The sequence below is a fragment of the Sporosarcina newyorkensis genome, from assembly GCF_900167515.1.
GTDB classification, from domain to species: domain Bacteria; phylum Bacillota; class Bacilli; order Bacillales_A; family Planococcaceae; genus Sporosarcina; species Sporosarcina newyorkensis.
On record NZ_FUYJ01000007.1, the window covers coordinates 56,845 to 170,902 of the forward strand.

130 protein-coding genes, 5 tRNA genes and 1 riboswitch (2 of these 136 running past the window's edge) are annotated in these 114,058 nt (G+C 41.6%); of the genes, 19 read left to right on the top strand and 116 right to left on the bottom strand.

Annotated features, from left to right (window positions below; all coding sequences use genetic code 11):
- The 7 genes from B5D59_RS13245 to B5D59_RS13275 all read right to left on the bottom strand — a co-directional run.
- On the bottom strand, positions 1-513 hold the 5' portion of the coding sequence (locus B5D59_RS13245; protein WP_078818285.1) for a siderophore ABC transporter substrate-binding protein. It extends 447 nt beyond the left edge of the window; the window shows 513 of its 960 coding nt (coding positions 1-513); its start codon is at positions 511-513; its stop codon lies off the left edge, out of view.
- A gap of 21 nt (positions 514-534) precedes the next feature.
- A complete protein-coding gene (locus B5D59_RS13250; RefSeq protein WP_009498920.1) occupies positions 535-1,296 on the bottom strand; it encodes an iron ABC transporter ATP-binding protein in 762 nt (253 codons plus the stop codon).
- Positions 1,293-2,243, bottom strand: coding sequence for an iron chelate uptake ABC transporter family permease subunit (locus B5D59_RS13255; RefSeq protein ID WP_009498921.1), 951 nt, complete (start codon positions 2,241-2,243; stop codon positions 1,293-1,295). Before B5D59_RS13255 ends, B5D59_RS13250 begins: the two co-directional genes overlap by 4 nt.
- Positions 2,236-3,186, bottom strand: coding sequence for an ABC transporter permease (locus tag B5D59_RS13260; RefSeq protein WP_078818286.1), 951 nt, complete (start codon positions 3,184-3,186; stop codon positions 2,236-2,238). Before B5D59_RS13260 ends, B5D59_RS13255 begins: the two co-directional genes overlap by 8 nt.
- Positions 3,187-3,422: 236 nt before the next feature.
- Entirely contained in the window at positions 3,423-4,292 is an 870-nt protein-coding gene (locus B5D59_RS13265; protein WP_078818287.1) for a DUF6612 family protein, read from the bottom strand.
- Positions 4,293-4,758: 466 nt separating this feature from the next.
- Positions 4,759-6,027, bottom strand: a complete 1,269-nt coding sequence (gene hflX, locus B5D59_RS13270) for a GTPase HflX (RefSeq protein WP_078818288.1) — start codon at positions 6,025-6,027, stop codon at positions 4,759-4,761.
- Positions 6,028-6,079: 52 nt separating this feature from the next.
- Positions 6,080-6,757 carry a VOC family protein gene (locus B5D59_RS13275; protein WP_078818289.1) on the bottom strand — a complete coding sequence of 226 codons (678 nt, stop codon included), beginning with the start codon at positions 6,755-6,757 and terminating at the stop codon, positions 6,080-6,082.
- Positions 6,758-6,935: 178 nt separating this feature from the next.
- Here B5D59_RS13275 and B5D59_RS13280 point away from each other — a divergent pair, with 178 nt between their 5' ends.
- The 3 genes from B5D59_RS13280 to B5D59_RS13290 all read left to right on the top strand — a co-directional run bounded on the left by B5D59_RS13280 (position 6,936) and on the right by B5D59_RS13290 (position 9,452).
- Complete coding sequence (locus tag B5D59_RS13280; protein WP_139366023.1) at positions 6,936-7,406, top strand: nucleoside deaminase; 471 nt, start codon at positions 6,936-6,938, stop codon at positions 7,404-7,406.
- A 95-nt stretch (positions 7,407-7,501) separates the two neighbouring features.
- Complete coding sequence (gene nfsA, locus B5D59_RS13285; protein ID WP_078818291.1) at positions 7,502-8,233, top strand: oxygen-insensitive NADPH nitroreductase; 732 nt, start codon at positions 7,502-7,504, stop codon at positions 8,231-8,233.
- Between the two features lie 25 nt (positions 8,234-8,258).
- Entirely contained in the window at positions 8,259-9,452 is a 1,194-nt protein-coding gene (locus tag B5D59_RS13290; RefSeq protein WP_009498931.1) for a class I SAM-dependent methyltransferase, read from the top strand.
- On the opposite strand, the gene pstA is transcribed toward B5D59_RS13290, so the two are convergent.
- From pstA to B5D59_RS13315, 5 genes are all read right to left on the bottom strand, one after another.
- Positions 9,402-10,259, bottom strand: a complete 858-nt coding sequence (gene pstA, locus B5D59_RS13295; RefSeq protein WP_078818369.1) for a phosphate ABC transporter permease PstA — start codon at positions 10,257-10,259, stop codon at positions 9,402-9,404. The two genes, B5D59_RS13290 and pstA, sit on opposite strands and share 51 nt — an antisense overlap.
- Positions 10,260-10,268: 9 nt before the next feature.
- Positions 10,269-11,207, bottom strand: coding sequence for a phosphate ABC transporter permease subunit PstC (gene pstC / locus B5D59_RS13300; RefSeq protein WP_050804720.1), 939 nt, complete (start codon positions 11,205-11,207; stop codon positions 10,269-10,271).
- A 62-nt stretch (positions 11,208-11,269) separates the two neighbouring features.
- Positions 11,270-12,253 (bottom strand): PstS family phosphate ABC transporter substrate-binding protein, encoded by a 984-nt coding sequence (locus B5D59_RS13305; protein ID WP_078818292.1) that lies wholly within the window; start codon positions 12,251-12,253, stop codon positions 11,270-11,272.
- Between the two features lie 165 nt (positions 12,254-12,418).
- Positions 12,419-13,600 carry a MalY/PatB family protein gene (locus B5D59_RS13310; RefSeq protein WP_078818293.1) on the bottom strand — a complete coding sequence of 394 codons (1,182 nt, stop codon included), beginning with the start codon at positions 13,598-13,600 and terminating at the stop codon, positions 12,419-12,421.
- Between the two features lie 173 nt (positions 13,601-13,773).
- On the bottom strand, positions 13,774-14,490 hold the full coding sequence (locus B5D59_RS13315; RefSeq protein WP_078818294.1) for a MerR family transcriptional regulator: 717 nt from the start codon (positions 14,488-14,490) through the stop codon (positions 13,774-13,776).
- Positions 14,491-14,660: 170 nt separating this feature from the next.
- Between B5D59_RS13315 and B5D59_RS13320 the strand changes: the two genes are divergently transcribed.
- Entirely contained in the window at positions 14,661-15,656 is a 996-nt protein-coding gene (locus B5D59_RS13320; RefSeq protein WP_078818295.1) for an NADPH:quinone oxidoreductase family protein, read from the top strand.
- 57 nt (positions 15,657-15,713) lie between these two features.
- Here the strand turns inward: B5D59_RS13320 and putP are convergent, their stop codons facing one another.
- Positions 15,714-17,195 carry a sodium/proline symporter PutP gene (gene putP / locus B5D59_RS13325; RefSeq protein WP_009498939.1) on the bottom strand — a complete coding sequence of 494 codons (1,482 nt, stop codon included), beginning with the start codon at positions 17,193-17,195 and terminating at the stop codon, positions 15,714-15,716.
- A gap of 254 nt (positions 17,196-17,449) precedes the next feature.
- On the opposite strand from putP, the gene B5D59_RS13330 reads away from it, so the two are divergent.
- On the top strand, positions 17,450-17,773 hold the full coding sequence (locus B5D59_RS13330) for a YbjQ family protein (protein ID WP_078818296.1): 324 nt from the start codon (positions 17,450-17,452) through the stop codon (positions 17,771-17,773).
- Positions 17,774-17,819: 46 nt separating this feature from the next.
- Complete coding sequence (locus tag B5D59_RS13335; RefSeq protein ID WP_245799532.1) at positions 17,820-18,782, top strand: alpha/beta fold hydrolase; 963 nt, start codon at positions 17,820-17,822, stop codon at positions 18,780-18,782.
- 38 nt (positions 18,783-18,820) lie between these two features.
- On the opposite strand, the gene B5D59_RS13340 is transcribed toward B5D59_RS13335, so the two are convergent.
- Together B5D59_RS13340 and B5D59_RS13345 are read right to left on the bottom strand one after the other, a co-directional pair.
- Positions 18,821-19,249 carry a DUF1801 domain-containing protein gene (locus tag B5D59_RS13340; protein WP_009498943.1) on the bottom strand — a complete coding sequence of 143 codons (429 nt, stop codon included), beginning with the start codon at positions 19,247-19,249 and terminating at the stop codon, positions 18,821-18,823.
- A 16-nt stretch (positions 19,250-19,265) separates the two neighbouring features.
- Positions 19,266-19,460, bottom strand: a complete 195-nt coding sequence (locus B5D59_RS13345) for a YwbE family protein (protein WP_009498944.1) — start codon at positions 19,458-19,460, stop codon at positions 19,266-19,268.
- A 191-nt stretch (positions 19,461-19,651) separates the two neighbouring features.
- Between B5D59_RS13345 and B5D59_RS13350 the strand changes: the two genes are divergently transcribed.
- The 3 genes from B5D59_RS13350 (at position 19,652) to B5D59_RS13360 (ending at position 23,992) form a co-directional block, all read left to right on the top strand.
- The gene (locus tag B5D59_RS13350; RefSeq protein WP_078818297.1) at positions 19,652-20,092 is read left to right on the top strand and encodes a YtoQ family protein; all 441 of its coding nucleotides are present in this window, start codon (positions 19,652-19,654) and stop codon (positions 20,090-20,092) included.
- 170 nt (positions 20,093-20,262) lie between these two features.
- Positions 20,263-21,078 (top strand): phosphate ABC transporter ATP-binding protein PstB, encoded by an 816-nt coding sequence (gene pstB / locus B5D59_RS13355; protein WP_425441357.1) that lies wholly within the window; start codon positions 20,263-20,265, stop codon positions 21,076-21,078.
- A 94-nt stretch (positions 21,079-21,172) separates the two neighbouring features.
- Positions 21,173-23,992: an ATP-binding protein gene (locus tag B5D59_RS13360; RefSeq protein ID WP_078818298.1), complete on the top strand. Its 2,820-nt coding sequence runs from the start codon at positions 21,173-21,175 to the stop codon at positions 23,990-23,992.
- Between the two features lie 201 nt (positions 23,993-24,193).
- Here the strand turns inward: B5D59_RS13360 and B5D59_RS13365 are convergent, their stop codons facing one another.
- The 14 genes from B5D59_RS13365 to B5D59_RS13430 form a co-directional block, all read right to left on the bottom strand.
- Positions 24,194-24,559, bottom strand: coding sequence for a response regulator transcription factor (locus B5D59_RS13365; protein ID WP_078818299.1), 366 nt, complete (start codon positions 24,557-24,559; stop codon positions 24,194-24,196).
- A gap of 15 nt (positions 24,560-24,574) precedes the next feature.
- The gene (locus B5D59_RS13370) at positions 24,575-26,194 is read right to left on the bottom strand and encodes a diguanylate cyclase (RefSeq protein WP_040759911.1); all 1,620 of its coding nucleotides are present in this window, start codon (positions 26,192-26,194) and stop codon (positions 24,575-24,577) included.
- A 129-nt stretch (positions 26,195-26,323) separates the two neighbouring features.
- A complete protein-coding gene (glmM, locus tag B5D59_RS13375) occupies positions 26,324-27,673 on the bottom strand; it encodes a phosphoglucosamine mutase (protein ID WP_078818300.1) in 1,350 nt (449 codons plus the stop codon).
- Between the two features lie 53 nt (positions 27,674-27,726).
- Positions 27,727-29,070, bottom strand: coding sequence for a CdaR family protein (locus B5D59_RS13380; RefSeq protein WP_009498951.1), 1,344 nt, complete (start codon positions 29,068-29,070; stop codon positions 27,727-27,729).
- Positions 29,063-29,899, bottom strand: a complete 837-nt coding sequence (gene cdaA / locus B5D59_RS13385) for a diadenylate cyclase CdaA (protein WP_009498952.1) — start codon at positions 29,897-29,899, stop codon at positions 29,063-29,065. The genes B5D59_RS13380 and cdaA overlap by 8 nt, the downstream gene beginning before the upstream one ends.
- A gap of 158 nt (positions 29,900-30,057) precedes the next feature.
- Positions 30,058-30,693, bottom strand: a complete 636-nt coding sequence (locus B5D59_RS13390; RefSeq protein ID WP_009498953.1) for an anti-sigma factor family protein — start codon at positions 30,691-30,693, stop codon at positions 30,058-30,060.
- 12 nt (positions 30,694-30,705) lie between these two features.
- A complete protein-coding gene (gene sigW / locus B5D59_RS13395) occupies positions 30,706-31,269 on the bottom strand; it encodes an RNA polymerase sigma factor SigW (protein ID WP_009498954.1) in 564 nt (187 codons plus the stop codon).
- Between the two features lie 181 nt (positions 31,270-31,450).
- On the bottom strand, positions 31,451-32,356 hold the full coding sequence (rocF, locus tag B5D59_RS13400) for an arginase (RefSeq protein ID WP_009498956.1): 906 nt from the start codon (positions 32,354-32,356) through the stop codon (positions 31,451-31,453).
- A gap of 17 nt (positions 32,357-32,373) precedes the next feature.
- On the bottom strand, positions 32,374-34,473 hold the full coding sequence (locus B5D59_RS13405; RefSeq protein WP_176132592.1) for a sensor domain-containing protein: 2,100 nt from the start codon (positions 34,471-34,473) through the stop codon (positions 32,374-32,376).
- 218 nt (positions 34,474-34,691) lie between these two features.
- Positions 34,692-34,766 (bottom strand) — tRNA-Gln (locus B5D59_RS13410).
- A gap of 46 nt (positions 34,767-34,812) precedes the next feature.
- Positions 34,813-34,897 (bottom strand) — tRNA-Tyr (locus tag B5D59_RS13415).
- Between the two features lie 80 nt (positions 34,898-34,977).
- Positions 34,978-35,052, bottom strand: a tRNA-Glu gene (locus B5D59_RS13420).
- A 16-nt stretch (positions 35,053-35,068) separates the two neighbouring features.
- Positions 35,069-35,144, bottom strand: a tRNA-Thr gene (locus tag B5D59_RS13425).
- 7 nt (positions 35,145-35,151) lie between these two features.
- A tRNA-Asn gene (locus B5D59_RS13430) sits at positions 35,152-35,226 on the bottom strand.
- A 176-nt stretch (positions 35,227-35,402) separates the two neighbouring features.
- Between B5D59_RS13430 and B5D59_RS13435 the strand changes: the two genes are divergently transcribed.
- Positions 35,403-36,068 (top strand): polysaccharide deacetylase family protein, encoded by a 666-nt coding sequence (locus tag B5D59_RS13435; protein WP_078818302.1) that lies wholly within the window; start codon positions 35,403-35,405, stop codon positions 36,066-36,068.
- 35 nt (positions 36,069-36,103) lie between these two features.
- Here B5D59_RS13435 and B5D59_RS13440 read toward each other — a convergent pair whose 3' ends face one another.
- Positions 36,104-36,787 carry a KinB-signaling pathway activation protein gene (locus B5D59_RS13440; protein ID WP_078818303.1) on the bottom strand — a complete coding sequence of 228 codons (684 nt, stop codon included), beginning with the start codon at positions 36,785-36,787 and terminating at the stop codon, positions 36,104-36,106.
- 330 nt (positions 36,788-37,117) lie between these two features.
- Here B5D59_RS13440 and gerD point away from each other — a divergent pair, with 330 nt between their 5' ends.
- A complete protein-coding gene (gerD, locus tag B5D59_RS13445; RefSeq protein WP_009498962.1) occupies positions 37,118-37,735 on the top strand; it encodes a spore germination lipoprotein GerD in 618 nt (205 codons plus the stop codon).
- A 22-nt stretch (positions 37,736-37,757) separates the two neighbouring features.
- On the opposite strand, the gene B5D59_RS13450 is transcribed toward gerD, so the two are convergent.
- The 6 genes from B5D59_RS13450 to B5D59_RS13475 all read right to left on the bottom strand — a co-directional run bounded on the left by B5D59_RS13450 (position 37,758) and on the right by B5D59_RS13475 (position 41,878).
- Positions 37,758-38,816, bottom strand: a complete 1,059-nt coding sequence (locus B5D59_RS13450; RefSeq protein WP_078818304.1) for an Mrp/NBP35 family ATP-binding protein — start codon at positions 38,814-38,816, stop codon at positions 37,758-37,760.
- 77 nt (positions 38,817-38,893) lie between these two features.
- Positions 38,894-39,607, bottom strand: a complete 714-nt coding sequence (gene cwlD / locus B5D59_RS13455) for an N-acetylmuramoyl-L-alanine amidase CwlD (protein ID WP_078818305.1) — start codon at positions 39,605-39,607, stop codon at positions 38,894-38,896.
- A gap of 259 nt (positions 39,608-39,866) precedes the next feature.
- Positions 39,867-40,169 carry a rhodanese-like domain-containing protein gene (locus B5D59_RS13460; protein ID WP_078818306.1) on the bottom strand — a complete coding sequence of 101 codons (303 nt, stop codon included), beginning with the start codon at positions 40,167-40,169 and terminating at the stop codon, positions 39,867-39,869.
- Positions 40,170-40,249: 80 nt separating this feature from the next.
- Positions 40,250-40,846, bottom strand: a complete 597-nt coding sequence (locus B5D59_RS13465; RefSeq protein ID WP_078818307.1) for a hypothetical protein — start codon at positions 40,844-40,846, stop codon at positions 40,250-40,252.
- 92 nt (positions 40,847-40,938) lie between these two features.
- Entirely contained in the window at positions 40,939-41,223 is a 285-nt protein-coding gene (locus tag B5D59_RS13470) for a DUF3889 domain-containing protein (RefSeq protein ID WP_078818372.1), read from the bottom strand.
- Between the two features lie 106 nt (positions 41,224-41,329).
- The gene (locus tag B5D59_RS13475) at positions 41,330-41,878 is read right to left on the bottom strand and encodes a hypothetical protein (protein ID WP_078818308.1); all 549 of its coding nucleotides are present in this window, start codon (positions 41,876-41,878) and stop codon (positions 41,330-41,332) included.
- A 250-nt stretch (positions 41,879-42,128) separates the two neighbouring features.
- Between B5D59_RS13475 and B5D59_RS13480 the strand changes: the two genes are divergently transcribed.
- A complete protein-coding gene (locus B5D59_RS13480; protein ID WP_078818309.1) occupies positions 42,129-44,183 on the top strand; it encodes a catalase in 2,055 nt (684 codons plus the stop codon).
- 148 nt (positions 44,184-44,331) lie between these two features.
- Here B5D59_RS13480 and B5D59_RS13485 read toward each other — a convergent pair whose 3' ends face one another.
- The 47 genes from B5D59_RS13485 to cobJ all read right to left on the bottom strand — a co-directional run bounded on the left by B5D59_RS13485 (position 44,332) and on the right by cobJ (position 89,133).
- Positions 44,332-44,769 carry a HicA family toxin-antitoxin system gene (locus B5D59_RS13485; protein WP_139366024.1) on the bottom strand — a complete coding sequence of 146 codons (438 nt, stop codon included), beginning with the start codon at positions 44,767-44,769 and terminating at the stop codon, positions 44,332-44,334.
- 448 nt (positions 44,770-45,217) lie between these two features.
- Positions 45,218-45,820 (bottom strand): ABC transporter ATP-binding protein, encoded by a 603-nt coding sequence (locus B5D59_RS13490; protein ID WP_009498973.1) that lies wholly within the window; start codon positions 45,818-45,820, stop codon positions 45,218-45,220.
- Positions 45,810-46,733, bottom strand: coding sequence for an ABC transporter ATP-binding protein (locus B5D59_RS13495; RefSeq protein ID WP_078818310.1), 924 nt, complete (start codon positions 46,731-46,733; stop codon positions 45,810-45,812). Before B5D59_RS13495 ends, B5D59_RS13490 begins: the two co-directional genes overlap by 11 nt.
- Before the next feature lie 57 nt (positions 46,734-46,790).
- Positions 46,791-47,663, bottom strand: a complete 873-nt coding sequence (locus B5D59_RS13500; RefSeq protein WP_078818311.1) for an ABC transporter permease — start codon at positions 47,661-47,663, stop codon at positions 46,791-46,793.
- Positions 47,660-48,619 (bottom strand): ABC transporter permease, encoded by a 960-nt coding sequence (locus tag B5D59_RS13505; RefSeq protein WP_281250677.1) that lies wholly within the window; start codon positions 48,617-48,619, stop codon positions 47,660-47,662. Before B5D59_RS13505 ends, B5D59_RS13500 begins: the two co-directional genes overlap by 4 nt.
- A gap of 43 nt (positions 48,620-48,662) precedes the next feature.
- Complete coding sequence (locus B5D59_RS13510; RefSeq protein WP_078818312.1) at positions 48,663-50,276, bottom strand: ABC transporter substrate-binding protein; 1,614 nt, start codon at positions 50,274-50,276, stop codon at positions 48,663-48,665.
- 117 nt (positions 50,277-50,393) lie between these two features.
- Positions 50,394-50,813 (bottom strand): nickel-responsive transcriptional regulator NikR, encoded by a 420-nt coding sequence (gene nikR, locus B5D59_RS13515; RefSeq protein ID WP_078818313.1) that lies wholly within the window; start codon positions 50,811-50,813, stop codon positions 50,394-50,396.
- A 465-nt stretch (positions 50,814-51,278) separates the two neighbouring features.
- Positions 51,279-52,103, bottom strand: coding sequence for an urease accessory protein UreD (locus B5D59_RS13520; protein ID WP_078818314.1), 825 nt, complete (start codon positions 52,101-52,103; stop codon positions 51,279-51,281).
- On the bottom strand, positions 52,096-52,716 hold the full coding sequence (gene ureG / locus B5D59_RS13525; RefSeq protein WP_078818315.1) for an urease accessory protein UreG: 621 nt from the start codon (positions 52,714-52,716) through the stop codon (positions 52,096-52,098). Before ureG ends, B5D59_RS13520 begins: the two co-directional genes overlap by 8 nt.
- Positions 52,717-52,754: 38 nt before the next feature.
- The gene (locus B5D59_RS13530) at positions 52,755-53,441 is read right to left on the bottom strand and encodes an urease accessory protein UreF (protein ID WP_078818316.1); all 687 of its coding nucleotides are present in this window, start codon (positions 53,439-53,441) and stop codon (positions 52,755-52,757) included.
- Positions 53,434-53,889 (bottom strand): urease accessory protein UreE, encoded by a 456-nt coding sequence (ureE, locus tag B5D59_RS13535; protein ID WP_078818317.1) that lies wholly within the window; start codon positions 53,887-53,889, stop codon positions 53,434-53,436. The genes B5D59_RS13530 and ureE overlap by 8 nt, the downstream gene beginning before the upstream one ends.
- A 10-nt stretch (positions 53,890-53,899) precedes the next feature.
- Positions 53,900-55,618: an urease subunit alpha gene (ureC, locus tag B5D59_RS13540; RefSeq protein ID WP_078818318.1), complete on the bottom strand. Its 1,719-nt coding sequence runs from the start codon at positions 55,616-55,618 to the stop codon at positions 53,900-53,902.
- Positions 55,615-55,938, bottom strand: a complete 324-nt coding sequence (locus B5D59_RS13545; RefSeq protein ID WP_078818319.1) for an urease subunit beta — start codon at positions 55,936-55,938, stop codon at positions 55,615-55,617. The genes ureC and B5D59_RS13545 overlap by 4 nt, the downstream gene beginning before the upstream one ends.
- A gap of 31 nt (positions 55,939-55,969) precedes the next feature.
- Complete coding sequence (locus B5D59_RS13550) at positions 55,970-56,272, bottom strand: urease subunit gamma (RefSeq protein WP_009498990.1); 303 nt, start codon at positions 56,270-56,272, stop codon at positions 55,970-55,972.
- A 986-nt stretch (positions 56,273-57,258) separates the two neighbouring features.
- Positions 57,259-58,170 (bottom strand): hypothetical protein, encoded by a 912-nt coding sequence (locus B5D59_RS13555; protein WP_078818320.1) that lies wholly within the window; start codon positions 58,168-58,170, stop codon positions 57,259-57,261.
- A gap of 75 nt (positions 58,171-58,245) precedes the next feature.
- Positions 58,246-59,646 (bottom strand): sensor histidine kinase, encoded by a 1,401-nt coding sequence (locus B5D59_RS13560; RefSeq protein ID WP_078818321.1) that lies wholly within the window; start codon positions 59,644-59,646, stop codon positions 58,246-58,248.
- Complete coding sequence (locus B5D59_RS13565; RefSeq protein WP_078818322.1) at positions 59,643-60,296, bottom strand: response regulator transcription factor; 654 nt, start codon at positions 60,294-60,296, stop codon at positions 59,643-59,645. Before B5D59_RS13565 ends, B5D59_RS13560 begins: the two co-directional genes overlap by 4 nt.
- Before the next feature lie 206 nt (positions 60,297-60,502).
- The gene (locus B5D59_RS13570) at positions 60,503-62,914 is read right to left on the bottom strand and encodes a heavy metal translocating P-type ATPase (RefSeq protein WP_078818323.1); all 2,412 of its coding nucleotides are present in this window, start codon (positions 62,912-62,914) and stop codon (positions 60,503-60,505) included.
- 132 nt (positions 62,915-63,046) lie between these two features.
- The gene (gene copZ / locus B5D59_RS13575; protein ID WP_078818324.1) at positions 63,047-63,247 is read right to left on the bottom strand and encodes a copper chaperone CopZ; all 201 of its coding nucleotides are present in this window, start codon (positions 63,245-63,247) and stop codon (positions 63,047-63,049) included.
- Positions 63,248-63,318: 71 nt separating this feature from the next.
- Positions 63,319-63,606 carry a metal-sensitive transcriptional regulator gene (locus B5D59_RS13580; RefSeq protein WP_041072599.1) on the bottom strand — a complete coding sequence of 96 codons (288 nt, stop codon included), beginning with the start codon at positions 63,604-63,606 and terminating at the stop codon, positions 63,319-63,321.
- Between the two features lie 99 nt (positions 63,607-63,705).
- On the bottom strand, positions 63,706-63,981 hold the full coding sequence (locus B5D59_RS13585; RefSeq protein ID WP_009498995.1) for a glutaredoxin family protein: 276 nt from the start codon (positions 63,979-63,981) through the stop codon (positions 63,706-63,708).
- A 41-nt stretch (positions 63,982-64,022) separates the two neighbouring features.
- Entirely contained in the window at positions 64,023-64,706 is a 684-nt protein-coding gene (locus B5D59_RS13590; protein WP_078818325.1) for a hypothetical protein, read from the bottom strand.
- 250 nt (positions 64,707-64,956) lie between these two features.
- A complete protein-coding gene (locus B5D59_RS13595; protein ID WP_078818326.1) occupies positions 64,957-65,910 on the bottom strand; it encodes a cation diffusion facilitator family transporter in 954 nt (317 codons plus the stop codon).
- Positions 65,911-65,931: 21 nt separating this feature from the next.
- Positions 65,932-66,267: an ArsR/SmtB family transcription factor gene (locus B5D59_RS13600; RefSeq protein ID WP_078818327.1), complete on the bottom strand. Its 336-nt coding sequence runs from the start codon at positions 66,265-66,267 to the stop codon at positions 65,932-65,934.
- Positions 66,268-66,664: 397 nt separating this feature from the next.
- Positions 66,665-67,687, bottom strand: coding sequence for an ABC transporter substrate-binding protein (locus tag B5D59_RS13605; protein WP_078818328.1), 1,023 nt, complete (start codon positions 67,685-67,687; stop codon positions 66,665-66,667).
- Positions 67,688-67,856: 169 nt separating this feature from the next.
- Entirely contained in the window at positions 67,857-68,861 is a 1,005-nt protein-coding gene (locus B5D59_RS13610; RefSeq protein WP_078818329.1) for an ABC transporter substrate-binding protein, read from the bottom strand.
- The gene (locus B5D59_RS13615) at positions 68,858-69,661 is read right to left on the bottom strand and encodes an ABC transporter ATP-binding protein (protein WP_078818330.1); all 804 of its coding nucleotides are present in this window, start codon (positions 69,659-69,661) and stop codon (positions 68,858-68,860) included. The genes B5D59_RS13610 and B5D59_RS13615 overlap by 4 nt, the downstream gene beginning before the upstream one ends.
- Before the next feature lie 2 nt (positions 69,662-69,663).
- Positions 69,664-70,806 (bottom strand): FecCD family ABC transporter permease, encoded by a 1,143-nt coding sequence (locus B5D59_RS13620; RefSeq protein WP_078818331.1) that lies wholly within the window; start codon positions 70,804-70,806, stop codon positions 69,664-69,666.
- Between the two features lie 47 nt (positions 70,807-70,853).
- The gene (locus B5D59_RS13625) at positions 70,854-72,050 is read right to left on the bottom strand and encodes a CbiX/SirB N-terminal domain-containing protein (RefSeq protein ID WP_078818332.1); all 1,197 of its coding nucleotides are present in this window, start codon (positions 72,048-72,050) and stop codon (positions 70,854-70,856) included.
- Positions 72,051-72,079: 29 nt separating this feature from the next.
- Complete coding sequence (locus B5D59_RS13630) at positions 72,080-73,072, bottom strand: ABC transporter substrate-binding protein (RefSeq protein WP_078818333.1); 993 nt, start codon at positions 73,070-73,072, stop codon at positions 72,080-72,082.
- On the bottom strand, positions 73,069-73,854 hold the full coding sequence (locus tag B5D59_RS13635; protein ID WP_078818334.1) for an ABC transporter ATP-binding protein: 786 nt from the start codon (positions 73,852-73,854) through the stop codon (positions 73,069-73,071). The genes B5D59_RS13630 and B5D59_RS13635 overlap by 4 nt, the downstream gene beginning before the upstream one ends.
- A 2-nt stretch (positions 73,855-73,856) precedes the next feature.
- On the bottom strand, positions 73,857-74,897 hold the full coding sequence (locus B5D59_RS13640) for a FecCD family ABC transporter permease (protein ID WP_078818335.1): 1,041 nt from the start codon (positions 74,895-74,897) through the stop codon (positions 73,857-73,859).
- Entirely contained in the window at positions 74,890-75,756 is an 867-nt protein-coding gene (locus B5D59_RS13645; protein WP_078818336.1) for a methyltransferase domain-containing protein, read from the bottom strand. The genes B5D59_RS13640 and B5D59_RS13645 overlap by 8 nt, the downstream gene beginning before the upstream one ends.
- Before the next feature lie 35 nt (positions 75,757-75,791).
- Positions 75,792-77,273: a cobyric acid synthase gene (locus tag B5D59_RS13650; protein WP_078818337.1), complete on the bottom strand. Its 1,482-nt coding sequence runs from the start codon at positions 77,271-77,273 to the stop codon at positions 75,792-75,794.
- On the bottom strand, positions 77,273-77,812 hold the full coding sequence (locus B5D59_RS13655; RefSeq protein ID WP_078818338.1) for a cob(I)yrinic acid a,c-diamide adenosyltransferase: 540 nt from the start codon (positions 77,810-77,812) through the stop codon (positions 77,273-77,275). Before B5D59_RS13655 ends, B5D59_RS13650 begins: the two co-directional genes overlap by 1 nt.
- Before the next feature lie 13 nt (positions 77,813-77,825).
- Positions 77,826-78,380, bottom strand: a complete 555-nt coding sequence (locus B5D59_RS13660) for a nitroreductase family protein (RefSeq protein ID WP_078818339.1) — start codon at positions 78,378-78,380, stop codon at positions 77,826-77,828.
- Positions 78,374-79,135 (bottom strand): uroporphyrinogen-III C-methyltransferase, encoded by a 762-nt coding sequence (gene cobA / locus B5D59_RS13665; RefSeq protein WP_078818340.1) that lies wholly within the window; start codon positions 79,133-79,135, stop codon positions 78,374-78,376. The genes B5D59_RS13660 and cobA overlap by 7 nt, the downstream gene beginning before the upstream one ends.
- Positions 79,132-79,761 (bottom strand): precorrin-2 dehydrogenase/sirohydrochlorin ferrochelatase family protein, encoded by a 630-nt coding sequence (locus B5D59_RS13670; protein WP_078818341.1) that lies wholly within the window; start codon positions 79,759-79,761, stop codon positions 79,132-79,134. Before B5D59_RS13670 ends, cobA begins: the two co-directional genes overlap by 4 nt.
- Positions 79,758-81,116, bottom strand: coding sequence for a cobyrinic acid a,c-diamide synthase CobB (locus B5D59_RS13675; RefSeq protein ID WP_078818342.1), 1,359 nt, complete (start codon positions 81,114-81,116; stop codon positions 79,758-79,760). Before B5D59_RS13675 ends, B5D59_RS13670 begins: the two co-directional genes overlap by 4 nt.
- Complete coding sequence (locus B5D59_RS13680) at positions 81,113-82,249, bottom strand: cobalt-precorrin 5A hydrolase (RefSeq protein WP_078818343.1); 1,137 nt, start codon at positions 82,247-82,249, stop codon at positions 81,113-81,115. The genes B5D59_RS13675 and B5D59_RS13680 overlap by 4 nt, the downstream gene beginning before the upstream one ends.
- Positions 82,242-83,024, bottom strand: coding sequence for a precorrin-4 C(11)-methyltransferase (cobM, locus tag B5D59_RS13685; RefSeq protein WP_040760191.1), 783 nt, complete (start codon positions 83,022-83,024; stop codon positions 82,242-82,244). The genes B5D59_RS13680 and cobM overlap by 8 nt, the downstream gene beginning before the upstream one ends.
- A complete protein-coding gene (gene cobI / locus B5D59_RS13690) occupies positions 83,021-83,725 on the bottom strand; it encodes a precorrin-2 C(20)-methyltransferase (RefSeq protein ID WP_078818344.1) in 705 nt (234 codons plus the stop codon). Before cobI ends, cobM begins: the two co-directional genes overlap by 4 nt.
- Positions 83,725-84,918, bottom strand: a complete 1,194-nt coding sequence (gene cbiE, locus B5D59_RS13695) for a precorrin-6y C5,15-methyltransferase (decarboxylating) subunit CbiE (protein WP_078818375.1) — start codon at positions 84,916-84,918, stop codon at positions 83,725-83,727. Before cbiE ends, cobI begins: the two co-directional genes overlap by 1 nt.
- Positions 84,893-85,987 carry a cobalt-precorrin-5B (C(1))-methyltransferase gene (locus tag B5D59_RS13700; protein ID WP_425441358.1) on the bottom strand — a complete coding sequence of 365 codons (1,095 nt, stop codon included), beginning with the start codon at positions 85,985-85,987 and terminating at the stop codon, positions 84,893-84,895. The genes cbiE and B5D59_RS13700 overlap by 26 nt, the downstream gene beginning before the upstream one ends.
- 16 nt (positions 85,988-86,003) lie before the next feature.
- Positions 86,004-86,669: a precorrin-8X methylmutase gene (locus B5D59_RS13705; protein WP_078818376.1), complete on the bottom strand. Its 666-nt coding sequence runs from the start codon at positions 86,667-86,669 to the stop codon at positions 86,004-86,006.
- Positions 86,659-87,441, bottom strand: coding sequence for a precorrin-6A reductase (gene cobK / locus B5D59_RS13710; protein WP_078818345.1), 783 nt, complete (start codon positions 87,439-87,441; stop codon positions 86,659-86,661). The genes B5D59_RS13705 and cobK overlap by 11 nt, the downstream gene beginning before the upstream one ends.
- 9 nt (positions 87,442-87,450) lie before the next feature.
- Complete coding sequence (gene cobJ / locus B5D59_RS13715; RefSeq protein WP_078818346.1) at positions 87,451-89,133, bottom strand: precorrin-3B C(17)-methyltransferase; 1,683 nt, start codon at positions 89,131-89,133, stop codon at positions 87,451-87,453.
- A 133-nt stretch (positions 89,134-89,266) separates the two neighbouring features.
- Positions 89,267-89,442, bottom strand: a riboswitch (cobalamin riboswitch).
- Positions 89,443-89,755: 313 nt separating this feature from the next.
- Between cobJ and B5D59_RS13720 the strand changes: the two genes are divergently transcribed.
- Entirely contained in the window at positions 89,756-90,301 is a 546-nt protein-coding gene (locus B5D59_RS13720) for a DoxX family membrane protein (protein WP_078818347.1), read from the top strand.
- Between the two features lie 295 nt (positions 90,302-90,596).
- Here B5D59_RS13720 and B5D59_RS13725 read toward each other — a convergent pair whose 3' ends face one another.
- From B5D59_RS13725 to B5D59_RS13735, 3 genes are read right to left on the bottom strand one after another with little or no spacing between them, the layout of a single operon-like run.
- Complete coding sequence (locus B5D59_RS13725) at positions 90,597-91,766, bottom strand: HNH endonuclease family protein (protein ID WP_078818348.1); 1,170 nt, start codon at positions 91,764-91,766, stop codon at positions 90,597-90,599.
- Complete coding sequence (locus B5D59_RS13730; protein WP_078818349.1) at positions 91,767-92,882, bottom strand: adenine-specific methyltransferase EcoRI family protein; 1,116 nt, start codon at positions 92,880-92,882, stop codon at positions 91,767-91,769.
- A 47-nt stretch (positions 92,883-92,929) separates the two neighbouring features.
- Complete coding sequence (locus B5D59_RS13735) at positions 92,930-93,646, bottom strand: hypothetical protein (protein ID WP_078818350.1); 717 nt, start codon at positions 93,644-93,646, stop codon at positions 92,930-92,932.
- A gap of 152 nt (positions 93,647-93,798) precedes the next feature.
- On the opposite strand from B5D59_RS13735, the gene B5D59_RS13740 reads away from it, so the two are divergent.
- From B5D59_RS13740 to B5D59_RS13765, 6 genes are all read left to right on the top strand, one after another.
- Entirely contained in the window at positions 93,799-94,086 is a 288-nt protein-coding gene (locus B5D59_RS13740) for a hypothetical protein (protein WP_078818351.1), read from the top strand.
- Between the two features lie 19 nt (positions 94,087-94,105).
- Positions 94,106-94,492, top strand: a complete 387-nt coding sequence (locus tag B5D59_RS13745; RefSeq protein WP_078818352.1) for a hypothetical protein — start codon at positions 94,106-94,108, stop codon at positions 94,490-94,492.
- Positions 94,476-95,810, top strand: coding sequence for an FtsK/SpoIIIE domain-containing protein (locus B5D59_RS13750; protein WP_217698593.1), 1,335 nt, complete (start codon positions 94,476-94,478; stop codon positions 95,808-95,810). Before B5D59_RS13745 ends, B5D59_RS13750 begins: the two co-directional genes overlap by 17 nt.
- 81 nt (positions 95,811-95,891) lie before the next feature.
- Positions 95,892-96,998, top strand: coding sequence for a replication initiation factor domain-containing protein (locus B5D59_RS13755; protein ID WP_078818353.1), 1,107 nt, complete (start codon positions 95,892-95,894; stop codon positions 96,996-96,998).
- A gap of 26 nt (positions 96,999-97,024) precedes the next feature.
- Positions 97,025-97,222, top strand: a complete 198-nt coding sequence (locus B5D59_RS13760; protein WP_078818354.1) for a MerR family transcriptional regulator — start codon at positions 97,025-97,027, stop codon at positions 97,220-97,222.
- Between the two features lie 94 nt (positions 97,223-97,316).
- Positions 97,317-98,357, top strand: coding sequence for a tyrosine-type recombinase/integrase (locus B5D59_RS13765; RefSeq protein ID WP_078818355.1), 1,041 nt, complete (start codon positions 97,317-97,319; stop codon positions 98,355-98,357).
- A 68-nt stretch (positions 98,358-98,425) separates the two neighbouring features.
- Here B5D59_RS13765 and rpsI read toward each other — a convergent pair whose 3' ends face one another.
- From rpsI to rpsS, 30 genes are all read right to left on the bottom strand, one after another.
- Positions 98,426-98,818, bottom strand: a complete 393-nt coding sequence (rpsI, locus tag B5D59_RS13770) for a 30S ribosomal protein S9 (RefSeq protein WP_009499023.1) — start codon at positions 98,816-98,818, stop codon at positions 98,426-98,428.
- A gap of 19 nt (positions 98,819-98,837) precedes the next feature.
- The gene (gene rplM / locus B5D59_RS13775) at positions 98,838-99,275 is read right to left on the bottom strand and encodes a 50S ribosomal protein L13 (protein ID WP_009499024.1); all 438 of its coding nucleotides are present in this window, start codon (positions 99,273-99,275) and stop codon (positions 98,838-98,840) included.
- 173 nt (positions 99,276-99,448) lie between these two features.
- The gene (truA, locus tag B5D59_RS13780; protein WP_078818356.1) at positions 99,449-100,186 is read right to left on the bottom strand and encodes a tRNA pseudouridine(38-40) synthase TruA; all 738 of its coding nucleotides are present in this window, start codon (positions 100,184-100,186) and stop codon (positions 99,449-99,451) included.
- A 5-nt stretch (positions 100,187-100,191) separates the two neighbouring features.
- A complete protein-coding gene (locus tag B5D59_RS13785; RefSeq protein WP_078818357.1) occupies positions 100,192-100,989 on the bottom strand; it encodes an energy-coupling factor transporter transmembrane component T family protein in 798 nt (265 codons plus the stop codon).
- Entirely contained in the window at positions 100,983-101,858 is an 876-nt protein-coding gene (locus tag B5D59_RS13790; RefSeq protein WP_078818358.1) for an energy-coupling factor ABC transporter ATP-binding protein, read from the bottom strand. Before B5D59_RS13790 ends, B5D59_RS13785 begins: the two co-directional genes overlap by 7 nt.
- Positions 101,834-102,691, bottom strand: a complete 858-nt coding sequence (locus B5D59_RS13795; protein ID WP_078818359.1) for an energy-coupling factor ABC transporter ATP-binding protein — start codon at positions 102,689-102,691, stop codon at positions 101,834-101,836. The genes B5D59_RS13790 and B5D59_RS13795 overlap by 25 nt, the downstream gene beginning before the upstream one ends.
- A 292-nt stretch (positions 102,692-102,983) precedes the next feature.
- Entirely contained in the window at positions 102,984-103,364 is a 381-nt protein-coding gene (rplQ, locus tag B5D59_RS13800) for a 50S ribosomal protein L17 (RefSeq protein WP_009499029.1), read from the bottom strand.
- Positions 103,365-103,395: 31 nt separating this feature from the next.
- The gene (locus tag B5D59_RS13805; protein WP_009499030.1) at positions 103,396-104,340 is read right to left on the bottom strand and encodes a DNA-directed RNA polymerase subunit alpha; all 945 of its coding nucleotides are present in this window, start codon (positions 104,338-104,340) and stop codon (positions 103,396-103,398) included.
- A gap of 124 nt (positions 104,341-104,464) precedes the next feature.
- Complete coding sequence (rpsK, locus tag B5D59_RS13810; protein WP_009499031.1) at positions 104,465-104,854, bottom strand: 30S ribosomal protein S11; 390 nt, start codon at positions 104,852-104,854, stop codon at positions 104,465-104,467.
- Between the two features lie 25 nt (positions 104,855-104,879).
- Entirely contained in the window at positions 104,880-105,245 is a 366-nt protein-coding gene (gene rpsM, locus B5D59_RS13815; protein ID WP_009499032.1) for a 30S ribosomal protein S13, read from the bottom strand.
- A 24-nt stretch (positions 105,246-105,269) separates the two neighbouring features.
- On the bottom strand, positions 105,270-105,383 hold the full coding sequence (rpmJ, locus tag B5D59_RS13820) for a 50S ribosomal protein L36 (RefSeq protein ID WP_076758849.1): 114 nt from the start codon (positions 105,381-105,383) through the stop codon (positions 105,270-105,272).
- Positions 105,384-105,422: 39 nt separating this feature from the next.
- Positions 105,423-105,641, bottom strand: a complete 219-nt coding sequence (gene infA, locus B5D59_RS13825; protein ID WP_040759924.1) for a translation initiation factor IF-1 — start codon at positions 105,639-105,641, stop codon at positions 105,423-105,425.
- Between the two features lie 345 nt (positions 105,642-105,986).
- Positions 105,987-106,640 (bottom strand): adenylate kinase, encoded by a 654-nt coding sequence (locus B5D59_RS13830; protein ID WP_009499036.1) that lies wholly within the window; start codon positions 106,638-106,640, stop codon positions 105,987-105,989.
- Between the two features lie 48 nt (positions 106,641-106,688).
- A complete protein-coding gene (secY, locus tag B5D59_RS13835; RefSeq protein ID WP_009499037.1) occupies positions 106,689-107,981 on the bottom strand; it encodes a preprotein translocase subunit SecY in 1,293 nt (430 codons plus the stop codon).
- A complete protein-coding gene (gene rplO / locus B5D59_RS13840) occupies positions 107,981-108,421 on the bottom strand; it encodes a 50S ribosomal protein L15 (RefSeq protein WP_009499038.1) in 441 nt (146 codons plus the stop codon). The genes secY and rplO overlap by 1 nt, the downstream gene beginning before the upstream one ends.
- 32 nt (positions 108,422-108,453) lie before the next feature.
- Entirely contained in the window at positions 108,454-108,636 is a 183-nt protein-coding gene (rpmD, locus tag B5D59_RS13845) for a 50S ribosomal protein L30 (RefSeq protein ID WP_009499039.1), read from the bottom strand.
- 13 nt (positions 108,637-108,649) lie between these two features.
- Positions 108,650-109,150, bottom strand: coding sequence for a 30S ribosomal protein S5 (rpsE, locus tag B5D59_RS13850; protein ID WP_009499040.1), 501 nt, complete (start codon positions 109,148-109,150; stop codon positions 108,650-108,652).
- A gap of 22 nt (positions 109,151-109,172) precedes the next feature.
- Complete coding sequence (rplR, locus tag B5D59_RS13855) at positions 109,173-109,535, bottom strand: 50S ribosomal protein L18 (protein ID WP_078818360.1); 363 nt, start codon at positions 109,533-109,535, stop codon at positions 109,173-109,175.
- Between the two features lie 33 nt (positions 109,536-109,568).
- On the bottom strand, positions 109,569-110,108 hold the full coding sequence (gene rplF / locus B5D59_RS13860) for a 50S ribosomal protein L6 (protein ID WP_009499042.1): 540 nt from the start codon (positions 110,106-110,108) through the stop codon (positions 109,569-109,571).
- 30 nt (positions 110,109-110,138) lie between these two features.
- Positions 110,139-110,537, bottom strand: a complete 399-nt coding sequence (gene rpsH, locus B5D59_RS13865) for a 30S ribosomal protein S8 (protein ID WP_009499043.1) — start codon at positions 110,535-110,537, stop codon at positions 110,139-110,141.
- Positions 110,538-110,566: 29 nt separating this feature from the next.
- Positions 110,567-110,752, bottom strand: a complete 186-nt coding sequence (rpsN, locus tag B5D59_RS13870; RefSeq protein WP_009499044.1) for a 30S ribosomal protein S14 — start codon at positions 110,750-110,752, stop codon at positions 110,567-110,569.
- Positions 110,753-110,772: 20 nt separating this feature from the next.
- A complete protein-coding gene (gene rplE / locus B5D59_RS13875) occupies positions 110,773-111,312 on the bottom strand; it encodes a 50S ribosomal protein L5 (protein WP_009499045.1) in 540 nt (179 codons plus the stop codon).
- A 26-nt stretch (positions 111,313-111,338) separates the two neighbouring features.
- The gene (gene rplX / locus B5D59_RS13880; RefSeq protein ID WP_009499046.1) at positions 111,339-111,650 is read right to left on the bottom strand and encodes a 50S ribosomal protein L24; all 312 of its coding nucleotides are present in this window, start codon (positions 111,648-111,650) and stop codon (positions 111,339-111,341) included.
- Between the two features lie 35 nt (positions 111,651-111,685).
- Entirely contained in the window at positions 111,686-112,054 is a 369-nt protein-coding gene (gene rplN / locus B5D59_RS13885; RefSeq protein WP_009499047.1) for a 50S ribosomal protein L14, read from the bottom strand.
- Positions 112,055-112,092: 38 nt separating this feature from the next.
- Positions 112,093-112,356 carry a 30S ribosomal protein S17 gene (gene rpsQ, locus B5D59_RS13890; RefSeq protein WP_040759927.1) on the bottom strand — a complete coding sequence of 88 codons (264 nt, stop codon included), beginning with the start codon at positions 112,354-112,356 and terminating at the stop codon, positions 112,093-112,095.
- 17 nt (positions 112,357-112,373) lie between these two features.
- Positions 112,374-112,574, bottom strand: a complete 201-nt coding sequence (gene rpmC / locus B5D59_RS13895) for a 50S ribosomal protein L29 (RefSeq protein WP_009499049.1) — start codon at positions 112,572-112,574, stop codon at positions 112,374-112,376.
- On the bottom strand, positions 112,564-112,998 hold the full coding sequence (gene rplP, locus B5D59_RS13900; protein WP_009499050.1) for a 50S ribosomal protein L16: 435 nt from the start codon (positions 112,996-112,998) through the stop codon (positions 112,564-112,566). The genes rpmC and rplP overlap by 11 nt, the downstream gene beginning before the upstream one ends.
- Before the next feature lie 2 nt (positions 112,999-113,000).
- The gene (gene rpsC / locus B5D59_RS13905; RefSeq protein WP_009499051.1) at positions 113,001-113,657 is read right to left on the bottom strand and encodes a 30S ribosomal protein S3; all 657 of its coding nucleotides are present in this window, start codon (positions 113,655-113,657) and stop codon (positions 113,001-113,003) included.
- 3 nt (positions 113,658-113,660) lie between these two features.
- Entirely contained in the window at positions 113,661-114,005 is a 345-nt protein-coding gene (gene rplV / locus B5D59_RS13910; protein WP_009499052.1) for a 50S ribosomal protein L22, read from the bottom strand.
- Positions 114,006-114,024: 19 nt separating this feature from the next.
- A protein-coding gene (gene rpsS / locus B5D59_RS13915; RefSeq protein ID WP_009499053.1) for a 30S ribosomal protein S19 crosses the window boundary here: on the bottom strand, positions 114,025-114,058 show its 3' portion. The gene runs 245 nt beyond the window's last position; only the last 34 of its 279 coding nucleotides appear in the window; the start codon falls outside the window, past its right edge; its stop codon occupies positions 114,025-114,027.

Here is a 114,058-nt window from a genome sequence, read left to right on the forward strand (position 1 = left end):
TTCTTTATCGAAGATCGTTGCAATAGTTTCCATGTTTTCTTTAAATGAATCCATATAACGTGATGTATCTACACCCGTGAATATTGTCGGTGCGATTTCTGTAAACTGATCATACAAGTCCGATTGACGTCCAGAAATGAAGATGACATCCGGCTTTAATGCATGAATTGCTTCGAAATCCGGCTCTTTTAAGCTTCCTAAGTTTTCATACTTCTCATCTTCATATTTAGAAAGATATCCAGGTACGTTTGTTTGTGGTAAGCCTGCTACTTCCACTCCCAGTTCGTCTAGTGTATCCAATGTTCCGAAGTCAAAAACTACTACTTTTTCAGGGTTCTTTTCAAGAGTTGTTTCACCAAGTTCGTGTTTGATTGTTACTTCTTTGCTCTCTTCAGCTGGCTTATCTTCAGGAGCTGCGTTGTCAGCCGGCTTATCTTCTTCTTTCGTGCTGCCACAAGCAGCTAGTGCAAGCATTAAAACTAATGCAAACAGGGATAATGTAAGTTTTTTCATTGGTTTAAGTTCCTCACTTTTTTAAGAGTTAAAATAGACGCAAATACGGCAATTTTTCATTTGTTGTATCGGAATATCCATATCATAGATTTCCCGTAATGACTCCGAATTGATAATATCGTTCGTCGGACCATCCTTGACGATCCTGCCTTCTTTTAATGCCACGATCCGATCGGAATAGACTGAAGCAAAGTTGATATCATGCAGTACAATTACGACAGTTTTTCCAAGATCATCAACCAGCTGACGTAAAATCTTCATGATTTGTACGGAATGTTTCATATCTAAGTTATTGAGTGGTTCATCCAATAAAATATAATCCGTATCTTGAGCGATTGTCATGGCAATGAAAGCACGCTGACGCTGGCCGCCTGACAATTCATCTAAATACGCTTCCTGCATATCCATCAAGCCCATATACTCCAATGCCTGATCTACCATCCGTTCATCCTCTTCGTGAAGACGGCCCTTACAGTGCGGGAAACGGCCGAATCCGACGAGTTCGCGGATGGTCAACTTGACATTCATGAAGTTCGATTGCTTCAAAATGGCTACACGTTTAGCAAAATCATTAGACTTCATATCTTTCACTTTACTTTTATCGAGCAGTACTTCACCGGTATCTGCATCCATTAATCGGCTTACCATCGACAGAAGAGTAGATTTACCAGCCCCGTTCGGTCCAATGAATGACGTGATTTTACCACGGTGTATATTCACATTGACCTTTTCGACGACTGCTTTTCTTCCATAAAACTTAGTTAGCTCACGAACCTGAATCATGAGGATCGACTCTCCTTTAATAGTAAATAGATAAAGTACACGCCACCGACAAAGTTAATGATCACGCTCAATGTAGTTGAGAAAGAGAAGACACGCTCCACGATCCATTGCCCACCGACCAGTGCTATCACACTCATAACAGATGCTCCTGCAATTAAGACAGAGTGTTTGAATGTGTTGAAGAATTGATACGATAGATTGGCCACAATGAGTCCAAAGAAAGTAATAGGACCGACCAACGCAGTCGATACGGCAATTAAGACAGCCGACAAAATCAGCATCAGCTTGACTACCGACTGATAGGATACACCTAAGTTAATGGCAGTATCACGACCTAATGACAGAACATCTAATTCATTGATATAGCGCCAACCAATAATTAGCGTAAGTATCAATATTCCAAATGCCCACCAAACTAGATCGCCGTTAATATTGTTGAAACTCGCAAACATTTTATCTTGCACTCGCATGAATTCATTCGGATCAATCATAACTTGCAGGAATGTCGAAATACTTCCAAAGAATGTACCGACGATGATGCCCACTAACAATAAGAAGTAAATAGGACGATTTCCCTTACCAAATAGAAAGTGATAAAGTGCTAAGGCAAACAAGACCATAGCCCCAACTGACAGCATAAAGTTGAACTGCTGATTAATCAGCACAAAATGGGTAGATCCAAAAAAGAATACAAGAACGGTCTGCAATAAGACATAAAGAGAGTCTAGCCCCATAATGCTTGGCGTCAAAATCCGGTTATGCGTAATCGTCTGGAAAATGACTGTAGAATACGCGACCGCAACGCCTGTCAGAATCATCGCAATGACTTTGATTGCCCTTCGAGGAAGTGCATAGTCATAGCTGCCGTTCAAACCTTGAAATAAATACAATCCACAAAACAATAGTGCAAATGCAGTCAAAATCAATAGTTTCGTTGAATTACGCATACGCTTTCCCCCTAAACAACAGGTAGAGGAAAATTCCGCTTCCGATGACACCGACCATTAAGCTGATCGAAATCTCGTATGGGAAAATGATAACTCTTCCTAAAATGTCGCAAACGAGAAGAAAGATTGCCCCAAGCAATGCAGTATGCGGTAAAGTTTTCTGCAGATGGTCACCTTTGAAAATCGATACGATATTCGGGATGATCAATCCGAGAAACGGTATCATACCGACCGTCAACACAACTGTTGTCGTAATAAGTGCAACTAAAATCAAGCCGATATTGACGATTCGTTTATACGCCAACCCTAAGTTTTTAGAAAAATCCTCACCCATTCCAGCCACCGTAAAACGATTCGCATATAAATATGTAATGATTAAGACAGGTATGCTAATATACAAAAGCTCATAGCGTCCCTTCATGATCATTGAAAAGTCACCTTGCAACCAAGCCGACATATTCTGGATTACGTTTGCCTTGAATGCAAAGAATGTAGTGATAGAAGAGAGGATGTTCCCAAACATCAAACCGACAAGCGGAATGAAAATGGCATCTTTAAATTTAATACGGTCCAATATTTGCATAAATAAAAATGTACCTAGTAGCGCGAAGGCAAAGGAAACTGCCATCTTTTCAAATAATGTTGCATTTGTAAACATCAGCATGGACACTAGTATTCCAAGTCGTGTCGCATCCAGTGTTCCTGCTGTCGTAGGTGAGACGAACTTATTACGGCTTAACTGCTGCATAATCAGCCCGGCAATACTCATCCCCGCTCCAGCCAGCAAAATAGCTACTAACCGTGGCACTCGACTAATTAAAAAAATTTCTGTTTCTTCTGAGCGTAAATCCAATAAATCCGCTGGTGAAATTCGAATGGCTCCCACGAACAGCGAAAGAAATGACAATAGAATTACGGCTGTAATTAAATAACGTTTCTTCATGAAGAACTCCGATATCGAATATTTGAGCTTTCTCACTTAAATGAAAATGATTATCATTCGCTCACTACTTACATTAAACAATTTTGAAGATGATGTCAATACCTAATTGAAAATCATTATCAACAGATTGTGTCATTGAGCCGGAGGAATTGAATTGTAGCCAGCACCATGCAATACACCGTGATCGATACATGAAAAAGCTGCCTTCTATAATAGAAGACAGCTTTTCGTTTTGCTTATTGTTGTTGTTCCATTGCTTCGTTAATATCTACCGCACCGTCAATGACTTCTTTCGGCACTTTGATTTCATCGATTTCATTAATTTTCGAAATATCACCTTTTATTTTTTGCGCTACTTTCACTTGTTGGCCCTGTTCTTCCATTGTCAACACCATGTCCATGTCAAGATTCTTCGTGTAGAAGGTTTTCTTATCAATTGTGAATTCAAGGTCGATACTCTCAATCTCCATCTGAGAAATCATATCCAACTGGGCTTCGTCCATTCCTGCCGGCATATTTTCTTTCATCAAATCTTTCATCAGCCCGCTGAATTTTTCGCCCGATCCCTTCAAATGAAGTACATATTCATCATCTGTTTGCTCAAATTTGAAATCGTCGGCAAACTGCTCATAGAGTGAGTAATCTACTTGTGTATTTGCTGAACCTGCTACTTGGCCTGCTACTTCTTCATACATCTCGTTCGGAAGCTTCATCCAATCTCCTGACTCAGGATCTTTCATGAAGAACCCATCCTGCGTCATATACAGATCCATTGCCATTTCTTCGCCAGCCATTTCCATATTCATCGTTTGACGCATTGCAAGTGGTTCAAGAATCATATCCATGTCAATTGTAGAATTTACGACTTGCTCTTCTTCACCCATTTGCATGTTTTGTGTAATTTCCATATCGGCATGCATACTTTGCAGTGTTTCACTTGCAGCATTTGCCTTCTCCATTACTTCTTCGACAGTGAGGTCACTTTTCTCTATAACTTTATCTTCCTTGCCGGTTTCTGAATCTTCTTTTGGTGTAGCCGTTTGCCCACAAGCGCTTAACACTAATGCCAACACACTGGCAGCTAAGATCATTATCCACTTTTTCATTTGTCCATCTCTCCTCTTATATAATGACTTCACTTAGTTGTACGGTAGGAAAATAAAAAAGGTTCAAAAAAATGCTGATTTTTAATGAAACGAACCGTTTATACCAAATCTAACCAAAACACTCATGGGCAATTAAAACGAGCGCATTAGGTATTTATACTCTTTTTCTTAGAAAAGGTTTAGAAAAAGCGAGAGCGGACAAACTAGAATCATCCCACCCCCTTTCTCTTCTTATAAAGATAAAAGGATTTAGGCTGCATGCATTGCGCATGCAGCCCTTTTTTGCTCTCTCGAGAAATCCTTGTGTCTTATCGTAAATAGTGCGGTGCGAGAGGTTAATGGAGCGGCTGAGCGGATTTTTGGTTCGGTCGTATTGTTGTTTGGTTCGGTTTCACTATCGCATGGCGCGGTCCAACGTATGCTTCGCTCGGTTCTGGGCACTTTTGGCGCGTTCTTTCAGTTTCCATCAATCCACTATGAACTTCGCTAATCGTTCACATTCACTTTCCGGCATTTCTACCGTAATCAACGTTCCTTCTTCTTCGTAATCAGTCTCTTTGATTGCTGCCGTCGCATTCAAATGTGAGACAATTTCTCCGCGATCATACGGAATCAACAATTTGCACGTTATATATTGTCTGAATAAATTTTGCTCAATTAACTTTAACAACTCCGGTATTCCTTCATTTTTCCCGGCAGACATCCATATACTTTGTTCCTGTGTACGCGGATATGTAATCCCTGCCAAGTCAGCTTTATTGTAAACATTTACAGTTGGAATGCTCTCCACACCAATGTCTTCCAACGTTTCATTCGTCACGTCCATCATATGGCCATGCTCTTCATCTGAAACATCCACGACATGCAAAAGTAAATCTGCATTTTTCGCTTCCTCTAATGTAGAACGGAATGCTTGGACAAGATGGTGAGGTAGCTTTGATACAAATCCAACGGTATCAGTGAGGATGAATTCCTTCTTGTCGGGCAGTTTGATTTTTCTCACCGCTGTCTCTAGCGTCGCGAATAACATGTCTTTTTCGCTGACTTCCTTTGACTGGTCTGCATCCGTGTATTGTAACAGACGATTCATCAACGTCGACTTGCCGGCATTCGTGTAGCCGACAATCGAAACCACGGGAATGCCGCTGCGTACTCGTTGTTTCCGTTGGGTTTCACGTTGATCTTTCACATGCTCTAATTCGCGACGCAGCTTGGCAATCTGATCTTCAATTTTCCGGCGATCGAGCTCTAATTTCGTTTCTCCCGCTCCTTTGTTTTGCAAACCGCCGCCTGTGCCGCCACCTTGTCTGCTCAATGAAGCACGCAAACCGACTAGGCGTGGCAAAGTATACTGTAGCTGGGCTAATTCTACTTGCATTTGCGCTTCCCGATTTCTCGCTCGCCGCGCAAAGATGTCCAAGATGAGCATCGTTCGATCAATGATTTTGCACTCCAGCTCTTTTTCTAGATTACGTAATTGCGATGGAGACAATTCATCATTGAAGATCAATAAATTTGCGCCAGTCTCTTCGTACACTTGACGAATCTCATCGATCTTTCCCTTACCTAAATAATGAGATGGGTTTCTTCGTTCTAAATTTTGAGTCACTTCACCGATTACCTTTACGTCAATTGCTTCTGCCAAGTTGCGCAGCTCTTCCATCGCATACTCGAAATGCAGATCTTTTTGTTCATGTACTCCGACGATTACTGCCTCTTCCACTAATACATCCATTCCTGTATCCTCCCCAACATCTTTTTACATAGTTTACCCTTCGTCCTGCTAACTAATCGTTATGTAACAAACGGACAGCTGCCAGGCGCTCAGGCGTACCTTGTTTTTCCTCAAAACGAAACAGAACATCGCCTACTCGGATATCATTCTTATCCCCGACTTTTTGTGATAATAAGACGGCCCATTCCCCTGTTTCTCTTAATGGGTCTTCAACATGAATGATACATTCTGTAATCTGTTGCTCTTTATGTGAAGAACGACGTGCTCCCTGCTTCTCCGGTTCTGCCCATTCAATGAAAAATGGATAGGGTAATTCACTCGTCGGAGTCTGTTCTATAAACAACATTTTCCAACGCAGTAACTGTCCTTCTTCAGTTCTTCTCGATGCAGGAAGGATATCAGTCGTCTGAAAACCTTTATTATCTAGCTCTTCTTTCCATATTTCCATCCGATCGACAGAAATGCAAACCGTCGCCCAGCCGTCTCCGTATTGCTTGTCATGTAGGAACTGCGCAACAAGCGGTTGATCGACAGCTGCTTTCTCCGCCTTTTCTCTATCTTCAATTGTCAGCCATTCGATGTACGCGTTATTTGTATAGAGCAAGGCATTGACCGTTCCCCATTTCTCATGACGCCCACCCATCACAGCGCCGTACCCTTTTCGGTTTTGCTCTTCAACTACATTCTTCAAGTTTTCATTGGTAAAATAAACTACATGATCCAATTTCATTGAATATCACTCCTGACGCCATTGTTTCCTTATCATAACAAACCTCCACATCTAAAAACGTTTTTTCACCCTACAGCCTGTTTGATTATTTTGTCTATGTCTGCAAAGTTTTGTATGATGAAGTCAGAAGACCCGACACTATTTCCCGGGAAATTTAACTATTCGACAGGAGGAAATAATGATGAATCATAAAAAGTGGTTAGAGCATACAGTGGAAATGGCTACAGATAATGTTGTGAATGGCGGAGGTCCTTTTGCAGCAATCGTAGTAAAAGACGGTGAAATTATCGGATCTGGTACGAATCACGTAGAGTCTACATGTGATCCATCCGCCCATGCAGAGTTACTGGCTATTAGGGAGGCGTGCACAAAATTACAAACTCTTGATCTATCTGACTGCGTATTATATGCAAGTGGGGAACCGTGCCCAATGTGTCTCTGCGCGTCATACTGGTCAGCTGTTGGTGAAATCATCTACGCCTGTAGTAAACAGGACGCATATATGGAAGTAGGATTCACGAACCCTGTCCAAGACTTCTTCCCCGATCAACAGCTACCACCAGAAAAGCGTTCTATTCCATTCATTCAGCAAAAAACAGATAATTCAACAAAGCCATTTATTGAATGGAAAAAGCGGCAATCCAAGTAAGTCTGAGAGTTTCCTGAAGTCTCCAAATAGTGTAGGATGAAGGAAGAAATGCAGGAGGAAAAAAATCTCCTGCAGAAAAAATGCGGAGGGATCCTATGGTAATCGAATTATTAACGTCTCATGCTTCAGTTCGTCGATATAAGGATGAACCGATCACAAAGGAAACTGTAACAGAATTAGTCCGGGCAGGTCAGCATGCGGCCAGTTCACACTTTGTACAGGCTTGCTCTGTCATCTATGTAACAGATACCGAAAAGCGCGGACAATTAGCGGAGTTATCTAAAAACCGACGTCAGTTTTATACAGCGGGTGCAGTCCTCGTTTTTTGCATGGACTATAATCGTTTGTCGCATGCCGCTCGCTTGCACGACAGGGAAATCGACTTTTCCGTTGCTGAAAATGTCTTGGTTGGCGCAATTGATGTAGGCTTATTCGCACAAAATGTCGCGATTGCGGCCGAATCAAAAGGCTATGGCATCTGCTATATCGGTGGCGTTCGGAATGCAATCGAAGAGATTTCGGAAGTACTTGAATTGCCAAAAGGTGTCGTCCCTTTATTCGGCATGTCGATCGGTGTGCCGAATGAAGCAAATGGAGTTAAGCCGCGTCTTCCTGTAGAAGCTGTGTTTCATGAAAACAGCTATAATGAGGAGAAATACGCTACTATTTTGCCGGCATACGATGAAATTATTAAAGAATATTACGCAACTCGCGACTCCAATCAAAAGGAATCGACGTGGACAGAACAAATGGCGGACTTCCTAGAAAAGCCCCGCCGTCTGGATATCAAAACGTTTTTGGAGAAACAAGGCTTCCTATTTAAATAACCGAGAAAGACAGGAGTGTAAATGAATGTCAGTAGATGAAGTACTGGAACTACTGCAGAGACGGATGACGGATGGAACGTTCATTCGAGCTACCATTAGTCGTCCGCGTTTGAAGTCGAATGAAATTAAACGAATTAAGCTGAAGCCTCTCGAACTAAAAGGTGAATTTTATATACAATTTGAATATCAGCATGAGCGCATCCTTAAGCATGAGAATGTTGCCCTAGGGGAGATCAAACAGCCTTTGCGGCATGCTCTGGAGCATTATAAACAATTCCATATTGAATTAACGGATGAGACGATACAGATCCAACTTTCGAAGAAGATGAAGGTGTCTATCAAACGAATCTTTCTCGATACAGAGAAGACCGTTGACTATGCGCATAACCGCAAAAAGCATTATGCGCTGACAGAAGGCACTCCTTACCCGTTCCTCGTCCGGCTCGGCGTCCAAACACCAGAAGGGAAAGTAAAGAATCAGAAGCATGACAAGTTTCGGCAGATCAATCGTTTCGTTGAGTTGATTGATGATACACTTTCCTATTTGCCCAAAGACCGAACGATCCGCATTTTGGACTTCGGCTCCGGAAAATCATATTTGACGTTTGCGCTCTATCATTATCTGCGAATCGAAAAAGGTTTGGATATCCGTGTCACAGGATTGGATTTGAAAAAGGAAGTAATAGAGGAATGTCAGGAGATTGCACGCGATTTACAGTACGATCAATTGGAATTCTTGGTTGGCGATATCAATGAATATGAAGGGGACACTGCAGTCGATATGGTCGTGACACTTCACGCATGTGATGTGGCGACGGATATGGCGCTCGCCAAGGCGGTCACATGGGGAGCATCCGTTATCCTGTCCGTTCCTTGCTGCCAGCATGAGTTGTTTTCCCAATTGGAAGCACCTGCACTGGATGTTATGCTGCAGCACGGCTTGGTGAAGGAACGGTTCGCCGCTTTAGCTACGGATTCGATCCGTGCAGAATTGCTTTCATTGGTCGGTTATGAAGCACAACTTGTAGAATTTATCGATATGGAGCATACTCCAAAAAACATTTTAATCCGAGCCTACCGTGATGGTCTGCGACCTGATCAAGCTCAGATTGATCGCTACGTTGCATTCCGTAACATGCTGCAAGCAAAACCATTTTTAGAAAAAGAATTAGAATCGTTGCTCAAATTTATTCCGAATGACAATAGCAGAGGCATTTAATAAAAATAAGGCCGTCAGCAGTACAAGAATAGTCGCAGCTGCCAAGTTAGCGTATTCGGCAAGCAATGATGAATCCATCGTCCAATAATAGATTTGCATCGGCAACACCGTGAACTTATCAAAGATACTCATCGGGATCGGCATTAGCAACGCTGGTATCCCGATGACTACTAGCGGTGCGGTTTCGCCTATCGCACGAGACAAAGCCAGAATGGATCCTGTCAAGATACTAGGCAACGCGACTGGTAACAAAACGGAACGAATGGTTTGCCATTTCGTAGCGCCTAATCCATAAGAAGCTTCCCCAAGGAAAGCGGGAATCGCCCGCAATGCTTCCTGACTGGACACAATGACAATTGGCAAGACTAGCAATGACATCGTCAATCCCCCAGCCAGCACAATATTACCAAAATCGAGCGCCCGAACAAATATTGTCATCCCTAAAATTCCATAGACAATAGAAGGAACCCCTGCTAAGTTCGCGATATTTGTTTGGATCAGCTCACGCATCTTCCCCTTTTTCGCGTACATCTCCAAATAAATGGCCGTTCCAACCCCTACTATTGTCGTAATTGGAATAACTACTGCCATGAGCCATAATGTCCCTAAAATCGCGCCTTTGATCCCTGCCTTTTCAGGCTGTGTAGAAAGGCGGCCAGTAAGGAAATCCGCGTTCAACCATCCAATTCCTTGTTCGATCACACGATACAACAGCACGAAGAGCACCAGCAGTCCGAATAAGGAAGCCGACAGAAAAACAAATTTCGCGAGTTGATTGCTGATCATTCGACCTCGAAAACTTCTCATACTCACCACTTAGTACTCCTCCTTAAACTTCTTGGAAATATAACGTGCCAACATATTCATTACAAGCGTGAACACGAATAACGTCATCGCAACAGCATACAAACTATAATAGATTGTCGTGCCTGCAGAAGCATCGCCACCCGTCACCTCAACAATATAGGCGGTCATGGTTTGCATAGACTCCGTAACATCCAGTGTAAAGTTTTTCGAACTACCGCTCGCAATCGTGACAATCATTGTTTCTCCAATTGCTCTTGAAATTCCCAATACAATGGAGGCGATAATGCCCGAGAGTGCTGCTGGAATGACGACTTTACGAGTTACTTCGAGCTTGGTGGCACCTAAGCCAAATGCACCGTCGCGTAAAGAGTTTGGCACAGAACGCATGGCATCTTCTGATAAAGATGCAACCATTGGGATAATCATAATTCCCATGACAATCCCCGGACTTAATAAGTTGGTTGCTTGGAGACTCGGAATCCAGTCACGCAAGATTGGCGTTACGAAAGTGAAGGCAAAAAAACCATAGACAATTGTCGGAATCCCCGCAAGTAGTTCTAGGGCAGGCTTCAAAAACTTTCTCCACCTCGCAGAAGCGTACTCACTCAAATAGATCGCAGTCATTAAACCAAATGGAATCGCCACTGCCATCGCAATTAATGTGGAAAGAATGGTCCCTGTCAGGAGTGGCAAAACGCCGAATTGGGGAGTTTGACTTAATGGTTTTAAGACCGTCCCTGTGAAAAACTCTAATATGGAAACCCGTTGAAAAAAGCTAATTGTCTCGGATAATAAAACGATGACAATACCAATCGTTGTGACGATCGATAAAAATGTCAGCAAAAACAGGCCAATCGGGATCAATCGTTCGCGTGCCTTCCGACGTTGATGCCGTTCTGCTATCTGTCGGAAGTGGATGTCTTTTGAGTTTTCTTGCCTAGTAAGCATTTCTTCACTCCCTATATGTAATACGGGAGTGAGATAGGATATCTCCTCCCGCATCGTCCATCTTATTTAGACTCTTGTAACGTTCGTAAGTATTCTAAGTTCTCGATTGCTTCATTCTCAGGGATTGGAGCAAATCCAGTTTCTGCTGCGAATTTATTCATATTTTCTATTAAATAGTGTGTGAAATCCAACACTTGAGGTTTTTCCTTTGCGTGATCCACATTCAAATATGTGAATACAGGACGAGTGAAGGGTGCGTATGCCCCATCTTCCGCGATGGTATTCATGGCCGGTTCCACTGCACCCTTTCCAAAGTCTACGCTGACTGCTTGCAGTTGATCTTCGTTGTTTACATAGTAACCGTAACCGAAGAATGCAATTCCGTTTTTATCTTCAGACACTAGATTGACTAATGTAGAGTACTCTTGCTGTAAATTGATATGGTCGCTCATATCTTGTTCTTCCAACACTTTTTCATAGAAGAATTCGTATGTTCCATGGTTTTCATTAGGTCCCATTGGCTTGATCTCTTCTGCTGGCCACTCTGGATTGATATCCGACCATTTCGTTACACCGCTATCCGCTACGAAAATACTGATTAATTGTTCTGGCGTCATTTCAGTTGCCCAGTCATTCTCCTTGTTGATGACAAACGTCAATCCATCTAGCGCTACTTTCAATTCTTTTACTTCCATGCCAAGTTTCTCTGCTTCTTCTTTCTCTTCATCTTTTATTGGGCGAGATGCATCGTTAAAGTCTGTACCGTTTTCTGTAAGGAACTTTTTGAAGCCTGCACCTGTTCCTGCACGACTGACTTCCACTGAGACGTCTTCTTGTTCATTGATCATGTATTCTTCGGCGATTTTTGCCATCAACGGATAAACCGTCCCTGATCCATCAATGACCACACTTCCTTCTAGCTTTTCTGGTTTATTTGCCTGCTCTTCATCTTGATTCGACTCGTTTGCGTCTGCGTTGCCGCACGCTGCCATAAATATAGCCGCAAATAACATTCCTACCCACCATACTGCCTTTTTCTTCTGCATGCTGATCGCCCTTTCCATTCGTTTAATCGTTTCTACAATTAAGACTATACTAGGCGAATGTAAAGCTAGTGTGGATCGTATGTAAAGGTTGTGTTAATTAGCGAAAAAAAAAGAAAAAGCAAGGAACGGGAGCGAAAAAACTCCATCCATTCCTTGCTTTTTCTCTTATTGTGGTAAATGTTCGATGATACTATCGACAGCTTGTTTGATATGTCGCGGCTCTGTCCCTAAGTTCAGGCGAATAAAGCCTCTGGATTTTCCACCGAACCATTCACCGTAATCGATCGCTAACTTACAAGTATCTTGTACAAATTCTTTAACGTCTTCTGGATCGATATAAGGGCGCAAGTCAATCCATAATAAATACGTTCCTTCCAGCGGACTGATAACCAATTTCGGCGCATACTCTGCAAATTGTTCCACTGCATAACGTTCATTCGATTTCACGACTGCACGTAAACCTTCCAGCCAATCCGCTCCGTGTCGGAATGCCGCTTCAGAAGCCGTCATACCAAGTAGATTCACTTCCGTCTGATTGACCGACTTTACAAATCGATCGAACTGTTCGCGCAACTCTTCATTCTCTATAATAATTTGTGAAGTCAAAAGCCCCGCCAAATTAAATGTCTTGGATGCTGCCGTTACCGTAACGATGCGTTCCGAGAACTTACCGTCCGCTACAATTGCAGATGGAAGATGCGTGTGATCATCAAATGTCATATCATGATGGATTTCATCAGAGACGATTAGGACGTTATGTTTATCACAAATCGACAACAATTTTTCTGCTTCCTCCGCAGTCCATACACGTCCAACCGGGTTATGCGGCGTACAATGAATGAACAACTTCACATCATTATCGATGATTTGCTTTTCAAAGTCTTCAAAGTCGATAGTGTACTTGCCACCAGTATTAATGAGCTCACTACTCACAAGTTTTCGTCCAGTGTCCTTCACCGCATTGCTGAACGGGTAATAAACTGGCGATAAAATAATGACTGCATCTTCAGGTTTCGTAAAGGCATTCACAAACCAGTAGAGTGCCGTCACCACACCTGTTGAAAAACGCATCCATTCTTTTTTCACTTCGTAACCATGACGTTCGCGCTCCCAGCCAATGAAGGCTTCGTAGTAAGAATCGGGTGCATATGTATAACCGAACACGCCATGGTCCACTTTTTCTTTAAGAGCTTCTACAACTTGCTCAGGTACTTTAAATTCCATATCCGCCACCCAAGCAGCCAGCAAATCGGCGTTACCAAATCGCTCCTCTAACTTATCCCACTTCAATGAATTTGTCCCTTTTCGTTCAATTGCATACCGGTCCAAAAACTCTTCCTTTTTCATATATAATCCTCCCAGTCGCTTTAATTTTCACACCTATCAGTCTACTCAGATTGTACCATACGTACCGTTTTGCTTCCTCTTTAGGCGCCGGATTTTTTTTCGGCATTTCCAAATCAAAGAAGATAATCAATAAGTGACGAAAACCATTTGGTCTTCGTCACTTATTTCATGTTTTATACCTGCCGATCCGAATATATACTCATCGCATCTCGCATGAACACCGCGAGCCCTTCGCCAAACTGATCGATGTTTTGTGTGAAACGTTCATCCGCCGCGTACATTTCCCCCAGTCCTTTAAAAGCAGCCAATGAATAACTGCCCATCTGGTTTAATAACATAAACCATTTCTCAATGGCTTCTTGTGCTTCATCAGAACCTGGCTCCAAGTGGCGCAGTTCGGCAAGATTGAAATATATTCGATTCATCTTTTCTTGCATTTCCTCATTAAAGTTATGCTTTGTCTGACCTACCGCCTTCTCTCCCCATCTCGCCTTCGCTTCCTCTTCATATGGGTTCGTACGGAAATCAAACCCCTTAAACTTCTCTTCATTCGTCATTTTAGTTTCCCCTCTCTCTGATTGAATCGTTCGATCGATCGTAGCTAGCATGATCTCTAGTTGCGACTTTTTATCGAGCAACATATCACGCTGCAATTCCAACGCCGCCACACGTTCAAATTCTGGGCTTAACAGTAACTCTTTAATTCGCTTCAATGAAAATCCTAGTTCACGAAAGAACAGAATTTGCTGCAAATCGGCTAGATTTTCATTAGAATACAAACGATATCCTGCTTCCGTTACGTGATCAGGTCTGAGCAATCCAATATCATCGTAATGATGCAGTGTCCGGATGCTGACACCTGTCAGTTCAGCTACTTCCTTCACTTTCATCTGTTCCGCCTCCTTTCTATTCCTACTATAAATCCTAACGTAACGTGAGAGTCAACCAGTTATTTAAAACTATAATATGTAGTGAATAAGTCTTCCACTTTGAATGATTCAGATAAGTAAGTTAGTATAATGCTAGAGAGATGACTTTACATAGTGGAAGGAGAAATTTCATGTCCCAATCATTTAACGCACTTGTAGTAGACAAGCAGGAAGGACAATTTTCAGTACAGGTCCAACAACTTTCATTGGACGATCTGCCTGAAGGTGACGTGCTGATTCGCGTCCATTACTCGGGCATCAATTATAAAGACAGCCTCGCTTCAATACCTAACGGAAACATCGTGCAAAACTATCCGATGGTGCCTGGTATTGATTTAGCAGGGGTTGTAGTGTCTTCAACGGATGAACGATTCAAAGAGGGCGATGAAGTCATTGCAACGAGTTACGAAATCGGTGTGTCGCAATTCGGAGGGTACAGCGAATATGCGAGAGTCCAAGCGGATTGGGTCGTTCCACTTCCAGAAGGACTTTCATTAAAAGAAGCAATGATTATCGGGACAGCAGGCTTTACGGCGGCCTTGTCTGTTCAGCGTCTCGAAGAAAATCATGTATCGTCTGATAAAGGAAAAGTTCTGGTTACAGGGGCGACTGGCGGAGTCGGCAGCTTTGCGATTTCATTTTTATCAAAGCTTGGCTATGACGTGGAAGCAAGCACCGGCAAACAAGAAGAGCATGCGTACTTAAAGTCAATCGGTGCTAAATCGATTGTTTCGCGCGAAGAAGTCTATGACGGAAAAATTCGTGCACTCGGCAAACAGAAATGGGCTGCAGCGATCGATCCGGTCGGCGGTGAGCCACTAGCTTCGTTATTGAGCCAAATTGAGTATGGCGGATCAGTAGCGGTGAGCGGTTTGACAGCAGGTACGAAAGTTCCAACGGCCGTGTTCCCATTCATCTTACGCGCGGTCAATCTGCTCGGCATCGATTCTGTCTATTGCCCAATGGATACACGTAAAAAAGTATGGGACCGTTTAGCAACAGATTTGAAGCTGCCGGACTTGGAACAGCTTGTGCAAAAGGAGATTTCATTGGACGAGTTGCCTGATGCACTGCCGGTTTTATTGCAAGGCGAAGCACGAGGTCGGATGATTGTGAAATTGTTGTAAGTTCAAAAAGAGCCATCCTCACACTTAAATGTGTACCGGATGGCTCAGTTTTGTATGTCACCGTTCTTTCTTCAATAAATAAATCGTTTCATTGTATTCACGCTCAATGTCAGCATTCTTTCGGTATGTTGCCAAACTGACGATATACGTCACGATCAGACAAACGATAAATCCTGGAACGATTTCATAAAGTGTATCAGAAAGGACTTTAAAACTGCCCCACACACCGACTGTAATTGCTCCAGTCACCATACCGCTCAACGCACCTTGAGCCGTAATTTTTCTCCAATAAAGAGATAAGAGGATCACCGGTCCAAATGCCCCTCCGAAACCTGCCCAAGCAAACGAAACTAGTTTTAAAACTGACTCTTTATTTGGCCATGCAAGAACTAACGCGACGAATGAAACGAATAGAACCGCTGCACGCCCTAAAAAGACATACTGCCGATCTGACGCATCCGACTTGAAGACTGCTTTGTACAAATCCTCTACCAACGCGGAAGATGTAACGATCAATTGGGATGAAATTGTACTCATGACCGCGGCCAATACCGCAGCCAGCATAATTCCTGCGATAAGAGGATGGAAAAAGATTTGACCTAGGACAATGAATACCGTTTCGCGATCCGCCAGCACAGCATCATTTTGCTGAAAATACGCTACTCCTACCAACGCGGTCGCGATGGCGCCAATCAAACTCAACAGCATCCAGCTAATTCCAATACGTCTAGCACTTTTCGTCTCTTTAACTGACTTTATCGCCATGAAACGCACAATAATATGCGGCTGACCAAAATAACCAAGCCCCCATGCGAGCGAGGATATAACTCCCAATACACTTACACCGGACACTAAACTAAACAGTGCCGGGTCTACTTGGCGTATACTTTCCACTGTTTCCGTAAAGCCCCCTGTGATGAAAACTCCTACTGAAGGCACTAGGATAAGCGCTAAAAACATAATCAGCCCTTGCACGAAATCAGTGTAGCTTACTGCCAAAAATCCGCCGAATAACGTATAGGCTATGACAACTGCGGATACGATCAACAACCCTGTATGATACTCTAAACCGAATGAACTGTGAAAGAACTTTCCCCCTGCCACCATTCCTGAAGAGACATAGAAGGTGAAAAATACTAAAATGATAATACCTGAAGCAACGCGCAGCAAGCGAGAGGTATCTTTCAATCGATTCTCCAAGAAACTTGGAATCGTAATTGAGTTATTTGAAACTTGTGTGTACACACGCAAACGCGGTGCCACCAAAAGCCAGTTTAAATAGGCTCCTATCGTCAATCCAATGGCAAGCCACGCCTCACCAAGACCGCTTAAGTAAATCGCACCCGGAAGACCCATCAACAGCCACCCCGACATATCGGAAGCACCAGCACTTAACGCCGTGACTGCGGGACCAAGTGAACGTCCGCCTAGCATATAATCCGTCAGATTGGATGTCCGTTTGAACGCGTACCAACCGATAAATAACATCGCTGCCATGTACAAAATAATCGAAATAAGCTGATACGTTTGTTCCGTCATACAATCTCCCTCCTTTTTCTAACCAACAAACCTATTTTACCTTATCCACAAGATACTTTGAACCGTAATTCCAATGTGCGTATATTGAAACAATTATTCCCGACAATATTCCCCGGGAAATGATTTCGTACGACAAATTCTTTGTCATACAATCTTGTTAATTGTAGTTTCACAGTTAATCTTCTCCGTTCAAACTATTTTGAAACCTTCTTCACTTTCATAACGTATAAATACAAACAAAAGGAGGAGATTGTATGTTACACACGACAACAAATACTTTACAAGGAAGAACAATACAAACATATCATGGGATTGTATCAGGGGAGACGATTATGGGAGCGAATATTGTACGTGATATTTTTGCATCTGTCACAGATATCGTGGGCGGACGCAGCTCTGCCTACGAAGGCAAACTGACAGAATCGCGTGAAACTGCTATTGAGGAGATGTCTGAAAAGGCTCGTCGTATGGGAGCGAATGCAGTGATTGGCGTGGATTTAGATTTTGAAATGGTGCGTGAAGGTATGATGATGTGTATTGCGACTGGAACTGCTGTTACGTATCGCGACGGGGAATAACCATCAAATAGTTTGCCGCTCTGGATAATTTATTGGAGGCGACACGTTGAGGAAAGTTGGTAAATTTATGATGTTCATTGCTTTAACTTTGATTGCTAGTTTTTTAGTACTCATTGGTATCAGTCATGTGAATCACCAAGCAAAACTCAAAAAAGAGAACGAGAAATTTATTCCAACTGGCGTGTTGATAGAAGTGAACGATCATAAAATACATGTGTATACGGAAGGTACCGGGAAAGAAACCTTGGTATTTTTATCGGGCAGCGGTACGAGTTCGCCGACGTTGGATTTCAAGTCACTGTATTCATTATTAAGCGATACACATCAAATTGCAGTTGTGGAAAGAGCCGGTTATGGATTCAGTGAAATAACGGATTCGCAACGTGATATAGATACGATTCTGTCTGAGACGAGAGAAGCTCTATTTCAGGCTGGAGCGGAGGGGCCTTTCATTTTATTGCCCCATTCTATGTCAGGAATTGAAGCATTGCATTGGGCACAGATCTATCCGGATGAAGTAAAAGCCATCATTGGTTTAGATATGGCCGTCCCCGTCGTGTACGAACAGATGAAAATCAATATGCCCCTAGTTCGATTAGGTAAGCTGGTTGCGGATATCGGTGCAACAAGATGGTTTCCTGCATTATCTCAAAGTGACGCGATGAGGTACGGGACATTGACGGAAGATGAGAAAGAACTATATGAGGTGACCTTCTACCGAAGGACCGCCACTCAAAATATGCTCAATGAAGTCATTGAAATTAAAAACAATGCGAAGCGTGTACAAGAAAGTTTGCCTGTTGAAATTCCGATGCTGTTGTTTGTATCGAATGGGCAAGGTACTGGCTTGGATAAGAGTAATTGGGTCGGTTTTCAAAAAGATTTTGTTGCCGATCAAAGCAATAGTAAATTGATAGAATTAAACTGCTCTCACTACGTTCATAACATTGAATCTATACAAATAGCTGAGGATTCCACACGTTTTATCGAGATGATGAACAACCGGTAGGAATATAAAAAAGAGAGGTTCAATTGCCTCTCTTTTTCTCATCTCTGTTCTTTCGGATAAAGCTCCTGTAAAAACGTAACAGATTGCCGAATCAGATCTTTCAGCACTTCCACATCGATATCCAGCACTTTATTAATATAGACGCAGGCCTTGCCGCTCGTATGCTTGCCGAAACTCTCTAGTAACTGTTCCCGTTCAGGATCACCTGTTGCAAAGTATAGGCTGATCTTGGCTTTACGCGGAGAAAACCCCACGAGTGGTGCTTCCCCTTCATGGCCCGTTTTATATACATAATGATAGGAGCCGAACCCGATAATGCTAGGTCCCCACATCTTCGCTTCATGACCCGTGGTTTCAGTAAATATATCAAGCAAGCGGTACGCATCCTCTCGCTTTTTCAGATTCTCCACTCTCTCAATAAATTCAATTACACTATCGTCCGTTTCCTTCGTCTTCAACTCATACATGAGAATTCAGCCCCGTTCATCCCAAAATTTCTGCCACTCGGCCGACTTGTCCATCCTCTAACCGCACTTTAATCCCATGCGGGTGAAAGCTTGAATTAGTCAATATATCCTTAACGACCCCCTCCGTTTTCACACCGCTTCGCTGATCCTTTTTCAAGATGACTGCTACCTGCAGCCCTGGCTTGATGTCCGCTCGATTTTGTCCATTCATAAATTAAACCGCTCCTCTTTTTATTCAGTGTACCATAACCAATTCCCCTTATACTCGTATTGGTCTCTTACATGAGCTAGAAAATTTAACAGTAATGAAGGACCTTCACACGCCTCACTTTCAAGTACTTCTAATGAAGGAAGGTAAAATGCATGATACAATAAAGTCTATCAAACTAGGAGGGGATAAGTATGCGATTAACAGTATACCTAGCTGGGGAGATTCACACGTCATGGCGAGATGAGGTCAAGCAGCAGGCAGAAAAACTGCAGCTGCCGGTCGATTTCGTCGGTCCGATGGAAGTTCATGACCGCTCGGATAACGTCGGGGAAGAAATTTTAGGGGAACAGCCCGATCCAATTTTTAAAGATGCCGCTGCTTCAAGCTTCAACAACTTACGTACCGAAATCTTAATGAAGAAATCAGACATCGTTATTGCTTTATTCGGTGAGCAGTACAAGCAGTGGAATACCGCAATGGATGCGAGTGCAGCCGTTGCATACGGCAAACCACTCATTTTAATTCGTCAGAAAAACCATCATCACCCATTAAAAGAACTATCACGCAAAGCTCATCTAACGGTTGAATCTGTCGAACAAGCCGTCCGCGCTTTGCAGTATATTTTTGAATAAAACAGGGAAGCAACCACGACTGGTTGCTTCCCTGTTCATTTATTTTTAATAAGTTTTTATAAGCACCTCCTCACTCATCGCATCTTTACAAACTCTTAACACACCCTTCACACTCACTCAACACATCTCCTGTACAGTAAAGTTAACGAACAAATGGAGGTTTTCGACAGATGGTACTAAAAGAGCGGATTGAAGAACCGAAACTTCGCGTGATGAATAATGCAAACTGGAATAAGCCGGTGTATCAAGCAGATAAATTAAATCTTTGGTATGGAACGTCACATGCACTTAAAAATTTGGATATGACGATTCATGAAAAAGAAGTGACGGCGATTATCGGTCCTTCCGGATGCGGTAAATCCTCTTTTCTCAAGACGCTAAATCGGATGGTGGAACTGCAAGCAGAAGTCCATATTTCCGGCACATTGACATTCATGGAGGAAACCATTTTCTCTCCTTCACTGCCCGTTGAGCTATTGCGCACGAAGGTCGGTATGATTTTCCAAAAGCCAAATCCTTTTCCTAAATCTATTTTCGAAAACGTTGCATTCGGTCTGAAAATTCAAGGGATCCGTCAAAAGGAGGTAATAGAACATGTTGTAGAAGATAGCTTGCGTAAAGCAGCATTATGGGATGAAGTGAAAGACCGACTGCAAAAGCCTGCAATGAGTCTATCGGGTGGGCAGCAGCAACGTCTGTGCATAGCCCGCGCGTTAGCTGTTTCCCCTGAGGTGTTGCTGATGGATGAACCAACTTCTGCCTTGGATCCGATCTCTACTCATAAAGTCGAGGAACTCATCACTCAACTCAAACAGGAAGTAACGATTGTCATTGTGACGCATAATATGCAACAAGCTTCCCGTATTTCTGACCAGACTGCGTTTTTCTTAAATGGAGAAATGATTGAAATGAACTCCACTCCAATTATTTTTGAGCGTCCAACCGATTCATTGACGGACGATTATATCAACGGTCGCTTCGGTTGATTAATTGCGTATTTCTTCTGCAAATTCCAACTGCCCTTAAACTACTTCAGATGGTAGAATAGATGTATAGAAGCAGTCAGGAAGGGGCAGCCGAATGTCGCGTAAAAGAGGGATTCGCCAGCAATATATTAATGTATTTCTCGTATCATTGTTAATCGCAGTGATCGGCATGGGCAGTATGTATAAATACGTCAAAAGTTCTTGGACAGATTTGGAAGAGGCACGTCAAGAATCCTTTGAAAAGGCTCAATTGGTAGAGCTTATTTCGAATTCTATCCAGGACTTATTTTTTCGTATCCGCGGGTATTATTCATTCCAAATAGAAGGTGAACTGAATGGTGCATTTCAGGCATTTCAGGATATCCATACCTATTCACGTCAATACAAATCACTTTCTCTTAATGCAGAAGAACAAAAGATGATTGGAGAAATCGATAACTTTCTAACAGAATATGAAAATGGGACGTTTCCAAAAGCCATCCAACTTGTTGCAGATAACGACTACGAGGGGTTGCGTGAACTTGCAAAAAACGGATCAAATTTATCCGTAAATCGCTTCATCGAATATGCTAATGAGTATAATCTAAATGCGCAAGAAGAACTTTCCCAGTCTTATGCTCAAACGAAAAAACAAACCAATGTTTTCTTTTTACTTATCACCTTACTCAGTTTCGCTTTTTTGCTTATTCCAATCTACATGGTTTGGAATGTAATAAATCGGGTAGTACGCCCAGTAGAAAAAATCACCTACGCAGCGGATCAATATGAAACCGAAGGCAAAATACTTTTCCAACCCATTACTAGAGAAGATGAAATAGGTGCTTTATCTCAAGCTATTCATAAGATGATGCAGCGCATCCAGACGAACGAACAGGAACTACTTGCTCAGAATGAAGAATTGATCTCTCAGCAGGATGAGCTGTTCAATCGACAGACAAAAATGGAATATGCCCTGTCTGAAGCACGCTTTTCGCGTGTTCGCTTGGAACGATATAACGGTCTCAGTCATTTACTATCGCTTTCATTGGATAAACAAGAAGTCTGTGATCAAACATCGGATTATCTCGACACAATCTATCAATCGGATCTCAGCTTCCTTTGGTTCCCAAAAAGTAATGTCTCTTCACTGAAAGGCATGTCTGAAAAATTCTTTGAAGAGGTCAAACAAGAGCGGATGGAATACATAAAGCTTCGACTTGAAAAAGAGCCTTACTTCGTGATCAAACGGGAGGCGGATTATGAGAAAGGCGTTGCAGGAAATACGACGTTCGTTTATGATTTCGTGGCGGGTATCTACAATTCTGAAAACGAATTAAACGTTATCTCCATACTTTCTCGTATTGGTAAACCCTTCACTGAAGACGATCAAACAGACCTTTATGGATTGCTTAGAAGAATCGCGATCTCAGTGGATCGGATTGAACAATACGAATTGATCAGCCATGAACGTCAGCTTAATCAGAACATCCTAGACAATATTAATGAAGGAATTCAGTTTGTTTCCAGCACTGATGAAGACGATCAGTACAATGCCGCCCTATTCGAACTGCTGGGCATGGAGCATAAGAAATGGCCCAGAGACAAATGGACAGAATATTTCTTACAGCGAATCAGTGAGCCCGAACAATACAAAAAGTTTTTGAATGAAGCGCTTGATCCGGAAAATCAGGAATTCAGAAATTATTCCTATATTGTTTCGCTGCCATCCGCAGAATCACGCGTCATGAACGTCTACAGTGTACCGATCGTCATTCAAGGAGATAAAGTCGGTACCATCTTCGTGCATCGGGATATGACACACGAGCATGAAGTGGATCAAATGAAGACCGAACTGGTCTCTACAGTTAGTCACGAACTACGCACCCCATTGTCTAGTATTCTCGGTTTTTCCGAGTTGTTGCTGAATAAGGAAATGGACGAAAAGCGAAAAAAACGTTATTTAGAAACTATTTATAATGAGGCTACACGCTTGACTGCACTGATCAATGATTTTCTGGATCTTCAACGCATGGAATCAGGCCGACTGGCTTACACGGTAGAAGAAATATCTTTAGTCGATCTTATGCGGCAAACAGTGGATAATTTAGAGACCCAATCCTCATTGCACAACATCAAGATCCAAGATATTACTTGCGCCTCTATGGTTGCTGCCGATCGAGATCGAATGATTCAGGTTTTCACGAATATACTTAGTAATGCCGTTAAATTTTCTCCAAACGGCGGTGATGTAAATGTGACATTATGGAATCAACAGGATTCAATCATCCTGTCGATTACAGACCAAGGTATCGGAATCCCTAAAGAAGACATCAGTCATCTTTTCGAGAAATTTTATCGATTCGATAATAGTTACAGCAGGAAAATAGGTGGTACAGGTCTTGGTCTGTCCATTTGCCAAGAAATCATAAAAGACCACAACGGGCGAATCTGGATAGAATCAGAAGAGAACGTAGGTACGACGGTATTTATTACTCTTCCCCTAAAACAGCAATTGCCAACGGGGCCTGTCAATTTAGACAAGCCACTTGTGAATGTAGTAGAAGACGACGTCAATATTGCATTGTTATTGGGAGAGGAATTGGCAAACAACGGATTTTCAGTGATCCATCATTCAACAGTGGACCAAGCGTTTAGTTGCATGCAAAGAATGCAGCCAGCCGCTGTCGTAGTTGATTTAAAATTAAGCGGCAATGAAAATGGCTGGGAGTTGATTAGAAAGATGAAAGAACAGAAGGAAACTGCTTCTATCCCAGTCATCATCTCTTCGTCTTTGGAAAAAGAGCCACAGCTGATGAAAGAATTTAAGATTGAACATTATCTAACAAAGCCATACTCACTTCAGGATCTATCTTCGACACTCATGGAAACTGTCCAGCGTGCAGACGGCAGGATTTTATACCCTGACAGCGAGTAAAAAATGAGCTGTTCGAGAAGTCATTTTGACTTTTCGGATGGCTTTTGTTTTGTATACGAAAGCTTTTTATTTATTCTAAGTATACGCATTGTTGCGGAAGGGGTAAGGTGGTCTGCTGCTCCCTTTTCCAACCGTGCAAAAAAAGGCTGTCACTTCAAAGACAAAATATCTTCCAGCGACAGCCTTTTTTATGATATTGATTCAGAAAATCGAGTTCAGTAATTCAACCAGCTCATTCGGACTAAAAGGCTTGGGGACAAAATACGCAGCCCCTCTTTCTATGGCTGCCTCCTGATCTTCCCGCTGCGCTTTTGCTGTCAGCATGATCACAGTAGTGTGGAGCTGGAGCGGTTGTATACGCTCCAGTACTTCCAAACCCGTCATATGAGGCATCATATAATCCAGAAGAACGGCATCATACTGATTTTCTTGGATTTTCCGCAATCCTTCCAGCCCATCCTCTGCCTCGTCGACTTGAAACCCCGCGAATTCTAATGTATCTGTCAGCAGCATACGTAAAATTTCTTCATCATCTACAACCAACACTTTCTTCTCTGCATATGACATGGCGCGGTCTCCCTTCTATTCTCTCTTATCAAACAAACGATTGGCCAATTTTTCAATACGACCTAGTACGTCTGCCGGCTGAAACGGCTTGATAATATAGTCGTCCGCCCCTAACCATAGCGCTGCTTTAATATCGTTTGCACTCTTTCTTGCTGTCATCATTGAAACCGTCACATTTGTTTTGGCGTGGTCGCTTTTTAAACGGCTCAACACTTCTAGCCCATCCATTTTCGGCATAACACCATCCAACAACACTATAAAGTAGTCATCTGGCGTATACCAGTCATCTTCGAGAAAAGCCGGACCATCTGAATAGGTCTTTACAGTAAACTCAATATCAGGTGATTGCAATTCCAGCAAAGTTTGCTGAAGAATTTGCCGAATAAATGAGTCATCGTCTACAATAATGACCATCAACTTCCGCTTGACCATACGCTTTCGCTGATCATACAGGATGGTTCGGTTCCTGCCTGTCCGCTTTGCTTCATATAACGCTTGATCTGCGGCTGAAATTAGCTCTTCTGTATCACCCTGATAGTCAGCACTGCCAGCTGAAAATGTCACATTGAATGATTGGTCGCCTGAATTGAAGGAGAGTGGATTAAATTTATTGCGAATGCGCTCCACTACATGAACCGCCTCATCTGCTTGGAGATTAACGAACAATAAGGCAAATTCCTCTCCGCCATAACGGAAAACATAGTCACCCTCGCGTTTTTCATCATGGAGAATTTCACCGAATTTCCGTAATACATCGTCACCTGCTGGATGCCCATATAAATCATTCACTTGTTTAAAATGATCTAAGTCTACCATCACTAAAGAGAATGTTGTATCTGACTGATCTGCTTTTTTCGCAAAGTTATTAATGACTTCATCGAAATAGCGACGATTACCAATACCCGTCAGACTATCTGTAATAATACTGCTGCTAATTGCATGTTGTCGTTGCTGCCGATTAAACAAATAAGGGAAAAAAATGTCCATATCAAACGGCTTTGGAATAAAGTCCATAGCCCCTCTTCGATAACTCTCAATCTCGTTTTCTTTAGTAGCCTGCTCGCTAGTGAGAGCTACCATCGTATTTTTCTGTCTAGCCGTATCTGCAATTTGATCAAGAACTTCAAAACCTGACATATCCGGTAATTTTGTATCTACAAGTATTATACTCGGCCGCATGGAATAAAACTGCTCGATTCCCCGCTTGCCATTCAATGAAATAATTACTTGGGCGCCCATTTTCTCAAGCAGTTCCTTTAAGTAAGAAACAAACTCTAAATCGTCATCAATAATTAAAATAAATGTTTCTTGATCTAATTGATTAATGTAGCAGTCCGGTAATTGGAATTCTTCTTTTTTGACAGCTTCAGAGCCATCAAAATGAGAACGAATACGATTTTTCAAGTTTTCCAATGATGACACAGGAATCTTCTGATCATTGGAAGAAGACAAGATTTCTAGCTGAGATGCACAAAAAAGAGACAACTGTTGTAATTCAATCGTTCCGGACGTTCCTTTAAGCTTATGGAGGAAGTAATACAATTCGCGCTCTGTTAAGCTACCTCTTGCTTCCCAATCCTTAAAGATGTTCTCCGTTCGTTGCGCCAACATATCCTGGTACTTTTTTTGGTTCATTTCCTTCCCCCCTCGTCCATCGGAAGCATTTCCCCATCGATTCATAATCAAGTTCCTTTTATCTATTTCCCTATATGAAAATGAAGCTGGAAACACGTATATGCCTGTTTCCAGCTTCATTGACGTTACTTATTCCAAACCCATTTCCTCTTTCACTACGAATGAAATCCGTTCCGCATATTCTGCGCATTGTTCTTCCGTCGTCGCTTCTACCATCACTCGTACGAGTGGCTCTGTACCTGATGGGCGTACAAGCACACGTCCTTGCCCAGCCATTTCCCGTTCGACTTCATTGATGACGCTGACGATACGGATGTTCTCCATAACCGCATGTTTATCGACCACTCGGATATTTACAAGTTTTTGGGGATATACTTTCATTTCACTGGCCAAATCGGATAGTTTTCTGCCTGTTTGCTGCATGATATTAACTAATTGTAATGCCGTGAGCAGACCATCGCCTGTCGTATTATAATCCATGAAGATGATGTGGCCCGATTGTTCTCCGCCTAAATTATAATGATTTTTGCGCATTTCTTCCACGACATATCGATCACCGACAGCCGTTTGTACACTTTTCATTCCGCACTCTTCCAACGCTTTATAAAACCCTAGATTACTCATCACAGTAGAAACGATCGTGTCCGCTTTCAAACGACCCTTGCTATGTAAGTATCGGCCTACAATAAACATGATTTGATCGCCATCTATAATATTTCCTTTTTCATCTACTGCGATGAGACGATCTCCATCTCCGTCAAATGCCAAACCGATATCTGCGTTCTTTTCAATAACCAAGCCTGCCAATGTCTCGGGATGCGTTGATCCAACACCGTCATTAATATTTAAGCCGTTCGGAGAAGCACCCATTGTTGTCAAATCGGCATCGAGATCAGCAAATACATGTGTCGCCAATACGGAAGTAGCTCCGTGTGCACAATCCAACGCAACGTGAATTCCTTCAAAGTCTTCATCCACAATTTGTTTTAAATACTGGATATATTTTTGTCCGCCTTCAAAGTACTCTGTTATCGTTCCTACCTGTCCACCAATTGGACGCGGTAACTTGTCTTCCTCTTCATTCAGCAGCTTTTCAAATTCTGCCTCTTGCGCGTCGGTCAATTTAAAACCGTCCTCGCCAAAAAACTTGATGCCGTTATCCTCTACAGGATTATGAGAAGCCGATATCATAACTCCGGCTTGTGCATTCATCACTCTTGTCAGATAGGCGACGCCAGGTGTACTGATAACGCCAAGTCTCATGACTTCCGCTCCTACTGACAATAATCCTGCGATCAAAGCATTTTCAAGCAAAGCCCCAGAAATTCGAGTGTCTTTTCCCACAAGAATTTCTGCCTTTCCTTCTACATCTCTTGTGAGTAAATATCCGCCAATTCTACCTAGTTTAAACGCAAGTTCTGGTGTCAGTTCGGCATTTGCAATACCTCGGACTCCATCTGTACCAAAATACTGTGTCATTTTAAATTCTTCCTTTCGATCATATCCTAATTGGATCACTGGTATTACGAATCTCAAGCTTTCGTTTTTGCTTCGACAAGTTGTACGTCAAATACGGCACTTCGAACTGCCAATTTCCATGAAATTTCTTTAGGTGCCTCTACAAGTAAAGGCCCGGAGACTTCACCTTCCGCATTTACATTGGCTGCATCAATATATACCGCTATATCTGTTTGTTTCAATCGTTCGACAACGGCTTTATCCCCTGTTACTTGTAACGACACATTGCCGTTGGACGGTTGCTTAATAGAAGCAGTATAAATGGGATCAAGATTTCTGACTGATATTGGGATGTCCGTAATTTGCTGTGTTACTTGCGCAGTGGTCGGGGTGGTCGGGGGTGTCTCGGCTTCAGGTTCTTCCGTATCCCCCATTGTTACTTCTTCCTCCACCGATTCTTCGCTCTCATCAGACTTTGTTGAATCGCCAGATACTTTAACTTGTACTTTTATTTTATTCGGTGTCACTTTACTGACGCCTTCTGGCTTTTTAACATCCACTTCGAACTTACCAGATTTACTCACTTTCGAAAGATCGACCTCTACTGGTATTTCATTAATGGCCTCCACTGCACTTTTTGCACCGTATACACGAACCAATTCATCTACTGGTGTCAAGCTTTCAATTGTCAGCTCATCTGCCGCTTTTCCCTTCCGAATTAACTTTACCGGTACCTCACGACTGTATTCCTGTACATCCACCTTGACTGTCACTTCTTCTGGATCTAATAAAACAGACATTTTATTCAAGTCTCGGTCCAAAATACGAACCCGTGCCTTTTGCTCAAAAGACTTATTCAAATTGTTGTCGCCAGTTACCGACACTTTCACAAAACTGATGGCTTCCACAATACTCTTTGCACCTGTCACGCTGATAGTAGCCGGTTGAACTTCTATATTTTTCACTTCATAACCTTCCGCAAGTAATCTTGTATTCATTTCGGGATCTACGCGGAATGATTGTGTCACTTTCTCTTCAATATTGACATGCACGGTTGCGGGATCCAAACGAACGTCCAGCTTGTCGGATAAGTTCTCTGCTTGGATCCGTACAGTATGTTCTCCCAACGTCAAATTTTGCAAGTCCAACTTCAATGTGAAATCTTTCAGCACTTTTGTTGTCTGCACAATATTGGCAGGCCCTTCAATTGTTAAATTGACCATTTCCGGAACGCCTGTCACGACTAGGTTTTCTGTATCATAATATACCTCTACCGGAACATCTTGAATGAGAGCGACAACATCATTTGCTGTATTGCGGCTCGTTTGATCTTCGGCTTTTACTGTAAAAAACAGCATAATAGCCAAAAACAGAGCAATCAGACGCAGAGACCAGGGGCTGTCCATGAATTTATCCATTTTTTCTCTTCCCCCACTTCCATAGAGAAGTATCCGCTTGACCGACTTCGCTTCCAAACCATGAAATCCTTAATAACTTTTCAAATTCATCCATGTCTAAATGACGGTTGATATCCCCGTCCACCGTTAAGCTGACGGCACCCGTTTCCTCAGACACAATAATCGTTACGGCATCTGTCACTTCGCTGATGCCAAGCGCAGCACGGTGTCGCGTACCAAGTTCCTTCGAAATGAACGGGCTTTCAGATAACGGCAAGTAACAGGCTGCAGCGGCAATGCGATTTTTAGTTACGATAACCGCACCGTCATGCAACGGAGTATTCGGAATGAAAATGTTGATCAGCAATTCGGATGAAATATGCGAATTCATCGGGATACCCGTTTCAATATATTCGCTTAAACCCGTTTCTTTTTCAATTGTAATTAAAGCACCGATCCGGCGTTTAGCCATATAACTGACTGATTTGCTGAAGGCACTCACTAAACGGTCGCGTTCCTCTTCTTCCTGCATGGCAGTGCGTGCAAACAGTCGGCCTCTCCCTAATTGCTCCAATGCCCGGCGCAGTTCTGGCTGGAATATAATAATTGCAGCTAAGAAACCCCAGCGGAGAACTTCTTCCATCATCCATTGAAGTGTCTTTAATCCCAGCCATTCGGTGAGGTAACGTCCGATCAAAATAACGAAAATACCCTTCAATAATTGGACGGCTTTCGTTCCTTTAATAATTGTAATTAATTTATATAGTACAAACCAAACAAGAAGCACATCCACAATATTTTTCAGAATTTCCATTGGTGCTAATGTTGTTACCTGCTCCAAAACCGGCATGTGCTTCCCCTACCTTTTACAAAAGTTCTTATTCATCTAGTATAGCATAATTTCCAGCTAACATGCCTATCTAAAGGGTGTCCTACTATTCGACAAACGACAAAAAAGTGATGCAAGAGCTTTGCTGCTCACATCACTTATCAAAACTATCAATAAAACTATTCGTTGTTCGATTTGTCATCTTTCGAAGAAGGAATAACCTCTTTCGCGACAGATTTTATTTTATACCAAAGCCAATCAAACACTTCATCGATCTCTTCACTCGACCCTGTAATGACAGCCGTTGAAGCCATGTATTTCGAACCGCGGATGACTGTAACATCGCCATCCACTTCGCCTTCAATTCGAAGATCACCATTTTTCACAACTAAATCACCCTTTACAACCTCGCCTGCGGGTACGATGACTGTTTCCCCTTCGACTATGATATTAGGCTGTTTTGTAAACGAAAATTGCTGTTCGTTTTCAAAGCTTGAGAAAAAAGATGCACTCATCAGAATAAGGAATAGTGCTGCTGCTGCCATCATCGGATGCTGCCGCAACCACTTTTTAGGTCCTTTTTGTTTGTTGGGTTGCGGTAATCTCGCCATAACATTATTGGAAAATCCAGACGGCGCCTGTACTGTTGCTACATTCTCAAAGAGCGTCTCCGTCTGCTCTAATTCTTCCATCAACGCCTTGCAGTCTTCACAAGACTCCAAGTGTTTTGTTAAAATTTTTTCTTCTTCACTGCTAATTTCTCCATCTAAAAACGCATGCATATAATGGACAACATGTTTAGGACATTTTTCCATGAATCCAACCTCCTACATACTCCCCATTTGTTGCCGAAGTGCTTCTCGTCCGCGATGTACTCGCGTCTTGACTGTGCCTAGAGGCATCTCCAAAATGTCGGCGATTTCCTGCAACTGTAGGTCTTCCATATATCGTAAAATGATTATCGTACGGTATTTATCGGGCAGCCTGCTTACTTCATACTGAATACGGTCTTTCATTTCCATCTTTTCCACTTCTTCTTCTGGTAAACGCTGATCTGCAGCAATTTGCGAATACATATCTAAGCCTTCTGTTCCTGGTACCTGGGCATCCAAGTAATAATCCGGTTTTTTCTTACGGATTCGGTCAATGCATAAATTTGTAGCAATGCGATAGAGCCAGGTCGAAAACTTCCGCTTTTGATCAAACGTCTCCAAATTGACATAGGCACGTACGAATGCTTCCTGCGCTATGTCCTCTGCTTCTGCAGCGTTATTCAGCATACGGTAGCATACTTGATACAACCGATGTTGAAAATGAATGACAATTTCCTCAAAAGCATCTTGATTGCCATTCAACACTTCTTTAACTCGTTTTGTAATCAATTCATCCATTAGGCTTCACTCTCCGCTCCATGCGGCTGTCCCTCTATATACGTTAGAAACTTCATTTGGTTTCATTTTTTCTCCACTTTTTTGTGTCCTCTTCTACTTTATCATTTTTACACCGTAAAATGATAAAAAGTTTACAGCTAAAAAAGTGACGGAAGCCTTTATCGGCTTTCGTCACGTCTGATTACAATAATTTTTCACCGAATAACGAACCCATCAGGGCGACTGCGACGTCTGCAGTCTTATTGTATTCATCAAGCACAGGATTGACTTCAACGAATTCTGCCGAAGTGATGACTTTTGCATCTTCAAGTAACTCCATCGCCAAGTGGCTTTCACGGTACGTGATACCTCCTGGGACCGGCGTCCCTACGCCTGGCGTATAAAGAGGATCTAAGCCATCCAAGTCCAGAGATAAGTGAACACCATCAACTTGACGGGTTGAAAAGTATTCAAGGGTTTGCTGAATGACGGCAGACATGCCGTAGCGATCAATTTCATGCATAGTGAATACTTTTACGCCTTGTTCTTTAATTAATTTCCGTTCTCCCGGGTCTAATGCACGCGCACCGATAATGACAACGTTTCTCGGATCAATTTTCACACCATCCCGATGCACATTAACCAAGCGCTCATGTCCAAGACCCATGCTGACCGCAAGCGGCATTCCGTGTATGTTACCTGAAGGCGAGGTTTCACGTGTATTCATATCTGCATGTGCATCATACCAAATGACACCAAGGTTTTTGTAGTGATCCGCTAATCCTGCGAGTGTGCCAATCGCAATGCTGTGATCCCCGCCAAGTACTAAAGGAAAATGATTGTCCGCTACGATATTCGAGACCGCTTCAGCCAACTTAACAGTTGCAGCCGTCACTTCTTCCAAGTTTTTCAGCCCAGCTTCAGAACTTGTTTTTTCATGTACAGCTGATATTACTATATTGCCTTGATCCATTACCTGATGGCCTAATGCACGTAACCGCTCCACAGCTCCCGCGTACCGCATGGCACTCGGTCCCATATCCACTCCACGTCTGCTCTGACCAAGATCTATAGGTACACCGATCATCGAAATATCCAGATTGCGCATAGCACTTCCCCCTTATATTACATTTTCTTGTTAATTTCAGAAGAATTATAGTTCGCTTTTTTTGCTTCCAATAAAGTGGTTGGACGACCAAAATAATAGCCCTGCCCTTCTCTACAACCTAAGTTGTAAAGCATCTTCGCTTGTTCATTTAATTCAATACCTTCAGCCACCACATTCAATCCTGCTGTATCCGCCAGTGTCACGATCGCTTTTACAATCGCCTGACTATTTTCATTTTCCAATATATCCCGCACAAATGCCATATCAATTTTCAATGTATCAGCAGGAAGTTCTTTAATATAGCTAAATGTACTATATCCTGTTCCGAAATCATCAATGGCCACCGTGATACCGATACTTCGAAGCTTTTGAATGGATTCTTTCATTCCTTCTGTATCCATAAACGAACTTTCCGTCAACTCCAATTCCAACATGTTAGCGGGAACTTGAAATTCCTCCAGAATACTCAATACCGAATCGGCAAAACCTTCTTCTTTCATCTGTACAGTCGAAACATTGACCGCGAACTTACAAAATTCACCGGATTCGATCTCTGCAGCTGCTTGCTTACAAACCTCTCGTAAAATCCATTCACCAAGGGATACAATAATTTTCGTTTCTTCCGCGAGGGGAATAAATTTCATTGGAGGAATCACACCTAAATCTGGATGGTTCCATCGGACAAGCACTTCTACGCCAGTTAATTCACCAGTTCCTAAAAATACTTTGGGCTGATACTCCAAATAAAAATGCTGTTGCTGTATACTTTTCCGCATTTCATTTTCCAATAAAATTCTTTCCAATGACATTTTAGAGGTACCATGCTCATACATCTCACTGTCACTGCCACCTCGCGTCTTCACTTTTCCAAGCGCCAATGTCGCTTTCGTCACCAGTTCAGACGGTTGATTGGCATGTTCAGGATACATTGAGATACCACAACTAATAGATAACGAATACGTTTGTTGCCCCACCTGAATAGGTTGCTCCAAATACAACCGTATTTCTTCAGCATAATTGTAGATTTCTGTCTCGTCCGACAACCCCGTTACAATAAAAGCAAATTCGTCTCCAGCAATCCGTGCCAGCAAACTTTCCGGACCGGTTTTCTTTTTTAATCTTTCACCGACCATCGACAACAAGTAATCCCCCGCCTCATGACCTAAAAGATCGTTGGCGTAACGCAGACGGTCAATATTGATATGTACGAGCGCAAATACTTGCTTCCTAGTCTTTGCCCTTTCAAAAGCTAGAGCCAATTGCTCGCGGAATGAATTACGGTTCATCAAAGAAGTTAGCTGATCATTATAGACAAGATGTTTGATCTTTTCTTCAGATTTCACACGCTCTGTCACGTCATGCATGACGACCAATAGCTGGTCTTCGTAATCAATGGAGCCTCGCACTTCATTTATCTTGGCTTCCATGACATGCAAGCCACCCTTCACATCCAGCATGGAATATTCTAAACCGATAGCCTTCCGTTGAAACCCTTTGAATTGCGCAATCTTCCTTTCTACTTTTTGACGATCCTTTTTATAGAGAATGGAATATAACGTATCAGAATACAAGCTATCCAAAGAGTAGCCCAACAAATTTTCGAAAGAAGGAGACAAGTATTGAAACTTCCCATCGCGATCAATGATTGCAATGAAGTCTGAAGCATTGGTTGTAATAATTTCATAGAGCTCTGCGTTTTTTCGTATCTCTTCCTCCATCAACTTTCTAGCTGTAATATCATAACGGATGGATACGTACTGATAGGGTTTGCCTTTGTCATTCAAAAAAGGGACAATCGTTGTATCAACCCAATAATAGGACCCGTCTTTGGCTTGGTTTCGGATATCTCCTCTCCACGTCTTTCCACTTCCGATTGTCGCCCACATTTCCTTGAAGAAGGAAGCATCATGGTAATCAGAATTGACAATCCGTTGATTGGCTCCAATTAGTTCTTTTAATGGATACTTTGAGAGTTTTTCAAATTTTTCATTGGCGTATTGAATCGTTCCCCGAGAATCGGTAATGGAAACAATGGCGGCCTGTTCCAAAGTGTAGGCAATGTCACCAAGAAGTTTTGGCAATCCTTTTGAACTATTAGGTTTGATGAATTTCTCCATACCATTAAGAAACTCTTGCATATCTATATCACAATCCCTATGTTTATATATTTTTATTTATTCTACAAGAGAAAATGCCTATATGTATTATTAAATAGTATACACGATTAATCATTCTCTTCTATACCTATCACTTAAATTTAAACACAAAAAAACCCTTCATTATTTTAATAATAATAAGGATTCATTATGCATTATATTCTTTAATAAAAGTAAAATGGCTGGGGTAGCTGGATTCGAACCAACGAATGACGGAGTCAAAGTCCGTTGCCTTACCGCTTGGCTATACCCCAACGTGAAGCTGGTTACGTTCTTATTGAGTGTAAAATAAAACAAACATGGTGGTGGGGGACGGATTCGAACCGCCGAACCCGGAGGGAGCGGATTTACAGTCCGCCGCGTTTAGCCACTTCGCTACCCCACCGTGTTAAAATTACAATTTCTCGCTCAACTCGCTTCTTCAACGAGATATGACGCGCATTACTTAACTTGTTATAAAAATAATGGTGACCCCTACGGGATTCGAACCCGTGTTACCGCCGTGAAAGGGCGGTGTCTTAACCGCTTGACCAAGGGGCCATGAAAATGGCGTTCATGGAGCTTCCAGCCGGGCTCGAACCGGCGACCTCTTCCTTACCATGGAAGCACTCTACCTGCTGAGCTATGGAAGCATAGAAATGGCTCCGCAGGTAGGATTCGAACCTACGACCGATCGGTTAACAGCCGATTGCTCTACCACTGAGCTACTGCGGAAAAATAAAATAGTTAGTTGCTATCTCTAACGACAAAAATCATTGTATCACACTTATTAAGTATGTGCAACAACTTTCTTTTAATACTTTAACCTTTTTTATTATATAGCGGCTCGGTCATATGCGTCAAGGCTTTTTCATATATTAATTTATACTTTTAAAAATAAGGAGATCTGTATGCTCAAAAAAATCATACTCCTTTTGACACTATGCTTTTTACTTATTTTATATTTGCCACAACTGATCAAACCATCCCCCGCTTTAACGACTGCTTTTCGTTTAACGGAAAACCCGACAGTCATCGTAAGAGGTTCCCAAGGTTCTGCTTTGACCATTAACATTTCATTTGGCGAGCAAGAAGTGAAGGATCTTTTGGAGCAGCTGACTCAACCATATCCGCTGCTGTTTGTTGACGTAGAATGGGCATCCCGCTTTCCAAACCTCGTCGAAGAGATGAAGAAGCGTTCTTTGCCTGTCGCATTGCTTGGGCAGGAAGGCAATAGGTATGAGGTCGATCGTGAATTATTTGAACAGCAATTGGATCAGTTTGAGACTTTTTTTGAAACAAGGCCATTATGGTTTCGCACTGTTGATGAGCAATTTCCACAGCCTCTGCTACATAAGTTAAACGAAGCAGAAATCAATGCGCTCGGTTCGACTGTTCATTGGAAAGAGGGTGCTTTGCCCAAAGCTGCAGCAGGTGATATCATTTCCATTCCTCACCATTTAGACGAACGAGCGCAGGTGGAGGATATAGAGCGTTTAATGGCGAGCCGACCGTTTCAATCTGTTGAAGATCTACTTTTTCAACCCAAAATTAAAACTAAAAAAATTCCAAAGTAAAAAACCGACAGCCGCATTCTGTCGGTTTTTTACATTTATTTAGCTTTTGATGATTTTTGCTTAGCTTTTTTTCGTTCATTACGACGCTTGTCCAATTTAGCCTTATCAATATCGGATTGCTTATTGTATTTAGGCAATACTAATAGTTGAAAAGCGTTCACTGTCAGCAAAGGAAACAGAAGGATGGTTACCCATTCGTCTTTATTTCCTGATGTGACCATTAGAGCTGGCAACCATTCAAGTGTTGTGATCACAATCATAAAGAATAGAGCGGAGATCAGTGCATGTTTTTTCGTCCACTGCGCTTTAAAGTATGCAGTTACCGCAGACACTATAACGAGTGTCAAAAGCAAGAAAATATACAAGAACGTTCTTCCTGTATCTTCCTTCGTTAACTGGAAGCGGAAAAAGACTAAATCAAACAACACAACTGCAATGATCAGGACTTGCACCCAGTTCCACAATGTCAGCGTGCGGAACAGATTGACGCCAAATTGGTGAACTGTTAAATAGGCGAAAAAACCCATCTGCGCAATAACACTCATTGTGAAGCCTAAAAAGATCATCCATAAAAAGGCACCAAGAAATTGCCAAATCTCACCTTCCTGTATATACCCAAAAAAGAAGTCCCAACGTACAATTAACCCGACAATGGCTGTGATACCTCCACCAATGGCCATAGCGCGCAAGAAAAATTTTACCCAATTTCGTATTGTCACAACACTGTTCCCCTTTTATCTTTATTCAACAGAAGACTCCCACCTCTATAGATGGCGAGATGAATGCAGTTTTATTTCCTCTTCAGCGGGTATTCAGACGCTCTCTGAAGAAAATAGTGCCTCCGGCAGAAGGTATCATGGATTTTAAAAGGAGTTAATCGAGCTAACTCGTATCAAAATCCGGACGCAATTATGCCATCGCTTAATTGTTTCATGTCTCACTTAGTGTATCAACGTTCGACAAAAAAATCTATTTCATTGAACGAATCATGCATATTCCCTCTAATATTGTGAACAATAAATGAAAATACAAGTGGAAGGTTGATCGGAATGAAAAAATTGGCAGGCATTTTCCTATTCCTTGTATTCCTAGCGGGTTGCAGCAACGGACAACAGTCAGGTCCGAGTTATGATGAAATGAAAAAAATGATGACGGATGCGATCCAAACGGAAGATGGAAAAAAAGCATTACGCAAATTGATGACAGATCCCGAATTTCGGGAGCTTTTAGTATTGGAACAACCAGAAGTGAAAGAAAGCATTGAGAATGTGCTGCTTTCAAAAGAGGGTGAACAGTTTTGGAAAACCGCATTTGAAGATCCGAAATTTACAGAGTCTATCGCCAAAAGTATGAAAAAGCAGCAAGCAGATATTATGAAGGATTTAATGGGAGATGCATCGTTTCAAAAGGAAATGGAAAAGTTTTTTGGACAGCCAGACATGATGAAGCAAATGGAGAAAGTCGTAAATTCCAGTAAAATGAAAAAAGAAATGGAAAAGGCAGTGGAAGACACGATCAACAGCCCTTTAATGCAAGCGAAATGGCAGCAACTGATCATGAAAGCAGGAAAAGGGACAACAGAAGAGGGCGGAAAAGATGAGAAAGGCGGGAAAGAAGAGAGTGGTGGCGGTGGAGCAGAAGAAAAAGCAGGTGAAGGAGGTCCATAAACCCCTCTCGCCTGCCAACTAATTATTTAGTATTTTTTTCAATCACGGTATCGGCAATTTGTAAATAAATCTGACCAATCGGATGGTCTTCCGCATACACAGAAGGAGCAAATTCCGTGTCGTTCCAATCAGGCTGACCCAGTGGTATTTGACCCAATAGCTCGGTGCGAAGCTCTTCTGACAGACGGACGCCGCCACCTTGTCCAAAGACATATTCCTTTTCCCCGGATGCTTTGGATTCGAACCACGCCATATTCTCGATAACGCCAAGCAATTCATGATCCGTCTGCAAAGCCATCGCACCTGCACGCGCAGCTACAAATGCAGCTGTAGGATGCGGTGTTGTGACAACGATTTCTTTAGATGCCGGAATCATTTGATGGATATCAAGCGCTACATCGCCTGTACCCGGCGGCAAATCAAGCAATAAGTAATCAAGCTCGCCCCACTCAACATCGCGGAAAAACTGATCCAGCACTTTACCAAGCATTGGGCCCCGCCATACAACTGGCGCATTATCTTCCACGAAAAAGCCCATTGAGATGACCTTAACACCAAATCGTTCTACCGGAATGATGCGCTCTTCTCTGACCTCAGGCATAGCCGTGATCCCCATCATGTCGGGAACGCTGAATCCATAAATATCCGCATCGATCAAACCAACTTTCTTACCGCGTCTTGCTAAAGCAACAGCCAAATTGACAGATACTGTCGACTTCCCGACCCCACCTTTACCGGACGCAATCGAAATGAATTCGATGTTGGATAGAGGAGATAAAATATCTTGGGTTTCTGCTTCTGTTACAGTTCCGCGGAATTGCTCGAGAACTTCTTTCGGCAGTTCTTCAAAACGAATTCCTACAGAGTCTGCACCTGCCTCTTTCAAAACGTCCACTACTTTTGATTGAAGCGTCAATTGCTCACCGGTATTTACTTTTGCAATTGCTACTTTGACACTGACATGCTGCTTTTCAGGCTTAATCGTAACGCCTACAATACCATTTGTTTCTGCCAGTGTTCTATGTAAAAACGGATCTTCCAATGCGCCAATCAATTCACGGACTTGCTGTTCATTAATCACATTCGACACTCCTTACTGATATTATCCAATCTCCCCCCAGTATACCATAATCACTACTCTATCAACCGTCTTTTGACTCACTGTTCTTCTGCATGTTCATATTTCACAATTCCATCCACGATGGCGGCCGCCACCTTTTTCTGATAAGCCTTATCCGCCAATAAACCCCGTTCTTCCGGATTGGATAAAAATCCTGTTTCCACTAAAACGGCAGGGACCGGTACTTTCTTCAGCAAATAGACACCTGTAATTTTCATCGCTTCGCGTTCTGTATTTTTCAGCTGATCACGCAGTTCGTCTTGGATAGAAGTCGCCAACTGTTTTCCTGCCGGGTTGCCATCAGGATGGTAGAATACTTGCGCACCTCGCCAACGCTCTTCTGGAATCGCATTAACGTGAACGCTTATGAACATATCCGGCTTCGATTCGATCGCCATACTTTCCCGCAACTTCAAATCTGCGAATTTACGACTTCGATTTGAAGTGAATTTTTCAGATGGGGCATGTTCAGCAATCGCATCTCCATCTTTTTCCCTCGTCATTTTCACAGTCGCACCTTTTTTTTCAAGTAATTTCTTAACTTCATGGGAGATACTTAAGGTTACATCCTTTTCAATGACATCTTCCGCCGAAGCCCCCCCATCCTCACCGCCATGCCCCGGATCGATTAAAATTTTCACACCACCTAGCTCAGCGGGTGTGAAAAATCCCCGATCTGAAGCTTTCACTCCATACCATACACCTCCTATCGAAAAAAATAACAGCAAGCCTGCCGCAAGCCATTTTTTCATCTCTACACCGCCTTTTTCTTTCACTATACGCTTGGACCTTTCCGGTTATGTCTGCGGGTGAAGGAATTGTTCATTCTGAGAAATGGGTTTGGATCGAGGATGTCAACTTCGATGCGAGGAGACTTCGGTGCTTTCCGAGGCGGGTTGGGCTCAGTGTAAAATGTATTTATAGCCAGGAAGCTCTTTCCCTACTGATCAATCGTGCAATTCAAATTAAAACACCGCCGAGAGATGTTCCTCTCGGCGGTGTTCTACTCATTTATTCAGTTTGCCCTTCCCAAGCCAGCATGCCGCCCGCCATGTTCGTCACATCAAAGCCTTCATCTGCCATAATTTCTTGTGCACGTCCACTTCTTCCGCCTGAACGACAGACTAGAATATAAGGTGTTGTTTGGTCCAAATCATGCATTTCAATAGGAAGATTGCCAAGTGCGATATGTGTGGCACCCGGAATCATACCTTGTGCTACTTCGTCGTCTTCGCGGACATCAATAATATGCAGTTCTTTGCCGCTTTCCAGTTGCTCTTGTACTTCTCTTGCAGTTAATTCTTTCAATGTCATGAGTTACATCCTCCAAATTATCTGATTTACCTTCATTATATCGCCTGTGTAATGATTGTCTATCGAAACGGACTGATGATTTACTGCATCAACTCATTCGGCGTATGGCCCCGATTTTCCCACAGTCTCGTAGTATTGGCAATATCGATAATCACTGGAATATAACGCTCAGCTTTTTCCATAGGTAACTTCAGCCGCCCAAGGAACTCTGACAGTTCTTTTGTGAAATCTCCACCGCTCATTTGCAGATCCAGCACAAGTTCTTCCACTTCTTCCTCAATATCGACCGAATCATCAAGATCCTCTAGCATCATCTTTTTCAGTTGCTCTTGCTGAGGGGTCCGCTGAAAATAAGATTGATCTGTAAACAAGAGAAATTCTTCTGGTTTCGGTACATAATAAGGTTTACCCGCGGCTGCTTGCTCCACTACTTCCTTTTCGTCAAATACATGAATGATTTCTGCCACAAATGCATCTGTATTGACATGAACAAAACGTTCTTCCAATTTCTCAATAACTGCTTGGTTATTCACAAAAGCAATCATAATGTTTAATGAAATCTCTTCTTCGTTATGTTCATTGTATATCTCCGTCGCTTTAGCAAACGGGATTACCCCATATAGGTTCGTACTGGCCGCAATATAGTCCAGCAACAATTCTTCATTATCGACTTTCATCAAAGCCACCCCTCATTCATTTGGTAGACATACTTGTCCGTCAATTGTAACAAAACTACGAACCGAATGCAGAGGCGTGAGTTTGATTGCATTCAGGAAAAATCCATCTCCTGAAGTTCAATATCGATCAGTTTGTTTGTTTTAATAGAATAAGTGACTTTGACAAACACCGCGAATTCTTTGTCACCTTCCCGCAGCCACAATCGAAACTTTTCAACAGTGGACTCTTTCCTGGACTCACTTCCGATATGCAAGTAATCCATAATATTTGCATGAGGATATTTCATTTGCGTCTCTTGAATCGCGATCCTAGACCATTTAGCATATGAAGGAATCGCTGATTGAGCAACGAGTTCAGTAGGCAGATAAGTGAACATTGAGACACTCGCCATTGAAATTCCAATTACCAAGCTTATTTTTCGAATGATGACGCACACCTCCTTTAGGATAGGATGCGTCATTTGATAAGAATCATTCTGCTCGTTATTTCAATTTCTCCACACTCCCGTTTGAACGAATTCCTTCATACATCACGTCACCTAAAGGCTTATCGCTATAATGGTAGTAGAAAAACACGTCATTGCCTACAGATCGATTGAATCCTATTTCTACACCGCCCGGAGAGTAAGCCTTTATTTTATCGAAGTATTCGTCTTGATCCAAAACGAAATTCAAATACAATTTTTCACTTGAATTAAATTGCAAATCCAATTCACCTATCTCATAAAACTCGTTTTCTTTATTGCCAACAAACTCTTCATCTGTGACAGTCCAGCCAAAAAAACCTTTAGATACAGCATAGATCTTAAATCCATCTTTAAAGGGTTTTATGGCCAACTCTTGTTTCTTGCTGATGGCATATCCTACTCCCACTTCGCCTTCTCGGCCTTCTAACGCAGCCCGGGCTGTCGAATTGACTATATACTCATCCCAAATGAAGGATTTGAATAACACAATGCCACAGACGACCAGTAATGCACTTACACTAAGTACATTTTTTCTTTCTTGTGGTTTGCGTTTAGTTTTCGGCATGGCAGTCACTCTCATTTCTCGTTATTCTATGTTCATTGTACAAGTTCTGTAAAAAAATGCATGCTTAATAGATACCTGATTACCAGTATAGGACCTCCCGTTCACCAAAGTTATGAGTTGGGTCATCTACGCTATACTCTGTCTTTTTGATTCGCAGATAAAGTCCAAGCCAATTTCATTCTAGACCTAGAAAACTCTACATAGGTATATATGTGAACACAAAAATTAAGACGTGAGGATGGGTGATTCAATGGATGGGAAGTCTCCAAAAGACCATAGGGAGAAAAATTTAAAAAATGAACAGCTAGATGAGTTCCGCGTACAAAACACAGGTAAACCACTGACGACCAATCAATCAAAAAAATTATCAAACGATCAGGAACAATTAAAGGCGGGTGACCGTGGTCCTTCACTACGTCAAGATTTTGAATTCTTTGAGAAGATGACTCATTTCGTCCATGAACCAATACCAGAAAGAAAAGTTCATGCTAGAGGTTACGGAGCCCATGGTGAATTTGAATGTTATCAGTCGATGAAACAATTCACAAAAGCTGGATTCTTACAGGAAGCAGGTAAAAAGACTTCTGTTTTCGTCCGATTTTCTACTGTGCAAGGGAGCAGAGGCTCTAAGGATACGGCAAGGGATTTACGCTGCAAAGGTGTGAAATTTTACACCGAAGAAGGAAATTATGATTTAACTACAATCGCTATGCCTGTATTGGTCAATCAGGACGCCATGAAGTTCCCTGATGTAATGCATGCATACCAACCTGAGCCACGTACCGGGATGCCGACAGCTGCTGGGGCGCATGATAATTTTTGGGATTACGTAGCAAATAACCAAGAAAGTTTTCACATGGTATTGTGGATCATGTCGGATCGAGGCATTCTAAGAAGTTATCGCATGATGGAATCATGGTCGATCAATACGTACTTATTTGTTAATGAACAAGGAGTAGCAACTTTTGTGAGATTTACTTGGAAGCCTGTGCTTGGTGTTCATTCCTTGCTTCAAGACGAGGCACAAAAAATTGGCGGGATTGATCCGGATTTTCATCGGCGAGATCTTAGAGAGGCGATTGACCGTGGTGCATACGCAGAATATGAATTAGGCGTCCAGCTGATTGCGATGGAAGATGAATTCAAATTTGATTTTGATGTCTTAGATCCATCAAAATTTTGGCCAGAAGAACTCGTCCCCGTTCAGCCAATTGGAAAGATGACATTAAACCGTAATGTGGATAATGAATTTGCGGAATTGGAGCAAGTGGCATTCAATCCCGCAAATGTCGTTCCGGGAATTGATTTCTCTAATGATCCCGTCCTGCAAGGAAGATTAATCGCTTATCAAAGTGCCCAATACCATCGTCTTGGCAGCGCAAACTTTCAGGACTTACCCATCAACCGGCCAATCTGTCCGTTCCATAATAATACAAGACAAGGCTTTATGAGGTATCGAATCGATGTAGATCAAGTAAACTATCATGAAAACTCATTAGCTGATAATACTCCATATACTACGCCGCCAGAAGAAGGAGGCTACGAATCCTACCCTAAAAAAATCGATGGGCACGCCATACGGGCACGAAGCAAATCGTTCGATGACTTCTTTACTCAGCCAAGAATCTTTTGGAACAGCCTAACCCCAGTTGAAAAGCAACACACGATTGAAGCATTAAGCTATCAACTTGGAAAAGTGAAAAGTGAATCGGTCCGACAGCAAAACGTCGATATGATAGTAAATGTTGACCAAGAACTGGCTATGATCGTTGCGGATAATATAGGTGTTGATCGTCCAAGCGGCACAAATGTCTCTACCTCAACTAGCTACCCTTCACTTAGTCAGGCCAATACACCAAGTTATGCTTATTCATTAAAAGTCGGAGTGTTGATCGGCAATGGTTTTAACAGTAATGAAGTAACCAACGTACTGAATACACTCGAAAAATATGGAGTGTTTGTCGACATCGTCAGTGAAAAACTTGGCACTGTCACAGGTACGGATGGTACGAAGCTCAAAGTAGATGATACATTCCTGACCACGAGCCCTTATTTGCTTGACTCGCTCTATGTCGTTGGCGGCAGCTCCAATAATCAGGCAAAATTTAATTCTGATGTTATGAATTTCATACAGGTCGCATACAAACATTATAAGCCGATCGGTATTGCTTCAACCGGACAGTCGCTTCTTCAAACCTCTGAAGAAAATAATTTAGCAGGTGTCGTTTTTGCGACTAACAACCAAAACTTCGGAGAGGAATTTGTTTCCGCTATCGCCCAGCAACGCTTTTGGAATAGAAAATAAAATCGTCAGGCAGGAAAGAGCAAAACAGAAAGCTTCTCTTTCTATTTTCCATTACTCAACTCGTTTTTTTGCGGAGATAGGAATAATTGCAAAAAGAAAAGACGCAGTCTGAGTTAGTATAATAACTCAGACTGCGCACTTCAATTCGTTATTCAAGATGCTCTGTCAATTTCTTTTGAACATCTTCTTCTATTTTTTTTACGCGTTCATCTTTTAGTTTGCGTCTCGGTTTTGGATGAAACCATTCGATCTCGCCGTTAATAAAAGTCCCTTTATACTCTTCACCTTGAATTTTTAACTTAAACATTTGAAGCGGTCGAGTTTGATTATTGCTTAGGGAACGTTCAATCTCAATAGCATCTACTTCATCCCTGATCCCATGTTCGGATAACAGTTCAAGAACTTCATCCTCTACAGCTTTTACTTCTTCTTCGCCGACATCTTGCTTGGGATGCGGATTAAGCCATTGGATCTCGCCATCATGATAGTCGCCTTTATAATTACGACCGTCTATGATGAGCTTAAACTGGATCCGCTCATACGGCCTGTCTTCAAAAACTTTTTCTACTTCAAAGTCGTCAACCACAGGAACACCTCCCAAAATAGTGTCAAGTTCATCAAAAAACTTTCCTCGCTAAATTCGTATTACTACAATTTCAATATTTTTCAATATTCCTTATTGACTAACGAATCCGTCTTTTTAATGAAAATTAAATCCAAGTATAAAACTGTGAAGGATAAATGTCAAACCAACCGATTATTTAGTAATACCGGTAAAAAAATCTCTACCATCTTTGTAAAGAAGCTAAGTGTTCAAAAAGCAACGGTCCGTTTATATAGTGATACCCTAATTTCTATATTTTAAGCAATTGAGACGACGTTAGAAATACTTAGACTTTCTATACCAAGCATAAAAAGAACCGATTCCCCCTCTTCGTTCAAGGAAAAATCAGCCTTATGCTACTGCAATTCTATTTAATCGAATTCTCGACTCTACAATAAAGTAAAAGAAAATCTCAAACCCTCTATTTGTATTAAAAACTTTTCAACTCAACCACTCGGTGGCACAATCGTTGCATCAGCTTTTCTTCATGACTAACGATGATGATACCCATCTTTCTCTTTTTGGCGATTTCGAGAACAGCATGCCAAATCTGAGCTTGCGTAATGGCATCAAGCATTGTTGTCATTTCATCTGCAATTAAAAAATGTGGATTGGACCCCAACGCCCTTGCCACACAAAAGCGTTGTAATTCTCCTCCAGATAACTCGTTAGGCCAACGAGTCAACCATTCCTGCTCAATTCCTAATAAATCTAGCAGTTCAGGGTCTGGCTTCTCCCCTTCACTCAAAACCTTTTCCATTTTCCAACGTGGATTGACTGCTTTTTCTGGATGCTGAAATATCAATTGTACAGGATGAAATCCCCTTGTAGGTACCGGCAAACCTTCAATGGTAATGCTTCCTTCCAGAGGCTTTTCATATCCCGCTAAAATCCGGCAAAAAGTTGTTTTACCACGTCCACTAGGTGCTGTAAGCCCAACAATTTCTCCTGGTTTTACAGTGAAATTGACACCTTGAAACAGCCAAGGTCCATCGCCATAACGAAAACCGATATTTTTTGCTTCAAGTTGCATGGATGCACCTTACCCTTCCATTCCGAAGTTCGCGCATTTCCGGTTGTGCTAGTTCACATTCAGGGGTTGCTATAGGACAACGCGGGGCAAATAAGCAACCGGATGGTAAATTATTTGGGCGGGGCTGCGAGCCTGGAATTGGTATAAATTCATTTTGTGGCAAGGCCCTCCATAACGCTTTGCTATAAGGATGCCGCAACGCTTCACCATCCCCATTAAAGTTCTCTACAGGGGCGATCTCCACGGTTGTACCTGCATAAAACACAGCAATTTTATCTGCAATCGTTAAAGCGGATTCAATATCATGTGTGATGAGCATAACCGCACATCCATTGTCTGCGAATTCCCTGAAGTTTTCTAATGCCTCTTTGATAACGACTGGATCGAGGCCTGGCGTGGGTTCATCCGCAATAATTACCTTTGCACCACTGACAATAGCTGTGGATAAAAGAGTTCTCCTTGCCATGCCTCCAGAAAGCTGAAATGGGTACATATTTTCAACGCCTGACTTCAAGCGAAGCCGTTCAAAAACCTTGCGTTGTGCCGCAACTGCATCTCCAACTTTTACAGAATTGCGAACTTGATTCCCTACTCGCATCAATGGATCTAAATAGTTCACTGATTGTGGAATAAGTGCAATTTCTGTTCCGCGTAACGAAGCTTGCCGTGCAGCCGTAAGAATTTCTCCGTCATAGCTAATCGTTCCACTAATATTTGCGTTGTTTGGCAAGATTCCAAGAATGGCATGCGCAAGCAAGCTCTTCCCAGAACCACTGGCTCCCACAACTGCTAGTATTTCACCTTCTTCAAGCGTGACATTCAAACTTGAAATGACGTTTACATTTTTTTGTTTCAAACCGTCTGTATACTGATTAAACGATATCGACAAATTTTCCACTTCAAGGATAGACATTCGCTACCTCCTTACCAACCAAATAGGACAACTTGCTATTCATCATCCTACTCATCTTTATTTCTCATTAGCCCTTGTCGGGTCTATCAGCATACGGAAATTCTCTCCAATCGTCTCGAAAGTCCTTACAATAATTAGTAAGCAAAGCCCTGGGAAAAAGGCAAGCCACCACATACCCGAAGACAAATACTTCATGGATTCTGATAGAATAATCCCAATAGCCGGCTCATGGGGCGATAACCCTAATCCTAAAAACGTGACGGATGCTTCGTGTAGGATCACATGGGGAAACATCAACATAAAACCAATTAAGAGTTGTGGAATCAAATGAGGAAAAATATGATGTACAGCAATCCACCAACTGGATTTTCCCATCTGTTGAGAAATCTGAACATATTCTGCTGAGCGGATTTGCATAACCTCTGCTCTAATGACTCGTGCAAGGCTTGGCCAATGAGTTAGCATAAGCCCTATAACAATGCCTTTAAATCCTCCGCCCAATGTAAAAGCAATCAAAATTAACGTTACAAGATGTGGAACACTTAGAAAGAGATCGATGAGCCATGTAATTAGACGATCGGCCATTTTCCCCATTGTTGCAGACACAATACCCAAGACAAGAGCAATTGACGTACTGCCAATTGCTCCAATCAACCCTACCCCCATACTTAAGGAAAGCCCCATAATCGTCCGGGTAAACATATCCCTACCCAGCCAATCTGTACCAAAAAGATGCTTAAGAGAGGGGGGCACATTTCGTTCATTAAGATTCGTAGCAATTCTTTCTTGATCAAGCATTACGCCACCTACTACAACACTTAGTAAGATAATTGTCGCAACTACGATTGTAAGAAGCGTCTTCTGTCTTCGATTCAGATAAAACCGTTTCACCTTTTCTTCCTTCGTTCCTATTTTGAGGCCTGGAATCATATTGTTCGACTCTCCCTCGTTCTCGGATCTACAACGTAGTAGATCATATCAGCAATTAGATTTCCTGCAAAAACAAAAATCGTACTAAATAGTACTAACCCTAATAAAAGAGGGACGTCACCCCTTAAGCCTGCCTCTACTGTCGCTTGTCCAAGACCTGGATATGAAAATACTTGCTCAGCAAGCACCGCTCCACCAAACAGTTCACTAAAAGCGGCAAATTGTAAAGTGATTGCAGGCAAGGCAACATTACGCAAGCCGTGTCTCCAAAATAAGAGAAAGCCACGCTCACCTCTCGCCCTCGCAAACAACACATAATCACTCGCCAGAACATCTATCAACTTCTGTCGCGTATGTAAGGCTACATTCGCAACTCCAAGAATGCTAAGTGTCATGGCTGGGAGGATAAGATGCTGTAATCGATCTGCTAATGTGACGTCTTCAGCAAGGACCCCTGTTGGAACACCTAATCCAATTGGGAACCACCCGAGCCACACCGCAAAAACAATCAGCATAAGAAGGCCCATCCAAAAAGTCGGAGTTGAGGCCAATGTATAACAATACCACTTTATAATCCGATCAATCCAAGTATCCTTTTTCATGGCTGACACAACGCCCATGACAAAACCGATAACTCCCGACAATATCCAGGCGGTCAGCATCAGGACAAGCGAGTTCCAAAAGCGCTCTCCGATGATTTCAGACACCGGGCGGCGGAAAATCATTGAAGTTCCCAAGTCACCTGAAAGTAAAGCAGAAAGCCAACTAAAAAACTGCACCATTACAGGTTGATCAAGCCCCCAATACTCAGCAATCTTCTCACGCTGTTCAGGACTTACCTTTAACATATCAGCACCAACATAAGCTTGAATCGGATCAATCGGGGAGTTCTTTATTAATAAAAAGGATATTAAGCAAATCGCAAATAATAAAGTAAGCATTCTTAAACCCTTCATCAACAGAAACTTACTTATCTTTACACCAATATTTTTGCGCACATTATTTACTCCATTTCCAGTCGGCAATGTTGTCTGTTGCCGGCCAACCATGTCCATGTACATGGATTCGTTGATCTCCGATATCAAGACCATCTTTCACCAAATACAAATGGTCGATGTTAACCAACCATGCCCAAGCGGCATCCCCTTTTCCACTTAAACCGGTCGTACCGTCCCATTGTGCTTTTTTCCAAAACTCGATTGCCTCAGCTTCACTTTTCGCATGAAGGGCCTTCTTGAAGTATTCATCTACTTTGTCATTTTTATAGTAGCCTGTATTATAATACTCGATCCCAGCATTATCGCTGCCATAGATGTTGTATAATTCATGCGGGTCGTGACTTCCCCAACCCATAAGTACAGCCTCGGAATACATTTTCTTACCAATAATATCCCAGCTTCCACCCTCTACTTTAATATTAATACCGAGTGGTTTCATCATATCTGCAACTGCAATGGCAAGAGACTGCCTGATTGTGTCATTTGCTAAATAGTAAAGACTAAATTCAGCTTTCAAAGAGCCATTATCAAGTACTCCATCTCCATCAGAATCTTTCCAACCCGCTTCTTCCAATACCTTACGCGCTCCGTCCAAATCACCATCTTCAATGACTGTATCTGGATTCCACCAAGGAAGCCCATCAACAGAAGTATAGGCAGGTGTTCCGTATCCTTCCAACACACCGTCAATTAACGCTTTCCGATCAACTGCCATATCAATTGCATGACGGATGGCTGGATCCGATGTTACGTCATTCCCGATTGGTAAACCATCTTCAGTGAAATCACCTGACTTCACGTAAGGAAATACGATTCCACGATTGTCCACAGTTTTAACTGTTTCAAGTTTCATGCCAGGTACTTCCTTATTACTAAACGCGGCTGGTATATAGGCAAGATCCACTGTTCCCGCTTGGGCAGCTGCATATGCAGCATCCTCATTTAAAAATACAAAAGTCAATTTGTTAAAATATGGTTTTTCCCCATAGTATTCTGGATTCTTTTTCACAATGATCTGTTGTCCCTTGTCCCACTGTACAAGTTGATAGGGGCCTGAACCAATCGGGTTCTCAGCATAGTCTTCACTGTATGCATATTGTGGGACGATTCCCGTTGCCACTAGATTGTTTATAAATGTGGATTGCACTTCTTTTAATGTGAATTTCACGGTCGTATCATTAACTGCTTCGACTTTATCCAATACGTTTAAATCAACAACCGACCCACTATTGGCTGCTGTTTCAAATGTGAATACCACATCCCTAGCCGTTAGTGGTTTCCCATTAGAAAAATTGACATCATCGCGCAAATGAACAGTCCAAACTTTACCCTCTTCATCTACTTCATAACTTGTTGCAAGATCATTTACAATGTTTAGTTTGTCATCTCTTTTCAACAATGTACTTTGAAATAGCGGTGAACCATAACGTCCCCAACCGGTTGTCGGATCAAATCCTGTTGCCGGCTCAGAATCAAATGCAAGCACAAGCTCGTCCTTCGGCTTCCCCTCATTCTTCTTATTTTTATCATCCGATTTAGATGAAGAGCAGCCTGCTAACATAAGCGAAATAGATACAGTGGCTATTACGATGAGACTCAAGAATTTCTTTGTCATTTAGTACACTCCTTCTACACGTATTATTTATCTACAATCCTTCATAAACTTGCACATCTGCATTAGGGTTTTATAATTTCAGATCCTATCGAAACCGTAAAATATGATTGTGAACAATTAAATCTGCTCCACAGGAGCCACTGTGAAATTCCCATATGATACACCTTTCAAACTCGTCAGTTTATGACTTAGTTCCTGAATTTCTTTTGCTTTTCCTTTTACAACAATTAGTTCAAGGCAACTATCATGATTCAAATGGAAGTGTGTTGTCGCAAGGATTACATCGTGCACACTATGTTGAATCCTTGTCATCTCTTCAAGTAGATTGCGTTGATGATGGTCATAAAATAATAGTATACTTCCTGCAATTATCTGTTCTCCATCTTCCCATGCTTGCTGAATAATTGCCTCTCGAACAAGATCCCGAACCGCTTCCGAGCGATTTTCATATCCTTTTTTTTTAACTAAATCATCAAACCTCCTAAGTAAGCCCCCTTCCATTGAGATTCCAAATCTCTTTAACGTTGAGTCCTGCATACTGCAACCACCTCTTTTTATTACTATTTTTAACGCAGTAACACATTTATATAGAATCGTAACACGATGATACATAACTGACCATTACTTGGAAGTTTATGTTCTTCTAAATAACCCAATTTAAACCTTTTGTAGAAATGGAATTAAATTTACTTTCTAGGGAATCATTAACGATGTATAGCACGCAAAACTCAACTTTTCATTTACAACAACCAAACAAATAGTTGTCCATCATTGTGCTACTTTTCTTTTGTTACGTAACACCTACATGCCTACTAATGTACTCGCTATACACTTTATGTATGTCTCGATAATTGATAATTAATTGCGAATAATTGGGCATGCAATAAATAGAAATCCAACTGACCCATCTCACAATCTATAAAGTATAGAGTGTTCTGTTGAATAGAGACATAAATCGCAGTAAATCGCCCGACAACTCTTTTCGAATTGTCGGGCAATTTTCTAATACTTCCGTAAAAAACTTGGTTTCGTCTGATACCATTCGTCGCTGATTACATGATGGCAGGCAGAGATGATCCGCTCAATAACTTGTGTATAATTTGCCATTATTCGGATAGTAAAGCCAGGAACAGCAAGCTTGGATAATCCAAATGCAAAATCTCCAGCCTCTTTCTGAATCGTTTCATGCAGGCGATCCAATAAATCATCGTTCGTCTTTTCTCCAACGACAATAAACGAACCTAAATGTGTGTACCCTTCCATAAAACCTAACCCATTCATATGCTGAGATGCCGGATGAAGTTTAATATGATCAAAGACAACTAGCTCGTCTTCCATATATATTTCTGTTTTCAGACGAAGCATGTCGTAACTGAACTTTTCCCCTTCTGGCGACCAGCCAGGAGTCAATATATCGGAATACAGCAATGTCGCTCCTTTTTCCATATGTACAATATTTTTTTGATAGTATTTGGCATCTTTATATGCTATCAATGCATCCGGCAAATACTCCAGATAACTACCTTTTTTCATATGAAAGACCGACTCTTGATATACTTTTCTGGTTGGCGTTTTGTATACTTTTGTTGCCGACTGGGTCGTCAATGTCAGTTGCGCCTGTTCATCGAGTGTTATTTCCATGCGGTACCGGTCTCCGTCTAGATAGCCTCCGCCTGGATTCAATAAGTAGTAGCATGGATAACTATAATTATTCAAATAGACAGGGCGCATCACTTTAAACGCACCCTGAAAGTAGACACTTTTCGCCACGGAACGTCCTTGACGTTTTTCCATGGCAAGGTCAAGAACACCTGTCCATTCAGACATCTTGCCCTAGTCCCTTTAATAACGCATGTTTTTTTATCCAATCTACCACTTCAGCCAGTCCTTCATCATCTTTTAAATTGGTGAAGAAGAATGGTTTGTTTCCGCGGAACACTTTTGTATCAGACTCCATTACTTCAAGACTCGCTCCAACATATGGCGCCAAATCTGTTTTATTAATTATAAACAAGTCAGATTTTATCATTCCCTGGCCGCCTTTGCGTGGGATTTTTTCCCCCTGCGCCACGTCGATTATATAGATGGAGAAATCCACAAGCTCTGGGCTGAATGTAGCTGCTAAGTTGTCGCCGCCGCTTTCTACAAAAATCAGTTCAACATCCGGATGCTTTTCCTTCAACTCATTAATCGCCGCAAAGTTCATTGACGCATCTTCTCGAATAGCCGTATGCGGACAACCACCTGTTTCTACACCGACGATGCGATCTTCCGGAAGGATGCCGTTTGCAACTAAAAACTTAGCATCTTCTTTCGTATAAATGTCATTCGTGATGACTGCCATACTCACTTCCCCGTTTAAAGCACGGGTGATTTTTTCAACTAACATCGTTTTACCGGCACCAACGGGTCCGCCAACACCTATTTTAATTGGTTCCATTCTAAGCACATCCTTATTCTCAATTAATTTCACGTTTTTCACGAGCTGAAAATACGTATCCCAACTCGCTCGTGCTGCATTTGTGAAAGTTCGAGCCCTGGTGATACGACTCCAAACTCTTCTTCATCTAACTTCATAATTTTATCTGTTGCCTGCTGAAGCTGTTGTTGAAATGCATAAATAATTTTCTGTCCTGCAGTTTGTCCGAGCGGGATTGCCCGCACAGCATTTTGTACGAGACTAACGACTGTCGAATACAAATAATATAAAATCGTCGTTTCCTTCTCTACTTGCAGATGATGCCCTACCATCGTAAAAACAATAGCGGGATGGCCAAAAGCTTGTTTATCACGTATTTTTCGCATGTAGGTTGACAACATCGGTATTTCATAAATTGATTGTGCAATATCCAACATACGGTCACCCATGCGCTGTGTACCATCGCGTGATTCCCGTGCCAAGTTCTGCACAGTCAAAATGCGATCCAATTCCCAAATATCTTCAAGTTCTTCCGCTTCAAGTGCATCATAAGCCAGCCTTACTGCCAAGCCGTCTGCATAAGCGAGCTGTTCATGCACATAAACGTTCAGCCATTCGGAAAATGATTTCGCATCTGTGACAATGTCTTTTTGAATATACGTTTCCAAGCCGAAAGAATGGCTAAAAGAGCCGGTTGGAAAATTGGAGTCGCACAGCTGAAACAAAGACAATGCGTGATTAGTCATGACTATGCCCGATATGACGGAATGCTTTTGCTACTTTTCGTTCTTCTCGCTTGAATGGAATGTCCATTTCTTGCAACAATTCCTCAACCAAATAATCATACTGAACAAGCATATCCTTATCCTCAAACTGAGCTGGCAAATGACGATTTCCAAGCTGATGAGCAATCGTTCCCATTTCAAGCATCGTACGTGGACTGATGACAATTAAATCATCGGAAAGTACGTCGATCAAAATTATATTTTTATCATCCATAAAGAGAATGTCGCCAGCTTCCAAATCACGCGGGTCTTTCAATCGGATGCCGATTTCACGTCCGTGATCTGTTTCTACACGTTGAATTCTTTTCATTAAATGCGCGCTCTCTAGATACACTTTCTCTTTATGTCGTTTTTCAAATTCGTTCGAGTCTAAATCTCTTACGTTCATTACGACTTCTTCTACAATCATTTTCTTCACCTCAAAATAAGAAATAGCGCTGCCCCATCGGCACAACGTCAATCGGATCGCATGTAATAGGTTTTCCATCGATTCTCACTTCGTACGTTTGCGGATCCACGTCAATATGAGGAGTAGCAGTATTCAATTTCATATCTTTTTTCGTAAGATCGCGCATATTGCGTACAGGAAGTACCACTTTTTCGAGTCCAAGCTTTTCTTTAATACCGTTATCGTATGCAACTTGGGAAACAAATGTAATAGAACTTTGCGACAATGCCTTTCCTAGCGTTGCATACATTGGTCGGTAAATCATTGGCTGTGGTGTCGGAATCGTCGCATTGGCATCTCCCATTAAGCTAAAGACCGCCATTCCATTTTTCAAAATCATTTCCGGTTTGACGCCAAAGAATTTCGGATCCCATAGTACAAGGTCGGCCATTTTTCCAACTTCAATTGAGCCAATATACTCGGAAATCCCGTGAGTAATTGCAGGGTTGATCGTATATTTGGCTATATAGCGTTTTACCCGATTATTATCCGAGTACTGACTATCCCCTTCCATAATTCCAAGCTGTTTTTTCATTTTATGAGCTACTTGCCATGTCCGAAGTGCAACTTCACCCACACGCCCCATCGCTTGCGAATCGGAGCTCGTCATGCTGAAGACACCCATATCTTGTAAGACATCTTCCGCCGCAATTGTCTCGTTGCGAATGCGTGAATCAGCAAATGCAATATCTTCCGGAACAGAAGGATTTAAGTTATGAGCAACCATCACCATGTCCAGATGCTCGTCAATCGTGTTGATTGTGTATGGCAAGGTTGGATTTGTGGACGCCGGCAATACATTCATCATACCGGCGGATTTGATCAAGTCTGGCGCATGTCCGCCGCCTGCACCTTCTGTATGGTACATATGGATGACACGGCCGTTGATCGCCTTCATCGTATCTTCAAAAAATCCAGCTTCATTTAACGTATCTGCGTGAAGCGCAATTTGCACATCATATTCATCAGCAATCCGTAATGAATGATCAAGTACGGATGGTGTCGCACCCCAATCTTCATGGACTTTCAAACCGATCGCACCAGCGAGTATTTGCTCCGCTAAAGGTCCGCCGGCTGCTGCATGCCCTTTCCCTGTTAAACCGATATTGATTGGTTGCCCCTCTAAAGCCTTGAGCATCGAGTGAAGATGCCAGGCGCCCGGTGTAGCAGTCGTTGCTCTAGATCCATCGCCCGGTCCTGCCCCACCGCCAATCAATGTCGTCGTTCCAGCAGTGAGCGCAACATCAACTTGTCCTGGATTTATAAAATGCACGTGCGTATCAATCGCGCCTGCAGTAATAATTTTACCTTCCCCGGAAATAATTTCCGTGGATGCTCCGATAATAATGTCAACTTTGTCCTGCACGAGCGGGTTACCAGCTTTTCCAATACCAGAAATTTTACCGTCACGAATCGCTAAATCCGCTTTATAAATTCCCGTATAATCAAGGACAACGACATTTGTGATGACCGTATCGGGTACTCGTTCGTCTTCTTCGCGCGTAATGAACGGATGCTGTCCCATTCCATCACGAATGACTTTCCCGCCGCCAAATACAACTTCTTCGCCGTATTTTGTATGATCTTTTTCGATTTGAATGAACAAATCTGTATCTGCCAGGCGGATGGAGTCTCCTGTTGTCGGTCCGTACATTTGTGCATATTGCTCTCTATCCATTTTAAAACTCATTTAACATTCCCGCCTTCCAATGGTCCGTCCACTTCATTATGAAATCCGTAAACTTCTCTTTTTCCAGCATAGTCAATTAATTGCACTTCTTTTTCATCGCCTGGTTCAAAGCGGACAGCAGCGCCGGCTGGAATATTTAATCGTTTGCCGTATGTCTCTTCCCGTCTAAACCTCAGCGCACCATTTACCTCATAAAAATGATAATGAGAACCAACTTGTATTGGCCTGTCCCCTTCATTCACAACGTGAACACGTGTACTTTCCGCCCCTTCATTACAATTAATTGGTTCATCTTTTAAAATATACTCACCTGGGATCATCGCTTCGTCTCCTCTCCATTTCATTAGCAAGTTATCGGATGGGGTTATGCACAGTAACTAGTTTTGTACCATCCGGAAACGTTGCTTCCACTTGAATGTCGTCAATCATCTCGGGAATACCATCCATCACGTCTTCACGAGTTAATATCGTCGCTCCGTAAGCCATAAGATCTGCGACAGTTTTGCCATCTCTAGCGCCTTCCATCACCTCGTATGTAATAAGCGCCATTGCTTCTGGATGATTCAATTTAAGACCTCGTTCTTTACGTCTTCTAGCGACATCGGCAGCCACAACAATCATTAACTTGTCGATTTCACGCGGTAGTAATTGCATCGTTCAACCTCCTGAAATATATGATAGTTTGTAATAGAACTCTTCTCCCTAAATACACTTTAGCAAAAAGCATGAAATATTCCGAATAGTCCGCAAGGCGTTAATAGGCCATACTACTTCTATCGATAAACTTGAACTGTTCCCTTTAAAAGCTCAATTCAGTCAATCTAAAGCAATTAAGTACAGAAAAATTCATTATAACGACAGTATCCCCTTAAGCAAGTTAGCGTAAACGTTGCCACGCTTTAACTTTTAGCTTTAAAAAGACTAATGAGCAGCCATAGAACAGCCGGCCTAGCCGTGAATACAAGTTCGAACTATAAATGTGTTGTAACAAAGTGTTTTATTTAATGGTTTGATCGCAAGTTGATTCGGTTGTGATTCATACATCCGGGAAGGATCGGTGAATCTCTTAGGTATTCGAAACAACTGGAATGGGGGGGATTGTGTCCATTTTCCTCGTCTTAAAAACATGGGAAAGCGGCTTGGAGTTACTGCTACTAATTTATTGTACAGCTTTGCGGCGAAGAATCAAGTGTTCCTGCTTATAAAGAGGGTTGTTTAATCGTTGGTGTGATGCCATATTGTACTCCCAGGATCAACAACAACTGTGTGGAAGAATGTATTTGAAATCAATTGGAAAATAACTCACAAAAATTCAGTCATTGATCTAGCAGATGGAAGTAAAATATAGAAAGATTGTTCCTAAAGAAGACCTATGACGTTTTGTAGGATGACAAATGGGCAAAAAAGTAGTCTACGATGCTGATGTCAACATCATTCTTACCATACACTTCTGCCACAACGACGTGTGAGGGACATCATTCCTTAAGAAAAGTACTGCCAAATGACAAACCCCTCCCCGATCATTTCGGGAAGGGGCTGTAAACAGTCGCAAGAGACTAGATCCTTGAACCATTTAGAATACATTGAGACACTTCTATAAAGGTTAACTACTCTTTTGTATTACGCATCTTTTCAAATGGTTAATCTCTATCTCCAACTCCATCCAAATCAATGCTCTTGAGGGTACTTGTATCATTTTCATCGATTGAAGGAGCGAACTTTTCGCCCTCTTTGACTTTTTTCTGCAAATTCTTTTGCAATTCTTCATTGTACTCCAATGTGTACTTATAGGATGCACTATAATTAATGCCTAACAACTCTTTATCGTATCGAGACAAAGTCATCAATGCAACTTCTCCATTTTCACCCATTATGTCAAATGAGATGGTCGGATCATTATCGGAGTAACCTTGACCATTGTATTCAACAGACTTGACTGCGCCATGCACGACGTTAAACTGTTCTGCCAATTCTCGAGCCACCATAATGAACTCCTGTGGATTTTTATCTAGGGCTGCATCAAAGGCTATAGAAGTATCACTATTTACTATTCTGCTTGAATCTATACTAAATAATTCTCCTGTTACCGAGTCTACAGAGAAATGATAACTGTGATCATCCCCAACCCATATATCTGCATTCCATGTTGAACGGGGAAGCCCTTCTACTGCCTGTTGGTATCCCATTTCAATTACTTGTCCTTCCAAATTCACATCAAATACTTCCCAAAGAGCCTGTGCACCGATTTCTGCTGTTTCTTCCCTACTCATATCTTTGCCCGTCGGTGTCTGATTGCGGTAATATTCAAGATCAATAGTCTCAATCGTGTAATTCGCTTGTTCGTAACCTTCAGGGAAGCTATTTTGTACAATTTGTGATGCATCCTCCACAAGATTTGCATAGTTAGTTGGAATCGTATTCGTTTTTTTAAATTCAGTCGCCGTCGCTGCCTGTAAGATTCCCATCGATAGTAACGTGCTTGTTCCAATGACCATTGTCGTCATAAGAACGGTTTTTTTAACACCTTTTCTTTCTATACTTTTTGTCTTCATTTGCGTCTTCTCCTTCTATAGTTTTGTGATCACACAAACATTATAAAATGACCATATTATAGAACTATCATAGAGTTATGATGGAGTTGTAAAAATAACTTTCACTTCTGTTCCTTTACCCATATGACTAGTAAACCTCATCTCTGCATTGTGTAGCACAACTATCTGTTGGCAAATAGAAAGTCCCAATCCGGTGCCGCCATCTTTTCGGTTTCGGGACTTCTCCACACGATAAAAAGGTTCTGTAATGTGCTGGATTATTTCAGGAGTCATCCCTTTACCATCATCTCGAATACAGACAATATTCATTTCCGCTCGCCTGAACGTATGTACAACGATGTGTCCTTTCGTCCCACATGCTTTGATTGCATTATCCACAAGATTAATAAACAAACTTTTTAGTAAGAGAGGGTCACCCCAAAGGACATCGATTTCACTACGCAAGTCAATCCGAATTTCCTTCTCTATAATTTTACTACGCAAGGTCCGTTGTATGGACTGAAAGAGATTGGTTACATTTTGTGCTTCCAAAGAGACTTGATCATTTCTTAGGTTCGCCAGGTCAAGTAACTGATTGGCCAGTTCTTGCATACGCCGGCTTTCCGATATAATATGACTGATTGCAGAAAGCCTATCATCTTCTGTCAAAGCAGCTTTTTGCAAATACTCAGCATAGCCGTATATAGATGTTAAGGGTGTATGTAGTTCATGAGCGAAATTATCTACAAACTGTTGTTTCTTTGCGGCAACTGATATCAACTCTCCCATCTGACGCTGGATTTCTTCCGCCATATAGTTAAAGTTTTGCGACATTTCGTAAAGCTCGTCATCCCCGAATTCCGGAAGCCTAGTCTCATACGCGCCAGCCGCGATATTTCGCGAAGTCTGGGATATTTGCGTTAAAGGCTTAAATATTCGATTAAGCAGGACGAGAAGGCCTAATGCAAGGAAGATGGAGATAATCAATCCTACCACAAACATTGTATTTTTCATTTTCTTCCACGTCGCGATTGCATCTGTCGTATCATAAAGATAGATCGTCGCATAAGAATCATATGGTACGGGAAGCTTTCCTGAAACGAGGACATATGTACGTTCATCTAATTCTTCAAACGTCATTAGTCTGCTGCCATCCTCTGGCAACTTGGAAAAGTTACTCTCTAATTTGAACTTCTGTTGATTAGGAAAAAGCGGCTGGTCATTCTTATAAAGCACCAAATTAACCCTTTTATCACCTGAAAAATAATTATATGGCTGAAGTAAGGAATCTACAGACTCGTCTATATGGATTCCCCGACTTTCAATAGCATGGAAATCTTTCACCAATGCAGATGTGATAATATAGTGTTCTGCCAAGCTTCTTTCCTCGGCATGTTTCAACGTACCTTTGAACATAGTAAAAGAAACTATAAGTATTCCAAGATGAAAGCTGAATAGAAAAAGCAGAAAGGTAGTTAAAAAAGTCCGGTATTTCATAGATTGATCTCCAAGCGATAACCTACCTTGTAAACTGTCTTTATCACATGTTCCCACCCTAACTTTTTTCGCAGTTTTTGAATGTGAACATCGATCGTTCGGGTATCTCCTTCATAATCATATCCCCACACAAGTTCCAGAAGTCTATCTCTCGACAATGCAATATTACGATTATTGATTAGTACTTCTAATAATTCGAATTCCTTTGGAGTACATTCTACTGGGCGCTCCATGTAAAATACCTGATAACTGTTGAAATCAACCTTTACATCTCCCACTTCAAAGCAACTTTTCATTTTCTGAGTCCGCCTCAATACAGCTTCAACACGTGCCAATAGCTCCAACATTTCAAAAGGCTTAGTCAAATAATCATCTGCTCCCATAGATAATCCTTTTACGCGATCTGATAAACTATTACGTGCCGTTAAGAAGATGGTTGGGACTTCTTTTACTTTTTCAAATACTTCAAACCCATCTAACTCTGGAAGCATAATATCTAAAATAATTAGGTCATACTTATGAGAGTCTATTTCAGAAATAGCCGCTCTCCCATCAAAGACAGAAACACATAGATGTCCTACAAGTTGCAAATTTTTTGTTATTAATTCATTAATCGACACTTCGTCCTCAACAATTAAAATAACTGCCACAATATTTTTATCACTCCTTTACCTACTAATACTACTACTGAATTGTTATGAAGTTGTAAAATCTCTGCGTGAAACAGTTTTCTATACAAAAACCTCTCCCCGAAAATTTCAGGAAGAGGCTGTAGAAATCCACTATTAACTTTTCGAGAAAAAAATTCACTTTAAATCTAAAGAAGTATCAAACCCTATAATCAATTTTCCTTCTATTAAAACTTCACTCGTTGAAGCCTTAACGCGTTCAAAACGACAGACACTGAACTAAATGCCATAGCTGCTCCGGCTACCCAAGGGGCTAACAATCCGAGTGCAGCAACCGGAATACCGATTGTGTTATAGAAAAAAGCAAAGAATAGATTCTGTTTAATGTTGCGCATTGTTTTCCGGCTCATAATGATAGCGTCTGCAACGCTATTTAAGTCGCCGCGCATGAGGGTGATATCAGCTGCTTCGATTGCAATATCTGTTCCAGTACCAATCGCCATTCCGATATCCGCAAGCGCAAGTGCAGGAGCATCATTGATACCGTCTCCGACCATTGCCACTTTCTTTCCTTGCATCTGTAATTTCTTAATCTCATCGCTTTTCTGCTCTGGAAGGACTTCTGCGATGATATGGCTCAACCCGACTTGTCGTCCGATTGCTTCTGCAGTATGTTGGTTGTCACCCGTTAGCATAATGACATCCAACCCAAGTTCAAGCATTCTTTCAATTGCCTGTTTAGATGTTTTTTTCACAGTATCCGCAACTGCCACGACACCCGCAAGTTTCCCATCAATCGCGATGAGCATCGCTGTCTTTCCTTCTTTCTCCATGTTCTCCATTGTGGATTCCACATCTTGAAGAGCCACATCCCGGCTGTGCATTAACTTTCGTGTCCCGGCAAGCACTTGCTTTCCGGAGACTTTCGCTTCAATTCCATACCCTGGGAGTGTATTGAACCCTTCTGGTTCGATCAATTCGATTCCTTTTTCTTTGATTCCCATTACGATCGCTTGCGCCAATGGGTGTTCGGATTGATTCTCAGCTGATGCAACCAATTGAAGGACTTCCTCTTCTGCAAAGTCTTTCAACACGATGACATCTGTCAACGCTGGCTCGCCTTTCGTCACTGTACCTGTTTTATCCAATACAACTGTGTCGATGAAACGTGTGTTTTCAAGATGTTCTCCGCCTTTGAAAAGCATACCCATTTCAGCTGCTCTACCCGATCCAGCCATAATGGAGGTTGGTGTGGCCAACCCTAACGCACATGGACATGCAATGACCAATATGGAAATGGTCGGAATTAGTGAAGATCTGAAATCGCCAGGCGTTACGACAAAATACCAAATGAAGAATGTCAAAATCGCAATTCCAACGACTATAGGAACGAAGATGCCTGATATTTTATCCGCCAACCGTTGAATTTCCGCCTTTGAGCCTTGTGCTTCTTCAACGACTTTGACGATTTGAGATAATGCACTGTCTTTCCCAACTTTCGTCGCTTTGACCTGTAATGACCCGTTTTTATTGATCGTTGCACCAATGACCGAGTTTCCTGGCACTTTATCGACAGGGATACTTTCACCGGTGATCATTGATTCATCAATTGCCGATTGTCCAGAAATGATTTCTCCGTCGACAGGAATCTTTTCCCCCGGTTTGACGAGGATGATATCGCCAGCTACTACTTCTTCAATCGGCAGTTCTTTTTCAACGCCGTCTATTAAGACACGTGCTGTTTTTGCTTGCAATCCTAGTAGTTTTTGAATGGCTTGGCTCGTTTTTCCTTTTGCCCTCACTTCGAATAACTTACCTAGGACGATTAGCGTAATAATGACGGCAGATGCTTCAAAATATAGTTCTGGTTCTCCGACACTGCCCCCATTCATCCATTCAAAAGACAAATATAAACTGTAGAAATAAGCTGCACTAGTACCTAATGCCACTAAAACATCCATATTGGCGCTTCTATTTCTTAAGGAAGTAAATGCCCCTTTATAGAATTGAGCACCGACGATAAATTGGACAGGCGTTGCCAAGATCAATTGCACCCAAGGATTCATTAAAAAAGTAGGCAAGTATAGAAAAGATAAAAACTCAAAGTGCGCTACCATTGTCCATAACAGCGGGAGTGTCAGGATTGCCGAAAATATGAATTTCCGGTATTGCTTTTTTATCTCCTGCTCCTTATGATCCAACTTTTCCTTGCCGTTAGATTTTGGAATCAATTCATAGCCCATTTTTTTCACAATTGCCATCATCTCGTTCGGACTTGTTTGACCACCATCATAATCTACAGTCAGTGTTTCAATCGCGAAATTGACAGTCGCCTTAGAAACACCATCCATTTTATTAATCCGTTTTTCTATTTTCGTCGCACAAGCAGCACATGTCATGCCCGAAATATCGAATTCAACTTTGTCTTGAATGATACCATAACCTAATTTTTCGATCCTTGACGTAAAATCATCAATATTTGTTTTTTCCGGATCGTAAACGATTGTCGAACTTTCCAAAGCAAAGTTGACATTCGCCTTTTCGACACCTTCTATTTTGGATAACCCTTTTTCAATCCGGTTTGCGCAAGCTGCACATGTCATCCCATTGATCTTTAAGGTTTTTTCCGTTGTTGCCATTTGTATCCCTCCGATACTTCGTGGGGGTATATAGTTTTGAAAAAAGAAGGATTATACGGTTGTCGTATAATCACTTCTACAGCCGCTTGTACCCCCACATGGTCTAAGCGGAAGACGTTTTATGCCTATTGTTTAAGCAACTTCATAGCCTTGGTCTTCAATCGTATCTTTGATTTGATTTAAATTCGCTTCGTTATCATACTCAACTGTCACTTCTTTATTCGCAAGGTCCACTTTTACTGATGAAACACCGTTCAGTTCACCTACACTTGACTCAATTGAATTCACGCAATGTCCACAAGACATACCTTCTACTTTTAATACTTCTTTCATAATGAAAAACCTCCTGTTTTGTTGTTAATATCAGTACTCCATACTCTGTTCCAGTCTACAATGCTAAATGATTACTTAGTCATCGTTTTCATGACACTCATAAGCTCCTGAATAGCCGCTTCACCATCTTGCCCTTTAATGGCATTGACAACACAATGATGCGTATGGTCTTCCAGTAAAGCTAAGGATACTTTGTTCATTGCCGATTGAATCGCGCTTATCTGATGGAGAATATCCACACAATAACGATCATTTTCAATCATTTGATGAACACCTCTTACCTGCCCTTCAATACGCTTTAAACGATTTAATAACTGCTGTTTATTCGGCTGTACAGTCTTCTTTGTTGTTTCTGACATACCATCACTCCTCAGAGTTTACTATATACCCCATACCCCTATATTAACACGCGTTTCATGAGAGAGCAATGATATTGTTTTGTTCAATTACATCAATCACTATACTGCTAACAGTTTTTTAATCTCTTCTTCATTCCGTTCGAAACCGATCAGCACTTTCGGTTTGCTTCCAAATCCTATAAAAGACTTTTTCTTGAAAACGAAAGCCGGTACTACCCTCGAGCCACTTAACTTAATAAGTTCTTTCTCCCTTTCCGGTTCTATCGATAAATCATAGTCGATATATGGAATATTGTTTTTCAAAAGAAACGCTTTCGCTTCTTGGCAATCCGAACATGTCGGTCTTGTATAAAGTTTTAATGTCTTACCCTCCATAGATCGTTACCTCCTATTATGAGAATCCCTGTCAAGATCATTCATTTTATCTCTATGACATACGCATATACATAAACTTCGCCGTCAAATTGAAACTCTGCCCAAAGTTTGTATTTCCCTGCCTCTGTTAAAACTGTTTTGAATTGAGTTTTGTCATCAGATACTGGATGCACATGGATAAAATGTTCTGCATTTTCATCTAAAATGACAACATGGCCTAATGCGCCTAAATACGGTTCAGGTGTTGCTCCTCTTAAGTCGAATAACAATGAAATATCCTGCCCGGCTTCAATATTATTAGCTTTTAATTCCACTGAATATCCATCTACCATTTTGACAAAGTCTGTGTCAACCTTGAGTTCATTGCCATGGTTTGGATGATACACGTGCCCGACATGGAGCGTGATTGGCGAAACTGTATAAGATAAGTTTTTTGGAGCGATATCAACAAATACCTTGTAGTCGTTGTCCCTCAATTCTCTTTGCAACATATATACACCGTCTGCTTGCTTCTCGGGGTGCCCATGAATATATTCTTTCAAATCTGCGCTCACAACGATCAAATGCATTTCCTTTTCATGGGAAACACCTAATTCAGGTGCCTTTCCATGTTTGTCTTTCAATTCAATTGTAATGATAGCGTCTCTGTAAGTGACATTTGCTGTCACTTCACTTTCTCCTTGAGCTTTGTATTGGTAGTGGTGATGTTCTGCATGTTGGTCCATCTCGTAGTCCTCCTTGTAAGTTAGTTTCCTGCATCACTCCTTAATATACATACAGTATAGGGGTATACAGTTTATAAAAATATATTACACGATATTCCTTTTTTCAATCACACAAAACTTGGGTGTCAGTTATGAAAAGGAATATTAGTGTATAGCCACATATTAGTATACCGGTGTAGGGTATGTAAAGTATTTTGTTTCATTCCCAAAAAAATAGTGACCAGCGCATTACTTCTGGTCACTGATCACATTAATGATGTTGGTGATGGTGGTCTGCTGATACTTCTGGTTTTACCTTACATAAAATTGAATCATCATGCTGATGGGCAGACGTTTCCCACTGAATCGTTACATGATGAATATTTTGGTGTAAAAGATCGTGCTCGATACTACGCAGAAGTTGCTCACTTTCCGCAATGGACATCTGATCATCTACAACTGCGTGACAGGAAAGTGCATTCAGTCCGCTTGTAATGGACCAAACATGCAAATCGTGAGCACTTTGGACGCCTTCCGCACTTTGAATTGTACGGATGACATTATCTATATCTACATTTTGAGGGACGCCTTCCATTAATACATGTAATCCAGACTTTGATACATAGTATCCGCTACGCAAAACGAGTATAGCGACAATGACACTAGCTAACGGATCTGCCCAGCCCCAGCCGAAAAACATCATAAGCAAAGCCGCAGCGATCGCCCCAATAGAGCCTAGCATGTCACTAATAACATGAAGGTAAGCGCCTTTCATGTTCAAATTTCCTTCAACATCGCTGCCGCGCATCATAATCCATGCAACTAAGATATTTATCGCCAAACCGATGCTGCTAACGATTAACATACCTGTCGTCGCAACATCAGGCGGGTTTGCAAAGCGTTTCACCGCTTCAATAAAAATGAACAATGCGATGACAATCAAAGTTGCCCCATTTAATACAGCGGCCAAAATTTCAAATCGCTTATAGCCATACGTTTTGCTTTTATTTGCGACCTTTTCTCCTAACTTAAATGCAATCAGTGCAATCGCTAGTGAAATTGAGTCGCTCAACATATGACCAGCATCTGCCAACAAGGCAAGACTATTCGTCAAAAATCCGCCGATCACTTCCACTATCATATATAAAGTAATGATTAGGAAGGAAATCAATAATACTTTCTTATTTGCACCATGCGTATGGTCGTGTCCATGTTCATGCCCCATTCGATTACCCCCTTCGTGTAATTAATTATGCGTTGCGTGCTCTATCGCCTGTTTCAATAAATTCATAACATGATAATCATCTTCCGAATAGTAAAGTGTTGTTCCTTCCCTCCTGAACTTCACCAGACGTAAATTTTTCAAAAAACGCAATTGATGAGAGACGGATGACTGGCTTAAATTCAGTGTTTCCGCAATATCATTCACTGAATGCTCTTCCTTGCATAATAAATTTAAAATCCGGATTCTTGTTGGATCACTCAATGCCTTAAATGTTTGGGACACGACGAAAAGTGTTTCCTCATCCAAAAGCTGTGTGTCTTCTCTCAAAAACTGTTCTCCATTTTCTTCTTTGTTCAATTTAAATTCCCCCTAACTTTCAATAATTAATTGCTTATATGAGCATATATTCATATATTATGTATAATTTAGTATAGTGTCAATGGAAATACATATTACCCCCTATTTTTATATACCCCCAAAAATAAATTTTTACACTTCAATAAGTTTTAAAGCAGGGTTTAATTGAATAATAATTATTGTATTTTTATACCCAACCGCTGTATTGTATTAATTCATTGTTGGTTATTTAAAAGAAAGATGTGTACAAGCAACATGCATATAGAAGAAAGTGAAATTAGCAGTTGACGGCGGGATATTGCTTGGAGCTAACAATAGAGGAAGGTACCAGGTCTACAAACAATTAGGGGGAACCTGATACCTTTTAGTGTTCATATTTCTACCAGCAGTAAAATCATTAATTTTCAAATGCTTCGGGATAAAATGATTTCGCAAGCATTTCAATTGTAGTGGGGATTCGCACGCCCTCGAAAGTATAATCAAGTGGCATGACCGCAACTCGATCATTTTTAATCGCGTCAATACCCGTTAAGGCAGGGTTGCTAAACAGAACATCTTTCTTTTGCTCGGCCGTCATTTCTCCATAATCCATGATGACGATCACTTTTGGATTCCGTTCAACAACGTCTTCCCAATTAACGGTTGTCCAGTTTTTCGGAATATCACCAAATATATTTTCTCCTCCTGCCAGTCGTATCATTTCGGTCAAAATTGTTTGAGTTGCTGTAAAAGGTATGTCTGTTCCACTGTCATAGATAAAAACACTAACTGGTTCTTCGACTGTTCCAATCTGCTCATCAATCTGTTTACCTACATCTCGAATAGAATGTTGAAGAGACTCGATCAATTCGTCTGCTCTGTCCTCTACCTTAAAAATAAGACCGATATTACGGATATCCTGATAAACATCGTCAAGCGTCGGACCTATGATGTTGGACGACTCGTGAGTATATGTCTTAATACCAAGTTCGTTCAGTTTTTTCACTGAGCCTAGACGCTCTTCTTGGAATAGTGTATCCCAGCCAGCATAGACGAAGTCAGGATCCACTTCCAATAGCACTTCCTTAGAGGGTTGCATCCCACGCGAAACAACAGGAATCCTTGAAAATGCTTCCTCGAATTCGGGTAATACATGATCTGGATTTGCACCAACCGTTCCTGCAATATGTTCTTCCAGTCCCAGTCTCAACATGAGTTCCAGTGTGTGTAAGTCTTGCGTAACCACACGACGAGGCATCTCTTCGTATTGGATCGGCCCATTTTTCGTTTTAACGGAAACGGGTTCATAAACCCCTTCGTTCTTCGATTTGTCTCCATCCGCTTTCGAAGCGGAGGTCTCCATCGTACTGTCGGATTCACCACAAGCTGTCAAGATTGCCATTACCATGATTAAAAACAGCAGCATGTATTTTTTACTCATTGGACGAACTCCTATTCATATTGGTTTTTGTATTACGGCATCCCATGCTTATACCTTGATTGCCTAGTTTTAAGAATCCATAAAACCTCTACTCTCTAACTAAAAAAGCCCAGATATAAAAATCGATTATATCTAGACTTTCCAGTTCTGCTACATCATCTTTAAAAGCTCATTCAAAGCGTTCTGGATAAAAACCTTTCGCCAATGTCTCTAGTCCACTTGGAATTCGAACCGACTGTTCTACATCGGCGTGCTCGATAGTGACATACCGCTTATTTTTGACTGCTGTAACGTCCTGAAGCGATGGATTATTAGAGATCGCATCCATTAACTGCTCAGGTGTCGTTCCGCAACAATAAGCTAACACAATCACCTCGGGATCACGCTCAATTACCTCTTCCCAACTAACTTCTGGCATCCATCCTGTTGACTCACTGAAAATATTTTCTCCGCCTGCTAAACCGACGACATGGGATCGTATCATATCTCCTCCAGTAGTGATAGCAGACCCGCTATCGCCGCCGCCCATATAGAAAACTCTCACAGGCTCTTCGTCACTTATTTTTTCTTGTATCCCCATTACAGTCTCTTTTATTGACTGGATTAATTCATCTCCACGACTTTCAACGCCAAAAATACGGGATACTTCACTAATCTCCTTGTATACCATATTTTCCAAAGTTGCCGGTTTTCCAGCCGCCTCAGGTATATAGGACTTCACCCCACGTTTTTCAAGTTCAGCAGTCGTACCGATTACACTGTCAACAAAAAAGTCGTCTGATCCCATGACAAAATCAGGTTCCTTACTTAGTAACACTTCTTTTGAAGGATACATTTCAGATAAAAGCGGAACTTTCTTCACTTTCTCTTCCAATCCGGGTGCTGCTTTATCCCGTGGAAACGAGTAGCCTACAAGATACTCATCTAATCCGAGTGCCAGCATTAATTCAGCATTATCTTGCATCAACCCAACCGTTCGTTTTGGCGGTTCCGTAAACGTTACCTCCCGACCGAAATTATCTAGCGTTACAGGCTCGTAAGTTTCAGCGCTGTCTGCCTCATTTGTCTGATCATCAGAAGAACCATATTCTATTTTATTGTCCGATTGACCGCATGCAGATAGGATGGCTATCACCATCAGTACACTTAACAGTTTCGAATACTTTTTCATCATATGTACACCTCTTCATGTCTTTTAATAGCAGGAGCCGCGTCAGAAAGAAAGGTAATATGTGTCTTTCCGGTTATCGGATGCTGGATGATATGAGTATTTACCCGGAATATTTCTTGTAGTATTGTCTCCGTTAAAACTTCTTCTGGCTGACCTGCAACAGCCAGCTGTCCTTGATTCAACACATATATATGATCGCAATAGACCGAAGCGATATTTAGATCATGAAGAGCCGCTATGACCGTGATATTTAATTTCTTAACCAAGTCCATTAGCTGAAGTTGATGATGAATGTCCAAATGGTTCGTAGGTTCATCCAGTACCAAATATTTCGCTTGCTGGGCGAGAGCTCTCGCTACCATAACTCTTTGTTTTTCCCCGCCGGATAGCGTAGAAATCAGACGATCTCCATAGCTTTCCAGTCCTACTTTTTCAAGCGCCTCTTCTGCAATACGCATGTCTTCAACTGTGTCCGTTTCCATCATCTTCTTATGCGGAGCTCGTCCCATCAGCACGATTTCCATTACTGAAAACTCAAATGTATGCTGCGATTCCTGACTGACTACCGCCATTTTTTGAGCCGTTTTTTTTGCTGATATTTCGTACAGATTTTCACTATCCAATGTAATTTTTCCGCAATCCGGCTTGTTGATCCGGTAAATGCTTTTTAACAGCGTGGATTTTCCGCTTCCGTTCGGACCAATCAGTCCAACAAATTGCCCAGGCTTCACCCGCAAATGAATGTCGGAGATAATCTTCTTTTCCTGTATGCTGGCTGATATGCCTTCAACTGTTATACCCATCGTCAACGACCTCCGAATGAATAGGAACTTCTTCGTAATAACCAAATGAAAAATGGTCCACCGCACAATGCTGTCACCACTCCTATTGGCAGTTCTTCAGGAGCCACTACGAGCCTGGCTACAATATCTGCCCAGATCATAAAGACAGCACCGAATAACGCACTAATCGGCAGCACTCTTTTATGATCTGAACCTACGAGTAGGCGGATCATATGCGGGATCATCAATCCAACAAAGCCGATAGCTCCACTCACTGCAACAAGAACCCCAGTTAGAAGAGAAGTGACGACGATTAATAACTTTCGGAATGCGTCGACGTTAATGCCTAACGTTGCGGCTGTATCTTCTCCCATCAATATGAGGTTTAAAGTACGAGATTGGTACAGCAAAAATGCGAAAACCAACACTACGGCTGTTGCCGGTATAGGTAGAACTGTCCAATTTGCTCCCGCTAAGCTTCCCATCATCCAATACATTGCACTTCGAATACCTTCTTCTTCAGGCGCAGAAAGAACAATGACATTTGTGACAGCGCCTAGGATCATAGATATTGCAATCCCTGCAAGCAACAGGCGTATTGTCGAAATCTGACCACCTACCCGTGCGAATGTATAAACAAAAACAACGGATAAAAATGCTCCTAGAAAAGCAGCAATCGATAGGGCGTATTGACCAAAAAATTGCAACGCTCCAAACAAAATGACGAGTGTCGCACCAACGGAAGCTCCGGATGATACCCCAAGGATGTACGGATCTGCTAAGGAGTTTCTGACAAGCGCCTGAATTCCTACTCCTGCGATAGCCAAACCAGCACCTACTATTCCTCCCAATAAAGCACGAGGAAATCGCAATTCCCATATGATGTTTTGTTGGGCAGTCGACCAGTATGCTGTAACTCCATCCCCTATATAAGGTATATTGGACAACACGATTTTCCAAACCGTTACCATATCAATTGTCACAGGGCCAAGCATAACAGACAGCGTCAATGACAAGAAAAGACCGAGAGGCAAGATGAACAACAAAATTTTAAAACGTCTTTGATGCTTGTTTTTTTCTTTTTCACTACTATCTATTTTTCTTACCGGTGGTGATTCTATTAATTCACCGTCCCCTTTTGTAGCAGCGAGATTCTTCACTCCCATTACCCCTTCCTACTAACAGGTGTATTGAAAAATTTCCGGTTAACTACTTAATGTTGATGCTCGTGCACATATCCATGCTCTTCCACGTATATACGGAAATTCTCTAAATCCTGCATTCCTGTCGAAGTACCGTCCAAAGCTTGATTCATCCGTTCCAGCAATACTGTCTGTAACTTCGGATGGTAGCCAAAATACTTGGCAATCTCAATTTCCGTTTGTGGATAATACTGCCTAAACTGTTCCGCGTTTCCTTTCATTCGTTCCATTAAGATCCCCGTGAATAAAAAGTACGGCAGCATAATTACTTTTTTTGCACCTAATTCTATACAACGCTCCATTCCTTCCTGTACTGTGGGCGTTGTAACCCCCATAAAAGCATTTTCAATGATTGGTACATTTACTTTCTTTTGTAACAATCCACTAATTTTATAAAAATCCTCTTTCGCATCCAAATCACTGCTACCTCGCCCAATAAAGAGGATAGCTGTATCCTCGTGCTTCTGACTAATATCAAAACCAACTTCAGTAAGTCGTGTCGTTAAGATTTCAATAACCTCATCATGAATACCGATCGTTTGACCATACGTGAACCGAATATCCGGAAACTGCTCTCTTGCATGTTCAATTTCAGCTGGAATATGCAATTTAGAGTGACCTGCATGCAATAATATGATCGGGATCACATGGACTTCACCTGCACCCTTTTCAATACACAGTTGAATTCCATCTTCGATATTCGGCGACGCAAATTCTAAAAAACATGTTTCTACAAGTAAGGATAAATCGATACGCTCTTTCATTTGTTCAACAAATTGGCGGACCTCTTCATTTCCTGCCTCCAACCTACTGCCATGCCCGACAAACAATACAGCTTTTTTCACCGTTCCTCTAGCTTTTCTGTATTTATTTATCCCTTTAAAACGAGATTCACCACGTTTTCGTTCGCCGTGCTCCATTGAATAAATGATCGACTCTTCCTTCACAGTTTCATGAACAATTGCCCGTGCCGTTTCTTCTTTTTGCACGGAATACCATGTTCCTTTTGGATAATCGATGACAACACATTTATCCTTGCAGCGTCCATTACAGCGGGTGCGCGATGTGTGGATATGTTCATCTAAACGATTGGTTCGGATCTCATCACGGATTTGTTGCGTGACCTCTTCAGCCCCGGCGCCCATACATGTATCGCCATTGCAAATGAGTACATGACGTTGCATCTGCGTTAAATTCCATGTTGTCATAAAATATGACCTCCCACTCTCTTAAGATTTTAATAAGCGTCTGGATAGAAACCTTTTGCCAAAATTTCAACTGCTTCTGCTACACGAACACCTTCGGAAGCTGCTGATAATGGCAACGTAACAAATTTCTCATTTTGTACGGCAGGTGTTTGACTTAGTGCTGGATCTGATTTAAGGAAATTAATTTTCTGTTCTACTGTAGTTGAACCATAATCAATTACAACGATCACTTCCGGCTGACGTTCTACCGCATCTTCCTTTGAAACCGTAGCCCAGTTTCCTTCAACATCACCAAAGACGTTATTTCCACCAGCCATTGCTACAAGTGTATTCATGAAGTTCTGCGTTGCTGTAGTCAAATCTGTTTCTCCGCTGTCAAATACCAAAACTTCCAAAGGATCTTTCACTTCTGGCAATTTAGCTGTAATCTCTTCAATGTCTTGATTCATTTGAGTAATTAGTTCTTCACCGCGATCTTCTATACGGAAAACCTTTGCGATATTACGAATGTCTGTATAGATATCTTCCAATGTTGGTGCCACTTTAGTAGAGGACATCTGTAAATAGCTATCAATACCTAACTCTTTTAATTCTTCACGCGTAGCAATACCTTTTTCATTGAATGCACTTGACCAACCACCATATAGAAAGTCTGCTTCTGCTTCGATCACTTGCTCTTTTGATGGATATTGTTCAGCTAATACCGGTACTTTCTCATATGCTTCCTGTAACGGTTCGTAAATTTTATCATCTAAGTAAGCGGTACCGACCATGGATTCTTCCAGACCAAGCGCTAGCATAATTTCTGTTACATGTTGGTTTAATGAAATCGCACTTTTTGGAGCTTCATCGTATTCGATGACAAAATCATCATTGTCGACTACAACCTTATCCGTCTGCTCTGTTTCTCCACTTTTTGCATCGTCTTTCTTTCCTTCTTTTCCTGTATCACTGCTTGAGCATGCTACCAATAAAAGCAACGCTGTTAAAAACATTAGTACACCGATTAATTTCTTTTTCATTTGTCTTCACTTCTCCCAACGTTTTCTGCGTAAAAAAATAAATGCAATTTTTGTGTAAACGGGTTCTTTGAAATACCAGCTTGTACATGGAATACTTGTTTTATGGTTTCTTCTGTCAGTACCTGTTCGGGAGTTCCCTTCCTATGGAGGTTCCCTTCATCCATTAAAAGCAATTCATCACAATAGCTAGCCGCTAAATTCAAGTCATGCAATGCTGCTATAATTGTAATGGGTAGCTCTTTCACCAAATCCATTAATTGAAGTTGGTGTTCAATATCAAGATGATTGGTGGGCTCATCTAGAATTAAGATGTTTGCCTGTTGCGCGAGTGCACGCGCGAGCATTACCCGTTTCTTCTCACCGCCGGATAACTGACCGAGCGTTCGGTCTTTTAAGTACAGCACGTCGGCAAGCTTCATGCTTTCTTCAACAATAGCAAAATCTTCTTTGCTGTCCTGTGCAAGCCATTGTTTATACGGCGTTCGCCCCATCATGACTAAATCCTTTACGGTAAAATCAAAGAGTACAGGGGTTTCTTGGCTCACAACCGCCATTTCTTGAGCGATCTTTTTTCGAGTCATCTGCTCCATGTCATTTTCATATAACGTCACCTGTCCGCTTGATTGTTTCAAATAGCGGTAGATAATTTTTAACATCGTCGATTTCCCGCTGCCATTCGGACCAATAATCCCAATAAATTTGCCTTGATCCATTGAAAATGAAATGTCATGCAAAATCTGTTTTTCCGGCACAGAGAATGAAATATTTTTCACTTGCAACATCTTTATTCACCATCCCCAAAAGAGTATCGACGGCGTCTAAGCATCCAAATAAAGAAGGGTCCTCCACAAACAGCAGTAATGATTCCAATCGGCATTTCTTCAGGTGCTATCGCCATCCGTGCAACCATATCCGCCCAGACTAAGAAGACGGCACCCATTAATGCACTGATCGGCAGGACGAATTTATAATTTGAACCTACTATCATTCGCACAAGATGAGGAATAATCAATCCGACAAAACCAATACTTCCACTGCTGGCAACTACAACACCTGTTAGCAACGAGACAACCAGGATAATAAAAATTCGAAAACGGTCTAAGTTGATACCAAGTGTCGTAGCTAGTTCTTCACCAAGAAGCAACGCATTCAGTTGGCGATAATTCAATAAAAGCAACAGGAAAACCAAAAGGAACGTAAAAAACGGTATTCCGATCGTTGACCATTTTGCGCCTGCTAAACTGCCAAGCATCCAATGCATAACAGCTTGAATACCGCCTTGTTGTTTTGATGTCATAAGCATGAAGTTTGTAATAGCGGAAAACACCATCGATATCGCAATCCCTGCTAAAAGCAGGCGTATAACAGACGTTCGGCCGTTGACACGAGCCAATAAAAATACGATCACAACAGCGAGGATAGCCCCTAAAAAGGCAGCAAAAGATAACGCATAAGTCCCTAAAAAACTAAATGCGCCAAGTAAAATAACCATTGTTGCACCAACTGATGCTCCAGAAGATACCCCCAAAATATAAGGATCTGCAATAGGGTTCCTAACTAATGCTTGAATCGCCGCACCACTGATTGCCAGGGCCGCGCCAACAATTGCAGCAAGTATAATTCGAGGTAAGCGGATTTCCCAAATGATAATGTTCTGTGCTTTTGAAGCCGTAGCTTCCACTGGTAAACCAATTTTTGAAAAAAGCACTTCCCAAATAATGCTTGGTGTTATACCAACGGAGCCCACCATCACTGCAAAAGTCATGGAAACAAGCAATCCCGCCAGCAACGCTCCAATTAATAATGTAAATCGTAACCTAGTCATGTGAATTTGAAGGTTCCCAACTAATTATTGCTGCATAGAACGGATGACGGTACACATATTGACCTTCCTCTAGTGTAATAAAAGGTTCAAGTGAGGCTTTCACATGTATCAATTCAAATTGAGGCGATAAGATTTTTTTACTTTGCGCCTCATATAGTTGTTCTAACGTATCGTAACGATAGGTGCGTTCCAGCTTAGTCATTTCACAATCAGCATAAATGCCTAATTGATACAGGATGTTAAGAATGGCAATGTAATCACGACGCGGATATTTAATTTCATAGCCATACTGCTCATCTAAAATGACATAATGCGGCTGAATTGGACCTGTCGTTAAGCCGATGATGGCGCGTTTTTGTGCAAGTGCGTCCATCTTTTTCAATGCTGCTTTCATTTCATACATACGGTAAAAGCAGTTCACTCCAACAACGACATCATGCGGTTCAATTTGCGCTTCTTCCCATTTACTATAAACAAACTGAACAGATGCATCGCTTTCGTAGTATTGTTTTAAATATGCAAGTACGCTTTCAGAACCATCGACAAGCGTTAAACTTTTAACGTCTTCATCTAGTTGGAATGTGTAGTTGCCCCAACCCGGTCCAATTTCTATGCAACTGGCGTCTTGTGGAATATGCGGCTTCATTTTTTCATAGATTTTCTTCGCGTAGTCATCTGTTTGCTTATATGTTTTTTTCTTCATGGACTGTGCCCAAAAAGCTTCTTCCAGTTCGTCATCCACCATACGCTCTGGCATCTTGCCATGCCAATCCAGCATGCCTTCTTTCCAGAACTTTTCGAAATCGATTTGTAAAGGAGACTTCCCCAACTCAAGCTTCGTTCCCGACTCATTCTTCATTGAACCTTCTCCTCAATGCTTCTGTAATCCTGTTGTTACGTTGATTCATCTAGTAATTCATAAACTTTTTCCATATTCAAATGCTTGCGCACATGATGATCCAACATTTCATACGCTTGCTCCCGTCGCTCATAATCAGAAAGTATTTCACCAGAGACTTCTTCTAAGCCTTTTTCCACCCGTATTTGATTGAAATAGTTACGTGTGAACATGCGATTTTGAAAAACTCCGTGTAAATACGTGCCCATCACTTGGTCTGTATAGACGCCATCTTGCCTTCCATTGTCCAGGCAAATGAAGCTTTGTATCGGTCGAGTTGGTGTACTGCGCCCCAAATGAAGCTCAAAGCCTGTCATCTCCTGACCCGCATAGTTCGTACCCTTGACAACTGTTGTTTGTTTTTCATCAACTAACACAGTTTCAATTGGTAACAAGCCTAGCGTGACATACGTCTTGGTCTCATCCTTAATTGCTTGGTTGTCTAAAACCGTTTCGCCAAGCATTTGATAACCTCCGCAAATACCGATAATCTTTTTTCCTTTTCGGGAAAGCTGTATAATCGCTTGCGCCAAACCCGTTTCTTGCAACCATACATAATCACTAACTGTATTCTTCGTCCCAGGTAATATGATGACATCAGGATTTTTTAAATCTTTTAAAGTAGAAACAAAACGCACACCTACATCGGGCTCTTCAAATAATGGATCAAGGTCCGTAAAATTGGAGATTAGAGGAAGTCTAATGACCGCCACATCAATTTCAAACTCTTGATGTTGAGGTTTTTTTAAACGTAAACTTGAAAGAGCCATCGAGTCTTCCGCTTCTATTTGCACATCGAAATATGGAATGACACCAAGTACTTGAATCCCTGTATACTCCTCAAGCCAATCGATGCCGTTTTCGAGTAACTCTTTCATGCCGCGGAACTTATTAATAATGATCCCTTTAACACGTGCACGTTCTTCGTCATCCAATAACATTAAAGTACCGACAAGTGATGCAAATACTCCACCACGTTCTATGTCTGCTACTAAAATAACGGCTGCATCCGTTTCATGTGCCATGCGCATATTGGCGATGTCCCGGCTCTTTAAATTAATTTCGGCCGGGCTTCCAGCGCCTTCCAGTACAAGTACATCATATTCCGCCTCTAAGCGTCGCAACGACTTTCGTACCTCAGGCATCACTTGTTCAACAAACTTTTCGCGATACGACACCGCATCCATGTCGGCAAATGGTTTACCATGTAAAATTACTTCCGACACCATATTGCCTGTCGGTTTCAGTAAAATAGGATTCATGTCAGTCGTGGCATCAATCTTTGCAGCCTCTGCTTGGACACCCTGTGCCCGACCGATTTCTCCGCCGTCTTTCGTGATGTAGGAATTGAGTGCCATATTTTGTGATTTAAATGGTGCGATCCGATATCCGTCGTTCACTAGGATACGGCAGAGAGCAGTACATAAAACACTTTTTCCTACATCTGAAGCAGTCCCTTGAATCATGATGGCTTTCATTAAAATTCAAGACCTTTCATCGCTTGGACATCTTGCTCCGTATAATAATGCTTAGTTGCATCGATTGTTGATACTAAATCGGCTAATGCGAGGAGGGATGGATGTGCAGAGCGACCTGTAATGACTAAGTGCATAGTTTTCGGTCGGTTCTCTATTGCTTCTAGCACTTCAGCTAGAGGTAATACATCGTTCACTGGAAAACGTGTGATGGCTAATGCATTATTCAACTCATCCAGCACCAATACATCTGTCGTTTCGTCTTGGAGCTCTTTTTTTACGGTTTGCCAAGCTTTTGCAAGTGCTTCGCGATGCTCTTCCGGTGTTTTTGTCCATGTGAATCCGATGCCTAATTGCACGGTTTCAACACCAAGTTTCCGCAAAGCAATTTGTTCACCATATGTACGTTCGGGTGATTTAATAAATTGAAAATACTTCACCTTCATACCGCGACCAATTGCACGCAAAGTGACTCCAAGTGAAGCAGTAGTTTTTCCTTTGCCCTCACCTGTATATACTAACAACATTCCTTGTCGTGCCATTTTCAATTCCCCCTTATAGCCAAGTTGTTTTCTCAGCAAATGGTGTACGTTTTTTCGCAGTGATGATTTCTTCTGCCTGGTACCCTATGCAAAGCGTCCCTATTAATTGCTCTTTATCCGATGCACCGATAAACGTATGCAATGCGGTATCATGCACAAGACCAACGCCACGTGTGCGCCATACCATACCTAAACCTAGCTGTTCCGCCATTAACCACATCGACATGATAGCACCACTGACTGCAAAGGTATTATCTTTTGTCGCGCCTTCATCTCCATCCACAATGGCCGAAGTTACTACGATGATAAGCGGCGTTTTGGTGATCGCTTCCATTGAACTTTCCACTAAGTGTGGTTTTGTCGGAAAGCGTTTTTGTAAATAATCAAGTGCTACTTGTTCATAACGTTTTAAGCTGTCGCCTTGCAATACATAAAAATGCCATGGCTCCCGCAGTCGGTCATTTGGTGCATACGTAGCTGCTTCTAGTAATGTCTCGATTTTCTCTCGTTCTACTTCACGTGTTTTAAATTGGCGAATCGCACGGCGTTTCTTTAATGCTTCTAACATTGGTTACGCTCCTTTTCTTCAAACCAGGAAATTTCTTCACGAACATTCACTACATCCCCAACTAAAATCATCGATGGATTCGAAATCTGATGTGCTTGGATTTCTTGTGCAATCGTCGCGAGATTACCTGTGATTGTACGTTGGTTTTCAGTGGTTCCCCATTCAATAACCGCCACAGGGGTTGTTTCACTTTTACCGTTTTTAATTAAGCTTTTTGTAATATGATCAATGTTACCTACACTCATATAAAATGCCACCGTATCAATTTGAGCAAGTGCTGACCAATTTAAAAAGTCCTGCCCTTTTTCAGCACGGCCATGACCAGGAACAATCGCAAAGCTTGCCGCATAGTCACGATGGGTAACCGGTATCCCCGCATATGCTGGTGCAGCAATTCCTGCCGAAATGCCAGGAACAATTTCAAATGGTATATTAGCTTGTCGTAACACTGCAGCTTCCTCCGCACCTCGCCCAAAAACAAATGGATCGCCGCCTTTTAGACGAAGCACCTGCTTGCCTAAACTTGCCTGTTCTACTAACGCCCGATGAATTTCATCTTGAATCATTCCATGCTTGCCTGGCTCTTTACCACAATAAATCAGCTCAGCATCCGCTTTCGCATGTTGTAATAATTCAATATTCACTAGACGGTCATATAAAATCACGTCTGCTTGTTGAATGCACTCTAATCCTCTAATTGTCAATAATTTCGGGTCACCAGGACCAGCCCCTACAATATATACAGATCCGCTCACTGTTGTTCTCCTATCCGTTGTTGTAGCCACTCTTCACATTTTTGGTTTTCACCTTGCTCCATCCACTGCAAAAACTTTGGATCTAGTAGTTCAGCCAGTACTTGTTTTTTCTCGTCTCCGCTAAACACTTGTAAGATCTGCTGACGAGCCTCTCTTAAAAAAGACACATACGCTGCGTAGTGGCCTCCGAATTGTTCTGCCAAATCCGTCTTTACTTTACGTGTTAGACCTGGACTGGCCCCAGACGTTGATACGGTCACGACAAATTCTCCACGCCGCACGACTGCCGGGTTGATGAAATCTACACGTCCTTTTGCATCCGCCCGGCTGAGTAATTGCCAATGCTGTGTCGCTTCTTCGACTGCATTGTTTACTTCTTCGTCATTTGTAACGGCAAAAACCAATGTCGCATCATCCAAATCAGCTGATTCAAATGCTTTTTCTTTCCATGTCACAAACCCTTCACTAACATACTGTTGAACCGTCTCTGTCACCGATGGGCTAACTACGGTTATCATTGCTTTTGTTGGAAGTAAGGCTTCTATTTTTTGACGTGCTACATGTCCGCCTCCAACAATGACAACCTTTTTATAATCCACATTCATTAACAGCGGAAAATAGTTCATTGCTCTCCCTCCAAACATGCTTTCAGCCAATTTTCCACAAGTTGTGGATTTGAAGCAAAATGAAAATGTGTAAAGCCTGCTACAAGATTTTTATGTAAATAGCCTTCTTGCTGAGCGCGAAAACGACCTTTACTAAAATAAGCAGGCGTAGTATGCTCTCCCTCGTATTTCGAGTAATGGAACTCATGCCCTTTCGCCTGCTCTTCTTCACCAATCAGGAAATTCCCTGAAACACCTGTAATTTCCCTATAACCAAGTGCCGCTCGCTTATCTTGCATACGTACACGTCCTGGAATCACTCCAAGCATGGGAAACGCATTTGCCTGGCGATCCACTATTTCTTCTGTTAAGTATATATATCCGCCACATTCGGCTAGAGTCGGCAGTCCACGATTGATTGCGTTTCTTATGGATTCTTTCGCTTGCTCGTTTGCTGACAGTTGCTCTGCAAACTCTTCCGGGAAGCCACCGCCGATATACAACCCTTGCGCTTCATTTGGAACTTCTTCATTTTGTAATGGTGAAAAGAAATGAAGCTTTGCACCATGCGCACGCAATAACTCTAAATTCTCTTCATAATAGAAGTTAAAAGCTGCATCTTTAGCTACTGCAATATGAACCTCTTCTTTTTCAGGTTGAATATCAAAAATCGATGAAGACACTTCTATTCGTTGTGCTTTGGTAATTTCCATCAGTTGATCAATGTCGACAGTTTCCTCAATAGCTGTTGCCAGGCTATCAAAATAGGAATCCAGATCTCCACGTTCAATAGCCGGTACTAAACCTAAATGACGGCTCGGCATAGCTGGAACCGCATCCTTCGGCAAATAGCCGATGACAGGAATTCCACACTCTTTTTCAATCGCTGTTTTGACAATATCAAAATGACTCTTGCTACCTAATTGATTCGCAATTACGCCAACAATATTGGAGCTTTCATCCAACAGTTGGAATCCTTTAACGATCGCTGCCACACTTCTTGCCATACTTGCCGCATTAACGATTAAAATGACAGGACTTTTTGTAATCTCACTTATATCGGCAGCCGATCCTTCATTTGATAATGGGGATTTGCCATCGTAAAAGCCCATCACGCCTTCGATGATCGCTACATCCGCGCCTTGACTCGCTCTTGCGACAATGGCACGAATAACTTCATGTTCCATCATGAAACTATCAATATTTCGAGAGGGGCGTTTGGTGACAGCTGTATGGTACGTCGGGTCAATATAATCGGGACCGCATTTAAAACCTTGTACAGTTAAACCGCGCTTCATCAATGCACGCATAATGCCAATCGTGAATGTCGTTTTTCCTACACCGCTTCCTGTACCGGCCAACACAAATCGATTCATTGTCCTCGCTCCTCAAAATTAACGCGCGCAATGGAGACCGTCACATTGCCACTTTTCTTTTTCTCCAATACCAATTCTTCTGTATTTGCATAGCGTAATGCTGCCGGCTCACTCACACCATACGAACCTGTATACTTAAATACCGTTTCTGATGGATTACGGAGCGGCATTTCATTGAGCTGTTCAGGCGTGTACGTAATAAAAGGCCAATTGTGTTTGGCAGTGAGTGCAAGCAAGCCTTCTTCATCTTTCTTTAAATCGATGGTCGCTACTGCTTTAACGCTTTTCTTACTCAAACGCAACTCAGCTAAGGTTTCGTCTATGACTTGCTCGATCTCTTCGAGTGCCGTCCCGCGATTACAGCCAATACCGAGTACGATGGATTTCGGGCGGTAGATCACTCCATTTTCAAGCAGTACTTCTTCGTCGGAATCAATCAAACGGTCTGTTATAAGTAAAGTTGCATGTGGCTTCGCTTGAATTACTTCTGCTGTCGATGAATAGATTTTCAAGTTCTCTGGCATAGAACGATCATGCATCCACCAATCTTTTTCTCCCGTTTCCTGTACAATTGCGACATGCTCTTCATTGACTACTGATGCACTGACAGGCAGCAATTTTTCTTCACTATCCCACATCCATCCAAACTGAGCGCCGAATAAATCGACAGGAATGGTCTTTTGCACATCGGAAGCCGTCGTCACAACAGGTGTTGCACCGATCGCTTTTGCAAATTCATACGTCAACGCATTGGCGCCACCAATATGTCCTGATAAAACGCTTATTACATATTGACCAAGATCGTCGACAACCAATACAGCAGGGTCTGTCATTTTATCCACCATGATAGGAGCAATCATTCGTACGACCGCGCCAAGTGAAATTACACAAATAACTCCTTTATATTGCTGGAACAAAGCAGGCAATAATAAGCGTACCGTACCGTCAAATAGTTGAATTTGGCGTGCTTCTTCATCACCTCTTGCAAACTTCTTCATATAATAAAGATCTGCATATGGGAATTTTTCCGTATAGCTTCTTGCATTGGCAACCCCGTGTTTCGTAATGGCGACGAGAGCATACGGTTTACGTTTGTCAACTTCAGGAATTTCGCCTTCACGTAAATTAATCATCCGCCTTCACGCCTTTTCGGAAACCATGGGTAAATGTTTTGTCATACAGCTTGGAGCGATAGTCTTTTTCATGGATATTCGGATCCAATGCCCAGCCTGCCAAAATCATCGCATGCTTACGAATACCATTGACACGCATCGCTTCATCTAATTCAATCAATGTTGTCTGAACAATTTTTTCATCCGGCCATGTAGCACGCTGCACGACCGCTACTGGCGTATCATCTGCCCAGCCTGCCGCTTGCAATTCTTTTACTATTTTCTTTGTTAAAGTGGCACTTAAAAACATAGCGATTGTGCAATGATGACTTGCGAGCTCCTTCAATTTTTCGCGTTCAGGTACAGGCGTCCGCCCTTCCGCTCTAGTTAAAATAAGTGTTTGTGTTAAATCAGGAACCGTGAGCTCTGCACCGACTGCCGCAGCAGCTGCAAAAACGGAACTGACACCCGGCACGACTTCATAACCGATATCATGTTGCTTCAGTAACGCCACTTGTTCCATTGTTGCGCCATACATCGCCGGATCTCCTGTATGTAAACGTACAACCGTTTTACCTGCATTGACACGTTCAACAATGCAATCTACCATTTCCTGCAAATGCATCCCTGCCGTACGGATAACTTCTGCTGATTCCTTCGCTTCCTCCACTAACGTTTCGCTTACGAGTGAATCGGTGTACATGACGACATCCGCTTGTTGTAATAACTTCAAACCTTTTACTGTAATTAGATCGGGATCCCCTGGACCTGCACCGATAATCCAAATCTTTTTCATTTGCGCACCACCATACATGATAAGTAATTTAAATCCGCGCCTCGAAGTTCATCCGTATTCCAAATCACTTCTTCGTCAGAAGTAACTTTTGTGACGACATGCGTTTTCTCCAATAAGTTCAGTTCTTCCAATAAATCCAACATTTCATCTATCACTTTGGCTACTTTAATAAAGACGATGGCATCGTGACTTTCAATGACTTGACGCATCTGTTCCATATCGTCTGTCGCTGGAATCATAGCGACATGGTCATCCCCTTCAGCTAGCGGAATCCCTAAACGATTGGCAGAACCATTAAATGATGAAATACCGGCCACCGTTTCAATTGGTACTTCTGGATGCTTCGTTTTCATTAAGCCTAAAAGATGAATGAATGTACTGAACAGCATCGGATCGCCTTCGGTCACAAACGCCACATCTTTCCCTTGGACTAAATAGCCATAAATCTCTTCTGCCGCTTTTTCCCAAGCTTCACGCAAGATTGCTTCGTCTTTGGTCATAGGGAATACCAAACCGAGCATTTCTTTTTCAGCTGGGTTGATATACACATCCACAATACGATGGGCATACGATTTACTACCTCTTAATTTTTTCGGATACGCAATGACCGGGCATTCTTGTAATTTACGAAATGCCTTTACAGTAATTAATTCAGGATCCCCCGGGCCAACGCCTAGTCCATATAATTTTCCTATTGTCATTATTCTTGTCCTTTCTGTGCTGTCACTATGTAGATAGGGTTTAACGGTTCAAAACGCGTTAAATGTAAAATTGGTTTACTCTTTGAAAGTTGTGCCTGCAATATGGATACTTCACAGCCCAACGCTTTTAAATGGTTCATTGCTTCAGCTAAATTTTCTATCGTAGCGATATTCATGACAAGTCGGCCATTTGGCTGTAAGCGTGAAATACAGGTTTGCAGTAAATGCTCCATATTCCCACCGTTACCGCCAATAAAAATAGCATGGGGGTCCGGGAACTCTTCAAGACGATCAGGAGCTTTTCCTAACACGGCAACAAAGTCTGTCCGATGTTTCAATTGATTTTCCAAGCAATTTTCAAGGTCTCCCTCATTTTTTTCAATGGCATATACTGCCCCTTCACGCGCTATCTTGGAAGCTTCAATCGCAACCGATCCCGTGCAAGTTCCAATGTCCCAGACTGTACTGCTCTCTTTCAGTCTCAGTTCCTGCAGGCAAAGCGTGCGGATTTCCCGTTTGGTAATCAAGCCTTTATCCGGTTTCCGCTGCAAAAATGCATCATCAGGAATGCCAATCGAGGCACGCTCTACTGCATGGTGCTGCTTTAATATGACAACATTTAAAGAAGAGAAAGAAGTCTGCTCCATTTCGTCCAATGAAAGGAAGCGGCAACGTTCATTTTCACCTTCCAAGTTCTCAGCAACAAAGGCATCATATTCCGTCATGTTGAAACGCTTTAAATACGTTGCAATCGCTTGAGGTGAATTCGTTTCATCTGTTAACACAGCTATTTTTTTACGCCCGTCTATTTTCTGCGCAAAGCCTTTTATAGAACGACCGTGTAAGCTGACAATGTATGCATCTTGCCAACTCTCCTGCATTCTTGAAAAAGCCTGCTGGACCGAGCTGGTATATGGATAGATCTCAAGTGGTAGCTTTTTCGCAAGCACGCCTCCCAGTCCATAAAACAACGGATCGCCAGACACTAAAATTACGACATTGCGTGTTTCCTCTTGTAATTCCGCTGTTAATCCAGACAAACCACCCTTGATTACTTTCTTCTCTTTTTCGAATGAAGGGAAGAATTGAAGATGGCGTTCTCCACCTACAAGAACATCACATTCATTGATCCACTCTATATATTGAGGAAGCAATCCTGCCGCGCCATTATCCCCTATACCAATCATTTTCATCCAATTTGTCAATATTCTCAGCCTTTCCTAAACAGTCTCCATTCATGGCATATAACGACGTCGACACTTCAATTTCAGCATTCATATGATTTAGTGCATAGTAACAACAGTTTTTACTAAGCGCTTCAAAGAATGCATCGTTTCCTTGAAGTATCTCACCGACTTGTGAAGCTGTATTCGCTTCTAAAATTTCTTTTTGTACAGCTTCATCAATACCTACTCGATTTGCCATTTCCGCTAAAAACTCGAAGCTTATAGGTGCACTTTTTGAGTGAACCATCATTACGCCACGTGCCAGTTTTGAAAACTTTCCCATCATCCCGACCATAGAAACTTTAGGAATCTGCTTGCGTGCGATGTGCTTAAGCGTAAAACCGATAAAATCGCCCATCTCTATAAACGCCTCTTCTGGTAGGTCTGGATATTGCTTCAAAGCAAACTTTTCACTGCGCCCACCGGTTGTGATCACTAAGTGATCACAACCGGCTTCTTTGGCTACACTGATCGCTTGCTCAATACTTGCCATGTAAGCAGAGCTTGAAAATGGCACCACTGTTCCACGGGTTCCTAAAATCGAAATTCCCCCGATGATGCCCAGTCGTCCATTTAACGTTTTTTTAGCGATTTCTTCCCCATCCGGAACGGAAATCACTACGTCAATGCCTTGTTTTAATTGATACTCTTCATACCCTTCTTGCGCCACACCCATTATCATTTTATACGGCACCGGGTTAATGGCCGCTCGACCAACTGGGACGGGAAGCCCCGCTTTTGTTACTCGACCTACCCCAACCCCGCCATCCAAATGAATGCCTTCTTTTTTTGAATAGTAAACGGTGCTCTGGATACGCGCTTTGTGTGTGGCATCCGGGTCATCCCCAGCATCTTTGATCGTCTCACACATTACTCCGTCCTCTAATACTTCAAATGACGATACTTTGAATGTGGCGTATCGGCCAACCGGTAGATAAATGGTGACTTCTTCCGGCACTTTTCCCGTCACCAAACCTTGCAATGCCGCTTTTGTCATCGCCGTTGCACAAGAACCTGTTGTATAGCCATGACGCATTTGGGATGGATCTTTTTTAGTTCGTTTGCTTTGCGCGCTCATCTGCCATGATCGAAATGGCATTCAGTGCGGCTACCGTCACTGTACTGCCACCCTTTCTCCCCTTGTTTGTAATAAATGGAATCCCTTCGAGTACTGCTAACTCGTCCTTTGATTCTGCTGCCGAAACAAAGCCTACTGGCATTCCAATAATCAAGTCTGGTTTAGCAACGCCATCCTTAATTAAACGAATCAACTCTAGCAACGCTGTTGGCGCATTACCGATAGCATAAATTCCACCTTCATGCAGACGTGTTGCTTTTTGCATTGAAATGATCGCGCGTGTTGTTCCTTCGGCTTTCGCTTCCTTCGCGACATCCTCGTCCGCAATATAACAATGCAAGTCACTGTTATGTTTCTGGAAACGTTTGCGACCTGAACCACTCTCAATCATCTGCACGTCCACCACTACATGACGGCCTGCTAAAATTGATTCAATTCCTGCTTCAAGAGCATCCGGTGTAAAAATCATGCTGCGTCCTAATTCAAAATCTGCTGAAGCGTGGATTACTCGGCGAACAACCATCCATTGTTCATCTGTAAACGGGTGATCTCCCATTTCTTCTTTGATAATCGCGAAACTATGGTCGTAAATTTTATCTGGATCTACAGTCAGTGGCGTGAATTTTGTATTAAAGTTCATGTTTGGATTTTTCATCAATAAAACCTCCTAATAGTTGAGTAACTTTTTCGAAAGACGTACAGAAATTTTCATATTGAACCTTTGGTCGTTTAATCAGAATGACAGGGATCTCCAATTCCAGAGCCGCCGTTATTTTTTCATCGACAGAACCTACTTTACCGCTTTCTTTTGTGATCATTAACGTCACGTCATACTGCTCGCATAAAGCCTTATTGAGTGATTCGGAAAAAGGTCCTTGAATCGCAATAATGTCTTTTTGTTTAATGCCCAACTTATCGCATTTCTCCATATTCCCTACATTCGGCAGCATTCTGCAAAGCAGCCGAATTTCGTCACGCAATAAATACTTCGCAAATACTTCCAATGTCTTACTGCCTGTCGTTAACATAACTGTCCCTTTATGCGTTTGAGCAAGTTTCGCTGCGTCTTCATAACTCTCAACCTCGGTAATCAGAGGAGAAACAAACTCCTCTTTTGGCCGCTCATAGCGAATATATGGAATCCCGCATACTCTTGCTGCCTCCATTGCGGTTTTCGATGCTTCTTCTGCGTAAGGATGGCTGGCATCGACGACACAAGTCATCTCATGCTTCTGGATTAGCGCGATCATGTCCTCCACTGTTAGTCTTCCTACCCGATAGGAAAGATCATTTGCTTTTAAACTTTCAGCTGCAGATTCGGTAACGACCGTGGCGATTAAAGGATAGCCAAGACCCTGTAAATGAATGGCTAGAGCTCTAGCATCGCTAGTGCCTGCTAAAAATAAAATCATAGTTTCCTCCTAGTCCCCGCAAGGTGCTGGCTCTACTTCAATCTTGCAGCTCATATCGTAATAGTCATAATTCAAAACTTTTTTAACACGTTTGAAATACTTGAAGAAACGTTCGTTAGGATGCGCATTTTGTTCGTATTCTTCTATAATTTTTGTTACTAGCGGAATTAAATCTTCCGGTTCAATTCCCTCTGCAACTGGCTGAGCCGCATGAGCAGTACGACCAACCGGCTTCGCTCCAATAAATAAATCGAATTTTTTCTTCCGATAAACGATGCCAATATCATCGAACACCGGGCGATAACACGCCATCCCGCATCCATTGAATCCGACATGCAACTGCTTCGGAAGCTTCATCCCTTCAAACTTCGCTGCGATTTCTTCCGCGTATGGGATAGAATCCGCCTTTTCCCCATAGCAAAAATCACAAGCTTTGACTTTTAAGACTTCCCCTGCCGGCATAACAGTCAAGTTAATGTGTTCTAGCTTTTCAACAATCGCTTCAGGGTCATCTGTCGTAACCTTTACTACGAAATGATGGTTTGGAGTATATTCCAAGGTACCTTTCTCACCAACGACTTCAGCCAATACACGCATTTGTTCTGCTGTAATCAGTTTGTTGGCAACGCCTGGTGAAACGGAAAACTCAAAGATATCTTCAATCGGCTGTCTCACCAAAAAAGGGTTTTCCACTTCCTCTTTCGTCACCATAGATAGTGCTTTTAAAGCCATATCCAATGACTGAACCTTTTGTTCCGGTGCTGGTTCTGACCGTTCCACTTCTGCCTGTTTTGGCATTGGTGTGTCCTCTGGTTTCTTACTTATAATTTCTTCATGACCGGACTGCGCCTCCCCAGTTTCTTGATCAAGCGCCCATGGTTCCGCTTCCTTTTTCAAACGCTGGTGCGGTTTTAAACTTTGTTTACCTTCCCCTAATGTATACTTACGTTGATATCCTCTCGGAGTAATAATTTTATTATCATAAAAGAAAGTCGAAGAGTTACCGATAATGACAGTAGTCAACATCCCGATATCATGCTCTAGCATTTCCGCTAATGTTGTCAGGACAATATGTTGATTTTCACGATAAGCACTTTTCACTAGCCCTACAGGTGTATCAGGGGAACGATATTTCAGTAAAATCCTTTGTGCCTCTACAATTTGACGCGTCCGACGTCCACTTTTCGGATTGTATAAAGCTACTACAAAATCCGCCATACCCGCTGCTTCAATACGTTTTTCGATAACAGTCCAAGGTGTTAAATGGTCACTTAAACTGATCGTACAAGCATCATGCATGACAGGTGCGCCCAGTAAGCTCGCACATGAATTGATCGCCGAAATACCTGGCACAATTTCCACTTCAATTCCTTCTGCTTCAGTCCAACCTTTTTCAATCAGCACTTCATAAACTAATCCAGCCATACCGTATGCACCTGAATCACCGCTCGAGATCACTGAAACAATACCGCCAGTCTCCGCTTTCTTAACAGCATCTTGTGCACGTGACACTTCTTCAGTCATGCCTGTACTAACAATGGACTTCGCTGTTACTAAATGCTTAATCAACTCTACGTACGTTTTATAACCAATAATATAATTACTTTCTTGCAGCGCCTCTAATGCTCGTCCTGTTATATGTTCAGTAGCTCCGGGACCGAATCCAACGACGAAAATTTTTCCCTTTTTCATGGTTTCCCTCCAAATAAAAAATGCCTACACTCCTTTTCAAAGGAATGTAGGCATGTGAAAGTATAATAGAAATCATACTGAAACATAAAACAATTAATTTTATTGTCCCGCCTATACTTCTCCCTCCGAAAAGTATGTGTCGTTTAAATAAGCAGGTTTCCTGACTCAAGCTTCATTTTACTCTTACACCTTCCCGATTTCTCAGTGGTATTGTAATTTCATCAGCTTTACAGTAGCGGGGGCTGTACTAGACTTTCACTAGTTTCCCTTTTACCTCACTATGTGAGCACTTATTTAAATTAGTTTATTTAATTTTCATAAATATAACATACAATCTCTAAATCTACAAACTTCCTTTAGATTTATTTATGAATCCATAAACTAGATTCTGGAAACGCTTTGGATAATTGTAATTTCTATTCCTATACAAAACTTATCATGAGCGCAATCATGAGCAAGGTAGATACGTACAGGATAACTTTGTTATATTTTAGAATCATCCCATCAAAGTCAAGCATATTTATACATTTCGTAAACTATTCACACTCTTTAATTACAAGGTTGTGAACTTTTCGGATAGGCATTAAGTTGTAGTGTAAACTGTTCATTGGAGGTGGTTATTATGAAGGAAAATAAAGCAATCCTAATACCAGAGAACCCCATTTCACAGTTTTTATTCAACGATTCTCGCTCCGGACTTATTTGGTTAGTCATTCGGGTTTATGTCGGATTTGCTTGGTTGAAGGCCGGCTGGGGAAAAGCAATGAGCGATGCATGGACCGGTGAAAATGCAGGTGTCGCCATCCATGGATTTGTAAGCGGCGCTCTTGAAAAATCGACTGAAGGCGGAGATGTGACCAACTGGTATGCATCATTTCTGGAAAATGTCGTCTTGCCGAACGCCAAGGTATTCGGTTTCATAGTTGCTTATGGGGAGATGCTTGTTGGTCTCGGTTTGATCTTAGGATTGTTGACAGGAATTGCTGCTTTCTTCGGTGCGTTCATGAATGTCAGTTTTCTGTTTGCAGGTACTCTTAGCACAAACCCCCTATTGTTCATTCTCGCAACTTGGATCGTACTCGCATGGAAAGTAGCAGGCTGGTATGGCCTCGACCGTTGGGCATTGCCGATGCTAGGTACGCCTTGGGTGAAGAATGACAAGTTATGAAGGTAGACGTCGAAAATGAAAAAATCTCTTCCTGAAAACTCGGGAAGAGATCGTAAAAATTGAAGTGAACCCAATATTAACGTTTTGAGAAATATACAAATAAATTCCAAGCATATTGTATACATCAATATCCATTTATACCGACATTTCAGGAATTTTTAAATGGATTAAGATGTATGTAAATGGATTGTAATTCACATTACTTGAACCACTTTGCACCACAACAATAAGTAGATGCTAGTTGAATACTACAAAAACTACTTTCCTAATCCTTAGATAAATGGTCAAGTATAAATTATTTATTACCTTTTGCACGGTTGTGAATTTTGCATAACATCTGGCAATTTTTAACGTCAGTTGCTCCGCCTTTACTCCATGCAGTAACATGGTCGGCGTCCATTTCTTTTAATGTCCAAATTTTATTTTTATTTGAATCATGACCTATCGCACACAGCGGACAATTTGAATTGCCTTTTTTCTTCGCTTTTGTAGTCTGTTGCGAATACACACTTTTTTTGGTAGCCTCGTCAAAAATTCTTACTTCAAGCAACTTTGTATCTAAGGAACCGCCAAGAATATACTCAAAAATTCCTTTGCGTTTTTTAATATATGGATCTCCGTATAGTTTTCGCACTTCTTCAGAAACCTTTTTTGGACTATACGATTTACTATGATATTGTTCGTAAAGTCTACCCCATTCTAATCCCTTCATTTCATCCTCAACATCTATAAATATGTTGGAAACCCAATCAAGAACCGTATTGAAGTAAGTTTTTAATTCATCAATATTATTGTCATAACGATGCCGAGTCATATATTCGCTAATATTCCCTTTACTCACCCACTCAAGAGCACGTTCTAAAAAATCCTGTCGATGGGCATTTCCTTTTATATAGGCACTCCATTTTTGAATATTTGAATTTCGGCTATTGCTAAATTCTGCTTTACAAAGAGTAACAAAAGGACCTGAATATACAGCATTGAGTAATTCCTGATCATTAAGAGGAACACCAACAATATTTATTGTTTTAAACCATTCTTTTATCTTACTTTCCGTTCCTTCACACTCGTAGATTAGAAGTTTTGTTCTTAATATCTGTTCTTTTTTATCTAATGCCAAACCGTCAAAAATTTGCTCCATACCATTCTCGTCTTTTATTGCAAATTTATTTGTAATGAAGCGACCAATACTTGTGATGCGTTGTTGTCCATCTAGGACTTCAAAATTATCCTCGCTGACTTTATTAAAGTATATTAAACCAATAGGGTACCCTTTTAATATTGACTCAATAACAGCAACTTCCCTTTTACCATCTTCGGAAGCATAAATATAATTCCTTTGGTATTCTGGTTGTATAACAAGCTTCCCTGAAAGTCCAAACAAGCCTCGCCCTTCAAGCTCATTATAAACAAAGCCTTCACATATATTCTCGACTGTAATATCTGTTCTTAATATAGTTTTCATTTAGTCAGCCTTCTTTTTAATCAGAATTCTTTTATAAACGTACTTTCCATTAACTTTCCCATTCCATGTATTTCCATCATAATCTAGGGAATAGTTGTAACCTCCCACAATTTCGAACTGTTCCGGGTTATATTTATCTAAAAAAGTGATAGGTACTCCCATCACACCGTCATAATCACTGGGTATAGCATCAGTATAAGGAACCTCTATCGCGTCATAGTTATCGTACTTTTCATATTCTTTCCCTCTAACATTCTTATGGGAACTAAACTTAATATTATCACTCATGGTCATTAGTGGTAATTCCTGGTGTCTCTTTCCATGATCTAAATTTGTAAGCCATAAACAATTATTGGTGGAAACGATTCTATTTCCCTCCTCATCTATTCGAGCTTCTGTTCCATATAGCTCGTATGAATCGGGAACAATAAAACCTGATATCCATCTACCCATTCCAGTTCCTAACCAAATTTTGTTTTCCTTAATTAAAGGGAATACTTCTTTATACGAAATAGCATTTATATTTCCTATTATCAAGAATTCTTTATTATAGTCAACGAGTTGTTGTACATACTCCCGGAACAGACTAAATGGTGGATTAGTAACTATGATATCGGATTGCCTTAATAAAGCTATGGACTCTTCACTACGAAAATCACCATCGCCTTCTAGTGGCATCCATTCATTTTGCTTATTTTTTTTGAGCTGCAATGCCACATCTTTCAAGTTAAATTCGTTGTCTCCATCTATGTCGCCTACTTCATTAATAATAAATCTGTTGGCAGTTACCTTAGGGAGGTGATCATATAATTCTGTAAGACTTTCATCGTCGCTAAACAATTCCAATTGTGTATTGGCGACAGGAGAAGGTTTGTAACTGGTAGTAATAAGCTTTTTCAAGCCAATTCTTTTAAAGTTTAAAACAAAATAACGAAAAAAGTTACTCTCATATGGGTCATCGCAGTTACAATATACAACTTTATTCCTGAATACATCAGGATTATATTCTAGATACGCTTCAACTTCTTTTTGAATATCACTATACAATGTATAAAATTCATCGCTTTTTGATTTTTTCGCCTTGTGCAAGTATTTGTTCGTTGCCTTTCTTGTCATTTTTTCTCCCTCACTTTTTATACTCGTCATTAGCTTGTATTATATACTTACTTGCCACTTCTTTTGATATCATTTAATAATTCTAGTATTTCTTCTAATTGTTGATTAATATTTAGTGTTAATTTAATGTGGTACTCTTCTTTTTTGCTTAACATTGCTGAGGATTCTGAAATGTCGCTTTTAATAAATCCTGCAAGATTGTTTAACATATTGGCGTTCTCTTCAACTCCTCGGTACATACCAATATAATACTCTTTAGAGTCTTCTAATTTTTTATTTTGATGTATTAAAAACTTATTTTGTCCAATTATAGCATTGTATTTTTGTATTATAGTTTCACCGACAATTCTGGTCAGCTCATCAACAGCACTATAGATATGCTTATTGTCTAAGTAGTTGTTCATAACTTCTTTAAATTCGACTTCGATATCATCTTTCCAGTCATTACTTATAAAGTAGTCAATTGGTTCCTCCTCAACCCGCACGTAGGTATTGCTAATTGCGAATGATCTTAGAGCTTCTACAAATGCACGATTATATAGTTTTCTAGGTCTTCCTTTACCCTCTAACTTTTCATCTTTAATTTGCGGCTTACCAATTTGAGCAAATTCTTTATTTAGATCGACTCGATTTGCCTCTCTACGAAAAGAAGACTCTGTTATCTTATTTCCATCGAGCGCCAATTCTTCAATAGCTTCTTCCATTGAAAACCATTGATTCTTTAAATCCTCTATTTGACTTGACTCTCCTTTCCAAAAGTTCATTTAAAATCACCTCACATAATTAATACCCTACATATATCAACGTTGTTAGCATTTAACTTCATTTTTCCCGAAAAATCACTAGTTTTATAATTGAGTTAGAAAGTTTTTAAGCAATTACTTTCTCAAGTATACCAGAAAGGAGGAGAAGCCTCATGAGTTTTGCAGGTTATCACTTAGGGTCGGCGAAATGGTCATACCCTGCAATAGTAAGTATCGGTCACTTCCTAGAGGATTTCTCATCAGAACTAACGATAGAAAACCTCAATGAAAACTTAGAAACCCTAAAAAGTTACAGAGATAGACTTGGCGACGACAAAATCACACTCATCTTTAAAAACTGTGAACTAGCAGTTAAAGGAATTGACGAAGTCGTCAACACAATCTATGGACTCGAATACGCTCTCGATCAGTTACAAAAAATCAGTCAAAAGAAAAAATAAAAGAAAGAGGTTATGAAATATGCCGATCGCAAACGCATGGGTATTCACTGAAACTAAGTTCAAAGCAGAAGAATTTCTAAAAAATACTGGAAATATGTATCGTCTGGTATCCCAACGCCCTTATATCAGCAAAAAAGACCCAGATGAAAAAGGCATTACGTTAACTCTGTCAATCACCAAAGATGAGACTGAATACGGTATTGATAAAAAAACAGGTATGAAACGAGACAACAATATCCTGAATACCTTTGATGTTACCGTCTTAAATGGTAAAGAGCGTATTGAAGTTAGCAAAGGCGAGTATGTACGATTGATCGACTTCATTAATGAAAAGTCTTTTGTGATCGGGTTTGACTTGATTCTTCGCTTTAAAAATGTGGAGAAAATCAATGTTAAGCCAAAGTAAGTTACGAACTAAAAGGCAGCAAAATGCAATCTTGCTTTACAGTTCTTTGCTAATGCTTACTGTCGTAGCTTATTCCCTGAATCTAATCGACTCCCAACTCATGTTGGGAGTCGATCAATTAAAAGACATGAGTACTTTAATCACTAGATTGGTAGCTGTAGTTGTATTGTTTCAAGCGGTTGTTTGGTTGTACCGTAATAAAGCATATAGGGGTTTAAAGTATGCTTTTAATCACTATGTAAACGTACTAAGACTAAGAAGAGCATTCTTGGATGCTAACTACTTCAATAAAAGACTTTACCTCAATACAGAAATAGCCGAGTTACCAAAAATCAACATAGAATTCAAGACCAATTTTTCAAATGCAATTTTGTCCATTGAAAACATAAATATTAACAAAGACATTGGCGATGTGAGTATCTCTTTTGCGCTAAAGAATTTCATTGTGGACAGAGCATATTTATCTAAAAATGAAAATTTCTTTGTTTTCGAAATTTATGACAGCACTATAGATCAGCAACTTAAATTTAACGACCTTCAAGCAATTAGAAGTTATTCCTTACAATTAGACGACTACACATTAGTCATCGATAAATCTACAAATATTTCATTGTACGGTACTTTGCTTGTTGGTCAAACTGGATCAGGCAAAACATATGCACTGTACTCGCTAATTCTTCAAATGTTAACTAAAAACGTGAAGTATAATATTTACTTCGCTGATCCCAAAAACTCAAGTCTCGCTGTGCTCGGTGAAAGAATTTCAGCTGAATGTACTGCCACAAGTATGGAAGATATCATCACCTTACTACAAAGTTTCAATAAAAGTATGGAAGATAGAAAAACTGAACTTAAAAATAAATTGAACACAAAGTTAGAAGCTACCTATGCTGATTTTCAATACGAACCGTATATATTTATTTTTGATGAATTTGCTAGCTTCCAAACCGTATTACAGACGATGGAAAAAAAGAAACGTGATGAAGTTATGAAGCTAATGTCTCAGGTCGTTCTACAAGGAAGACAGTTAGGTTTTTTCCTATGGATTGTAATGCAGAAGTCAGATGCCACTTTATTGCCGACTAATTTACGTGAAAATCTTCCCGTTAAGTTCGTTCTTGGCAATGCGGAAAATCAAACCTATACAACTGCATTTGGTACTGGAGTAGATATCCCATCAAGAGATTTCAACTTGGGTCAGGGTGTCTTCACTTGTCCGATTGTAGCTAACACACCGAAAATATGTCACTTCAGTTATTTAGATTTTGACATTTTAGAAGCTGTGACCTTTTTAAAAAAGGAGCGAGGGGTTGTGTAACAACCCCCGCTCCTCCTCACAAAAAAATCACGTCTATGCTTGATATGGCAAGGTTTCGTGACTTGAAAGGAGTGATGACCTTTGCTAGATGTTCAAGTCGATGAGTTTACTCTAGTCTTACAATCAACGACAAAGCCCAGTCATGTAGAAGGTTGGGAGAGTATAGCGATCAACATTATTAATGAGTTTGTCACCCTATCTGAATTAGAAACCGTACTAGGTAATTTAAAAGAAACGACATACTCTTTACCGCAAGGTTATTCGATTGGTTTTGTATGTGACAATGCTCCATATTACTTAGCAATTGCTTATCATCCTGATTTTATACAAATGGGCATTTGCATAAAGTTTTCAGCACACGCTTGGATGCAATATAGAAAGAGCTATGAATCACTATATACCTCAACTATGCAGTTGCACCAGTTCGTCAATAACGTAAACAAAAGTTCATTATACACCTCTCGTCTTTCAAGAATCGACATTGCAATCGATTTTATAAATGAAAAATTAAATGTGAATACAATTTATAATCAGCTTTCAAAAAAGAATCAGATTGTTAAAACTGCCGCTGGAAGAAAAAACAATTCCGTATTGTCTGCAATAACTAAAGACAATATCACCTCTACTTTTTATCTAGGCTCTAAAGCAAAAAATATAAAAGCTTTATTAAGGGTCTATGATAAAAAGAAAGAGCAGGTAGAAACTATGGGCGTCCGATACGATGAAGCAATTCATTATGACGACTGGGTACGCTTTGAAGCTGTCTATAAAGGGCCCTACGCACATGACTTATCAGATAGAATACAGGACATCACTAATGATACAGAGCTTAAAGACTTATTAGTTTCAGCCTTAACCGATCGTTACCAGTTCTACTATAGTAAATCACAGAAGTTAACGACCTATACAAAAAAGATGCTTGATTTGTTAAAGCAGAGATCATTTATGTTCAGCTCACCTTCTCCCCGTACGAATTTATTAGAGCAGTCTCAGAAGCACATTTTAAATGGGTCTGGTTTGTTTCCCTACCTATTTAAAGTTTGGCGTATCTGGGGAGATGAAGGATTAAAGAAATGTATGAATTTTCTATATGACGAATTTGAAAATTACGAACCAAATGATGACGTTATAGCATGGCTAAACAAATATACTGTCCTGTACCAAATGCAAGGCTGTCCGTTTAAGTAAACTTCATAAAAGGAGATGTTGTCTATATGAGAGCAGATTCAATTGTACAAGACTACCCATACTTGCTAACTAGAGAACAAGCTTCACGCTTTCTAGGTCTTGATCCAAAATCATTCGATAAATACATCAGGCAACACGACACACTTAGCCGATTCATGATTGGCAGACAAGAACGCTACACAATCAAATCACTGATTAACTTCATCGAAAACCAGTCTATATAATTCACCTTTGGTTGATAATATGCTAGTTTCAGAATACAATACAATTGTATTCAACTAGCATCTATCAACTATTCGCACGAAAGGAATTGATAGCATGGCTAGTATCATAAAAAGAGGGAAATCTTACAGGGCGCAAATTTCCCTATATAAACACGGTAAGCACAGTAAAATATCTAAGACGTTTCCGACTAAGAAAGAAGCTCAACTCTGGAGTTTAGAAATGGAATTGGCAAAAGGCGGAGGTAAGGAGCTTGCGCACAGAAATACTACCTTTGCTGACTTCTTCGAGAATTGGATTTATGTAGTGAAGATCAAAGACGTAAAAGAAACAACATTCCAGAACTACACACGGGTACTTGGAGTAATCAGAAATCTTTTTAAAGACATTCAGTTGAAAGATCTGAATGACATTGTGGTACAAAGCAAAATTGACGAATACGCGGAAACTCACTCCCGAAAAACTACGCATGAAGTTCTTTTGAAAATTAGAACAGCACTACGTGATGCTTATGCACGTGGCTATATTACGAACGACTTTGCCGGCTTGTTAAAAACACGCGGAGTGAATCCACCAAAACGAAATAAAGCTCTATCCATCACTGACTTTAAGAAGCTCCGTAAATACGTTCTAGAGCATCCAGAAGACGAGTTTAACTTGCTTGTACTCGTAGCCCTTGAAACTGGTATGCGTCGCGGAGAACTGCTGGGGATTCGCCCAGAGAACCTATACGAACACGGTATACAAGTGAGACAATCAATCAGTCCGACGTCTGTCGATACCTCACTTAAATCACCAAATGCAAAACGTGATGTTTCGATAAATAAAGACGTGTATGAGCTGATTCAGCAAATACCTGTAAAAGAAAACGGATATATATTTGGATTTGGTGGCTTTAAACAGTCTGAACAATTAGCAGAGCTTTTAGAAATGCTAAGCATTGAGAGAACTACTTTTCATGGTTTAAGGGATACTCACGCATCATTTTTATTTGCACAGAACATTGATCTTGTATATGTCTCCAAACGATTAGGACACGTCAATATCCAAACCACACAGAATTATTATCTGGAATTAATGCCAGAAAAAAAGCACCAGCAAGATGCTGATGCTTTAACTCTGTTAAGTTCTTTATGAGGTTCAAGCTGATTTGCGCCAACTTGAACCAAAAAACCTTTGTAAACGTTGATGCAATAAGGAATTGATTAACGTTTTGAGAACTGAGGTGCACGACGAGCGCCACGAAGACCGTATTTTTTACGTTCTTTCATACGTGGGTCACGCGTTAGAAGTCCTGCAGATTTAAGTGCTGGACGGAAATCAGGGTCTACAGTAAGCAATGCACGTGCAACGCCGTGACGGATTGCGCCTGCTTGACCTGTGTAGCCACCACCGTGAACGTTCACATGGATATCGTAGCTTCCAAGTGTTTCAGTTACATTTAATGGTTGTTTGATGATTTCACGAAGTGTTTCGAATGGTACGTAGTCTTCTACGTCACGATTGTTAACGACGATTTTGCCTTCGCCGGGAACTAGACGTACACGAGCTACTGAACTTTTACGACGGCCAGTGCCGATATATTGTACTTGTGCCAAGTGTGTTTCCTCCTCTTAATTATCCGCGAAGCTCATATGCTTCTGGTTTTTGTGCTGCATGCTGATGTTCTGCTCCAGCGTATACGTGTAGTTTCTTAATTGTTTGACGACCTAGAGGACCTTTTGGAAGCATTCCTTTGATCGCAAGTTCAAGCATTTTAACAGGATAGTTTGTACGCATTTCAAGAGCTGTACGCTGCTTGATGCTGCCTGTATATCCTGAGTGACGGTAGTAAATTTTATCTTTCAATTTGTTACCTGTTAATTCGATTTTCTCTGCATTGATGATGATGACATGGTCACCTGTATCAACATGTGGTGTGAACGTTGGTTTATGTTTACCACGTAAAAGTGATGCAACTTCTGAAGCAAGACGTCCAAGCGTTTGTCCTTCAGCGTCGACAACAAGCCATTTACGTTCTACTTCGTGACCTTTAGCCATGAATGTTGTACGCATAGTGTAATCCTCCTAAAAATATCAATCTGTTCCGTTGTTTTCTCTATCCCTAAACACAAATAAACTTTCCGGGGCTTATTGTGGGGTTATTGAAATACCATTTATCATGTTAACCTGAAATCCAATTAAAGTCAAGCATTTTTATGAAAACGCCAGGATTAGTTGCCATGAGCTCAATAGGTCACTTCCATAAGGTACAAACCGTGTGCCGGCGCTGTTTTACCGGCCATTTTCCGATCTTTTGCGTCACGTATTTTCCTGACGTCTTCAGGCTCGTCCCAACCAATGCCCACCGCCAGCAAAACACCCGCAATTGTACGCACCATATTGTAAAGAAACCCATCACCTTCCACTTCAAGTACAAGATGATCCCCTTGCCGCTCGAGCGACAATTTCCGAATGGTTCGGACTTTGTTTGTTGTAGCTGTCTTCGCTGAACAGAAGCTCGTGAAATCGTGAGTCCCGATTAAATGCTGAGCTCCTTCTTGCATCCGTTCTACATTGGGATTCCATCTGCCTAAATGGACTGCGAAATTCCGTTCAAATGGACTTTGCACTTCACTGTAAGACCATCTGTATACATAGGTCTTACCTGTCGCCCCATAACGCGCATGGAAATCATCAGCAACTTCTTCTACATGAACTACCCGCACATCCTTCGGCAACAATACATTCAAAGCCATCTTCCAGCGGTCTGCTAAGTCCAGCGGTGTATCAAAATGAATGACTTGCCCGAGCGCATGGACACCTGAATCGGTCCGTCCGCTTGCTACCGAGTAAACTGAATCGTCCTTATGCAATTTGACCAACGCTTTGTCAATTTCGGATTGCACTGTTCGCATATTCGGCTGAGATTGATAGCCTGCAAAATTTGTGCCGTCATATGCAATCGTTGCTTTCATCCGTTTCATTCTATTCACTTCCTTACCCAAGCCAACACGGCCACTAATAGTACAAACGCAATCAGGACACCGGTATCCCTCGTTTGCCAGGACAGCTGACGGAATCTTGTCCGCCCTTCGCCTCCACGATAACCGCGCACTTCCATAGCGACCGCCAAATCCTCTGCACGTTTGAACGCACTGACAAACAATGGTACCAGCAGCGGGATGACTGCCTGCACCCGTTCTTTAATCGAGCCGGTACTCAAATCAGAGCCTCTTGCCAATTGGGCTTTTAAGATTTTATCTGTCTCATCCATTAATGTCGGAATGAAACGCAAGGAAATTGACATCATCAAAGCTAATTCATGCACAGGTAACTTCAGCTTTTTGAAGGGATTCAGCAGCGTTTCCAATCCATCGGTAATCGATATTGGAGAAGTAGTCAGTGTCAGTATCGTAGTGATTAAAACTAACACCAAAAATCGGATAGAAATAAAAATCCCCATTCGCAAACCTTCTTCATAAATTTTGATGAATTTCCATTCAAATAGGATGGCGCCTTCGCGTGTAAAGAACAAATGCAGTAAAAGCGTGAAAGCAATCAAAAAGATGACCGGTTTTAAGCCATTGACCAAAAAGTACGGACGAATCCGTGCCAAAGCTATAACGAATACTGTAAAGCCTAGCAATACTGCATATGATGCAACATTATTTGCAAGAAATACAGCAATGATGAATAGAAAGACAAAAAGCAGTTTCGAACGCGGGTCCATTCGATGGACGATCGAATTGCCTGGAATATAACGGCCAATGATCATTTTTTCTAACATGGCCGCTCTCCCTTCCTTTCGATAGCAACAGACAGCTCCTGTGCCAGCATCTCTTCCGTCAAAGCTATACGCCCAAAGCGCTGACCAATCATATTTTCCACTTTTCTCTGGAAATGAACGGAACGAGGAATACCCAACCTATATGAATGTAGCTGTTCCTCCTGCTCGAATATCTCTTCGGGTGGTCCTTCCATGACCGATGTACCCTCATGCATGACAAGAATCCGATCACTATAGCGTGCCGCGTCTTCCATACTATGCGTCACTAATATCGTCGTCAGATTCTCCGTTTCATGCAACCGATGAAACAGTTCCATGATTTCTTTACGACCCCTTGGATCTAAGCCTGCTGTCGGTTCATCTAACACGAGTATCGATGGCTTGAATGCCAATACCCCGGCAATTGCAACACGCCGCATTTGGCCGCCTGACAGCTCAAACGGCGACTTCTGCAGGACATCCTCAGGCAGTCCCAACAATCTCACCAATTCATGCGCCCGATCACGAGCAATTTCTTTAGGAACACCGAAATTGAGTGGCCCGAACATAATATCTTTTTCAACTGTTTCTTCAAACAACTGATGCTCAGGAAACTGGAATACAATACCGACTCGATGACGAATATCCTTTAGTTGCTTTCCCTTTGTTTGAGACGTAATCAGCGTATCTCCAATTTTCACGACGCCTTCCGATGGTTTTAGAAGGCCATTCAAATGAAGTAGAAGTGTCGATTTTCCCGAACCTGTATGCCCAATGATCGAAGTATAGGATCCCGAAGGAATAGTAGCTGTAACATTTTGCAATGCGCGCTTCTCAAACGGGGAATCCTTCGCATATAAATAACCTACTTGCTGAAATGAAATGTCCACAATTCATTCACCAACTCTTCTTCTGTCATATGGTTACCCTGCAGCTCGACACCCGCAGCTCTTAATAGTTCCGAAATGCGCAGAGCAAACGGTAAGTCGAGTCCAATCGACTCCAACTCGGTCTCTTGCTTAAATATTTCTTGCGGCGTCCCCGTCATGAGTACTTTCCCTTCATTCATCACCAGAACCCGATCTGCCAGCAAAACTTCTTCTAAATCGTGCGTGATCGATACAACCGTCAACCCGATTTCCGCACGTAGTTTCTTTACAATCTCAATAACTTCTTCTCTACCTTGAGGATCTAGCATGGAAGTCGCCTCATCCAAAATCAGCAGCTCCGGACGCAATGCCAAGGCACCTGCAATGGCCACACGCTGCTTTTGCCCGCCAGATAGATGATGTGGCTCATGATTGACATAATCCGTCATCTTCACTTGCTCGAGCGCTTCGTACACTCGTTTCACCATCATCTCGTGAGGTACGCCGTTGTTTTCCAGAGCAAACGCCACATCATCCTGCACTGTCGAACCAACGAATTGATTATCAGGATTTTGAAAAACGATCCCCATCCTTGAACGCATCTCCCACAAATTCTCCTCAGACAGCGACTCCAAAAAGAGGTTTACTTCACCTGACGAAGGAAACATTAAACCGATCAGCAGTTTAGCCAGCGTAGATTTACCTGAACCATTATGACCTACAATTGCCAGCCACTGTCCTTCATACAAAGTGAAGGACACATCATCCAACGCCTTATTTTGGATAAGCGAAGAACCTTCCTCTTCCGTGTCATATGAAAACGTAACATGATGCATCGATGCAATTTCCTTCATTCGGATTCCTCCTTTTGCTATGTGTATGCCATTCTTATGTATAAAAAAAAAGCGCGTACCTCATCTAAGGAATGCGCCTTTTCATAACGTAAATGCCGGGTGCTCATGCCGACATCTCAGATGAGGTACGTAGAGCTAGACCAGTCGATTGCTCGCTGATCATAACACTCAGCTTTTAAGTCGTATAAATCTAATATGTGTTCCAATCTGTGACATCAGCCAAAAGCTTAATCCAGATTAAGATAAAAGGGTGTGGCTGTGCGTGACAGACACACCCTCAAAGTGTATGGAATTACACCAATTCAATAATAACTACTGGTGCACCATCGCCGCGGCGAGGGCCCATTTTCATTATACGTGTATAACCGCCTTGGCGATCTGCATAACGAGGTGCCACTGTATCAAAGAGTTTTTGAAGTGCAAACACTGTTGCTTCTTCGCCCTCTTCATTTTCAACAGTCACCGTTTCACGACGAATATATTCAGCAGCTTGACGACGTGCATGTAGATCTCCACGTTTACCAAGAGTAATCATCTTTTCTACTACTGAACGCAATTCTTTCGCACGCGCTTCAGTTGTTTGGATGCGCTCATGGACGATTAAATCTGTCGTAAGGTCGCGTAGCATTGCTTTACGTTGTGAACTTGTGCGTCCAAGTTTTCTGTATCCCATTTGAAGTTTCCCTCCTTCAAGTATATGTCAGTTATTCTTCAGAGCGTAACTCAAGGTTTAGCTCATCCAATTTAGCCTTCACTTCTTCAAGTGATTTGCGGCCTAGGTTTCGCACTTTCATCATTTCGTCTTCGGACTTGTTCGCAAGTTCCAAAACGGTATTGATGCCTGCACGCTTCAAGCAGTTATAAGATCGGACAGAAAGGTCAAGTTCTTCAATCGTCATCTCAAGAACCTTCTCTTTTTGGTCTTCTTCTTTCTCTACCATGATTTCTGCAGTTTGTGCTTCGTCAGTCATACCAACGAATATATTTAAGTGTTCCGTTAAAATTTTAGCTCCAAGTGAAACAGCTTCTTTAGGGCCGATGCTGCCATCTGTCCACACATCGAGTGTCAACTTATCAAAGTTGGTACTTTGACCGACGCGAGTGTTCTCTACTTGAAAATTAACACGTGATACTGGAGTGTAAATTGAGTCGATCGGAATTACACCAATCGCTAGATCCTCACGTTTGTTTTGATCGGAAGGAACATATCCACGTCCACGTACAGCATACATACGCATACGTAAATGTCCATTTTTACCGAGAGTAGCAATCGGGAGATCTGGATTCAATACTTCGACATCACTATCATGTGTGATATCCGCAGCCGTCACGACGCCTTCACCTTTCACATCGATCTCAATAACTTTCTCATCATCTGAGTAAATCTTGAGAGCGAGCTTCTTCACGTTCAAAATAACTGTCGATACGTCTTCAACGACACCTTCAATTGTTGAGAATTCATGAAGCACTCCATCGATTTGAATAGATGTCACAGCCGCTCCTGGTAATGAAGACAAGAGTATGCGACGCAAGGAATTCCCTAGGGTGTTTCCGTATCCACGCTCCAGCGGTTCGATAATAAACTTACCAAACTGTGAATCTTCACCGATCGTAACTGTTTCAATCTTTGGTTTCTCAATCTCGATCATTTATTTACCCTCCTCAAAACGTCTTCTGTATTGGTTTAACCATATTGAATTCACTGATAATAGGTATCCTATTTCAACAGTATTAACAAAAATTGTCTTTCTTAATCCAATAGATTCAAACCGATTATACGCGACGACGTTTTGGCGGGCGGCAACCATTGTGCGGAACCGGAGTTACGTCTCTGATCGCAGTAACTTCAAGACCTGCAGCTTGTAGTGAACGGATAGCCGCTTCACGACCAGCACCTGGTCCTTTAACTGTTACTTCCAATGATTTTAAACCATGTTCCATTGCTGTTTTCGCTGCAGTTTCAGCAGCCATTTGTGCAGCAAATGGAGTGGATTTACGAGAACCTCTGAAGCCAAGTGCACCAGCACTAGACCATGAAAGTGCATTACCGTGGCTATCTGTAATAGTAACGATAGTATTATTGAACGTCGAACGGATATGTGCAATACCAGTTTCAATATTCTTTTTCACACGACGTTTACGAGTTTGTTGTTTACGTGCCATGTTGGAAAGAGCCCTCCTTTACCTATTATTTTTTCTTGTTTGCGATTGTACGTTTTGGACCTTTACGAGTACGTGCATTGTTTTTCGTGTTTTGTCCACGAACAGGCAATCCACGACGGTGACGGATTCCACGGTTACTACCGATTTCCATCAAACGCTTGATGTTAAGAGAAGTTTCACGACGTAGATCCCCTTCTACTTTCAAGCTGTCAATTTCCTCACGAATTTTGTCAAGCTCTGCATCCGTTAGATCACGAACTCGTGTCTCTTCAGATATGTTAGTTGCATTCAAAATATTTTTCGCAGTTGTTTTACCGATTCCAAAAATATATGTCAATGAAATGACAACGCGCTTATCGCGCGGAACGTCTACACCAGCAATACGTGCCATATAAGTTGTGCACCTCCTTGTGTTTTAACCTTGTCTTTGTTTGTGTTTTGGATTTTCACAGATTACCATTACTCGGCCGCGTCTACGAATAACTTTACATTTTTCGCAGATCGGTTTTACAGATGGTCTTACTTTCATCCTACCCAACCTCCTTCAATATTCCGGAGTGCAAAAGTTTTATTTAAAACGGTATGTGATACGACCACGTGTCAAATCATAAGGCGAAAGTTCCATTGTCACTTTGTCGCCAGGCAGAATACGAATAAAGTGCATACGAATTTTACCTGATACGTGTGCTAGCACCGTATGTCCGTTTTCCAACTCCACTTTAAACATCGCATTTGGCAACGTTTCAAGAACAGTTCCTTCTACCTCAATTACGTCGTCCTTCGCCATCAATCCTGTCTCCCTTCTATATCCAATAAAGGCTTTCACCATCGAGCGGCATCAGTCGCCTTCAAAAAGCTTCCTTCAACATATGTCCAGTTTGCATGAGTGATGTTCGAAAGACGTCTGCCACATTTCGCTGTTTCGCATTTCTGCGAGTGAGTTCCTTTATTGTTCTCACAGCGGTTACCAATTAAACATTATAACGCGGTTTACGCGATAATGCATGTAGGAACTACTGAAGAATCAATCGAAAAACTCTCATTGTCCTATACCGGGCACCCTATGCTTTTGCAGCTCGTTTTCAACCATTACTTTCCGAACAGTGATGCAGTTGTGCCCGAAAAGGATTGATTACTTCGTGTTTCCTTGCAATACTGTATCCAAATCCTTGAATACAAGATCAATGTCTTGTTGACCATTAATTTTTGTCAGCACACCTTTTTCGCCATAAAAGTCGAGTAAAGGAGCTGTCTGATTCATATTTACTTCCAAACGATTCATGACAGTCTCGGGATTGTCATCTGCGCGTTGGTAAAGCTCGCCACCGTCTTTATCACAAATACCTTCTACCTTTGGCGGGTTGAAGATCAAGTGATAGGACGTGCCGCACACTTTACAAATACGACGTCCAGATAATCTTGCAACTAATTCTTCTGTATCGACTTCAATGTCTAATACATACTCGATTTGCTTACCTAAGTCTTCAAGCAATGCATCTAATGCTTCTGCCTGAGCAACTGTTCTAGGAAATCCATCAAGAAGAAAACCTTTGTCACAATCCGATTTGCTCAACCGCTCACGTACGATACCAATAGTAACTTCATCAGGAACCAATGCTCCTTGATCCATGAACGATTTTGCTTTAACTCCAAGTTCCGTGCCATCTTTGATGGCAGCACGGAACATATCGCCTGTAGAAATATGAGGGATTCCGTACTTTTCGACAATTTTATCTGCTTGCGTACCTTTACCAGCACCCGGCAGACCCATTAATACGATATTCATACGTCCTTGCCCTCCATTTAGTTACACAATAGGTCAGGCTATTGCTTTTTATTTCATAAAGCCTCTGTAATGTCTCTTCACTAACTGAGATTCCAATTGCTTCATTGTTTCAAGGGCAACCCCTACTACGATGAGCAAGCTCGTTCCGCCGATTTGAGCGGATTGAGGCAGATTCGCCAAGTTGATGAAGAAAATAGGCATGACAGCAACAACGGCAAGGAAGATCGAGCCGACGAATGTCAGTCTATACAGAGTACTAGTTAAATACTTTTGAGTATTTGCACCCGGACGAATTCCTGGAATATACGCACCTTGTTTTTTCAGGTTTTCAGCCATATTCTCCGGATTCACTTGAATGAATGCATAGAAATAGGTGAACGCGACAATGAGTGTTACATATAAAATCATCCCGATCGGATTTGTATAATCGAAAATCCGAACGATTGTTTTAGTTACACTATTCTCACCGAAAAATGGAGCGATTTGTTGTGGTGTGATGAAAAATGCCACAGCAAAGATTACTGGAATAACACCCGCAGCATTTAATTTCAAAGGTAAATGTGTTTGTTGGCTTGCAACCGACTGATTACGTCCTGAAACGCGTTTCGCATATTGAATCGGAATCTTCCGCAAAGCTTCTTGGAAGTAAATAACTCCAACTACAATCGCTACGATTACGATCAGCAGTAATATCATCGTTGCAATCCGGATAAATAGTGCATCTCCAGCGTCTTGGATTTGAGTTACATACAACTGGTTTACAGCATTCGGAATACCGGCGACAATCCCTGCAAAAATAATGATGGAAATACCATTTCCGACACCTTTCGCAGTAATTTGTTCACCAAGCCATAGTAGGAAAGATGTTCCTGCAGTCAACACAATCGCAATTACGACATATGTGGACACACTATTATCCGCTATCAGCTGACCACCAAACGTTTGGTTAAAACCAAAGGACATGGCAATTGCTTGGATAAAAGCCAGAACAATTGTGAAGTATCTTGTGAACTGTGCAAGTTTACGTCTTCCAACGTCCCCTTGTTTTGACCACTCAGTAAACTTCGGCACAACATCCATTTGCAATAACTGCACAATGATGGAAGCCGTGATATACGGCATGATCCCCATTGCGAAGATTGAAAAGTTTGAAAGTGCTCCTCCACCGAAAGTGTTCAAAAAACCGATAAACTGGTTATTTGATTGTTGTAAAGCAGTTGCATCAACGTTTGGAACCGGAACAAATGTCCCTAGTCTAAACACGATGAGCACTAGGAGGGTAAAAATTATTTTAGACCGGATCTCTTTCACACGCATGAAGTTAGAGATTGTCTGAAACATTATACCACCTCAGTTTGCCCGCCCGCTTTTTCGATTGCTTCTTTTGCAGAAGCGGAGAATTTATTAGCTTTAACAGTAATCTTTTTCTCAAGTGTTCCGTTTCCAAGAATCTTGATACCAGATTTTGCGTTACTAACAACTCCAGTTTCAATTAGCAGTTCCGGCGTTACTTCCGTGCCTTCTTCGAAACGATTTAATGTGTCAAGGTTAACGATCGCATAATCTTTACGATTGATGTTCGTGAACCCACGCTTAGGAAGTCGTTGGAAAAGAGGAATTTGTCCACCTTCGAAACCAAGACGTACACCGCCGCCTGAACGTGCGTTTTGACCTTTGTGACCTTTACCGGAAGTTTTACCTGTTCCAGAACCAATCCCACGACCAATACGTTTACGGTTTCTACGAGATCCCTCAGCTGGTTTTAACTCGTGTAATTTCATCTTATCGGCACCTCCTTATTCTAAAATAACACTTAGATTTCCTTAACGGTTACCAAGTGACTGACCTTTGTGATCATACCACGGATTGCATCATTGTTTTGATGCTCAACTGTTTGATTTAACTTTCGAAGACCTAGCGCTTCAATTGTTTTACGTTGTGTCGGCTTAGAACCGATAACACTTTTCGTAAGGGTGACTTCAAGTTTGTTCGCCATTGTATTTCCCCCCTTAACCTAACAGTTCTTCCACGGATTTACCACGCAATTTTGCTACATCTTCTGCGCGTTTCAAATTCTGCAATCCTTCGATTGTCGCACGTACCATGTTGATTGGTGTGCTTGATCCAAGAGATTTTGAAAGAATATCCGTGATGCCTGCAAGTTCAAGTACCGCACGAACTGGTCCGCCCGCAATTACTCCAGTACCTGGAGCAGCTGGTTTGATAAGGATCTGTCCTGCACCAAAGCGTCCTAGCACTTCATGTGGAGTTGTACCTTTAACCATTGGCACTTCAATCAAGTTTTTCTTCGCATCTTCAATCGCTTTACGGATTGCGTCTGGAACTTCTTGTGCTTTACCAGTTCCAAAACCGACACGGCCGTTTTTATCACCGACAACGACAAGTGCAGTAAAGCGGAAACGACGTCCACCTTTCACCACTTTCGCAACTCGGTTGATCGTTACTACGCGTTCTTCAAACTCACTTTTGTTTTGATCATTACGACGCATGAAATATGTCCCTCCTTCTTAATTAAAATTCCAGTCCATTTTCGCGTGCTGCATCAGCAAGAGCTTTAACACGGCCATGGAAAAGATATCCGCCACGGTCGAAAACAACCGACTTGACGTCTTTTTCAACAGCTTTTTTCGCAATAAGCTCGCCGACTTTAGCTGCAGATGCAGCGTTCCCTGTAGATCCAGCCTCAACTTCTTTATCCATTGTAGAAGCACTAACGATTGTTACACCATTCATGTCGTCAATCAATTGTGCATAGATATGTTTGTTTGAACGGTAAACGTTTAGACGTGGACGCTCTGCAGTTCCGCTGATTTTCGTACGCACACGTGCGTGACGCTTTTTACGGACAGCGTTTTTATCTTGTTTCGTGATCATCGTGGTCACTCCTTCCAAATACCTCAGGCGGTATTATTTACCTGTTTTACCTTCTTTACGACGAACGATTTCGCCTTCATATCGAATACCTTTACCTTTATAAGGCTCTGGTGGACGTACTTGACGGATGTTAGAAGCAAGAGCACCTACGTGTTCTTTGTTGTAGCCGCGGACAATAATTTTCGTGTTCGCCGGCACTTCAACTTCTACACCTTCTTCTGGTGTGAATTCAACAGGATGTGAATAACCAACATTCAATACAAGTTTCTTACCTTGCATTTGTGCACGATATCCAACCCCGATCAATTCTAGCGTGCGTTCAAATCCAGTTGATACACCAACCACCATGTTGTTAAGCACAGAGCGTGTTGTACCGTGGATTGAACGATGATCTTTAGAATCAGAAGGACGAGTCAATGTAATGACATTACCTTCCTGGTTGATAGTGATTTCTTGATCTAATTGTCTTGAAAGTTCACCTTTCGGACCTTTAACAGTTGCGAAGTTATCAGCTGAAATTGTTACCGTAACGTTTTCAGGAACTTCGATCTGACGATTACCAATACGGGACATTCTATTGCACCTCCATTCATTTGTCGCAAATTACCAAACGTAAGCGACGACTTCTCCACCGATTTGTTTAGCGCGGGCCTCTTTGTCTGTTACTACACCGTTTGATGTAGAAACTAGTGCAACACCTAAGCCATTAAGCACTTTAGGTACTTCATTTGATTTTGCATACACACGAAGTCCTGGTTTAGAAATACGTTTCAAGCCGTTGATTACGCGCTCGTTATCTTGGCCGTATTTAAGGAAAATGCGGATGATGCCTTGTTTGTTATCTTCCACGTATTCCACATCACGAACGAAACCTTCTCGTTTTAAGATTTCAGCGATTTCTTTCTTTACGTTTGAAGCAGGTACCTCAAGCTTCTCGTGGCGAACCATGTTCGCGTTACGGATGCGTGTAAGCATATCTGCAATCGGATCACTCATTGTCATTGAATTAACCTCCTTCCCTAATTAGGGGATTACCAGCTGGCTTTTTTGACGCCAGGAATTTGTCCCTTATATGCAAGTTCGCGGAAACAAATACGGCAAAGTTTAAATTTGCGATATACTGAATGTGGGCGACCACAACGTTCGCAACGTGTATATTCTTGTACTTTGTACTTTGGCGTACGTTTCTGTTTAGCGATCATTGATTTCTTAGCCACGTTTTCGCCTCCCTATTATTTTACTTTTGGAACGGCATGCCACACTGTGTAAGCAGTTCACGTGCTTCTTCGTCAGTGTTTGCAGTCGTCACGATGACGATGTCCATTCCGCGTACTTTTGATACTTTATCGTAGTCAATTTCAGGGAAAATAAGTTGCTCTTTCACACCTAATGTGTAGTTTCCGCGACCATCGAACGCTTTTTTAGAAACGCCACGGAAGTCACGTACACGTGGTAGTGAGACAGACACTAATTTATCGAGAAACTCATACATGCGTTCACCGCGAAGCGTTACTTTTGCTCCGATCGGCATACCTTCACGTAGACGGAAACCAGCGATAGACTTCTTCGCTTTTGTTACGACTGGTTTTTGACCTGAGATAATTGTTAGATCTTCAACAGCTGCGTCAAGTGCTTTCGCGTTTTGAACAGCATCACCAACACCCATGTTGATAACGATTTTATCAACTTTAGGGACTTGCATTACAGATGTATATTCAAACTTGCTCATAAGAGCAGGAGTGATTTCTTTAGTAAATTTCTCTTTCAAACGACTCATCAGTCGGACCTCCTTTCATGCCTTACTTACTTATCCAGTGCTTCACCGGATTTTTTCGCAATACGTACTTTCTTACCGTCTTCCACTTTATAACCTACACGAGTCGGCTCGCCTGATTTAGGATCGATGACCATCACGTTTGAGACATGAATAGCAGCTTCTTGGCTTACAATTCCGCCTTGAGGGTTTTCTTGGTTCGGTTTCGTATGTTTCTTGACGATATTAATACCTTCAACAAGCACACGGTCTTTTTTCGGATAAGCAGTTAGGATCACACCTGTTTTACCTTTATCTTTACCAGAGATCACCATAACTTTGTCGCCTTTTTTAACGTGCATCTATCGCACCTCCTTGACTGGCTCTGTCATTAGAATTAAAGAACTTCTGGAGCGAGTGAAATGATTTTCATGAAGTTGCTGTCACGAAGTTCGCGAGCAACTGGTCCGAAAATACGTGTTCCACGTGGTCCCTTGTCATCACGGATGATAACGCAAGCATTTTCGTCAAACGTAATGTAAGAACCGTCTTTACGACGAACTCCACTTTTCGTACGAACGATGACCGCTTTTACAACGTCACCCTTCTTAACAACGCCACCTGGTGTTGCTTTCTTCACTGTACATACAACGATATCACCGATATTAGCTACTTTACGGCCTGTGCCACCTAGCACTTTGATCGTAAGTACTTCACGAGCACCAGAGTTGTCAGCAACTTTCATACGAGTTTCTTGTTGAATCATCGAGGCTACCTCCTTCCAAAATCTGAGTTAAAAACCGATTAGATGATGACCGCTTTTTCAACGACTTCTAGAAGACGGAAACGCTTAGTTGCGGATAATGGACGAGTTTCCATAATACGAACTACATCGCCAATTTTCGCTTCGTTTAGCTCATCATGTGCTTTGAACTTTTTAGAATACTTTACACGCTTACCGTATAAAGAATGTTTTTTATGTGTTTCTACCATTACCGTAACGGTTTTATCCATTTTATCGGAAACGACACGGCCTGTGTATACTTTGCGCTGGTTACGCTCAGTCATGGCTGCAACCTCCTTCATCAGTTATTTGCACTGATTTCTCTTTGACGTATTACAGTTTTCATGCGCGCAATCGATTTGCGTACTTCACGGATGCGTGCAGTGTTTTCTAATTGACCTGTCGCTAACTGGAAGCGAAGGTTGAAAAGCTCTTCTTTCAGTGATTTCACTTTTTGCTCGATTTCTGCAGTTGTTAAGTCACGAATTTCTTTAGCTTTCATTAGACTCACCACCAATTTCTTCACGTTTTACAAACTTGCTTGTTACAGGAAGTTTGTGCGATGCGAGTCGAAGCGCTTCACGAGCTACCTCTTCTGGAACACCTGCAATTTCAAACATTACTCTACCGGGCTTCACAACTGCAACCCAGCCTTCTACAGCACCCTTACCGGAACCCATCCGGACTTCTAGAGGCTTTTTAGTATATGGTTTATGCGGGAAAATATTGATCCAAACTTTACCGCCACGTTTCATATAACGAGTCATAGCGATACGCGCAGATTCAATTTGACGGTTCGTGATCCAACCTGATTCTGTAGCTTGAAGACCAAACTCACCAAATTGTACAGTAGCGCCACCTTTTGTTTCACCACGCATTTTCCCACGGAATACACGACGATGTTTAACACGTTTAGGCATTAACATGATTATTTGCCTCCTTCCCCAGAGTTCTTCTTGACTGGAAGGACTTCACCACGATAAATCCATACTTTAACGCCAAGCTTACCATAAGTAGTATCAGCTTCAGCATGTGCATAGTCTATATCAGCACGTAATGTATGAAGAGGGACAGTTCCTTCACTATAGTGTTCTGCACGCGCAATATCGGCACCGCCGAGACGTCCAGAAACTTGTGTTTTGATACCTTTAGCGCCTGCACGGATTGTACGTTGAATTGCTTGTTTTTGTGCACGACGGAAAGATACACGGCTTTCCAATTGACGAGCGATTGATTCTGCGACTAGTTTCGCATCCAAATCAGCACGTTTTACTTCTACGATATTGATGTGTACACGCTTGCCTGTGATTTCGTTAAGTTGTTTACGAAGTGCTTCGACTTCGGAACCACCTTTACCGATAACCATACCTGGCTTTGCAGTGTGGATTGTAATGTTTACACGCTTAGCAGCACGCTCAATTTCAACTTTAGAAACTGATGCATCTACAAGACGCTTTTCAATATATTCACGAATCTTTAAGTCTTCGTGTAGTAAGGACGCATAATCTTTTTCCGCGTACCATTTTGAGTCCCAGTCACGGATGACACCGACACGCAGTCCATTAGGATGTACTTTTTGGCCCACTAATTACCCCTCCTTCTTTTCGGATACCACTAACGTGATGTGGCTCGTACGTTTGTTAATCGCACTTGCACGACCTTGTGCACGTGGACGGAAACGTTTCATTGTTGGTCCTTCATCTACGAATACTTCACTGACGATCAAGTCTTCAGTGTTCATTTCGTAATTGTGTTCAGCATTTGCAATCGCTGATTTCAAAAGTTTTTCTACAACCGGAGATGCCGCTTTAGGCGTAAGTCGTAGAATCGCGACAGCTTCACCGATTTTCTTGCCCCGAATAAGATCAACGACCAAACGGACTTTGCGAGGAGCAATACGGACTGTGCGTACAGATGCTTTAGCTTGTTGCATCAGGATAACCTCCTCTCAATTAGCGTTTTGTTTTCTTATCGTCGGCACCATGG

What these genes read in the sequence shown, in the direction of transcription:
- B5D59_RS13635 (WP_078818334.1), bottom strand. Translation starts at nt 73,854, where the DNA reads ATGTTGCAAGTGAAAAATATTTCATTCTCTGTGCCGGAAAAACAGATT.
- rplE (WP_009499045.1), bottom strand. Translation starts at nt 111,312, where the DNA reads ATGAGTCGTTTGAAAGAGAAATTTACTAAAGAAATCACTCCTGCTCTT.
- rplN (WP_009499047.1), bottom strand. Translation starts at nt 112,054, where the DNA reads ATGATTCAACAAGAAACTCGTATGAAAGTTGCTGACAACTCTGGTGCT.
- cobI (WP_078818344.1), bottom strand. Translation starts at nt 83,725, where the DNA reads ATGACAATAGGAAAATTATATGGACTAGGCGTTGGCCCGGGGGATCCT.
- putP (WP_009498939.1), bottom strand. Translation starts at nt 17,195, where the DNA reads ATGACGGAACAAACGTATCAGCTTATTTCGATTATTTTGTACATGGCA.
- B5D59_RS13330 (WP_078818296.1), top strand. Translation starts at nt 17,450, where the DNA reads ATGTTACACACGACAACAAATACTTTACAAGGAAGAACAATACAAACA.
- cbiE (WP_078818375.1), bottom strand. Translation starts at nt 84,918, where the DNA reads ATGAAAATGATTGGTATAGGGGATAATGGCGCGGCAGGATTGCTTCCT.
- B5D59_RS13805 (WP_009499030.1), bottom strand. Translation starts at nt 104,340, where the DNA reads ATGATCGAGATTGAGAAACCAAAGATTGAAACAGTTACGATCGGTGAA.
- B5D59_RS13730 (WP_078818349.1), bottom strand. Translation starts at nt 92,882, where the DNA reads ATGACAAGAAAGGCAACGAACAAATACTTGCACAAGGCGAAAAAATCA.
- B5D59_RS13745 (WP_078818352.1), top strand. Translation starts at nt 94,106, where the DNA reads ATGCCGATCGCAAACGCATGGGTATTCACTGAAACTAAGTTCAAAGCA.
- B5D59_RS13475 (WP_078818308.1), bottom strand. Translation starts at nt 41,878, where the DNA reads ATGCCGAAAACTAAACGCAAACCACAAGAAAGAAAAAATGTACTTAGT.
- B5D59_RS13680 (WP_078818343.1), bottom strand. Translation starts at nt 82,249, where the DNA reads ATGATTAATTTACGTGAAGGCGAAATTCCTGAAGTTGACAAACGTAAA.
- pstB (WP_425441357.1), top strand. Translation starts at nt 20,263, where the DNA reads ATGGTACTAAAAGAGCGGATTGAAGAACCGAAACTTCGCGTGATGAAT.
- B5D59_RS13750 (WP_217698593.1), top strand. Translation starts at nt 94,476, where the DNA reads ATGTTAAGCCAAAGTAAGTTACGAACTAAAAGGCAGCAAAATGCAATC.
- B5D59_RS13435 (WP_078818302.1), top strand. Translation starts at nt 35,403, where the DNA reads ATGCTCAAAAAAATCATACTCCTTTTGACACTATGCTTTTTACTTATT.
- B5D59_RS13465 (WP_078818307.1), bottom strand. Translation starts at nt 40,846, where the DNA reads ATGAAAGTCGATAATGAAGAATTGTTGCTGGACTATATTGCGGCCAGT.
- rplV (WP_009499052.1), bottom strand. Translation starts at nt 114,005, where the DNA reads ATGCAACAAGCTAAAGCATCTGTACGCACAGTCCGTATTGCTCCTCGC.
- B5D59_RS13315 (WP_078818294.1), bottom strand. Translation starts at nt 14,490, where the DNA reads ATGAAAGTGAAGGAAGTAGCTGAACTGACAGGTGTCAGCATCCGGACA.
- B5D59_RS13740 (WP_078818351.1), top strand. Translation starts at nt 93,799, where the DNA reads ATGAGTTTTGCAGGTTATCACTTAGGGTCGGCGAAATGGTCATACCCT.
- rpmC (WP_009499049.1), bottom strand. Translation starts at nt 112,574, where the DNA reads ATGAAAGCTAAAGAAATTCGTGACTTAACAACTGCAGAAATCGAGCAA.
- rplQ (WP_009499029.1), bottom strand. Translation starts at nt 103,364, where the DNA reads ATGGGATACAGAAAACTTGGACGCACAAGTTCACAACGTAAAGCAATG.
- B5D59_RS13830 (WP_009499036.1), bottom strand. Translation starts at nt 106,640, where the DNA reads ATGAATATCGTATTAATGGGTCTGCCGGGTGCTGGTAAAGGTACGCAA.
- truA (WP_078818356.1), bottom strand. Translation starts at nt 100,186, where the DNA reads ATGAAACGGATGAAAGCAACGATTGCATATGACGGCACAAATTTTGCA.
- B5D59_RS13370 (WP_040759911.1), bottom strand. Translation starts at nt 26,194, where the DNA reads ATGAACCAAAAAAAGTACCAGGATATGTTGGCGCAACGAACGGAGAAC.
- B5D59_RS13305 (WP_078818292.1), bottom strand. Translation starts at nt 12,253, where the DNA reads ATGCAGAAGAAAAAGGCAGTATGGTGGGTAGGAATGTTATTTGCGGCT.
- B5D59_RS13340 (WP_009498943.1), bottom strand. Translation starts at nt 19,249, where the DNA reads ATGTATGAGTTGAAGACGAAGGAAACGGACGATAGTGTAATTGAATTT.
- B5D59_RS13550 (WP_009498990.1), bottom strand. Translation starts at nt 56,272, where the DNA reads ATGCAATTACTACCGCGTGAAATCGACAAGTTAATGATTGTTGTGGCT.
- rplO (WP_009499038.1), bottom strand. Translation starts at nt 108,421, where the DNA reads ATGAAATTACACGAGTTAAAACCAGCTGAGGGATCTCGTAGAAACCGT.
- rplF (WP_009499042.1), bottom strand. Translation starts at nt 110,108, where the DNA reads ATGTCCCGTATTGGTAATCGTCAGATCGAAGTTCCTGAAAACGTTACG.
- rpsQ (WP_040759927.1), bottom strand. Translation starts at nt 112,356, where the DNA reads ATGACTGAGCGTAACCAGCGCAAAGTATACACAGGCCGTGTCGTTTCC.
- B5D59_RS13265 (WP_078818287.1), bottom strand. Translation starts at nt 4,292, where the DNA reads ATGAAAAAGTGGATAATGATCTTAGCTGCCAGTGTGTTGGCATTAGTG.
- B5D59_RS13255 (WP_009498921.1), bottom strand. Translation starts at nt 2,243, where the DNA reads ATGCGTAATTCAACGAAACTATTGATTTTGACTGCATTTGCACTATTG.
- B5D59_RS13640 (WP_078818335.1), bottom strand. Translation starts at nt 74,897, where the DNA reads ATGACTAGGTTACGATTTACATTATTAATTGGAGCGTTGCTGGCGGGA.
- rpmD (WP_009499039.1), bottom strand. Translation starts at nt 108,636, where the DNA reads ATGGCGAACAAACTTGAAGTCACCCTTACGAAAAGTGTTATCGGTTCT.
- hflX (WP_078818288.1), bottom strand. Translation starts at nt 6,027, where the DNA reads ATGGATGTATTAGTGGAAGAGGCAGTAATCGTCGGAGTACATGAACAA.
- B5D59_RS13765 (WP_078818355.1), top strand. Translation starts at nt 97,317, where the DNA reads ATGGCTAGTATCATAAAAAGAGGGAAATCTTACAGGGCGCAAATTTCC.
- B5D59_RS13580 (WP_041072599.1), bottom strand. Translation starts at nt 63,606, where the DNA reads ATGTCAGAAACAACAAAGAAGACTGTACAGCCGAATAAACAGCAGTTA.
- B5D59_RS13290 (WP_009498931.1), top strand. Translation starts at nt 8,259, where the DNA reads ATGTCAGTAGATGAAGTACTGGAACTACTGCAGAGACGGATGACGGAT.
- B5D59_RS13700 (WP_425441358.1), bottom strand. Translation starts at nt 85,987, where the DNA reads ATGCGTCATGGCTATACAACAGGTTCTTGTGCAACGGCGATGACAAAA.
- B5D59_RS13460 (WP_078818306.1), bottom strand. Translation starts at nt 40,169, where the DNA reads ATGACATTGAAAGAATTAACTGCAAGAGAAGTACAAGAGCAACTGGAA.
- copZ (WP_078818324.1), bottom strand. Translation starts at nt 63,247, where the DNA reads ATGAAAGAAGTATTAAAAGTAGAAGGTATGTCTTGTGGACATTGCGTG.
- rocF (WP_009498956.1), bottom strand. Translation starts at nt 32,356, where the DNA reads ATGCGCAATCTGGATATTTCGATGATCGGTGTACCTATAGATCTTGGT.
- pstA (WP_078818369.1), bottom strand. Translation starts at nt 10,259, where the DNA reads ATGAGAAGTTTTCGAGGTCGAATGATCAGCAATCAACTCGCGAAATTT.
- cobK (WP_078818345.1), bottom strand. Translation starts at nt 87,441, where the DNA reads ATGATTTTATTTTTAGCAGGCACTAGCGATGCTAGAGCTCTAGCCATT.
- B5D59_RS13785 (WP_078818357.1), bottom strand. Translation starts at nt 100,989, where the DNA reads ATGTTAGAAAAAATGATCATTGGCCGTTATATTCCAGGCAATTCGATC.
- B5D59_RS13505 (WP_281250677.1), bottom strand. Translation starts at nt 48,619, where the DNA reads ATGAAGGGTTTAAGAATGCTTACTTTATTATTTGCGATTTGCTTAATA.
- B5D59_RS13585 (WP_009498995.1), bottom strand. Translation starts at nt 63,981, where the DNA reads ATGGAGGGTAAGACATTAAAACTTTATACAAGACCGACATGTTCGGAT.
- rpsM (WP_009499032.1), bottom strand. Translation starts at nt 105,245, where the DNA reads ATGGCACGTATTGCTGGTGTAGACGTTCCGCGCGATAAGCGCGTTGTC.
- B5D59_RS13605 (WP_078818328.1), bottom strand. Translation starts at nt 67,687, where the DNA reads ATGAGTAAAAAATACATGCTGCTGTTTTTAATCATGGTAATGGCAATC.
- B5D59_RS13570 (WP_078818323.1), bottom strand. Translation starts at nt 62,914, where the DNA reads ATGGCAACAACGGAAAAAACCTTAAAGATCAATGGGATGACATGTGCA.
- B5D59_RS13275 (WP_078818289.1), bottom strand. Translation starts at nt 6,757, where the DNA reads ATGAAATTGGATCATGTAGTTTATTTTACCAATGAAAACTTGAAGAAT.
- B5D59_RS13725 (WP_078818348.1), bottom strand. Translation starts at nt 91,766, where the DNA reads ATGAAAACTATATTAAGAACAGATATTACAGTCGAGAATATATGTGAA.
- B5D59_RS13610 (WP_078818329.1), bottom strand. Translation starts at nt 68,861, where the DNA reads ATGATGAAAAAGTATTCGAAACTGTTAAGTGTACTGATGGTGATAGCC.
- B5D59_RS13615 (WP_078818330.1), bottom strand. Translation starts at nt 69,661, where the DNA reads ATGGGTATAACAGTTGAAGGCATATCAGCCAGCATACAGGAAAAGAAG.
- B5D59_RS13795 (WP_078818359.1), bottom strand. Translation starts at nt 102,691, where the DNA reads ATGAAGGAAATTGCATCGATGCATCATGTTACGTTTTCATATGACACG.
- B5D59_RS13655 (WP_078818338.1), bottom strand. Translation starts at nt 77,812, where the DNA reads ATGGCACGACAAGGAATGTTGTTAGTATATACAGGTGAGGGCAAAGGA.
- B5D59_RS13760 (WP_078818354.1), top strand. Translation starts at nt 97,025, where the DNA reads ATGAGAGCAGATTCAATTGTACAAGACTACCCATACTTGCTAACTAGA.
- B5D59_RS13320 (WP_078818295.1), top strand. Translation starts at nt 14,661, where the DNA reads ATGTCCCAATCATTTAACGCACTTGTAGTAGACAAGCAGGAAGGACAA.
- B5D59_RS13625 (WP_078818332.1), bottom strand. Translation starts at nt 72,050, where the DNA reads ATGACAACATGGAATTTAACGCAGATGCAACGTCATGTACTCATTTGC.
- rpsH (WP_009499043.1), bottom strand. Translation starts at nt 110,537, where the DNA reads ATGACAATGAGTGATCCGATTGCAGATATGCTTACACGCATCCGTAAC.
- B5D59_RS13645 (WP_078818336.1), bottom strand. Translation starts at nt 75,756, where the DNA reads ATGAAGAATGAGTCGGGAACGAAGCTTGAGTTGGGGAAGTCTCCTTTA.
- B5D59_RS13560 (WP_078818321.1), bottom strand. Translation starts at nt 59,646, where the DNA reads ATGAAATACCGGACTTTTTTAACTACCTTTCTGCTTTTTCTATTCAGC.
- B5D59_RS13345 (WP_009498944.1), bottom strand. Translation starts at nt 19,460, where the DNA reads ATGAATGGACAAAATCGAGCGGACATCAAGCCAGGGCTGCAGGTAGCA.
- rplR (WP_078818360.1), bottom strand. Translation starts at nt 109,535, where the DNA reads ATGATCACGAAACAAGATAAAAACGCTGTCCGTAAAAAGCGTCACGCA.
- rpsE (WP_009499040.1), bottom strand. Translation starts at nt 109,150, where the DNA reads ATGCGTCGTAATGATCAAAACAAAAGTGAGTTTGAAGAACGCGTAGTA.
- glmM (WP_078818300.1), bottom strand. Translation starts at nt 27,673, where the DNA reads ATGACACAGTATTTTGGTACAGATGGAGTCCGAGGTATTGCAAATGCC.
- B5D59_RS13720 (WP_078818347.1), top strand. Translation starts at nt 89,756, where the DNA reads ATGAAGGAAAATAAAGCAATCCTAATACCAGAGAACCCCATTTCACAG.
- B5D59_RS13490 (WP_009498973.1), bottom strand. Translation starts at nt 45,820, where the DNA reads ATGCAACTTGAAGCAAAAAATATCGGTTTTCGTTATGGCGATGGACCT.
- B5D59_RS13555 (WP_078818320.1), bottom strand. Translation starts at nt 58,170, where the DNA reads ATGAAGACAAAAAGTATAGAAAGAAAAGGTGTTAAAAAAACCGTTCTT.
- B5D59_RS13250 (WP_009498920.1), bottom strand. Translation starts at nt 1,296, where the DNA reads ATGATTCAGGTTCGTGAGCTAACTAAGTTTTATGGAAGAAAAGCAGTC.
- B5D59_RS13545 (WP_078818319.1), bottom strand. Translation starts at nt 55,938, where the DNA reads ATGATCCCAGGTGAGTATATTTTAAAAGATGAACCAATTAATTGTAAT.
- cobM (WP_040760191.1), bottom strand. Translation starts at nt 83,024, where the DNA reads ATGAAAAAGATTTGGATTATCGGTGCAGGTCCAGGGGATCCCGATCTA.
- rplX (WP_009499046.1), bottom strand. Translation starts at nt 111,650, where the DNA reads ATGCACGTTAAAAAAGGCGACAAAGTTATGGTGATCTCTGGTAAAGAT.
- B5D59_RS13365 (WP_078818299.1), bottom strand. Translation starts at nt 24,559, where the DNA reads ATGTCATATGCAGAGAAGAAAGTGTTGGTTGTAGATGATGAAGAAATT.
- B5D59_RS13310 (WP_078818293.1), bottom strand. Translation starts at nt 13,600, where the DNA reads ATGAAAAAGGAAGAGTTTTTGGACCGGTATGCAATTGAACGAAAAGGG.
- B5D59_RS13390 (WP_009498953.1), bottom strand. Translation starts at nt 30,693, where the DNA reads ATGGAAAAATGTCCTAAACATGTTGTCCATTATATGCATGCGTTTTTA.
- B5D59_RS13280 (WP_139366023.1), top strand. Translation starts at nt 6,936, where the DNA reads ATGATGAATCATAAAAAGTGGTTAGAGCATACAGTGGAAATGGCTACA.
- B5D59_RS13590 (WP_078818325.1), bottom strand. Translation starts at nt 64,706, where the DNA reads ATGGACCAACATGCAGAACATCACCACTACCAATACAAAGCTCAAGGA.
- B5D59_RS13670 (WP_078818341.1), bottom strand. Translation starts at nt 79,761, where the DNA reads ATGAACTATTTTCCGCTGTTAATGAATGTGGATTATAAAAAGGTTGTC.
- B5D59_RS13735 (WP_078818350.1), bottom strand. Translation starts at nt 93,646, where the DNA reads ATGAACTTTTGGAAAGGAGAGTCAAGTCAAATAGAGGATTTAAAGAAT.
- ureG (WP_078818315.1), bottom strand. Translation starts at nt 52,716, where the DNA reads ATGGAACCAATTAAAATAGGTGTTGGCGGACCCGTTGGTGCCGGTAAA.
- B5D59_RS13260 (WP_078818286.1), bottom strand. Translation starts at nt 3,186, where the DNA reads ATGAAGAAACGTTATTTAATTACAGCCGTAATTCTATTGTCATTTCTT.
- B5D59_RS13405 (WP_176132592.1), bottom strand. Translation starts at nt 34,473, where the DNA reads ATGGAGAAATTCATCAAACCTAATAGTTCAAAAGGATTGCCAAAACTT.
- B5D59_RS13660 (WP_078818339.1), bottom strand. Translation starts at nt 78,380, where the DNA reads ATGTTAGAAGCATTAAAGAAACGCCGTGCGATTCGCCAATTTAAAACA.
- ureE (WP_078818317.1), bottom strand. Translation starts at nt 53,889, where the DNA reads ATGATTGTAGAAGAAGTCGTAATGAACGTAAGAGATTTAGACTCGAAC.
- infA (WP_040759924.1), bottom strand. Translation starts at nt 105,641, where the DNA reads ATGGCGAAGGACGACGTAATTGAGGTAGAAGGAACTGTTCTTGAAACG.
- pstC (WP_050804720.1), bottom strand. Translation starts at nt 11,207, where the DNA reads ATGCTTACTAGGCAAGAAAACTCAAAAGACATCCACTTCCGACAGATA.
- rpmJ (WP_076758849.1), bottom strand. Translation starts at nt 105,383, where the DNA reads ATGAAAGTAAGACCATCTGTAAAACCGATCTGCGAAAAATGTAAAGTT.
- sigW (WP_009498954.1), bottom strand. Translation starts at nt 31,269, where the DNA reads ATGGATGAATTGATTACAAAACGAGTTAAAGAAGTGTTGAATGGCAAT.
- B5D59_RS13630 (WP_078818333.1), bottom strand. Translation starts at nt 73,072, where the DNA reads ATGAAAAAGAAATTAATCGGTGTACTAATGTTTTTAACAGCGTTGCTT.
- B5D59_RS13350 (WP_078818297.1), top strand. Translation starts at nt 19,652, where the DNA reads ATGCGATTAACAGTATACCTAGCTGGGGAGATTCACACGTCATGGCGA.
- B5D59_RS13480 (WP_078818309.1), top strand. Translation starts at nt 42,129, where the DNA reads ATGGATGGGAAGTCTCCAAAAGACCATAGGGAGAAAAATTTAAAAAAT.
- B5D59_RS13595 (WP_078818326.1), bottom strand. Translation starts at nt 65,910, where the DNA reads ATGGGGCATGAACATGGACACGACCATACGCATGGTGCAAATAAGAAA.
- B5D59_RS13675 (WP_078818342.1), bottom strand. Translation starts at nt 81,116, where the DNA reads ATGAATCGATTTGTGTTGGCCGGTACAGGAAGCGGTGTAGGAAAAACG.
- ureC (WP_078818318.1), bottom strand. Translation starts at nt 55,618, where the DNA reads ATGAGTTTTAAAATGGATAGAGAGCAATATGCACAAATGTACGGACCG.
- cwlD (WP_078818305.1), bottom strand. Translation starts at nt 39,607, where the DNA reads ATGAAAAAATGGCTTGCGGCAGGCTTGCTGTTATTTTTTTCGATAGGA.
- B5D59_RS13495 (WP_078818310.1), bottom strand. Translation starts at nt 46,733, where the DNA reads ATGTCTATCCTTGAAGTGGAAAATTTGTCGATATCGTTTAATCAGTAT.
- rpsK (WP_009499031.1), bottom strand. Translation starts at nt 104,854, where the DNA reads ATGGCACGTAAACAACAAACTCGTAAACGTCGTGTGAAAAAGAATATT.
- gerD (WP_009498962.1), top strand. Translation starts at nt 37,118, where the DNA reads ATGAAAAAATTGGCAGGCATTTTCCTATTCCTTGTATTCCTAGCGGGT.
- nfsA (WP_078818291.1), top strand. Translation starts at nt 7,502, where the DNA reads ATGGTAATCGAATTATTAACGTCTCATGCTTCAGTTCGTCGATATAAG.
- B5D59_RS13520 (WP_078818314.1), bottom strand. Translation starts at nt 52,103, where the DNA reads ATGTCTGAATGGACAGGTGTTCTTGACCTTGCCATGGAAAAACGTCAA.
- B5D59_RS13360 (WP_078818298.1), top strand. Translation starts at nt 21,173, where the DNA reads ATGTCGCGTAAAAGAGGGATTCGCCAGCAATATATTAATGTATTTCTC.
- B5D59_RS13650 (WP_078818337.1), bottom strand. Translation starts at nt 77,273, where the DNA reads ATGAAAGCCATCATGATTCAAGGGACTGCTTCAGATGTAGGAAAAAGT.
- B5D59_RS13470 (WP_078818372.1), bottom strand. Translation starts at nt 41,223, where the DNA reads ATGTTCACTTATCTGCCTACTGAACTCGTTGCTCAATCAGCGATTCCT.
- rplP (WP_009499050.1), bottom strand. Translation starts at nt 112,998, where the DNA reads ATGTTAATGCCTAAACGTGTTAAACATCGTCGTGTATTCCGTGGGAAA.
- B5D59_RS13620 (WP_078818331.1), bottom strand. Translation starts at nt 70,806, where the DNA reads ATGGGAGTGAAGAATCTCGCTGCTACAAAAGGGGACGGTGAATTAATA.
- nikR (WP_078818313.1), bottom strand. Translation starts at nt 50,813, where the DNA reads ATGCAGGACTCAACGTTAAAGAGATTTGGAATCTCAATGGAAGGGGGC.
- cdaA (WP_009498952.1), bottom strand. Translation starts at nt 29,899, where the DNA reads ATGCCGGTTTTGGAGCAGGTAACAACATTAGCACCAATGGAAATTCTG.
- rplM (WP_009499024.1), bottom strand. Translation starts at nt 99,275, where the DNA reads ATGCGTACAACATTCATGGCTAAAGGTCACGAAGTAGAACGTAAATGG.
- B5D59_RS13380 (WP_009498951.1), bottom strand. Translation starts at nt 29,070, where the DNA reads ATGGATAAATTCATGGACAGCCCCTGGTCTCTGCGTCTGATTGCTCTG.
- B5D59_RS13510 (WP_078818312.1), bottom strand. Translation starts at nt 50,276, where the DNA reads ATGACAAAGAAATTCTTGAGTCTCATCGTAATAGCCACTGTATCTATT.
- cobJ (WP_078818346.1), bottom strand. Translation starts at nt 89,133, where the DNA reads ATGAAAAAGGGAAAAATTTTCGTCGTTGGATTCGGTCCCGGAGCTACT.
- secY (WP_009499037.1), bottom strand. Translation starts at nt 107,981, where the DNA reads ATGTTTCAGACAATCTCTAACTTCATGCGTGTGAAAGAGATCCGGTCT.
- B5D59_RS13530 (WP_078818316.1), bottom strand. Translation starts at nt 53,441, where the DNA reads ATGACTAATCACGCATTGTCTTTGTTTCAGCTGTGCGACTCCAATTTT.
- B5D59_RS13705 (WP_078818376.1), bottom strand. Translation starts at nt 86,669, where the DNA reads ATGAACTTTAATACAAAATTCACGCCACTGACTGTAGATCCAGATAAA.
- B5D59_RS13500 (WP_078818311.1), bottom strand. Translation starts at nt 47,663, where the DNA reads ATGATTCCAGGCCTCAAAATAGGAACGAAGGAAGAAAAGGTGAAACGG.